Origin of the sequence: Sphingomonas sp. CFBP 13706, assembly GCF_014842355.1 — a bacterium.
GTDB classification, from domain to species: domain Bacteria; phylum Pseudomonadota; class Alphaproteobacteria; order Sphingomonadales; family Sphingomonadaceae; genus Sphingomonas; species Sphingomonas aerolata.
The window spans coordinates 458,950-574,292 of the sequence record NZ_JACYVM010000001.1 but is presented as its reverse complement, the minus strand read 5'-3'; the positions used below and the strand labels follow the sequence as shown (position 1 = coordinate 574,292).

Annotated in this window: 98 protein-coding genes, 1 tRNA gene and 2 riboswitches (2 of these 101 only partly in view); of the genes, 43 read left to right on the top strand and 56 right to left on the bottom strand. The window is 67.1% G+C overall.

The window, feature by feature from the left end; genetic code table 11:
- On the bottom strand, positions 1–226 hold the start of the coding sequence (locus tag IFS44_RS02520) for a copper homeostasis protein CutC (RefSeq protein ID WP_244649838.1). It extends 539 nt beyond the left edge of the window; only the first 226 of its 765 coding nucleotides appear in the window; its start codon is at positions 224–226; its stop codon lies beyond the left edge, outside the window.
- Between the two features lie 7 nt (positions 227–233).
- On the bottom strand, positions 234–1,247 hold the full coding sequence (locus IFS44_RS02515) for a N(4)-(beta-N-acetylglucosaminyl)-L-asparaginase (RefSeq protein ID WP_192097365.1): 1,014 nt from the start codon (positions 1,245–1,247) through the stop codon (positions 234–236).
- A 203-nt stretch (positions 1,248–1,450) separates the two neighbouring features.
- Here IFS44_RS02515 and IFS44_RS02510 point away from each other — a divergent pair, with 203 nt between their 5' ends.
- Both IFS44_RS02510 and IFS44_RS02505 read left to right on the top strand, forming a co-directional pair.
- Positions 1,451–4,519, top strand: coding sequence for a TonB-dependent receptor domain-containing protein (locus IFS44_RS02510; RefSeq protein WP_031439245.1), 3,069 nt, complete (start codon positions 1,451–1,453; stop codon positions 4,517–4,519).
- A gap of 154 nt (positions 4,520–4,673) precedes the next feature.
- Positions 4,674–4,758 (top strand) — tRNA-Leu (locus IFS44_RS02505).
- A 53-nt stretch (positions 4,759–4,811) separates the two neighbouring features.
- On the opposite strand, the gene IFS44_RS02500 is transcribed toward IFS44_RS02505, so the two are convergent.
- The 12 genes from IFS44_RS02500 to IFS44_RS02445 all read right to left on the bottom strand — a co-directional run bounded on the left by IFS44_RS02500 (position 4,812) and on the right by IFS44_RS02445 (position 19,487).
- Entirely contained in the window at positions 4,812–5,843 is a 1,032-nt protein-coding gene (locus IFS44_RS02500; protein WP_197977716.1) for a sulfate/molybdate ABC transporter ATP-binding protein, read from the bottom strand.
- Complete coding sequence (gene cysW / locus IFS44_RS02495) at positions 5,840–6,679, bottom strand: sulfate ABC transporter permease subunit CysW (RefSeq protein ID WP_192097363.1); 840 nt, start codon at positions 6,677–6,679, stop codon at positions 5,840–5,842. The genes IFS44_RS02500 and cysW overlap by 4 nt, the downstream gene beginning before the upstream one ends.
- Entirely contained in the window at positions 6,676–7,542 is an 867-nt protein-coding gene (cysT, locus tag IFS44_RS02490) for a sulfate ABC transporter permease subunit CysT (protein ID WP_056408686.1), read from the bottom strand. Before cysT ends, cysW begins: the two co-directional genes overlap by 4 nt.
- Positions 7,543–7,572: 30 nt before the next feature.
- Positions 7,573–8,598 (bottom strand): sulfate ABC transporter substrate-binding protein, encoded by a 1,026-nt coding sequence (locus IFS44_RS02485; protein ID WP_192097362.1) that lies wholly within the window; start codon positions 8,596–8,598, stop codon positions 7,573–7,575.
- 96 nt (positions 8,599–8,694) lie between these two features.
- Positions 8,695–9,756, bottom strand: a complete 1,062-nt coding sequence (locus IFS44_RS02480) for a lipocalin-like domain-containing protein (RefSeq protein ID WP_192097361.1) — start codon at positions 9,754–9,756, stop codon at positions 8,695–8,697.
- Positions 9,756–12,266, bottom strand: a complete 2,511-nt coding sequence (locus IFS44_RS02475; RefSeq protein WP_192097360.1) for an FtsX-like permease family protein — start codon at positions 12,264–12,266, stop codon at positions 9,756–9,758. Before IFS44_RS02475 ends, IFS44_RS02480 begins: the two co-directional genes overlap by 1 nt.
- The gene (locus tag IFS44_RS02470; RefSeq protein WP_192097359.1) at positions 12,263–12,940 is read right to left on the bottom strand and encodes an ABC transporter ATP-binding protein; all 678 of its coding nucleotides are present in this window, start codon (positions 12,938–12,940) and stop codon (positions 12,263–12,265) included. Before IFS44_RS02470 ends, IFS44_RS02475 begins: the two co-directional genes overlap by 4 nt.
- A gap of 397 nt (positions 12,941–13,337) precedes the next feature.
- The gene (locus IFS44_RS02465; RefSeq protein ID WP_192097358.1) at positions 13,338–14,933 is read right to left on the bottom strand and encodes an isocitrate lyase; all 1,596 of its coding nucleotides are present in this window, start codon (positions 14,931–14,933) and stop codon (positions 13,338–13,340) included.
- 144 nt (positions 14,934–15,077) lie between these two features.
- Complete coding sequence (locus IFS44_RS02460) at positions 15,078–16,370, bottom strand: dicarboxylate/amino acid:cation symporter (RefSeq protein ID WP_192097357.1); 1,293 nt, start codon at positions 16,368–16,370, stop codon at positions 15,078–15,080.
- A gap of 110 nt (positions 16,371–16,480) precedes the next feature.
- Entirely contained in the window at positions 16,481–16,708 is a 228-nt protein-coding gene (locus tag IFS44_RS02455) for a hypothetical protein (RefSeq protein ID WP_052380834.1), read from the bottom strand.
- Between the two features lie 94 nt (positions 16,709–16,802).
- Positions 16,803–17,792 carry a cell wall hydrolase gene (locus IFS44_RS02450; protein ID WP_192097356.1) on the bottom strand — a complete coding sequence of 330 codons (990 nt, stop codon included), beginning with the start codon at positions 17,790–17,792 and terminating at the stop codon, positions 16,803–16,805.
- Positions 17,793–17,852: 60 nt separating this feature from the next.
- Complete coding sequence (locus IFS44_RS02445; RefSeq protein WP_192097355.1) at positions 17,853–19,487, bottom strand: NAD(P)/FAD-dependent oxidoreductase; 1,635 nt, start codon at positions 19,485–19,487, stop codon at positions 17,853–17,855.
- Between the two features lie 155 nt (positions 19,488–19,642).
- On the opposite strand from IFS44_RS02445, the gene IFS44_RS02440 reads away from it, so the two are divergent.
- Positions 19,643–22,966, top strand: a complete 3,324-nt coding sequence (locus IFS44_RS02440) for a hybrid sensor histidine kinase/response regulator (protein WP_192097354.1) — start codon at positions 19,643–19,645, stop codon at positions 22,964–22,966.
- Positions 22,967–22,984: 18 nt separating this feature from the next.
- On the opposite strand, the gene IFS44_RS02435 is transcribed toward IFS44_RS02440, so the two are convergent.
- The 3 genes from IFS44_RS02435 to acs all read right to left on the bottom strand — a co-directional run bounded on the left by IFS44_RS02435 (position 22,985) and on the right by acs (position 26,434).
- Complete coding sequence (locus tag IFS44_RS02435; protein WP_056407757.1) at positions 22,985–23,773, bottom strand: hypothetical protein; 789 nt, start codon at positions 23,771–23,773, stop codon at positions 22,985–22,987.
- Between the two features lie 82 nt (positions 23,774–23,855).
- The gene (locus tag IFS44_RS02430; protein ID WP_192070413.1) at positions 23,856–24,482 is read right to left on the bottom strand and encodes a response regulator transcription factor; all 627 of its coding nucleotides are present in this window, start codon (positions 24,480–24,482) and stop codon (positions 23,856–23,858) included.
- Positions 24,479–26,434 (bottom strand): acetate--CoA ligase, encoded by a 1,956-nt coding sequence (gene acs, locus IFS44_RS02425; protein ID WP_192097353.1) that lies wholly within the window; start codon positions 26,432–26,434, stop codon positions 24,479–24,481. Before acs ends, IFS44_RS02430 begins: the two co-directional genes overlap by 4 nt.
- Before the next feature lie 147 nt (positions 26,435–26,581).
- Between acs and IFS44_RS02420 the strand changes: the two genes are divergently transcribed.
- Positions 26,582–28,009: a DcaP family trimeric outer membrane transporter gene (locus IFS44_RS02420; RefSeq protein WP_152555342.1), complete on the top strand. Its 1,428-nt coding sequence runs from the start codon at positions 26,582–26,584 to the stop codon at positions 28,007–28,009.
- A 49-nt stretch (positions 28,010–28,058) separates the two neighbouring features.
- Positions 28,059–29,726, top strand: a complete 1,668-nt coding sequence (locus tag IFS44_RS02415; RefSeq protein ID WP_192097352.1) for an MFS transporter — start codon at positions 28,059–28,061, stop codon at positions 29,724–29,726.
- A gap of 54 nt (positions 29,727–29,780) precedes the next feature.
- Here the strand turns inward: IFS44_RS02415 and poxB are convergent, their stop codons facing one another.
- A complete protein-coding gene (gene poxB, locus IFS44_RS02410; RefSeq protein WP_192097351.1) occupies positions 29,781–31,529 on the bottom strand; it encodes a ubiquinone-dependent pyruvate dehydrogenase in 1,749 nt (582 codons plus the stop codon).
- Between the two features lie 356 nt (positions 31,530–31,885).
- On the opposite strand from poxB, the gene IFS44_RS02405 reads away from it, so the two are divergent.
- Positions 31,886–34,447 (top strand): TonB-dependent receptor plug domain-containing protein, encoded by a 2,562-nt coding sequence (locus tag IFS44_RS02405; protein ID WP_192097350.1) that lies wholly within the window; start codon positions 31,886–31,888, stop codon positions 34,445–34,447.
- A gap of 48 nt (positions 34,448–34,495) precedes the next feature.
- Here IFS44_RS02405 and IFS44_RS02400 read toward each other — a convergent pair whose 3' ends face one another.
- Entirely contained in the window at positions 34,496–35,782 is a 1,287-nt protein-coding gene (locus tag IFS44_RS02400) for a glycoside hydrolase family 130 protein (protein WP_192097349.1), read from the bottom strand.
- 188 nt (positions 35,783–35,970) lie between these two features.
- Between IFS44_RS02400 and IFS44_RS02395 the strand changes: the two genes are divergently transcribed.
- Genes IFS44_RS02395 through IFS44_RS02385 form a run of 3 tightly spaced genes read left to right on the top strand, consistent with a single transcriptional unit; the run spans position 35,971 to position 38,196 of the window.
- Positions 35,971–36,315 (top strand): hypothetical protein, encoded by a 345-nt coding sequence (locus IFS44_RS02395; protein WP_206757808.1) that lies wholly within the window; start codon positions 35,971–35,973, stop codon positions 36,313–36,315.
- 26 nt (positions 36,316–36,341) lie between these two features.
- Positions 36,342–37,865 carry a PepSY-associated TM helix domain-containing protein gene (locus IFS44_RS02390; RefSeq protein ID WP_244649836.1) on the top strand — a complete coding sequence of 508 codons (1,524 nt, stop codon included), beginning with the start codon at positions 36,342–36,344 and terminating at the stop codon, positions 37,863–37,865.
- Complete coding sequence (locus IFS44_RS02385) at positions 37,858–38,196, top strand: hypothetical protein (RefSeq protein ID WP_159510748.1); 339 nt, start codon at positions 37,858–37,860, stop codon at positions 38,194–38,196. The genes IFS44_RS02390 and IFS44_RS02385 overlap by 8 nt, the downstream gene beginning before the upstream one ends.
- Before the next feature lie 85 nt (positions 38,197–38,281).
- On the opposite strand, the gene IFS44_RS02380 is transcribed toward IFS44_RS02385, so the two are convergent.
- A complete protein-coding gene (locus IFS44_RS02380; RefSeq protein ID WP_192097346.1) occupies positions 38,282–38,914 on the bottom strand; it encodes a hypothetical protein in 633 nt (210 codons plus the stop codon).
- A gap of 110 nt (positions 38,915–39,024) precedes the next feature.
- Here IFS44_RS02380 and IFS44_RS02375 point away from each other — a divergent pair, with 110 nt between their 5' ends.
- Positions 39,025–39,693 (top strand): response regulator, encoded by a 669-nt coding sequence (locus IFS44_RS02375; protein ID WP_159510750.1) that lies wholly within the window; start codon positions 39,025–39,027, stop codon positions 39,691–39,693.
- Positions 39,690–41,006, top strand: a complete 1,317-nt coding sequence (locus IFS44_RS02370; protein WP_244649834.1) for a sensor histidine kinase — start codon at positions 39,690–39,692, stop codon at positions 41,004–41,006. The genes IFS44_RS02375 and IFS44_RS02370 overlap by 4 nt, the downstream gene beginning before the upstream one ends.
- On the opposite strand, the gene IFS44_RS02365 is transcribed toward IFS44_RS02370, so the two are convergent.
- The 9 genes from IFS44_RS02365 to IFS44_RS02325 all read right to left on the bottom strand — a co-directional run bounded on the left by IFS44_RS02365 (position 41,003) and on the right by IFS44_RS02325 (position 50,490).
- Complete coding sequence (locus IFS44_RS02365; protein ID WP_192097345.1) at positions 41,003–41,845, bottom strand: glycosyltransferase family 2 protein; 843 nt, start codon at positions 41,843–41,845, stop codon at positions 41,003–41,005. The genes IFS44_RS02370 and IFS44_RS02365 overlap by 4 nt on opposite strands.
- Positions 41,842–42,420 (bottom strand): SAM-dependent methyltransferase, encoded by a 579-nt coding sequence (locus IFS44_RS02360; protein ID WP_056407774.1) that lies wholly within the window; start codon positions 42,418–42,420, stop codon positions 41,842–41,844. The genes IFS44_RS02365 and IFS44_RS02360 overlap by 4 nt, the downstream gene beginning before the upstream one ends.
- The gene (locus IFS44_RS02355) at positions 42,404–43,096 is read right to left on the bottom strand and encodes a PIG-L deacetylase family protein (protein ID WP_342366308.1); all 693 of its coding nucleotides are present in this window, start codon (positions 43,094–43,096) and stop codon (positions 42,404–42,406) included. The genes IFS44_RS02360 and IFS44_RS02355 overlap by 17 nt, the downstream gene beginning before the upstream one ends.
- On the bottom strand, positions 43,093–44,196 hold the full coding sequence (locus tag IFS44_RS02350; RefSeq protein WP_192097343.1) for an acyl-CoA/acyl-ACP dehydrogenase: 1,104 nt from the start codon (positions 44,194–44,196) through the stop codon (positions 43,093–43,095). The genes IFS44_RS02355 and IFS44_RS02350 overlap by 4 nt, the downstream gene beginning before the upstream one ends.
- Positions 44,193–45,116, bottom strand: coding sequence for a glycosyltransferase (locus tag IFS44_RS02345; protein ID WP_192097342.1), 924 nt, complete (start codon positions 45,114–45,116; stop codon positions 44,193–44,195). Before IFS44_RS02345 ends, IFS44_RS02350 begins: the two co-directional genes overlap by 4 nt.
- Entirely contained in the window at positions 45,113–46,225 is a 1,113-nt protein-coding gene (locus IFS44_RS02340) for a glycosyltransferase family 4 protein (protein WP_192097341.1), read from the bottom strand. The genes IFS44_RS02345 and IFS44_RS02340 overlap by 4 nt, the downstream gene beginning before the upstream one ends.
- Before the next feature lie 114 nt (positions 46,226–46,339).
- The gene (gene maiA / locus IFS44_RS02335) at positions 46,340–46,981 is read right to left on the bottom strand and encodes a maleylacetoacetate isomerase (RefSeq protein ID WP_192097340.1); all 642 of its coding nucleotides are present in this window, start codon (positions 46,979–46,981) and stop codon (positions 46,340–46,342) included.
- Positions 46,978–48,276 carry a homogentisate 1,2-dioxygenase gene (gene hmgA / locus IFS44_RS02330; protein ID WP_192097339.1) on the bottom strand — a complete coding sequence of 433 codons (1,299 nt, stop codon included), beginning with the start codon at positions 48,274–48,276 and terminating at the stop codon, positions 46,978–46,980. Before hmgA ends, maiA begins: the two co-directional genes overlap by 4 nt.
- Positions 48,277–48,363: 87 nt before the next feature.
- Positions 48,364–50,490, bottom strand: a complete 2,127-nt coding sequence (locus tag IFS44_RS02325; RefSeq protein ID WP_244649832.1) for a malate synthase G — start codon at positions 50,488–50,490, stop codon at positions 48,364–48,366.
- A 92-nt stretch (positions 50,491–50,582) separates the two neighbouring features.
- Between IFS44_RS02325 and IFS44_RS02320 the strand changes: the two genes are divergently transcribed.
- Positions 50,583–51,470 carry a LysR family transcriptional regulator gene (locus IFS44_RS02320; protein WP_192097338.1) on the top strand — a complete coding sequence of 296 codons (888 nt, stop codon included), beginning with the start codon at positions 50,583–50,585 and terminating at the stop codon, positions 51,468–51,470.
- Here the strand turns inward: IFS44_RS02320 and IFS44_RS02315 are convergent.
- Positions 51,425–51,922: a MarR family winged helix-turn-helix transcriptional regulator gene (locus IFS44_RS02315; protein ID WP_031439069.1), complete on the bottom strand. Its 498-nt coding sequence runs from the start codon at positions 51,920–51,922 to the stop codon at positions 51,425–51,427. The two genes, IFS44_RS02320 and IFS44_RS02315, sit on opposite strands and share 46 nt — an antisense overlap.
- An 88-nt stretch (positions 51,923–52,010) precedes the next feature.
- On the opposite strand from IFS44_RS02315, the gene hppD reads away from it, so the two are divergent.
- The 10 genes from hppD (at position 52,011) to cobO (ending at position 63,023) form a co-directional block, all read left to right on the top strand.
- Positions 52,011–53,081 carry a 4-hydroxyphenylpyruvate dioxygenase gene (gene hppD, locus IFS44_RS02310; RefSeq protein ID WP_031439068.1) on the top strand — a complete coding sequence of 357 codons (1,071 nt, stop codon included), beginning with the start codon at positions 52,011–52,013 and terminating at the stop codon, positions 53,079–53,081.
- A gap of 16 nt (positions 53,082–53,097) precedes the next feature.
- Positions 53,098–53,529, top strand: coding sequence for a Rieske (2Fe-2S) protein (locus IFS44_RS02305; protein WP_192097531.1), 432 nt, complete (start codon positions 53,098–53,100; stop codon positions 53,527–53,529).
- A 68-nt stretch (positions 53,530–53,597) separates the two neighbouring features.
- On the top strand, positions 53,598–54,764 hold the full coding sequence (locus IFS44_RS02300) for an isovaleryl-CoA dehydrogenase (RefSeq protein WP_342366307.1): 1,167 nt from the start codon (positions 53,598–53,600) through the stop codon (positions 54,762–54,764).
- 31 nt (positions 54,765–54,795) lie between these two features.
- Positions 54,796–56,397 (top strand): carboxyl transferase domain-containing protein, encoded by a 1,602-nt coding sequence (locus tag IFS44_RS02295; protein ID WP_192097337.1) that lies wholly within the window; start codon positions 54,796–54,798, stop codon positions 56,395–56,397.
- Positions 56,398–56,401: 4 nt separating this feature from the next.
- Positions 56,402–56,887 (top strand): hypothetical protein, encoded by a 486-nt coding sequence (locus IFS44_RS02290; RefSeq protein ID WP_192097336.1) that lies wholly within the window; start codon positions 56,402–56,404, stop codon positions 56,885–56,887.
- Complete coding sequence (locus IFS44_RS02285; protein WP_192097335.1) at positions 56,884–58,719, top strand: acetyl/propionyl/methylcrotonyl-CoA carboxylase subunit alpha; 1,836 nt, start codon at positions 56,884–56,886, stop codon at positions 58,717–58,719. The genes IFS44_RS02290 and IFS44_RS02285 overlap by 4 nt, the downstream gene beginning before the upstream one ends.
- Entirely contained in the window at positions 58,719–59,171 is a 453-nt protein-coding gene (locus tag IFS44_RS02280; protein ID WP_192097334.1) for a MaoC family dehydratase, read from the top strand. The genes IFS44_RS02285 and IFS44_RS02280 overlap by 1 nt, the downstream gene beginning before the upstream one ends.
- Positions 59,168–59,992 carry an HpcH/HpaI aldolase/citrate lyase family protein gene (locus tag IFS44_RS02275; protein ID WP_192097333.1) on the top strand — a complete coding sequence of 275 codons (825 nt, stop codon included), beginning with the start codon at positions 59,168–59,170 and terminating at the stop codon, positions 59,990–59,992. The genes IFS44_RS02280 and IFS44_RS02275 overlap by 4 nt, the downstream gene beginning before the upstream one ends.
- A gap of 58 nt (positions 59,993–60,050) precedes the next feature.
- Positions 60,051–60,283: riboswitch (cobalamin riboswitch) on the top strand.
- A 182-nt stretch (positions 60,284–60,465) separates the two neighbouring features.
- A complete protein-coding gene (locus tag IFS44_RS02270; protein ID WP_192097332.1) occupies positions 60,466–62,424 on the top strand; it encodes a TonB-dependent receptor plug domain-containing protein in 1,959 nt (652 codons plus the stop codon).
- Positions 62,424–63,023 carry a cob(I)yrinic acid a,c-diamide adenosyltransferase gene (gene cobO / locus IFS44_RS02265; protein ID WP_197977715.1) on the top strand — a complete coding sequence of 200 codons (600 nt, stop codon included), beginning with the start codon at positions 62,424–62,426 and terminating at the stop codon, positions 63,021–63,023. The genes IFS44_RS02270 and cobO overlap by 1 nt, the downstream gene beginning before the upstream one ends.
- Here cobO and IFS44_RS02260 read toward each other — a convergent pair.
- A complete protein-coding gene (locus IFS44_RS02260) occupies positions 63,020–63,868 on the bottom strand; it encodes an ABC transporter substrate-binding protein (protein ID WP_192097331.1) in 849 nt (282 codons plus the stop codon). The two genes, cobO and IFS44_RS02260, sit on opposite strands and share 4 nt — an antisense overlap.
- 67 nt (positions 63,869–63,935) lie before the next feature.
- Here IFS44_RS02260 and IFS44_RS02255 point away from each other — a divergent pair, with 67 nt between their 5' ends.
- The 6 genes from IFS44_RS02255 (at position 63,936) to cobS (ending at position 68,730) form a co-directional block, all read left to right on the top strand.
- Entirely contained in the window at positions 63,936–64,931 is a 996-nt protein-coding gene (locus tag IFS44_RS02255; protein WP_037528769.1) for a FecCD family ABC transporter permease, read from the top strand.
- Positions 64,925–65,710 carry an ATP-binding cassette domain-containing protein gene (locus IFS44_RS02250; protein ID WP_192097330.1) on the top strand — a complete coding sequence of 262 codons (786 nt, stop codon included), beginning with the start codon at positions 64,925–64,927 and terminating at the stop codon, positions 65,708–65,710. Before IFS44_RS02255 ends, IFS44_RS02250 begins: the two co-directional genes overlap by 7 nt.
- Positions 65,711–65,731: 21 nt before the next feature.
- Positions 65,732–65,918: riboswitch (cobalamin riboswitch) on the top strand.
- Positions 65,919–66,015: 97 nt separating this feature from the next.
- Positions 66,016–66,432 carry a DUF1636 domain-containing protein gene (locus IFS44_RS02245; protein ID WP_056407800.1) on the top strand — a complete coding sequence of 139 codons (417 nt, stop codon included), beginning with the start codon at positions 66,016–66,018 and terminating at the stop codon, positions 66,430–66,432.
- Positions 66,429–67,442, top strand: a complete 1,014-nt coding sequence (cobT, locus tag IFS44_RS02240) for a nicotinate-nucleotide--dimethylbenzimidazole phosphoribosyltransferase (RefSeq protein WP_192097329.1) — start codon at positions 66,429–66,431, stop codon at positions 67,440–67,442. Before IFS44_RS02245 ends, cobT begins: the two co-directional genes overlap by 4 nt.
- Positions 67,439–68,017 carry a histidine phosphatase family protein gene (locus IFS44_RS02235; RefSeq protein WP_192097328.1) on the top strand — a complete coding sequence of 193 codons (579 nt, stop codon included), beginning with the start codon at positions 67,439–67,441 and terminating at the stop codon, positions 68,015–68,017. The genes cobT and IFS44_RS02235 overlap by 4 nt, the downstream gene beginning before the upstream one ends.
- Positions 68,014–68,730 (top strand): adenosylcobinamide-GDP ribazoletransferase, encoded by a 717-nt coding sequence (cobS, locus tag IFS44_RS02230; RefSeq protein ID WP_192097327.1) that lies wholly within the window; start codon positions 68,014–68,016, stop codon positions 68,728–68,730. Before IFS44_RS02235 ends, cobS begins: the two co-directional genes overlap by 4 nt.
- On the opposite strand, the gene IFS44_RS02225 is transcribed toward cobS, so the two are convergent.
- Genes IFS44_RS02225 through IFS44_RS02215 form a run of 3 tightly spaced genes read right to left on the bottom strand, consistent with a single transcriptional unit; the run spans position 68,698 to position 72,144 of the window.
- Positions 68,698–70,188 (bottom strand): cobyric acid synthase, encoded by a 1,491-nt coding sequence (locus tag IFS44_RS02225; RefSeq protein ID WP_192097326.1) that lies wholly within the window; start codon positions 70,186–70,188, stop codon positions 68,698–68,700. The two genes, cobS and IFS44_RS02225, sit on opposite strands and share 33 nt — an antisense overlap.
- On the bottom strand, positions 70,176–71,114 hold the full coding sequence (gene cbiB, locus IFS44_RS02220) for an adenosylcobinamide-phosphate synthase CbiB (RefSeq protein WP_192097325.1): 939 nt from the start codon (positions 71,112–71,114) through the stop codon (positions 70,176–70,178). The genes IFS44_RS02225 and cbiB overlap by 13 nt, the downstream gene beginning before the upstream one ends.
- Positions 71,107–72,144 (bottom strand): threonine-phosphate decarboxylase, encoded by a 1,038-nt coding sequence (locus IFS44_RS02215; protein ID WP_446740834.1) that lies wholly within the window; start codon positions 72,142–72,144, stop codon positions 71,107–71,109. The genes cbiB and IFS44_RS02215 overlap by 8 nt, the downstream gene beginning before the upstream one ends.
- 24 nt (positions 72,145–72,168) lie before the next feature.
- Here IFS44_RS02215 and cobU point away from each other — a divergent pair, with 24 nt between their 5' ends.
- Complete coding sequence (gene cobU, locus IFS44_RS02210) at positions 72,169–72,720, top strand: bifunctional adenosylcobinamide kinase/adenosylcobinamide-phosphate guanylyltransferase (protein ID WP_192097324.1); 552 nt, start codon at positions 72,169–72,171, stop codon at positions 72,718–72,720.
- Between the two features lie 36 nt (positions 72,721–72,756).
- Here the strand turns inward: cobU and IFS44_RS02205 are convergent, their stop codons facing one another.
- The 4 genes from IFS44_RS02205 to IFS44_RS02190 all read right to left on the bottom strand — a co-directional run bounded on the left by IFS44_RS02205 (position 72,757) and on the right by IFS44_RS02190 (position 78,178).
- Positions 72,757–74,049, bottom strand: coding sequence for an OmpP1/FadL family transporter (locus IFS44_RS02205; RefSeq protein ID WP_107933242.1), 1,293 nt, complete (start codon positions 74,047–74,049; stop codon positions 72,757–72,759).
- 50 nt (positions 74,050–74,099) lie between these two features.
- Positions 74,100–74,510: a DUF2147 domain-containing protein gene (locus IFS44_RS02200; RefSeq protein WP_031395134.1), complete on the bottom strand. Its 411-nt coding sequence runs from the start codon at positions 74,508–74,510 to the stop codon at positions 74,100–74,102.
- 213 nt (positions 74,511–74,723) lie between these two features.
- Positions 74,724–77,042: a 3-hydroxyacyl-CoA dehydrogenase/enoyl-CoA hydratase family protein gene (locus IFS44_RS02195; RefSeq protein ID WP_192097323.1), complete on the bottom strand. Its 2,319-nt coding sequence runs from the start codon at positions 77,040–77,042 to the stop codon at positions 74,724–74,726.
- Entirely contained in the window at positions 77,042–78,178 is a 1,137-nt protein-coding gene (locus IFS44_RS02190; RefSeq protein ID WP_031395136.1) for a thiolase family protein, read from the bottom strand. Before IFS44_RS02190 ends, IFS44_RS02195 begins: the two co-directional genes overlap by 1 nt.
- A 133-nt stretch (positions 78,179–78,311) precedes the next feature.
- Between IFS44_RS02190 and IFS44_RS02185 the strand changes: the two genes are divergently transcribed.
- Genes IFS44_RS02185 through IFS44_RS02175 form a run of 3 tightly spaced genes read left to right on the top strand, consistent with a single transcriptional unit; the run spans position 78,312 to position 80,653 of the window.
- The gene (locus IFS44_RS02185; RefSeq protein ID WP_244649830.1) at positions 78,312–80,015 is read left to right on the top strand and encodes a long-chain-fatty-acid--CoA ligase; all 1,704 of its coding nucleotides are present in this window, start codon (positions 78,312–78,314) and stop codon (positions 80,013–80,015) included.
- Entirely contained in the window at positions 80,012–80,395 is a 384-nt protein-coding gene (locus tag IFS44_RS02180) for a MerR family transcriptional regulator (protein ID WP_031440676.1), read from the top strand. The genes IFS44_RS02185 and IFS44_RS02180 overlap by 4 nt, the downstream gene beginning before the upstream one ends.
- Positions 80,396–80,452: 57 nt before the next feature.
- Positions 80,453–80,653, top strand: coding sequence for a hypothetical protein (locus tag IFS44_RS02175; protein ID WP_056407824.1), 201 nt, complete (start codon positions 80,453–80,455; stop codon positions 80,651–80,653).
- A gap of 3 nt (positions 80,654–80,656) precedes the next feature.
- Here the strand turns inward: IFS44_RS02175 and IFS44_RS02170 are convergent, their stop codons facing one another.
- Positions 80,657–82,084 carry a dihydrolipoyl dehydrogenase gene (locus IFS44_RS02170; protein WP_192097322.1) on the bottom strand — a complete coding sequence of 476 codons (1,428 nt, stop codon included), beginning with the start codon at positions 82,082–82,084 and terminating at the stop codon, positions 80,657–80,659.
- A 106-nt stretch (positions 82,085–82,190) separates the two neighbouring features.
- On the opposite strand from IFS44_RS02170, the gene IFS44_RS02165 reads away from it, so the two are divergent.
- Positions 82,191–82,817: a glutathione S-transferase family protein gene (locus tag IFS44_RS02165; RefSeq protein WP_192097321.1), complete on the top strand. Its 627-nt coding sequence runs from the start codon at positions 82,191–82,193 to the stop codon at positions 82,815–82,817.
- 48 nt (positions 82,818–82,865) lie between these two features.
- Here the strand turns inward: IFS44_RS02165 and IFS44_RS02160 are convergent, their stop codons facing one another.
- The 4 genes from IFS44_RS02160 to IFS44_RS02145 form a co-directional block, all read right to left on the bottom strand.
- A complete protein-coding gene (locus tag IFS44_RS02160) occupies positions 82,866–84,953 on the bottom strand; it encodes a glycoside hydrolase family 97 protein (protein WP_192097320.1) in 2,088 nt (695 codons plus the stop codon).
- Positions 84,950–86,566: an alpha-glucosidase gene (locus tag IFS44_RS02155; RefSeq protein WP_192097319.1), complete on the bottom strand. Its 1,617-nt coding sequence runs from the start codon at positions 86,564–86,566 to the stop codon at positions 84,950–84,952. The genes IFS44_RS02160 and IFS44_RS02155 overlap by 4 nt, the downstream gene beginning before the upstream one ends.
- Positions 86,566–88,404 carry an alpha-amylase family glycosyl hydrolase gene (locus tag IFS44_RS02150; RefSeq protein WP_192097318.1) on the bottom strand — a complete coding sequence of 613 codons (1,839 nt, stop codon included), beginning with the start codon at positions 88,402–88,404 and terminating at the stop codon, positions 86,566–86,568. The genes IFS44_RS02155 and IFS44_RS02150 overlap by 1 nt, the downstream gene beginning before the upstream one ends.
- A gap of 97 nt (positions 88,405–88,501) precedes the next feature.
- A complete protein-coding gene (locus IFS44_RS02145; protein WP_192097317.1) occupies positions 88,502–91,339 on the bottom strand; it encodes a TonB-dependent receptor in 2,838 nt (945 codons plus the stop codon).
- Between the two features lie 236 nt (positions 91,340–91,575).
- On the opposite strand from IFS44_RS02145, the gene IFS44_RS02140 reads away from it, so the two are divergent.
- Together IFS44_RS02140 and IFS44_RS02135 are read left to right on the top strand one after the other, a co-directional pair.
- Complete coding sequence (locus IFS44_RS02140; RefSeq protein WP_192097316.1) at positions 91,576–92,613, top strand: LacI family DNA-binding transcriptional regulator; 1,038 nt, start codon at positions 91,576–91,578, stop codon at positions 92,611–92,613.
- On the top strand, positions 92,610–94,103 hold the full coding sequence (locus tag IFS44_RS02135; RefSeq protein WP_192097315.1) for an MFS transporter: 1,494 nt from the start codon (positions 92,610–92,612) through the stop codon (positions 94,101–94,103). The genes IFS44_RS02140 and IFS44_RS02135 overlap by 4 nt, the downstream gene beginning before the upstream one ends.
- 36 nt (positions 94,104–94,139) lie before the next feature.
- Here the strand turns inward: IFS44_RS02135 and IFS44_RS02130 are convergent, their stop codons facing one another.
- Genes IFS44_RS02130 through IFS44_RS02120 form a run of 3 tightly spaced genes read right to left on the bottom strand, consistent with a single transcriptional unit; the run spans position 94,140 to position 95,810 of the window.
- The gene (locus IFS44_RS02130; protein ID WP_037529576.1) at positions 94,140–94,712 is read right to left on the bottom strand and encodes a DUF1190 domain-containing protein; all 573 of its coding nucleotides are present in this window, start codon (positions 94,710–94,712) and stop codon (positions 94,140–94,142) included.
- Between the two features lie 11 nt (positions 94,713–94,723).
- Complete coding sequence (locus IFS44_RS02125; RefSeq protein WP_192097314.1) at positions 94,724–95,137, bottom strand: DUF350 domain-containing protein; 414 nt, start codon at positions 95,135–95,137, stop codon at positions 94,724–94,726.
- 31 nt (positions 95,138–95,168) lie between these two features.
- Positions 95,169–95,810, bottom strand: a complete 642-nt coding sequence (locus IFS44_RS02120) for a DUF2491 family protein (RefSeq protein WP_192097313.1) — start codon at positions 95,808–95,810, stop codon at positions 95,169–95,171.
- Between the two features lie 312 nt (positions 95,811–96,122).
- Here IFS44_RS02120 and IFS44_RS02115 point away from each other — a divergent pair, with 312 nt between their 5' ends.
- From IFS44_RS02115 to IFS44_RS02100, 4 genes are read left to right on the top strand one after another with little or no spacing between them, the layout of a single operon-like run.
- Entirely contained in the window at positions 96,123–96,557 is a 435-nt protein-coding gene (locus IFS44_RS02115) for a YjfI family protein (protein ID WP_031393897.1), read from the top strand.
- Between the two features lie 27 nt (positions 96,558–96,584).
- Positions 96,585–97,334, top strand: coding sequence for a PspA/IM30 family protein (locus IFS44_RS02110; RefSeq protein ID WP_031440688.1), 750 nt, complete (start codon positions 96,585–96,587; stop codon positions 97,332–97,334).
- Positions 97,334–98,521 (top strand): glutathionylspermidine synthase family protein, encoded by a 1,188-nt coding sequence (locus tag IFS44_RS02105; protein ID WP_192097311.1) that lies wholly within the window; start codon positions 97,334–97,336, stop codon positions 98,519–98,521. The genes IFS44_RS02110 and IFS44_RS02105 overlap by 1 nt, the downstream gene beginning before the upstream one ends.
- The gene (locus IFS44_RS02100) at positions 98,514–99,068 is read left to right on the top strand and encodes an ankyrin repeat domain-containing protein (protein ID WP_192097310.1); all 555 of its coding nucleotides are present in this window, start codon (positions 98,514–98,516) and stop codon (positions 99,066–99,068) included. The genes IFS44_RS02105 and IFS44_RS02100 overlap by 8 nt, the downstream gene beginning before the upstream one ends.
- A 96-nt stretch (positions 99,069–99,164) precedes the next feature.
- On the opposite strand, the gene trhO is transcribed toward IFS44_RS02100, so the two are convergent.
- The 3 genes from trhO to IFS44_RS02085 all read right to left on the bottom strand — a co-directional run bounded on the left by trhO (position 99,165) and on the right by IFS44_RS02085 (position 102,133).
- Positions 99,165–100,187 carry an oxygen-dependent tRNA uridine(34) hydroxylase TrhO gene (gene trhO / locus IFS44_RS02095; protein ID WP_192097309.1) on the bottom strand — a complete coding sequence of 341 codons (1,023 nt, stop codon included), beginning with the start codon at positions 100,185–100,187 and terminating at the stop codon, positions 99,165–99,167.
- A gap of 38 nt (positions 100,188–100,225) precedes the next feature.
- Positions 100,226–100,897: a PAS domain-containing protein gene (locus tag IFS44_RS02090; protein WP_192097308.1), complete on the bottom strand. Its 672-nt coding sequence runs from the start codon at positions 100,895–100,897 to the stop codon at positions 100,226–100,228.
- Positions 100,898–100,975: 78 nt separating this feature from the next.
- Positions 100,976–102,133, bottom strand: a complete 1,158-nt coding sequence (locus IFS44_RS02085) for a saccharopine dehydrogenase family protein (protein ID WP_192097307.1) — start codon at positions 102,131–102,133, stop codon at positions 100,976–100,978.
- A gap of 101 nt (positions 102,134–102,234) precedes the next feature.
- Here IFS44_RS02085 and IFS44_RS02080 point away from each other — a divergent pair, with 101 nt between their 5' ends.
- A complete protein-coding gene (locus IFS44_RS02080; protein ID WP_192097306.1) occupies positions 102,235–102,585 on the top strand; it encodes a TfoX/Sxy family protein in 351 nt (116 codons plus the stop codon).
- Here IFS44_RS02080 and IFS44_RS02075 read toward each other — a convergent pair.
- A complete protein-coding gene (locus IFS44_RS02075; RefSeq protein WP_192097305.1) occupies positions 102,582–104,357 on the bottom strand; it encodes an ABC transporter transmembrane domain-containing protein in 1,776 nt (591 codons plus the stop codon). The genes IFS44_RS02080 and IFS44_RS02075 overlap by 4 nt on opposite strands.
- Positions 104,358–104,542: 185 nt before the next feature.
- Between IFS44_RS02075 and IFS44_RS02070 the strand changes: the two genes are divergently transcribed.
- Entirely contained in the window at positions 104,543–105,775 is a 1,233-nt protein-coding gene (locus IFS44_RS02070) for a polyhydroxyalkanoate depolymerase (RefSeq protein WP_192097304.1), read from the top strand.
- A 69-nt stretch (positions 105,776–105,844) separates the two neighbouring features.
- On the opposite strand, the gene IFS44_RS02065 is transcribed toward IFS44_RS02070, so the two are convergent.
- The 3 genes from IFS44_RS02065 to IFS44_RS02055 form a co-directional block, all read right to left on the bottom strand.
- Complete coding sequence (locus IFS44_RS02065) at positions 105,845–106,327, bottom strand: pyridoxamine 5'-phosphate oxidase family protein (protein ID WP_031394543.1); 483 nt, start codon at positions 106,325–106,327, stop codon at positions 105,845–105,847.
- A gap of 78 nt (positions 106,328–106,405) precedes the next feature.
- Positions 106,406–107,584, bottom strand: a complete 1,179-nt coding sequence (locus IFS44_RS02060; RefSeq protein ID WP_192097303.1) for an acetyl-CoA C-acyltransferase — start codon at positions 107,582–107,584, stop codon at positions 106,406–106,408.
- Positions 107,585–107,636: 52 nt separating this feature from the next.
- A complete protein-coding gene (locus IFS44_RS02055) occupies positions 107,637–108,095 on the bottom strand; it encodes a MaoC family dehydratase (protein ID WP_082451336.1) in 459 nt (152 codons plus the stop codon).
- Positions 108,096–108,228: 133 nt separating this feature from the next.
- On the opposite strand from IFS44_RS02055, the gene putA reads away from it, so the two are divergent.
- Positions 108,229–111,279 (top strand): bifunctional proline dehydrogenase/L-glutamate gamma-semialdehyde dehydrogenase PutA, encoded by a 3,051-nt coding sequence (gene putA, locus IFS44_RS02050; RefSeq protein WP_244649888.1) that lies wholly within the window; start codon positions 108,229–108,231, stop codon positions 111,277–111,279.
- Positions 111,280–111,598: 319 nt separating this feature from the next.
- On the opposite strand, the gene IFS44_RS02045 is transcribed toward putA, so the two are convergent.
- Both IFS44_RS02045 and IFS44_RS02040 read right to left on the bottom strand, forming a co-directional pair.
- Entirely contained in the window at positions 111,599–112,774 is a 1,176-nt protein-coding gene (locus IFS44_RS02045; protein ID WP_192097301.1) for a mechanosensitive ion channel family protein, read from the bottom strand.
- An 11-nt stretch (positions 112,775–112,785) separates the two neighbouring features.
- Complete coding sequence (locus IFS44_RS02040; protein ID WP_244649828.1) at positions 112,786–113,817, bottom strand: DNA topoisomerase IB; 1,032 nt, start codon at positions 113,815–113,817, stop codon at positions 112,786–112,788.
- Positions 113,818–113,903: 86 nt separating this feature from the next.
- Here IFS44_RS02040 and IFS44_RS02035 point away from each other — a divergent pair, with 86 nt between their 5' ends.
- Positions 113,904–114,467: a type 1 glutamine amidotransferase domain-containing protein gene (locus tag IFS44_RS02035; protein WP_107933286.1), complete on the top strand. Its 564-nt coding sequence runs from the start codon at positions 113,904–113,906 to the stop codon at positions 114,465–114,467.
- Between the two features lie 35 nt (positions 114,468–114,502).
- Here the strand turns inward: IFS44_RS02035 and IFS44_RS02030 are convergent, their stop codons facing one another.
- Positions 114,503–115,343, bottom strand: the 3' portion of a protein-coding gene (locus IFS44_RS02030; protein WP_192097300.1) for an acyltransferase family protein. The gene runs 251 nt beyond the window's last position; 841 of the gene's 1,092 nt are visible here — the last part of the coding sequence; its start codon lies off the right edge, out of view — the gene reads right to left on this strand; the stop codon is at positions 114,503–114,505.

The following is a 115,343-nucleotide window of genomic DNA, read 5'->3' as shown; positions in this document are numbered from 1 at the left end:
GCGCGATTTCGCGCGGGGTGTAGGCGAAACCGCCCTCACGCGGGCGTACGAGCAAGTGCGCGGGGAGGGGCGCCTGCGCCGCCGCGCGGATCAGCGACGCAGGCGGCGTCAAGCCACCGACTGCGAGCGCGGCGCACAGCTCGATCCGGTCGGCGCCGCCCTCCACCGCGGCATTAATGCCGTCGAGATCCTCGACACAGACTTCGAGCGTCATGGCGTCGCGCATCATGCGGTCAGCTCGCGAACAAGGCGCGCGCTTTCAGCACCGTGGTGCTGCCGCGCGCGTCGGTGACGGCGTAGGTAAAGCCCGGCAACAGGCAGAAGGCCCCGACCGCGCCCTTTGTATCGAGCGCGAGGAAGCCGACCTGCACGCCGCGTATCGCGTCGCCGCGCAGCCGCGCGATGTGGCGGACCACCTCTTCGCAGGCCTGTTGCGGTGACGCGCCCGCGCGCATCGATGCGACGACGCGCGCCGACCCTGCGACACGCGTGACCTCCTCGCCCAGCCCGGTCGAGGTCGCGCCGCCGACCCCGGCCTCGACATAGAGTCCCGATCCGACCTGTGGCGAATCGCCGACCCGGCCGCGCATCTTGAACGCCATGCCCGATGTGGTGCAGGCGCCCGCCATCCGCCCCGTCGGGTCGCGCATCAGCAGGCCGATCGTGTCATGGTCGAGCGCGCCACCGGGCGTCCGCGTGATGCGGTTCTCGCTATTGGCCTCGGGACGATAATCCGCGGTCTTAAGCCAATCGCGCCACGCCTTTTCCGCCTCGGGCGTCAGCAACGACTGTTGCTTAAAGCCCTGGTCACGCGCGAACCGCGTCGCGCCTTCGCCGACGAGCATGGTGTGCGGTGTCCGCTCCATCACCCGCCGCGCGACGGAGATCGCGTGCATCGTGTTCTCGAGCGCTGCGACTGCGCCGACGCCACCTGCATCATCCATGATGACCGCATCGAGCGTGACATGGCCGTCGCGGTCGGGATAGCCCGAATAGCCGACGCTGTGATTGTCCGGATCGGCTTCGGGGACCATCGCGCCTGCCTCGACCGAATCGATCAGCGATCCGCCGGCGCGTCTGCGGGCAAAGGCCGCGGCATTGGCTGCAGCACCGAAATCCCAGGTCGACACGATCAGCGCGGGCGCTGCGCCGCCGGTTGCAGCGCGCGCGCGGGCGATCGGCGCAACAAAGGGCAGGGCCGCTCCAATCCCACCAAACGCGGTCAGCAACGATCGTCTCGTCTTCATCAGCAGCCCCCTGTTGTCACCCTGGCGCCCAGTCGTATCGCAAGTCACGGCGGTCGACCAGTCGTATGGCCATTTTACAACATCCGGTCCGAAACGTTACACAGTGGTCTTACTAAGGTATTGACTGAGACCCGATTATGACCAAAACCTTACGAAGGAGACGGGGGCAGGCGACAACGCTGGCCCAAACAAGGGTTTTTAGTATGAACGTGCGTAATTCGGCGTCTTATATGGCGCTTGCGGGGGCACTGATGGTGTCCGCGACCCCGGCGATTGGACAGGTCACGCCGGCACAGGCCGAGGCTACCACGCCCGCGGAGGCCAAAGTCGAGGCGGATGCGGCGACCGCGACCAGCGCCGTCGACGCGCCGCCTGCCGAAGACCGCGCTGGCGGGGGCGACATCGTCGTGACCGGATCGCGCATCCAGCGTCCGAACATGACCTCCGCCGCACCGATCACCTCGGTTACCTCGCAGGACATCCGCGCCCAGGCTGCAGTCAATGTCGAGGACGTGCTCAACCGCCTCCCGCAGGTCGCGCCCGACAGCCAGCAGACCTATAATGATTCGGACGGCCGGCAGCGGATCAAGCTGCGCAGCCTCGGGTTCGAGCGGACGCTCGTTCTGATCGACGGCAAGCGCCTCGGCACGCAGAACGGACAGGACGTGGGCATCATCCCGCCGTCGCTGCTGGAGCGCGTCGACGTCCTCACCGGTGGTGCGTCGTCGGTCTACGGGTCCGATGCCGTCGCCGGCGTCGTCAACTTCGTCCTGAAGAAGGATTTCGAAGGCATCCAGCTCGACGGCAACTATAACTTCTACAACCACAACAACAAGGACACGGTCGTCTCGTCGCTGGCACGCGCAGCCGGCTTCAACAGCCCGCGCGGCCTGACCAACGATGGCGGCCGCGCCGACGTCACGCTGACCGCGGGCAAGAAGTTCTTCGACGGTGCGCTGCGGATCAACGGCTTCGTCAACTACAAGCATACCGACGAGGTCCTGCTGTCCGAGCGGTCGAACTCGGGCTGCTACCTTACGCAGACGAGCCTCAACGCGCCGATCTCGTGCGGCCTGACGCCGAGCAGCTCGACGAGCGGCCTGATTTCGCCGCTGGACAGCAAGGGCGTCGCGACGGGGCAGTATGTCAACAACCCCAATGGCACGCGCACCTTCGTGCCGTTCGGCACCGGCGCGGGCAACGCGTCGAACTATTTCAGCAACTATGCCTATCAGCGCCCGTCCGAGCGCGTGAACGCGGGTGGCTTCGTCAGCCTCGACGTCGCGCCGGACGCCGAAGTCTATGCATCGGGCATCTGGTTCCGCGACAAGTCGTACAACAACTACCCGGCGATCGCGGGCGGCAACGTCCAGGTGAACTGCAACAATCCGTTCCTGTCGGCTTCGCAGGCCAGCACGATCTGCGGTGCGGCAGCGGGTACCGCGGCGTTTGCGCCGATCGACATCCGCTATCGCCTCGGCGAGGGCAACGACCAGCCGGACAGCTATCTCAACACCGGTCTGCGCCTGACCGGCGGTCTGCGCGGCAAGGCCGGCGATGCATGGACCTATGACATCGGCGGCGTCTATGCGCGCAACAAGCAGGACTACACGCCGAGCTTCGTCAACGCGGCCAATCTGCGGAATTCGCTGAACGTGGGTGGGACGCTCGCGGCACCGACCTGCGCAGGGACCACGGACGCCGCCTGCGTGCCGTTCGACGCGTTCAGCGCGGGCAACACCAATCCTGCGCTGATCGACTATCTCTACGACCGCGGCACGTCGACCACGATCGGTACGCTGTATGACGTGCAGGCGAACATCACCGGCGATCTCGGCAAGTACGGCGTCACCTCGCCGTTCGCCGAGCAGGGCGTCGCAATCGCGCTCGGCACGGAATATCGCAAGGATACGCTGAAATCGACCGCCGACAGCGTCTACCGCGCCGGGCTTGGTGGCAATGACACCTATCTGAAGCAGGACGTCTGGGAGGCCAATATCGAGGTCCAGGCGCCGCTGATCGAGCACAAGCCGTTCGCGGAACTGCTGCAGGCCAATGGTGGCTATCGCGTTTCGAAGTACAGCAGCAATTCGAGCAGCTTCAACACGTGGAAGATCGAGGGCATCTATGCCCCGGTCAGCGACCTGACGTTCCGCGCCTCGTTCAACAAGGCGCAGCGCGCGCCGACCGTGACAGAGATCCGGCAGGCGACCAATGTCGATTTCGCCCGTGGCGGATCGGGCACGTTCAACGATTTCTGCGCCCCGACCGTGACGACCAACGCCGCTGGCGGCGTGACCTATGGCACGCCGGTCGCCTCGCGCGAGGTCTGCCGCGCGACCGGCCTGTCGGACGCTCTGTACGGCAGCCCTACGCTGATCTGTCCTGGGGATGCGTCGACGGGGGCGACCGGATGTACGGTTCGCTCGGGCGGTTTCGAAGCCGATCCCGAAACGGCCTATACCCAGACCTATGGCCTGATCGTGAAGCCGCGCTTCGTGCCCGGGCTGGTCTTCTCGGTCGATCGCTACAAGATCAAGATCGACGATTCGCTCGGCTATAACGACTTCAGCTATTATACCGATGGCTGCCAGCGTTCGAACGGCGACGCGTTCTTCTGTCAGGGCATCGTCCGCAATCCCGGCACTGGCACGCTTTACTCGAACGCGGCCAGCAACCCGACGACCGGCTTCATCCGCCAGGGCACGACCAACTTCTACAAGTCGATCGCCCGCGGCTATGACTTCCAGGCGCAGTACACGCTCGATCTCGCCAGCGTCGGCAAGATCGACTGGAACTTCAACGGCTCGCTGACGACCTTTGCCGGCGGGCAGGACTCGCCGGTCCAGCCGACCCGCAACTGCGCAGGCTACTACGGCAATGGCTGCGGTCAGCTGATCCCGAAATGGTCGCACGGCCTGCGCGCGACCTATACGACGGTCGACAAGGGGTTCAGCGCGTCGTTCAACTGGCGCTATGTCGGTTCGCTGACGAATGCTGACAATTCGGGTGATCCGGCGATCGGCGGCACGCCCGAGCGCGAGCGGACCAGCTATTTCCGCGTCTCGCCGAAGAGCTATTTCGATCTCGCGCTCAACTTTGCGATCGACAAGGCGTTCTCGCTGCGCCTGATCGCGAACAACCTGCTCGACAAGAGCGCGCCGATCGTCCCCGATTCCTACAATGTCGCGCTGGCACGGACCAACACGATCCCGCAGCGCTACGACTCGCTTGGTCGCAACCTGGCGGTTGGTGCTACCGTCCGGTTCTGATCCCGTACCCCCACCTCAAGGCCCGCCGGAAACGGCGGGCCTTTTTTTATGCGCGCGTTCGGGGATGGAGAGGCGGGTTCGTGCTTGCGGGCGTGGATCGCATGGTCTAGCGAAACCGCCGCTGCCCGGGGCTTGAAGCCTGCAGGGCGGTCGTGCGGGTGTGGTGGAATTGGTAGACGCGCTGGACTCAAAATCCTGTTCCGAAAGGAGTGCCGGTTCGACCCCGGCCACCCGCACCACCTTTACTGTTTAAGAGCCCGGGCACCCGAAACCAGTCGGCCCGGCTCTACGGCTACAAAGCCGGAAAAATCTGAACATCGTCGAAGCGAAGCCCCGCACGAGCGCCACGTTCGGGCAAGGGACCGCTCGTGTCGATCTCGACGGCGATGTCGTCGACACGCGCCTCGACGCGCCACGTACCACCCCGCTTGTGCACGGCGCCGACGACGATCGGGAGCGCACCGGGAGCGTCATCCCCCAATAGCGCCTCGTGCGGGCGGAAATGCAGTTCGGCCGGTCCGTTGGCCAGCGCCTTCGGAGAAACGTCGAGCGCCTGTCCGTGATGCAGGACGCGGCCATCGGCGACCGTCACCGGGATGCGATTGGTCTCGCCGACGAATTCGGAGACGAACGGCGTGGCGGGCATGTCATAGACTTCGCGCGGGGTACCGATCTGTTCGATGACACCGCGGTTCATGATGACGACGCGGTCGGCAAGCTCGAGCGCCTCCTCCTGATCATGCGTGACGAACACCGAGGTCAGGCCAAGCCGGTCGTGCAGCTCGCGCAGCCAGCGGCGCAGGTCCTTGCGGACCTTGGCATCGAGCGCGCCAAAGGGTTCGTCGAGCAGCAGCAGGCGAGGCTCGACCGCGAGCGCCCGCGCCAGCGCGACACGCTGGCGCTGTCCCCCGGAGAGTTGTGCTGGATAGCGATGGCCCAGATCGGGCAGCTGGATCAGGTCGAGCAGCTCGGCGACGCGCGCGCGGATGTCTGCCTTGGCCGGGCGATCGCGGCGGGTACGGACGGTCAGGCCGAACGCGATGTTGTCGGCGACCGTCATGTGACGGAACAGCGCGTAGTTCTGGAACACGAAGCCGATCTGGCGTTCGGCCGCAGGCGTCCCGGTCATGTCGGCACCGTCGAACAGGACATGGCCGCTATCGGGGAAATCGAGCCCCGCGATCATGCGGAGCAGCGTCGTCTTGCCCGAGCCTGACGGTCCAAGCAGCGCGAGAAACTCGCCCGGACGCGCTTCCAGGCTGACGTCGTTCAGCGCGGCGAACTGGCCGAACCGTTTCGATACGGCGTCGATGACGATACTCAATGCGCACTCCTTGCCTGATGATAGCCGAACCGCCATTCGAGCAGGCTCTTCAACACGAGCGTGACGAGCGCGAGCGATGCGAGCAGCGATGCCACGGCAAACGCACCGACGAAGTCATATTCGTTGTACAGGATCTCGACGTGGAGCGGCATGGTGTTGGTCAGGCCGCGGATATGGCCCGACACCACCGACACCGCGCCGAATTCCCCCATCGCCCGCGCGTTGCAGAGCAGCACGCCGTAGAGCAGGCCCCAGCGGATATTGGGCAGGGTGACATGCCAGAAGGTCTGCCACCCCGACGCGCCGAGCGATACCGCGGCCTCTTCGTCGTCGCGACCCTGCTCGGCCATCAGCGGGATGATCTCGCGCGCGACGAACGGAAAGGTGACGAACACGGTGGCGAGGACGATGCCCGGCACCGCGAAGATGACCTTCCAGTTGTGCGCGATCAGCCACGGCCCGAACCAGCCCTGTGCGCCGAACATCAGCACGAAGATCAGGCCGGCGACGACGGGCGACACCGAGAAGGGCAGGTCGATGAGCGAGATGAGCAGGCTCTTGCCGCGGAAGTCGAACTTGGTGATCGCCCAGGACGCGACGACGCCGAACACGCAATTGAGCGGCACCGAGATCGCCGCGACCAGCAGGGTGAGCCGGATCGCCGCACGCGCATCGGGCTGGCCGATCGCGTCGACGAACATCGGCCAGCCCTTGGCAAAGGCCTGAACGAATACGACGACGAGCGGCAGCGCGAGGAAGAGCGCGAGGAAGAGGAGACCGATGCCGATCAGGATACGCCGGGCAACGGGGCTTTCGCTGGATGCGGCGCAGGTCATTTCGCGCTCCGCTTCGCACGCCACGCCTGGAGCAGATTGACCAGCAGCAGCATCGAGAAGGAGGCGACCAGCATGACGCACGCGATCGCGGTCGCGCCGGGATAGTCGAACTGTTCGAGCTGGGTGACGATCAGCAACGGGGCAATCTCCGACTTGTACGGCATGTTGCCCGCGATGAAGATGACCGAGCCATATTCGCCGACGCCGCGCGCAAAGGCGAGCGCGAAGCCGGTCAGCAGCGCGGGTGCGATTGCGGGCAGGATCACCCGGCTGAACGTCTGCCACCGGGTTGCCCCGAGTGTCGCTGCGGCTTCCTCGACATCGGCGCCGAGATCGGCGAGCACGGGCTGGACCGAGCGCACGATGAACGGCAGGCCGATGAAGATGAGCGCGACGACGACGCCGAGCGGGGTGTAGGCGACGCGGATGCCGAGCGGTGCCAGCAGCGACCCGATCCAGCCGTTTTCGGCATAGAGCGACACCAGCGCGATGCCCGCGACCGCGGTCGGCAGCGCGAAGGGCAGGTCGACCGCGGCGTCGACGAACTTCTTGCCCGGAAACTCGTAGCGCGCGAGGATCCAGGCGATCAGCAGGCCGAACACCGCGTTGACCGACGCGGCCAGCAGCGCGGTACCGAAGCTGAGCTTGTAGGCCGACAGCGCGCGCGCCGAGAGCCCGACTGCGACGAACCCGTCCCAGCCAAGCCCCGCCGCGCGCAGGAAGATCGTCGACAGCGGGATGAGCACGATCAGGCATAGCCAGACGATTGTCAGCCCCATCGTCAGCCCGAACCCGGGAATGACCGACCGTCGCGCGCGGCGCGCTCGGCCGGGCCTGGCGCCGAGGCGCGCGACGTCAGCCACTGGTGGGGATCCGGACGATCGCATCCCTGATCAGCGCTTCGGACCCGAATAGATCCGGTCGAACACGCCCCCGTCTGCAAAGAAGCGGGCCTGCGCGACCTTCCACCCGCCGAAATCGCGGATGGTGCGCATCTCGATCTTCGGGAACATCGTCGCATAGCGCGCCAGCACCGCAGGATCGCGGGGGCGATAATAATTCTTGGCGACGATGTCTTGGCCCTCGGGCGTGTAGAGGAACCGGAGATAGGCCTCAGCGACCTTCTCGGTACCGTGCGCCTTGGCATTGGCGTCGACGACCGCGACCGATGGCTCGGCGAGCACCGAGATCGACGGCACGACGATGTCGAACTTGCCGGTGCCGAGTTCCTTCTCCGACAGGAACGCCTCGTTCTCCCAGGCGATCAGCACGTCGCCGAGTCCGCGCTCGACGAAGGTGGTGGTGGCGCCGCGTGCGCCCGAATCGAGGACCGGGACATGGCCGTAGAGCTGCGTGACATAGGCCTGCGCGGCGGCGTCGGATCCGCCCCCGGCCTTCTTCCCATAGGCCCAGGCCGCGAGGAAATTCCAGCGTGCACCGCCGCTGGTCTTCGGGTTGGGCGTGATCACCTGGACGCCGGGTTTGACCAGATCGCGCCAGTCGCGAATCTGCTTGGGATTGCCCTTGCGGACCAGGAACACGATCGTCGACGTATAGGGCGCGCTGTTGTCGGGCAGCCGCGTTTCCCAAGTGGCGGGCAGCAGCTTCGCACGCTCGGCGATCGCATCGACGTCATAGGCGAGCGCCAGCGTGACGACGTCGGCGCCCAGGCCGTCGATCACCGCCCGCGACTGCTTGCCCGATCCGCCATGGCTCATGTTGAACCGTACCGTCTGGCCGGTGTCCTGCTTCCACTTGGCGGCGAACGCGGTGTTTACCGCCTTGTAGAGTTCGCGGGTCGGATCGTAGCTGACGTTGAGCAACTCGACCGATCCGTCCTTGCCCGTGCTCGAGGGCGACGAGCAGCCCGCGACGATCGCAGCAAGCGCCAGGCCGATATGCGTGCGGTTCAGTCTCATCCAGTCCCTCCGGTTCGCGTAATCCCTATCGCGTCGGTAGTGGTGGGGAATAGCCGCAAAGCTTGGCCATGCCAAAGCCTGGGTATCCGGCAGGCGTCACATCTGCAGCGGATCGGCATAGCCGGTGAGCTCGAGATAGCCGCTGCCGCCCGCCGTGCGGACCGCACCTTCCCAGTATACGGGCATGCCGCTGCGGCGGGCATCGAGCTCCTGATCGGCGAACAGCGGATCGAGGCGGAAGCGGCGGACCCCTTCGGGGAGGCGGACGGTGAGGCGTTGCGTCACGGGGTAGAGCGCCCCGGTGCGCGGCGAGCGCCACTGGCGGAGCGGATCGAACCGGACGTCGGCGGGCGCGAACCGGACGACGCGGCCATCCGCGCGGCGCAGCGATCCACCCGCCCAGAGCGGCTTGCCGTCGCGGCCACGAATGCGGAACGCCATCAGCGCCCCCCCGTCGTCGAGATTGAGCCCGGTCCAGTCCCAGCCGACCGCGCCGCCGCCGAGATAGTCGGACGACCATTCCCGGTCGAGCCACGCCTGTCCGGTGACGCGTTGCGGCGTGCCGTGCCGCACCAGCTGCCCCGCCACCGCGAGATGCGGGATCGAGTAGTAATAGCTCGCCTGTTCGGGCCGCGGACCCTTCTGGCTGTAACCGGCCTTGCCCTGCAGCAGGGGCGGCTGGCGCGGTGTCAGTGTCAGCGTCAGCGCGAAATCGCCGGTGGTGACGGTGGTCGTGAACCGGCCGTCGGGTCGCCTGCGGATTTGCCAGTCCTTGAGCGTGACGTCGGTATCGCCGATGCGCGCCTGGGCCAGACCGAACCCCGCCCGTGCCGCTCGTTCCCCGTGCAGAAGATGGCCGAGTTTGGGGTCGGAGAGCGCTGCGTGCGCGAACAGGATCTGTTTGGGGGCGAAGCGGCTGGGGTTCGCCGCGTCGGTGCCCGGGGTGGTCCGGAAGAAGGTGATCTGGAAGCCGAGATTGCGGCCGTCCTGCGTCTTCAGCAGACCGGTGACATACCACCATTCGGTGCGGAATGCCGGATGCGCACCGTGTTCGCGCGGGAAGGTGAAGGAGGGGCCGGGACGGACGACGGGATAGCCGGTGGCGACCGGCACTGCGGCGGTCAGCGCCAGCGCTGTGAACGTAAACACTGGGCGCATCACCAGTCCTCCCTGACCATGCGGACCGCATCGGCGGCGATCGCGCGCCGGCCGGCAAGTACCGCGGTACCCGCCGCCGCAACGATCAGCGCAAGTGCTACTCCGCCGATGCTGCCCCAGGGGATGCGCGTCGCCATGGTCCAGTTGAACGACTGCGGATTGATCACGTGGACGAGCACCTGTGCCATCACCCCGCCGAGCGTAATCCCGGCGATGCCACCGACGAGACCGAGCAACGCCCCCTCGGTCGCCAGCATCGCGACGATCTGCCGCTTTGCGACGCCGATATGGCGGAGCATCCCGAATTCGCGTGTGCGGGCGATCGTCTGCGCGGACATGGTCGCGGCGACGCCTGCCAGCCCCACGAGGATCGCCACCCCCTCGAGCAGATAGGTGACGGCGAAACTGCGATCGAAGAGTTCGAGGGCATAGCGGCGCAGCGTGGCCGGGCGCGCGATCGAGACGAGGCTGGTCAGCGCCGGGGGCGCCGCCGCGGTCAGCGCGCGCTCGACGGTGCGGGGATCCGCGCCGCGGGCAAGCGTGATCGCCGCCTCCGTCCGCGAGCGGTCGCCGGTGGCGCGCGTATAGTCGGTGTCGCGGACGATGATCGCGCCCTGCTGGCGGGCATAGTCGCGCCAGATCCCTGCGACGACGTACCGGCCCGCGATCGGCAACGTGACGCTGTCGCCGACCGACCAGCCATAGAGCCGCGCGGCGGGCTCCGAGATCCAGATCGGCGCGGTGCCGGCGGGGCGGGCGCGTCCGCTTTCAAGCAGCACGAGGCTGGGGTCGGGGCCATCGGTCTTAACCGGACGTGCGATCAGCGAGACGGGCGGCCGGTCCGGCGCGAGCGTCAGTGGGATCTGCCGGCTATACGCGATCGCTGTGATGCCGGGCACTGTGCGCAACCGAGCCTGCGCCGCGGGATCGAGCCCGGTGCCACCCTCGACCCGAAGATAGAGATCGTCCGAGAGGACCTGACCCAGCCATTCGTCGACCGCGCCGCGAAAGCTGGTGACCATCACCGCCATCGCGATCATCAGCGCGGTGCTCGCGACGATCCCGCACAGCGCGGTGGCGGCCTGGGCGGGGGCACCGTGGAGGTGGCGGATGGCGAGGTCTACGGGGACGGACCGCCCGCCACCGCGGCTGAGCGGCGCGAGCAGCGTGCGCGCGAGCCAGGGCATGCCGGCGATGCCGCCTGCGAGTATCAGCGCCATGCTCGCAAACCCGAACAGGGGCAGGCCGCCGATCGCGGGGAGCAGCGCCGCGCCACCGCCGAGCAGCATCAGGATGGCGGCGGGGCGGACGGGCATGGGGGTCCGGGGGTCGATCACGTCGCCGGCGTTGCGCAGTGCCGCGGCGGGGGCCGCCCGCGCCGCGATCCGCGCCGGCAGGACGCTGCCAGCGACCGCGGCCAGCAGGCCGAGCGCGAAGAAGCCGATCGCGGCGGCGGGCGCGAAGGTCAGCCGGACGCGGCCATCGGCGAAATAGCCTGCGCCAAGGTCCGCGCCGAACCGGGCGAGCGCGGCATAGGCCAGCGCATAGCCGAGCAGCAGACCGAGCGTGGCGCCGATCACGCCGATCGCCAGCCCCTCCAGCGCGACGGTCGCGACGATCCCGTTGCGCGGCAGGCCGAGCGTGCGGACAAGCGCAAAGGCCCGCAACCGGCGTGCCACTGACAGCGACTGCGCGGAAAAGACGAGGAACCCGCCGGTCAGCAATGCGACCAGCGCGAGCATGTCGAGATTGACGCGGTACGCGCGTGACAGCGCGTCGCTGCGGGTCGCATCACTTGCGTCGCTGCCGATCGTCGCATCGCGCGGCAGAATGGTAGCGAGGCGTGGAGGGGCGGCGCCGTCCTGCTGTTTCACGTCGATCCGGTCGAGGCGGCCGAGCCGGTCGAAGCGCCACTGCGCCGCGGCGATGTCGATCACGCCGATCGCCTCGCCCTCGGCTACGCCCGGCAACCGGCCGGCGACGCGCATCGTTGCGGTTCGACCGTTGGCGGTGACGACGAGCATCGCGCCGGGACGGGCATTCACGTTGCGCATCGCCGCGGCGGACAGATAGAGCGCGGCGTCGTCGAACGCCGCGTCGCCCCGCCGGTCGATCCCGGCGGGGGCGATGCCGACCAGCGACGGCGTGACCTGTGCCGCACGGATCACGTCGAGGCCGAGCAGGGTGACGGGCCGCCTCCCGATCGTCGCGCGCAGGATGACGACCGGGCTCGCGTCCGCGACGCCGGCCGCGGTCGCAACCCTGGGATAGAGCGCTTCGTCGAAGCCGAGCGGGCTGGTCGCGTTGACCTGAAGATCCGCGCTGCCCTTGACGGTGCGCAATGCGCCTTCGAATGACGACAGCGCCGATCCGTTGACGAGGTGGACCGCGAAGCCGAGCGCGACACCGATGGCGATCGCGATCGCGGTGAGGGCGAGCCGCGCGGGATGCGCGCGCCACTCGCCACCGATCATCCAGCCCAGCGCGAGCCGCGCCGACAGGATGCTCATCGCGCGCGTTCCAGCCCGTTTGCGGTCAGCGTCAGAACATCGTCGGCGATCGCGGCGGCCGCCGCCGAATGGGTGACGATGATCGCGGCGACGCCCTGTTCGCGAACCGCGTCGGAAAACAGCGTCAGGATCTTCGCAGCGGTGTCGGGGTCGAGATTGCCCGTCGGCTCGTCGGCGAGGATCAGCGCGGGACGATGGATGAGCGCGCGCGCGATCGCGACGCGCTGCAGCTCGCCGCCCGACAGGTCGCGCGCATAGCCGTCGCCGCGCGTGCCGAGCCCGACCCGGGCGAGCATCGCCTGCGCCTGGTCGGCGATCGCGCGACGGTCGGTCGACACGAGCGCGAGCGGAAGCGCGACGTTCTGGCGAAGGGTCAGATAGGGCAGGACGTGAAAGGCCTGGAACACGAACCCGATCCGCGTCGCGCGCAGCCGGGTCAGCGCGGCTTCGTCGAGTGTGTCGAGGATCGTGTCCTCGATCGCGACATGCCCTGCGTCGGGCGCGTCGAGCCCGGCGAGGATGTTGAGCAGCGTCGATTTGCCGACGCCACTTTCGCCGACGATCGCGATCAGCTGGCCGGCGCGCGCGGTGAGGTCGAGCCCGCGGAAGAGCTGGCGGCCGCCGGGGACCGACTTTTCGAGCGCGGTGACGCGAAGCAGGGCGCGGTCTTGCATCTGGGGCTCATGCCACGGCGCGCGGCCGGGGGACAGCGCGGCGGTGTTGCCATGGGTTGTCTTGGGGGCTGGTTTTCGTGAGGGCATGGGTGAGCCCGGGCGATGCAACGGCATCGTGACCCTCCGAACTTCGCCACATTAGTCTTGCCCCCTCGTGAAAGGCACCTCCCCGGCGAAGGCCGGGGTCCAGCTGGAGAGGTGGGCGTAATAGAGCGAAGCGCCCATCGCTGCTGTCCCCCGACTGGACCCCGGCCTTCGCCGGGGAGGTGCTTGGAGGTGCGTTGGCGCTCTCGCCTGTGGTGAGCCAGGCCAAAGCCGCGGCGTCGGACGGGGCTTTTGGCCCCGCCGGCCGGGCCTGACGCGGGTCCGCGCCGGAGCTTGCGCTCCGGCGTGGGCGTCAGGCCGCGAACTGGTTCATCGTGTTGTGGACGCCGCCGGCCTTCAGCGCCGCCTCGCCCGCGAAATACTCCTTGTGATCGTCGCCCAGGTCGGAGCCCGACATGTTCTGGTGCTTCACGCAGGCGATACCCTCGCGGATTTCCTTGCGCTGGACGCCCTTCACATAGCCGAGCATCCCTGCATCGCCGAAATACTCCTTGGCGAGATTGTCGGTCGAGAGCGCCGCGGTGTGATAGGTCGGCAGCGTGATCAGGTGGTGGAAGATGCCGGCGCGCTTTGCCGAATCCGCCTGGAAGGTGCGGATGCGCTCGTCCGCCTCGTCGCCGAGCGGCGTGCCGTCATAGTCGACACTCATCAGGCGCGTCCGGTCATAGGCCGACACGTCGCGGCCGGCTTCGCTCCACGCATCGAACACCTGCTGGCGGAAGTTCAGCGTCCAGTTGAAGCTGGGCGAGTTGTTGTAGACGAGCTTCGCGTTGGGAACGACCTCGCGGATGCGGTCGACCATCCCGGCAATCTGTTCGATGTGCGGCTTCTCGGTCTCGATCCAGAGCAGGTCGGCGCCGTTCTGCAGGCTTGCGATACAGTCCATGACGCAGCGATCCTCGCCGCTGCCGGCACGGAACTGGAACAGGTTGGAGGGCAGGCGCTTCGGGCGGAGCAGCTTGCCGTCGCGGTTGAGGATGACGTCGCCATTCTGCGCGGTCGCGGGGTCGATCTCTTCGCAATCGAGATAAGAGTTATACTGGTCGCCGAGATCGCCGGGCGTCTTGCTGACCGCGATCTGCTTGGTGAGGCCGGCGCCGAGCGAGTCGGTGCGCGTGACGATGATGCCGTCCTCAACGCCGAGCTCGAGGAAGGCGTAGCGGCAGGCGCGAACCTTGGCGAGAAAGTCCTCGTGCGGGACGGTGACCTTGCCGTCCTGATGCCCGCACTGCTTCTCGTCGCTGACCTGGTTTTCGATCTGGAGTGCGCAGGCCCCCGCCTCGATCATCTTGCGCGCGAGCAGGTATGTCGCCTCAGCATTGCCAAAGCCTGCGTCGATATCGGCGATGACGGGGACGACGTGCGTCTGGTGGTTCTCGATCGCGTTGAGCAGGCGCTTCTCCTCGATCGCGTTGCCTGCCGCGCGCGCCGTATCGACGTCGCGGAACAGCATGCCGAGCTCGCGGGCATCCGCCTGGCGCAGGAAGGTGTAGAGTTCCTCGATCAGCGCGGGGACGCTCGTCTTCTCGTGCATCGACTGGTCGGGAAGGGGCCCGAATTCGCTGCGGAGCGCGGCGACCATCCAGCCCGAGAGGTAAAGATAGCGGCGGTCGGTCGTGCCGAAATGCTTCTTGATGCTGATCATCTTCTGCTGGGCAATGAAGCCGTGCCAGCAGCCGAGCGACTGGGTGTAGTTCGCCGGGTCGGCGTCATAGGCAGCCATGTCGCGGCGCATGATCCCCGCGGTGTAGCGGGCGATGTCGAGACCCGAGCGGAAGCGGTTCTGTGCGCGCATCCGGGCGACCGATTCGGCGGAAATCCCGTCCCAGGTGCCGTTCCGCGCGGCGATCAGCTGGTCGATCTGGGTAAGGTCGGTCTGGAAGGTCATGCTGCATCCTCGTTCCGCGTTTGATGACGGATCGGTACACAACATGACAACGAATCGCTCGGGGCTAGGAGGCAGCTACAGCGTCGCGCTGTCAAACTCCTGCGCGTGCCTGAGTCTTCTTGTCACGTTTGTGACAGCGCGCAGTTATGCCGTGGCGGCCTGCGCCGTCCCGGCGTCTTGCAGTGCCGGATCGAGCAAGCCCTGCCGCTTGGCGACGATCGTCGGGACGAGCGCCTGCCCGGCGACATTGACCGCGGTGCGGCCCATGTCGAGGATCGGGTCGATCGCGAGCAGCAGGCCTGCGCCTTCGAGCGGGAGGCCGAGCGTCGACAGCGTGAGCGTCAGCATGACGACCGCGCCGGTCAGCCCTGCGGTGGCGGAGGACCCTAGCACCGACACGAGCACGATCAGCACATAGTCGGCGGCATGCAGCGGGATGCCGTAATATTGCGCGACGAAGATCGCCGAGACCGCGGGGTAGATAGCGGCGCACCCGTCCATCTTGGTCGTGGCGGCGAGCGGCACGGCGAAGGCGGCATAGGTACGTGGGACGCCGAGGCCGCGTTCGACGACATCCTCGGTCACCGGCAGCGCGGCGATCGACGAGCGCGACACGAAGCCGAGCTGGATCGCGGGCCAGGCGGCGGCGAAGAACCGCCGCGGGCTGAGCCCGTTGGCGAGCAGTAGCAGCGGGTAGACCACGAACAGTACGATCGCGAGCCCGGCATAGACCGCGATGCTGAACGCGCCGAGCGCCGACAGCGATTGCCAGCCATAGCGAACGATCGCGTTGCCGAGCAGTGCTCCCGTACCGATTGGCGTCAACCGTATTACCCAGCGCAGGATGCGGCGGAAAAGCGCGAGCGCGGATGCATTGAAGGCGAGGAACGGCGCGCCCGCATCACCAATCCGGACCGCGGCGATTCCGATCGTGATCGCGATGACGATGATCTGCAGGACGTTGAACGACAGCGCAGTCCGCGCGGTCTCGTCGGTCAGCTTGGTCGACGCCTCGAGCCCGAGGATATTGGCGGGAACGAGTCCGCGCAGGAAGTCGAGCCACGACCCGGCGGTCGTCGGCGCGACCGCGCTGGCGGCACTGACCCCCGCGGTCACGCCGGGCTGGATCACCAGCGCAAGGACGATTCCGATCGACACCGCGATCAGCGCGGTGATTGCGAACCAGGCGAGCGTGCTGATGACCAGCCGCCGCGCATTGTCGAGATCGCGCAGCGCGGCGATCGACGCGATGATCGCCGTGAAGACGAGCGGGACGACAAGAGTCTTCAGCAACTGAACGAAGATCTCGCCAACGATGCGCAGCGTTTCCGCGAGGCCAGATCCCGCGCCGGTTCCGCGCGCGACGAAGCCGAGCGCGAGCCCGGCGATCATCCCGATCAGAACCTGTAATCCGAACGATCGCCGTAATGTCTGCATGGCCGCTGTCCCGTATGAACCGGACGAAATACAGCTTTTGCATGGTGCGGTGCAACGAAGACGCTGTCCGTGCCGGGATAGCCGAGCTTGTCGGTCGCGCGGCTCGTCAATCAGCGGATGATCGGAAATTCCTCGCGAAACCGGTCGACGAGTGTCTCGATCCGGTCGATGTCCTCAGCGCTGCCCGAGGGCGTGACCGACCAGTTGCAATGCGCGTGCGTGGCGGTGGAATAGACCCGGACCTCGCCGACCGCCATGCGCCAGCGACGCCGGTCGCCGAGATGGTCGCGGGTCAGAACGGTCACGAGCCGATCGCGCAATTCGCTGGCGGTCAGCATCGGGATCCGAAGCGGGTCATGGGGCAGGGCAGGTGGAGCAACATGGCACGGGCGATACCGTGCCCGTCGCGCTGTGGCACCCCCCAAAGGGCGATCAGGTCGGATCGCTTTCCTCTGAAATCGAAACGACCGGTAGCGGGGCGCCGCTGCCAAAAACCGTGCCTGCATGCGCCGCACCGATATGGATGCGGACGCCCGACGCCATATGCACGCGTGGTGTGGCGGCGGACGACTCCGGCGGTGTCGGCATCGCAGTCTCCATCCCCGGCATGGTCCGGCCGCGATGAACGGTGACGCCGGATCCCGCCGTACCGAATTCGGTTGAGGCGGACGGGGACGCAGCGAGGATCGTATCGGGCGCCGCAACGCGGGTCGGTTCGACGCCCGCATAGGTCTGGCGGAAGCTGAGCGCGCGCTCCATCGCGCCGCGCCAGCGATAGAAGATGTGCGCACCGACTGTGCCGACCCGGCTGAGGCTTGGCGCCCACCAGGGCAGGATCGAAGCGGCGTGGTAGGAGGTCGAGGCGCCGACCGGCGCGAAGACGCTGCCGTCGAACGCGGCGCGCGCGACCGATGCGGCCCTTGCCCAGGCGGCACCATCGCGGGGGTGGTTCATCGAGCCGTCGCAGGTGAAGCTGAACTGGCAGCCGGTGCGCCGTGTCGACCCCTGATAGACGACGCCGCAGACGCTGTGCGGAAAGGCGCGATCGCGAACCCGGTTGAGCACGACCTGTGCGACGGCGCGCTGGCCATCGGTCGGTTCGGAGCGTGCCTCGTAATAGACCGCGGCGGTCAGGCAGGCGATGGCGCGCTGGCGGTCGTCGTCACTCTGCGCGGCGCCGGGAAAGGCGGGCGCGGCGGCGAGGGTGCGCGGGGTGTCGTCGGTGGAGGCTGCAGAGGCGGCAAAGGCGCGGTCGAGCGGTTCGGCAGGCACCTCGAGCGCGAGCCCAGCGAGCAGGCTACGCGCTTCTGCTGCGTCGCGGACCGGGACGCCAGCCGTCGGTGCAGCCACGCGCGTCGACGGGGGAACGCACGAGGTGCTGGCGGCGATCGCCGCGAAACCGAGCACTGTTCTCTTGAGCATGGGGTAGGTCGCGCGTCGTGACAGGAAGCCTGCGCGTACCACCCGGATGTTAGATAGTGGTTAAGCTCCCGGCGTGGCGCCGACGAGGCTAAGTCCGACCGCCTCGGCGACCTTGATGCCGTCGACGCCGGCCGACAGGATCCCGCCCGCATAGCCCGCGCCTTCGCCGGCGGGAAACAGGCCGATCGTATTGAGGCTCTGAAAATCGTCGCCGCGCGTGATCCGGACGGGGGACGAGGTACGCGTCTCGACCCCGGTGAGGACCGCGTCGGGGTGATCATAGCCGAGAATGTCGCGACCAAATACCGGCAGCGCCTCGCGCATCGCGGTGACCGCGAACTCGGGAAGGCATTCGGCGAGATCGGTGAGGTGGACGCCGGGGCGGTAGGACGGGATGACCGTGCCAAGCGCGCTCGACGGGCGGCCGGCGAGGAAATCGCCGAGACGCTGCGCGGGGGCCTTATAATCGGATCCGCCGGCGACATAGGCGCGCGATTCCCAGTGGCGCTGCAATTCGATGCCCGCCAGTGGATTGCCGGGATAGTCACGCGCAGGATCAATGCCGACGACGAGTCCCGAATTGGCGTTGCGCTCGTTGCGCGAATATTGGCTCATCCCGTTGGTGGCGACGCGGCCTTCCTCGGACGTCGCCGCGACGACGGTACCGCCCGGGCACATGCAGAAGCTGTAGACGGTGCGCTCGTTCGTGCAATGATGCGACAGGCTGTACGCGGCGGCGCCGAGATCGGGGTGGCCGGCACAGGGGCCGAACCGCGCCTCGTCGATCCAGGATTGCGGATGTTCGATGCGCACGCCGATCGAAAAGGGCTTCGCCTCCAGGAATACGCCGCGATCGTGCAGCATGTGGAAGGTGTCGCGCGCGCTGTGCCCCACCGCGAGCACGACATGATCCGCCTCGAGATAGTCGCCGGTATGCAGGTGAAGCCCGCGGATGCGCCGCGTGCCGTCCGCATCGACCGCGATGTCGAGATCGTCGACGCGGTGCTGGAAGCGATATTCGCCGCCGAGCGACTCGATCGTCGCGCGCATCGCCTCGACCATCGTCACCAGCCGGAACGTGCCGATATGCGGATGCGCCTCGGTCAGGATCTCGGGCGGAGCGCCGGCCTTGACGAACTCGGTGATGACCTTGCGGCCGAGATGGCGGGGATCCTTGATCTGGCTCCACAGCTTGCCGTCGGAGAAGGTGCCCGCGCCGCCCTCGCCGAACTGGACGTTGGATTCGGGGTTGAGGACGCTGCGGCGCCACAGGCCCCAGGTGTCCTTGGTGCGTTCGCGGACCAGCTTGCCGCGGTCGAGGATGATCGGGCGGAACCCCATCTGCGCGAGGATGAGGCCCGCGAACAGGCCGCACGGCCCTGTCCCCACGACGACCGGGCGACGCGCGCCCGGCGTCTCGGGTGCCTTGGCGACGTGGCGGTAGCCGGTATCTGGCGTCGTGTTGACGTGACGGTCCTTGCGGAACCGCGCGAGGATCGTCGCCTCGTTCTTCGCGGTGACGTCGATCGAATAGACGAGCTGGATGTCCATCTTGTCGCGCGCGTCATGTGCGCGCCGCGCGACGGTGTAGCGGATCAATTCGCGGGGGGTGATGCGCAGCCGCTTGCAGACTGCGGCGGGGATCGCTTCGTCGGCATGGTTGAGCGGCAGCTTGAGTTCGGTGATGCGGAGCATGGGGCCCTGTAACGCGGGCCGCGGGGTTTCGCCATGAGCTGTGGTACCGAAGCGCAGACCGTGCAGGCCTTGCCCTGGGACGGCCCGGACTGCACGGTACCGGCATCCGGGACCAAAGGAGCTAGCCGATCAACAGCGCCGTCGTCATCGCCGCGATGCTTGCCTATGGCACCGCATTGTTCGGGATTGCCTGGGTCGTCGATCGGCGTGGGCTATCGCCGCGCATGGCGCGGATCGCCTATCCCTTGTCACTGGCCGTCTATTGCAGCAGCTGGACGTTCTTCGGCGGCGTCGGCACCGCGGCGACGCGCGGCTGGGATTATCTGTCGATCTACCTCGGCCCGGCGCTGGTGTTCCTGCTCGCGCCGGGATTCCTGACCAAGCTCGTCCGGCTGGCGCGCGACGAAGGGTCGAGCTCGATCGCCGACTTCATCTCGGCGCGTTATGGTCGCAGCCGGAGTACCGCGGCGATCGTCGCGGGGACCGCGCTGGTCGCGTCGATACCCTATATCGCGCTGCAGCTGCGCTCGGTGACGCTCAGCTTCGGCGCGCTGGTCGGGATCGGCGGATCGGTGCTGGTCGGGCCGCTCGTCGCGCTGCTGCTGGCGACGTTCGCGATCAGCTTTGGCGCGCGACGCTATGAAGTGGCGGGGGGCAATACCGGCGTGGTCGCGGCGATCGCGGCGGAGTCGCTGATCAAGCTGCTCTGCTTCGTGGCGCTCGGCGGATTCGCGCTGACGCTGCTTGCGACGATGCCGGCCGCGCGGATCACGCCGCCGCTGACCGGGTTCGTCGAGGGTTTCGCGCCCGACGCGCTGACCTCCGACTTCTTTGTCCGCACGCTGCTATCCGCCTGCGCGATCCTCTGCCTGCCACGTCAATTCTATGTCGGGATCCTCGAAGCGAGCGGCCCGGCGGCAGTGCGGCGCGCGCGCTGGCCGTTCATCGCCTATCTCGCGGTGATCTCGGTGATGGTCCTGCCGCTCGTGCTCGCGGGGCTGGCGGTGCTGCCCGCCGATACGCGACCCGACCTCTACGTGCTGGCGGTCCCGCTGGCGCGCGACAATGATCCGATGGCGCTGCTCGCGTTCATCGGCGGGTTTTCCGCCGCGACCGCGATGGTTGTCGCCGAGACGATCGCGCTGTCGACGATGGCGACCAACGACCTGCTGGCCCCATTGCTGCTGCGGCGGCAGACCGATGGCGGGGAGGGCGATCTGGGGCGGCGGCTGCTGCGTGTCCGGCGCGTGATCATCGCCGCGATCGTCGCCGCGGCTTTGTGGTACGGCACGAGTATCGGCGACGAGCTGTCGCTCGCATCGATCGGGCTGATCGCGTTCGCCGGCGTCGCGCAGTTCGCGCCCGCGCTGATCGCCACCGTCGGCTGGGGCTTTGCCGATACCCGGGCGGCGCGCGGCGGCTTGATCGGCGGCGTCGTCGTCTGGGCCTATTGCCTGTTGATGCAATCGGTATTGGGTGGCTTCGGCGCCAGTCTTGCGAAAGCCAGCGGGGGGTTGCTCGACCCCGATGCGCTGATGCGGGTCGCGCTTGGATCGCCGCTGGTCAACGGCACGGTCTGGAGCCTGGGCGTGAATATCGCGCTGATGGCGGGGCTGCACCTGTACGCGGCGCGGCGGCGGGTGTTCGGGGGACGGCACAGCGTGCTGGATCACGTCACGACCTTTGGCGAGCTGAAGATCCTGGTTGCGCGCTTCGTCGGCGATGCCGAAGCCGCAGAGGGGCTGGACCCGCTGTCACGCGATCCGGGCGCGCCGATCGACGGACGCGCCGCCCGTCAGGCGGAACGGCTGATCGCGGGCGTGATCGGCGCACCCTCGGCGCGGCTGATCGTGACGTCGAGCCTTGCGGGTTCGGCGATGGAAGTAGGCGACGTCGTCCGGCTGCTCGACCAGCGGGGACGCAGCCTGCGCTTCTCGCGGTCGCTGCTGTCGGCAACGCTGGAGACGATCGACCCGGGCGTCAGCGTGATCGACGCCAATCTGAGGCTCGTCGCGTGGAATCCGCGCTATGTCGAGATGTTCGACTATCCCGAGGACTATGTGATCGCCGGACGGCCGATCGCTGATCTGATCCGCTACAATGCCGAGCGCGGCGAATGCGGGCCGGGTGGCGTCGAAGCGCATGTGTCGCGCAGGCTCGCGCATCTCGAACGCGGCCTTCCGCACAGTTTCGAGCGGCTTCGACCGTCGGGGCGGTGGATCAAGACGGTCGGTCAGGCCATGCCCGGCGGCGGCTATGTCCAGAGCTTCACCGACATCACCGCGGAGAAGACCGCGCAGGCGGAATTGGAGGCCCGGGTCGAGGCGCGGACACATGATCTGGCCCAAACGAATACGATGCTCGACGAGGCGCGGCGGCATGCCGAGACCGCGACGCGCGACAAGACCCGGTTCCTTGCCGCGGCAAGCCATGACCTGCTCCAGCCGCTTCATGCCGCCCGGCTCTTCTGCGCGGCACTCGACGAGGGCAAGGCGCCGCACCAGGCCGACCTGGTGCGCGCGATCGATGGCGCGATCGGGTCGGCGGATACGCTGCTGCGGGCCTTGCTCGACGTGTCGCGGCTCGACGCGGGCGGGGTCGTGCCGAAGATCGAGCAGTTCGTGCTCGGCGACCTGATCGAGGAACTGGCCGCCGAGTTCCGGCCGCTCGCCGGCGAACGTGCGTTGATCCTCGCCTCGCACCCGGGGACGCACATCGTCGCCACCGACCGGTCGTTGCTGCGCTCGATCCTGCAGAACTTCCTGTCGAATGCGGTGCGTTATACTCCGTCGGGGCGGATCTGGATCGGCGCGCGGCGGCGCGGCGGTGACGTCCTGGTCGAGGTGCGGGACAGCGGGCCGGGAATTGCGGCGGGTGACCGTGAACGGATCTTTGCCGAGTTCGAGCGGGTGGAGAGCAAGGGCAGCGCGGGCGGCGGTGTCGGACTGGGGCTGGCGATCGTCCAGCGGATCGCGCAACTGCTCGACCTGCGGATCGAATTGCGGTCGCAGCCGGGTGCGGGGTCGACCTTCGCCGTTCGCGTTCCGCTGGCGGCGCATGCGACGCTGCCCGATCGTGCCAGGACGGCCCCGGTCCTGCGCGACCTGCCGCCGGGGCTGCGCGTCCTGTGCCTCGACAATGATGCCGCCATTCTCGCGGCGCTCGACGCGGCGCTCCGGTCGCGGCGCTGCGTCCCGCTGCTGGCGGCGACGATCGAGGAGGCGATGACGCTGGCGGCGGACGAAGAGCCCGACGTCGCGCTGATCGATTTCCATCTCGAGGTGGCGCAGGACGGACTGGACGTTGCCGAACGATTGTCGGCGATGGCGCCGGCGCCCGCGATCGCGCTGGTGACCGCGGACCGCAGCGCGGCGGACGATCCGCGCTGTGCGGGGATCACCGTGCTGAACAAGCCGGTGGTGCCAGGCGAGCTATGGGCATTCCTTGAGCGCGCATCGGCAGCCGCGGCTGCGGTTTAAGGTGCTGACCCAGCGCGCCTATTTGTTCGGTGCGCTGGTGAAGTCGATCTTGATGCGGACCCAGGCGCCGATCATCTTCTTGCCGCCGACCCGGGGCGGCAGCACGCGGAACTGCCATGCGGCCTGGCGCATTGCGCGGGCCAGCCCCGAGCCGACCGGGGATTCGCCGAGCGACCGGCAATTCTCGACCCTGTAATTCTCCGCGGTCCGGCAGGCGATGAGTGCCCAACTGCCCGGGGGGGCGCCATTGGGAACATAGCCCGCAAGTTCGGCATGGCTCGGTTCGGTATACCATTCGGCATTGTAGAGCCGCTCGCCACTTGGACCTTCGCCTGGGCCGTAGGCAGAGCCGCTGTCCTTGCCGGCGCCCGCGCCATCGGTGTCAGAGCCGCCCGCCTGTCGATCGCCTGGGTGCGACGGGATCTTGGATATGTCCGCCGAATCGAACAACTCCATGCCGCCCGCCAGCATCTTGGGGAAGGCCGGGGCAGGGGTGACGGGGCGCGGGTCCGACGCCGGCGCGGTCGATGGCGGGCGGGGCGATCTGGGCGAGGCGCCGCCGGCGACCTTCTTCGCCTTTTCGATCACCGGGCGTTGCGGGGTCTCGGGTTTCGTCTCGCGGTCGGGTAACAGGCGGAAGCTGCTGGGCGGTGGCGTCGGCTCGGGCTTGGTCGGCGTTGGCGCGAGCCGCAGCAGCAGGAGAATGACGACGACATGCGCGGCGATCGCCAGCAGGAATGAACGCGCGCGCCGCCAGAGCGGCTGGCGCGATCGGTTCGACGCGGACAGGTAGGACGTCGAAGCCATTGATGGTCGCCTAGACCGCGCAAGGTGGTGTCGCAAGACGTCGATTGCCGTGCGGCTCGTCTCGCAAGTGGGAGGCGGTCGGCTAGTCGGCGAAGCGAATGTCGAGCGCGCGCGCGGCAAGCACCGCCTGGGTGCGGTTCTGGACGCCGAGCTTGCGCAGGATCGCGGTCATGTGGCCCTTTACGGTCGCCTCCGAAACGCCGAGGTCGAACGCGATCTGCTTGTTGAGTCGCCCCGCGAGAACGCCGAGCAATACTTTCAATTCGGTCGGGGTCAGGCTGGCGACGCGATTGGAGATGTCATCGGCCGGCAGGGCGGCGACGGGGGCATCGCGGTCGCCCGCCAGCGCGCGCGCGACCGCATTTTCGAGCGTGGCGAGATCGGCGGTCTTCGATACGAAGCCGACCGCGCCATAGGCGCGCGCGCGCGGCGCGGCCTCCGCCTCGTCGGCGGACGAGATGACGACGATCGGCGTGTCGGGACGCTCGGCATGCAGCAGGGCGACACCCGCAAAGCCCTCCGACCCCGGCATCCGCAGGTCGAGCAGGATGAGATCGAGGCGGGCGGCGCCGCGCGCCGCCTCGATCGCCTCGCCGAGCTGCCCCGCCTCGAGGATCGTCGCATCGGGGGCCGCGCGACCGACCGCCAGCTTCAGCGCCTGGCGAAACAGCGGGTGGTCGTCGGCGATCAGGATCGTGCGCGCGGTCATGCGAAGGCGGCGGTGGCCTTTTCGCGACCCGTGATCAGCGCGTCGACGACCGTCGGATCGGCAAGCGTCGAGGTATCGCCCAGACCGTCGAGCTGGTTCTCGGCGATCTTGCGCAGGATCCGGCGCATGATCTTGCCCGAGCGCGTCTTGGGCAGGCCGCGGGCGAACTGCAGGACATCGGGCGTCGCGATCGGACCGATCTCGCGGCGGACCCATTGCACGAGTTCCTTGCGCAGCTCCTCGCTCGGTTCGGCATTCGCATTGAGCATGACATAGGCATAGATGCCCTGGCCTTTCACGTCGTGCGGCATGCCGACGACCGCGGCTTCGGCGACCTTCGAATGCGCGACCAGCGCGCTCTCGACCTCGGCGGTGCCCATGCGGTGGCCGCTGACGTTGATCACGTCGTCGACGCGGCCGGTGATCCAGTAATAGCCATCCGCGTCGCGGCGGCAGCCGTCACCGGTGAAATACTTGCCCGGATAGGTCGAGAAATAGGTCTGGAAGAAGCGCGCATGATCGTTCCACACGGTCCGCATCTGCCCGGGCCAGCTGTCGGCGATCACGAGATTGCCCTCGACCGCGCCATCGAGCACCTTGCCGTCGGCATCGACCAGCTCGGGCACCACGCCGAACAACGGCTTGGTCGCGCTGCCGGGCTTGAGCGCGGTCGCGCCGGGAAGTGGGCTGATCATGTGCCCGCCGGTCTCGGTCTGCCACCAGGTGTCGACGATCGGGCAGCGGCCTTCACCGACGACATTGTGATACCAGTTCCAGGCCTCGGGGTTGATCGGCTCGCCGACCGACCCGAGCAGCCGGAGCGACTTGCGGCTGGTACGCGTGACCCAGTCGTCACCCTCGCGCATCAGCGCGCGAAGCGCGGTCGGTGCGGTGTAGAGCGTGCTGACCTGATATTTGTCGACGATCTGCCAGAAGCGGCTGTGATCGGGATAGTTGGGAACGCCCTCGAACATCACCGTCGTCGCGCCGTTCGCGAGTGCGCCGTACAGCGTATAGGTGTGGCCGGTGACCCAGCCGACATCGGCCGCACACCAGAACACGTCGCCTTCGCGGTAGTCGAACACATATTCATGCGTCATCGACGCCCAGACGAGATAGCCGCCGGTGGTGTGGAGCACGCCCTTGGGCTGCCCGGTCGATCCGCTGGTGTAGAGGATGAACAGCGGGTCTTCCGCGTTCATCGGTTCGGGTGCGCAGTCGGTCGACTGGTTTGCGACGCACTCGTGATACCAGCAATCGCGGCCCTCGGTCATCGCGATGTCGCCGCCGGTGCGGCGGACAACGATGACCGTCTCGACGCCGAGATTGCCCTGATCGAGCGCGGCATCGACATTGGCCTTCAGCGGAATCGTCTTGCCGCCGCGCAGCCCTTCGTCCGCGGTGATGACGACGCGGCTGTCGCAATCGTGGATCCGGTTGCACAGGCTGTCGGGGGAGAAGCCGCCGAACACGACCGAATGGATCGCGCCGATCCGCGCGCAGGCGAGCATCGCGCACGCGGCTTCGGGGATCATCGGCAGATAGATCGTGACGCGGTCGCCCTTCGCGACGCCGCGTGCCTTCAGCGCATTGGCGAGCCGGGACACTTCGTCGCGCAGCTCGGCGTAGCTGATCGTGCGCGAGTCGGCGGGGTCGTCGCCTTCCCACAGGATCGCGGTCGCGTCTGGGCGTGTATCGGCGTGGCGATCGACGCAATTGGCGGCGACGTTGAGCTGACCGTCCTCGAACCAGCGGATGCGGAAATCGGCCTCGTCGAACGACGTGTCCTTGATCTTGGTCGGGGGAACGATCCAGTCGAGCCGCTGCGCCTCTTTCGCCCAGAAGGCATCGGGATCAGTCGCGGCCTCGGCATACATCCGGTCATAGGCGGCGGCATCGATCCGTGCGTCCTTGGCCCATGCTGCGGGAACGGGATAGCTGGCCTCGGTCATCACACTCTCCTTTTGCCGCCGTTCTAGACGGTCGCGCGGTACGCGGCACCCCCAACCAAAGTCAGGGATGATCCCACCCGGGCGATCCGCCATCGTCGTGTTGCTTGCATCTACGCGTCAGACCGGTGGAGCAACCAGGAGGTTGGGATGAGACGATCGGTATTCACGACGTTGCTGCTGGGCACGGCCCTTGCCGGGCTGACGCCGGGCGCCGCCTTCGGCCAGACCGCGCGAGAGGCGGAACTCGAAGCACGGCTCAAGGCGCTCGAAGCAGCGGTCCAGGACCTTCGCGGTGAGTTGACCGCAGCGCGTGCAACCGCCGCCGCGGCCCCGACTGTGCCCCCACAGACCGCCGTCGCTGCGTCGCAGGTGACGGCGCCGGCCGCATCGCCCGGCGGATCGCCCGGCGCGACCAATGTGGCCCAGGCCAAGCCTGTCGCGACAAATTCGGCACCGACCGACGGTTTTCGCATGGGGAACACGACGGTCAAGCTGGGCGGTTTCGTTCGCCTCAACGCCATCGCCAGCCGCTACAGCGGTGGCGAGGTCGCGGTCGGGGGGCTGGGCAAGGAGTTCTTCCTGCCGCAGCAGATCCCGGTCGGCGGCGGGTTCTCCAGCCAGGACCTGTTGCTCTCGGCGCGCCAGACCCGCCTGCAGTTCAGCACTGCGACCCCGATGAACGGTACCGACATAAAGACGCTGGTGGAGTTCGATTTCGCGCTCGCGACGGCGCCGGTCGGTGCCCAGCGCGCGACCAACCCTTACACGCCCACTTTCCGCCGTGGCTTCATCGAATATGGCAATCTGCTGGTCGGGCAGGAATGGTCGACCTTCCAGAACATCGCGGTGCTGCCCGAGACGACCGATTTCGTCGGCCCGCTGGACGGCACGGTGTTCAACCGCCAGGCGCTGATCCGCTACTCCATCCCCTTGCGAACCGGGCTGACGTTGCAGGTCGCGGTCGAGAATCCCGAAACGGAAACGGCGCTGCCCGCCAATGCGGCGCTGGTCGACACGGATGACGACCGCCTGCCCGACGTGGTGGCACGGCTGAACTGGAAGTCGACACTGGGCGATTTCGCACTGGCCGGCATCGCGCGCGAATTGCGCACCGATACGCTGGGCCGCGGCGATACCGCCTTTGGCTGGGGCGTTTCCGGGTCCGGCAAGATCCCGATCGGCAAGCGTCACGACCTGCGCTTCATGGCGACCTACGGGCAGGGCATCGGCCGGTATCTGGGATTGGGATATGTCCCCGACGCGATCTACGGCGGCACCGCGACGCAGCTCGAGCGGATCGACAATTTCGCGGGCTTCGCGGCACTGCGTATCGGCTGGACCGATGCGATCCACTCGACGCTGATGGGCAGCTACCAATCGGCCGATTATCCGGCCGGCGTGATCGTCACGGGGCTGGCCAATGCCAAGTCCTATGGCGGTGCTGCCAACCTGTTCTGGTCGCCCGGCAAGGGCTTCGACATCGGCGTGGAATATCGCCACGCCGTCCGCGAACTGGTCTCGGGTGACACCGGTGCGCTCGACCGCATGGAATTCGCCTTCAAATACGGGTTCTGATCGCCCGACGCTCTAAAAATCCCACCGCTCCACTTGAGAGGATACCGCCATGGCAACGACAACAGGGGACGCATCGCCCCTTGGTCACGTGAAGCAGAGCCAGCCACTGATCATCATCGCGTCGTCGCTCGGCGCGGTGTTCGAATGGTATGACTTCTATCTGTACGGGCTGCTCGCGACGATCATCACTGCGCAGTTCTTCTCGGGCGTCAACGAGACGACCGGGTTCATCTTCGCGCTCGCGGCGTTCGCGGCCGGGTTCGCAGTGCGGCCGTTCGGCGCGCTGGTGTTCGGGCGGATCGGCGATGTCGTCGGGCGCAAGAACACCTTCCTCGTCACGATGGCAATCATGGGCCTGTCGACGTTCCTCGTCGGCCTGCTCCCGAGCTATGCCTCGGTCGGCGTCGCCGCGCCGATCGCGCTGGTCGTGCTGCGACTGTTGCAGGGCCTCGCGCTCGGCGGCGAATATGGTGGCGCTGCGACCTATGTCGCCGAGCATGCGCCCGACAAGAAGCGCGGGCTGTTCACCAGCTTCATCCAGACCACGGCGTCGCTCGGTCTGTTCGCCGCCCTGCTGATCGTCATCGGTGTGCGCACGCTCGTCGGCGAGGAGGCGTTCGCGGCCTGGGGCTGGCGTATCCCGTTCATCGTCTCGATCGCGCTGCTCGCGGTGTCGCTCTGGATCCGGATGCAGCTCGAGGAGAGCCCGGTGTTCCAGAAGATGAAGGAGGAGGGCAAGACCTCCAAGGCACCGCTGACCGAGGCGTTCGCCAAATGGGGCAACCTCAAGATCGTGCTGATCGCGCTGTTCGGTGCGGTCGTGGGGCAGGGCGTCGTGTTCTACACCAGCCAGTTCTACGCGCTGTTCTTCCTGGAGAAAAATTTGCGCGTCGACGGGCCGACGACGAACATCCTGATTGCGATCGCGCTGCTGATTGCGACACCCGCGTTCATCTTCTTCGGCTGGCTGTCGGACAAGGTCGGGCGGAAATGGATCATCCTGACCGGCTGTGCACTCGCTGCACTGACCTATATGCCGCTGTTCCACGCGCTGTCGAAGGCAGCCAACCCCGCACTCTATGCGGCACAGCTGTCGTCGCCAGTCAGCGTCGTCGCCAACCCCGACGAATGCTCGGTGCAGTTCGATCCCGTCGGCAAGAACAAGTTCGACAGCAGCTCGTGCGACATCGCCAAGTCGTATCTGGCCAAGGCGGGCATCTCCTACACCAACGTCGTCGCACCGGCGGGCACGGTCGCGCAGATCCATATCGGCGGCGCGACCATTCCGGTCGTCAATCCGGCGATCGTGACAGGGGCCGATCGTACTGCAGCGATCAAGGCGTTCGGGGCCGAGGTGAAGACCGCACTGACCTCGGTCGGCTATCCCGAAAAGGCCGACCCGGCGCAGATCAACAAGCCGATGGTCGTCGCGATCCTCGTCCTGCTCGTGCTCTACGTGACGATGGTCTATGGCCCGATCGCCGCGCTGCTGGTCGAACTGTTCCCGACGCGGATCCGCTACACGTCGATGTCGCTGCCCTATCATATCGGCAATGGCTGGTTCGGCGGGTTCCTGCCGACCGCGGCCTTCGCGATGGTCGCGGCGACGGGGGATATCTATTACGGCCTGTGGTACCCGATCCTCGCCTGTGCGGTTACCGCGCTGGTCGGGCTGGTCTTCCTGCCCGAGACGTTCCGCCGCTCGCTGCACGGCTGAACGGACGTATCGAGCAGATCCGGGGTGCGGCAGCCGCGGCACCCCAGATCTGTTTCAGAACAGCGTCTTGAACAATCCGGCATTGGTCTTGCCGAGCTCGACGATTGAATCCCCACGACCACTCATCACCGCTTTCGCCATATAGAGCGTGAAGCCCTTCATCTGTTCGAGCGTGATCTTGGGCGGCATCGACAGTTCGGTGCGCGCCGTGACGGCATCGAGCAGCGCAGGGCCCGGATGCGCGAGCACCTCGCGGACGCCCGCCTCGACCTCGCCAGGGTCGGTGACGCGGACACCATGCAGACCGATCGCACGTGCCATCGCGGCGAAATCGGGATTGTCGAGTGCGACCCCGGTCTCGATCATCCCCGCCGCCTTCATCTCCATTTCGACGAAGCCGAGCGTGCCGTTGTTGAAGACGATGATCTTCACCGGCAGGCCAAGCTGCCGAACGGTCAGCAATTCGCCCATCAGCATCGCAAGGCCGCCATCGCCCGACAGGCTGACGATCTGACGGCCGGGATAGGCGGCCTGCGCGCCGATCGCCTGAGGCAGGGCGTTTGCCATCGAGCCATGGTTGAACGACCCGATCAGCCGCCGGCGGCCGTTCATCTCGAGGTAGCGCGCTGCCCAGACGGTAGGCGTGCCGACGTCGCATGCAAAGACGGCGTCGTCGCTTGCGAGCTCGCTGACGACTCGCGCGACATGCTGCGGGTGGATCACGCCGCTCCCCGGGGTGCCGGTCGCGAGTTCGTCCAGGCCCTTGCGCGACTTGGCGTAGTCCTCGCGTGCGTCGCGCAGGAAGGCGCCGTCGCGCTCGCGTGTCAGCAGCGGCAGGACATGGTCGATCGTCGCGCCGACGTCGCCGACCAAGCCGAGGTCTATCGCGGTACGGCGGCCGAGACTTTCGGGCCGCAGGTCGATCTGCGCCACCTTCGCCTTTTCCGGATAGAATTGGCGATAGGGAAAATCGGTGCCGAGCATCAGCAGCGTGTCGCACGCCATCATCGCGTCATAGCCGGACGAGAAGCCGATCAGCCCGGTCATGCCGATATCATAAGGATTGTCATATTCGACGAATTCCTTGCCGCCGAGTGCATGGACGACCGGTGCCTGGAGCACGCCGGCAAGCGCGACGAGTTGCGCATGCGCCCCCCGACAGCCGCGACCCGCGAGGATCGTCACCTTGCCGGCGTCGTTCAGCAACGCGGCAAGGCGGGCGAGCGAGTCCTGATCGGGGATGATCGTGGCCGCTTCGGGCAGCAACGCCATGCTGGACCGGGCGATAAGGCCCGTGGTCGTGCGCAACGCGACATCGCCCGGCATCGCGACGACCGCGACGCCACGATGGCCGACCGCGGCACGGATCGCGGTGTCGAGCGTGCGCGGCATCTGATCCGCATCGGAGATCGTCTCGCAATAGACGCTGCATTCGCGGAACAGCGCCTCGGGACGGGTTTCCTGGAAATAGTTGGAGCCGATTTCGGCGCTCGGTATCTGCGCGGCAATCGCCAGGACGGGCACGCGGGTCCGGTTGCAGTCGTACAACCCGTTGATCAGATGCAGGTTGCCCGGCCCGCAGGAGCCGGCGCAGACCGCGAGCTTGCCGGTGAGTTGCGCTTCGGCGCCGGCCGCGAAGGCCGCCGCTTCCTCGTTGCGAACGTGCACCCATTCGATCGTTCCGCGCCGCCTGAGCGCTTCGGTGAGGCCGTTCAGACTGTCGCCGACCACGCCATAGATGCGCTCGACACCGGCAAGTTCGAGCGTCTCGACGAACAGGTCGGCGATCAGGGTCTTCGGCATCGGGCGTCTCCGGGTCTCGAAAGGGGGGAAGGTCGATGCCTCAACGCGTCCGGGCGGCAAGTGACGCGGATGCAACGCGGGATTTACGCCACGACCGGCAGGATCACATCGTTGCAGAAATGTAACAAGTTTGATTTTTCGTCACGAGATTGCGCGCAGCGGCGATCTTGTCCCCCTGAATCGGTTGCATTCAGGATTTTCAGACCCGAGCATAGGTATCGGATCCCGGCAACACTCCGGATCACACACGAAGGACTGATTTCAGCACGACCAGTATTGCGTGAGCAAACGACGTAAATCGTCGATAGACTTGGGGGAAGGATCCGAAAAGGCGCTCACCATTCGGGGGTAGCCTAATGAAGATCGCTCATCATATCTCGCGTCACGCCTTGATCGTCGCCCTTGCCGCTGGGGGGCATGTTTCGGCCAGTGCCCAAGAGCTTGCCCAGACGACAAACCCCGCCACGGTAGGATCGGCCAGCCCGCCGACAAGTGATGCGTCCGACGACATCCCCGACGACATCATCGTAACGGGGACACGTGCGACCGGCATTACTGCCGCCGAAAGCGCGGCGCCGATCAAGGTGCTTGATGCCGACATGATGAGTCATGTCGGCCAGCCCAATCTGAACCAGATCCTGACGCAGCTGGTCCCGTCCTTCACTGCGCAGGCATTTGGCGGCGACACCGCGAACCTGACGCTGTCCGCGCGGTTGCGCGGACTGAGCCCCAACCACACACTCGTGCTCGTCAATGGCAAGCGCCGGCATGGCACCGCCAACCTCGCGGTGCTCGGCGGGCCCTATCAGGGGGCCGCGACCGCGGATCTCGACCTGATATCGCCCTCTTCAATCAACCGTATCGAGGTTCTGGAAGACGGCGCGGCGGCGCAATATGGCTCGGATGCGATCGCCGGGGTGATCAACATCATCCTCAAGGACGGCGATACGGGCGGCGATGGCTATGCGACCGCGGGCGAGAATTACCAGACGGGCGGGCGGACCTATGCCGGGACGCTGCATCTCGCGACGAAGATCGGCGAGGACGGGTTCCTCAACGTGACGGCCTTTCACCGCTATCACGACTTCACGCAGGTCGGCGGGCTCGACCGGCGGGTGACGGACGGTGATGGCAAGCTGCTCACCGGCACGACGTCGCCGGCGTTAAGTCCCCTGCAGCAGCAGCTCTACCCGAATATTTCGGGCTTCCCGTACGTCAACCGGATCAACGGCGATGCGCAATCCCGCCTCACCAACCTGCAATATAACAGCGCCTACGACTTCGGCGCGGCGGAGGTGTATAGTTTCGGCACCTATTCGAAGCGGATCGCCAGTGCGTACGAAAATCTGCGCGTACCGACGCGGGTCTCGCGGACGGTCGGCGGGGTCACGACCTATTTCGATCCTGACGGCGACAGCCCGGTCAACGGCTTTTCACCGCGCGAAAAGATCCGCGAGGACGACATGGCGTTTACCGGCGGCGTTCGAGGGCTGCTGAGCGGCTTCAACTACGACCTGTCGACCAGTTTCGGGCAGGACAAGAACCTCATCTACACCGTCGATTCCGCCAACGCCTCGCTCTACGCAGATACCGGATTTACGCCGACGAGCTTCTATAACGGCTTCTTCAAGGCGACCGAGTTCACCGCGAACGCCGATGTCACCCGCGAGATCGCGGTGGGCATGGCGGCCCCGCTGAACCTCGCATTCGGCGCGGAGTATCGGAAGAACGTGTACGAGATCGGCTCGGGCGATGCCGCATCGATCTACAAGGAAGGCGGGCAATCCTATCCCGGGTTCCGGCCATCCGATGCGGGCGTGAACGGCCGCAACAGCCAGGCGGCCTATGTCGATGTCGCGATGATGCCGATCGACGGGCTGAAGGTCGATGTTGCCGGACGCTATGAACATTATTCCGATTTCGGCAGCAAGTTCATCTACAAGGGGACGGGCCGGTACGACTTTTCGGATGCGTTCGCGCTGCGCGGCACGGTCTCGACCGGGTTCCGGGCGCCGACGCTTGCAGAATCTTATTACTCCGCGACCAATGTGTCGCCGACGTCTGCGTTCGTGCAGCTGCCGGCCAATTCCGCCGCGGCCAAGCTTCTGGGGTTTGCCAATCTGAAACCGGAGAAATCGACCAATTTCAGCCTGGGTACCGTGCTGCGTCCGGCGCCACGCCTGACGATCACGATCGACGCTTATCAGGTCAAGATCCGCGACCGCATCCTCGGGACCGGTTCGCTGTACGGCAGCGGTGGTGCGACCAACTTCCCGATCGTGACCGCGGCCATTCGGGCGAACGGCAACATCCTCGACCCGACCGTCAATCAGACCGGGATCAACATCTTCACCAACGGCGCGGACACGCGGACGCGCGGCATCGATCTGGTGGCGAGCTACGTCACTGATCTTGCCGACTATGGCAAAGTGAACTGGATGCTGTCGGGCAACTATAACGAGACCAAGGCGCTCAGACTGAATGCGGCGCCTGCGACGCTCGGCGGCATCCCGCTCTTTGACCAGGAGGCGATCAGCTATCTCGAGACGGCGTCGCCCAAGACCAAGGTGATCGGTTCGATCGTCTATGCGCTCGACAAGTTCGGTGCGACGCTGCGCGGGACCGTCTACGGCAAGACGACGGCGTATCTGACCCCGGATGGCGGCGCATATTACAAGCAGACGGTCGGGTCGGCGTTCATCGGCGACGTCGAACTCAACTATGACCTGACCGCCGCGCTCAAGCTGTCGGTCGGCGCCAACAACCTGTTCAACAAGCGGCCGCTGACCGTCGGGCTGGTGCCGGGGTCGACCAACTCGCTGGTCAACGACGCCAATGTCCTCGACGGGCCACTGACGTTCAGTCCCTACGGCATCAACGGCGGCTATTATTACGCGCGCTTCAACATCACCTTCTGACGAGATCGGGCGCGGCGCTCGGCGGCCGCGCCCGAACCTGCCTGCACGTCAGGCGGGTACCATGACCGACAGGATATCATCGACCTGCGCGGTGGCGAACGCGGTATATTCGTCGCCGATTGCATAGGGCAGCAGGATCCGGCGACCCTGCAACAGCCCGCCGCAGCTATAGGTGACGTTCGGCACATAGCCGCCACGTTGCTCCGCGCTCGGGAACAGGAGCGGGGAGGGCGTGCGCGCCAGCACGCGGCTGGGGTCCGCCTTGTCAAGCAGGCACGCGCCGATGCAATAGCCGCGGACCATGCCGACGCCGTGGGTGAAGACCAGCCAGCCCTCGTCGATCTCGATCGGGGATCCGCAATTGCCAAGCTGCACGAATTCCCACGGATATTTCGGTGCCATGATCGGCGTCCCGCGCTCCCAGGTGTAAAGATCGTCCGAGCGGAGCAGCCAGATCGTCTCGCTGTCCTGCCGCCCGAGCATCACGAACTGGCCATCGATCCGGCGCGGGAACAGCGCCATGCCCTTGTAGCCGGTCATGGCGCCGGCGAGGGGGCGCATTTCGAAGGTCCGCATGTCGACGCCGCGGAGCATTTCCTGCTGAACCTTGCGTCCGTCGAACGCGGTATAGGTCCCGATGATGCTGCGAACGCCGTCATGATCGGTAAAATTGACGAGGCGCAGATCCTCGACCCCCTGGCGCTGGCTGGGCAGCACGGGAAAGATGACCGTTTCCGAGGCATCCTGGCTGTCGTCGCATAAGAGCCGGACCCAGCCATCCTGGTTGCGGTCGATTCGTGGCGGCACACCATGCGGGCTTGCCGGATCGATCACGAGGCGATCGTCGGGTCCCCACTCGCCGGTACGGAACGTAACCGAGGAGATATGTCCTTCGCCGATGCCGCGCAACGACAGTACGAACTTGACGCCGCCCATGGCCGATGGGGGTTCATCGTCGATCCGCGCGATGCTCGGATTGAACAGGGCCGCCGACTCGAACGCATATTCCTGGCTGAAATAGGCGCCCAGCAGCAGCGCCTCGTCGGCGTCGATGTCGCCGATATCAAGCTCGTCTTGAACCTCGGCAAAGCGGCGGCGGAAGACTTCATCGGCATTGCGATGCCGCTCCTCCATCGGTTTCGCCAGCAGTTCGACCATGCGTTTGCGCAGCGCGGGGTCGAGTGCCATCACCCGCTGCGCCACCTTTTGCGCGCGCGATGGACGATCGGCCGCAAATGCCTCGGGGTAGCTGAAGCTGAACGGGCGGATTACCGTTCGCGAAGGATCGGGCTTGAGTTCGATCTCAAGCTTCTTGAAGACGTTGGCAGCTTCCATGCGCGGACCTTTCACCGGGCGGCGTCCTGCATGCGCACACCCTTGCCCCGTTCAGCGATAGACCTCGCGTTTATATCCATGGATCGCATCGCCGCGGCGGATTTCCCCGTGACCTGCTGCTTTCGGACCTGACCGGATATCGTGCAACAACTTTGCTATTGATAACCACTCGCAAACTTCTGTAGGGCATGGGCATGCAGGCCACCCCGCAGCGCACGCCGGACCTAAGGCGAACGGCAACGTCGCCGCGGCGTCGGTTGCGTCCTGCGGTCGTGCCGATGATTGCCCGGATCGGGACCGCGCTGGTCGGCGGCTATGTCCTGGCCTCCGCGGGTGCGACGCTGATCGCGCGGCTGCTGCCAGTGGACCGTGCCGAGGCCACCAGTTGGGGAATGATCCTCTCGTTCCTAGTCTACGCAATCGCCGTGCTCTGGAGCTTTCACGAGCCACGCGTTATGCGCGTCGTGCTCGGCATCTGGGGCGGCAGCGTGGCGATCGGTCTGGTACTGGCCTTGCTCGGCGTCCGCTCATGACGGCTGCGTTGCCGCTGCGGCAGAGCATGGCGTGGATCCATGGGTGGCTGGGGTTGCTAGCGGGATGGCTGTTGTTCGCGATGTTCCTGACGGGGACGGCAAGCTATTTCCGGCCCGAAATCACCCAGTGGATGCAACCCGAAATCCGCGCGAGCACGGTGTCGCCTGCGCAGGCCGCGCAAGGCGCGATGACCTATCTGCAGCGGATCGGCGCGGGGGACGACGTCCAGTGGTTCCTCTACCTTCCCGATGCCCGCTCGGCGGTGACGCGCGTGTTCGAGCAGCGGAGTCCGACGTCGACGGCACCGCCACGTCCCGCCGAACTCACGCTCGATCCCCGCAGCGGGGAACCGGTCCGTGCCCGCGAAACGCGGGGCGGCGAGCATTTCTATCGGTTCCACTTCCAGCTTCAGCTGCCCTATCCCTGGGGGCGCTGGCTGGCCGGACTGTGTGCGATGGTGATGCTGGCGGCGATCGTGTCGGGGGTGATCACGCACAAGCGGATCTTTGCCGATTTCTTCACGCTGCGCTGGAACAAGGGACAACGCAGCTGGCTCGATGCGCATAACGTCTCGGCGGTGCTCGCGCTGCCCTATCATGCGATGATCACCTATACCGGGCTGATCACGCTGGTGGCGATGTACATGCCGTGGCCGGCGATGGTGAACTACAAGACGCCGCTCGATTACGGGGCGGTCGCATTCGGCATTCCGACCGAGCGCGCGGCGACCGGGATTGCCGCGCCGCTGCTGCCGATCGGGCCGATGATCGAGAAGGCCGAAGCGGTGCTCGGCGCACCTGCGACCCGGGTCGTGGTGCGCCATCCTAATGATCGTGCGGCAACGGTGACCGTCTATCGTCATGCCGGCGTGTCGATCAATGCGCGGCTGCCATCGGTGACCTATTCGGGAAGCACCGGGCAAATGCTCGAGCGATCGGGCGGCACCGGCCCCGCGCTGATGACCTCGGCGGTGATGCTTGGTCTGCACGTCGCGAGCTATGCGGGTACCGGGCTGCGCTGGGCCTATTGCCTGCTTGGCCTGACCGGCGCTGCGATGGTCGGTACGGGCCTGTTGCTCTGGACGACCAAGCGGCGGCGGCCGGGCGCGGCGCCGTTTCCGGGGCTGACGCTCGTCGAGCGCTTGAACATCGCGGTGATTGCCGGGCTGCCGGTCGGGATGGCGGCGTATCTCCTGGCGAACCGGTTGATTCCTGTCGATGCGGCCGGGCGTGCGGATGGCGAAGTCGCCGCGATGTTCTGGGTCTGGGGCGCGGTCGAAGTCGCGCAGCTGGCCCGATCGCCGCGGCGCGCCTGGATCGAGGGCTTCGCGATCGGCGCCATCGCCTTTGCCGCAATTCCGGTCATCAATGCCGTCACGACCGCGCGCGGTCTGCCGGCCTCATTGCGTGGCGACGACCCGGTATTTGCCGGGTTCGACCTGACCATGCTCGCGATCGCCACCGTGCTGGCGATGGCGGCATGGCGTGTCGCGCATCTTCGTCCGGCGGCGCCGGTACGACGTCCTGCCCGTGGAGTGGTTCATGCTTGAAACGATCATCGTCACGCTGGCGGGCTGGATGCTGCTCGCGGCCTCCGCGTTTCGCTATCGCCGGGATCTCGGGATCACCGCACCCGGGACGATCCGGCTGTTGCGGATCGCCGCCGCCGCCGCACTGACGCTGGCGTTCCTGCGGTGCGGGGCGCCGGTCAGCGGCGAACGCGTCGTGCGGTTTCTGGGTGGCGGCTCAATCGCGGCGGTCATCATGGTCGGCACGCTGTCGGTCGCGCCGATGTTCATGCTCCGACCCGTTGTACTGATCCTCGGCATGGCGCGTGCCCTACGACCCTCGAAAGACGAACACCGTACCGCTTCGGCCTGACGGCGAAAGCGGTACGGAGGGTGCCGGTCATTAGTGATCGGTCTCGGGGCTCGATCCGCCACCGTTGTGGCGGATCGCAACCATCCTAGCGATTTACCGCGGCAGCCGGTGCGCGGGTTGGCGTTTGCGCGACGGGTGTGCCGACGGGTGCCGGTGCCGGCGTGACACCGGTTACGGATGGGGTACAGCCTGGGACGGTGGACGGCGCCATTGCCCCGGGAGGGGCCAAGTTCGCGCCGCCCGGTGGCGGGGGCGGCGGACCATCGCGGCCGGGCGCACCGGGACCACCGGGGCCGCGAGGGCCACCGGGGCCATGCGGCGGCGGCCCGCCCGCGGGGCCGGCGGCGACGATCCGCCCATTCGGATCGACCAGATAGGACGCGCGCAGCTGCCCATTGTCGTAGCGCCCCTGTACCGTCATCGTCGCACCGGCAGTGACGCCATCGCCGTTGCGGCCGGCATCGATCATCGTCCGCCCGGTCGCGTCCTGAAGGACGAAGCGGTCACCGAAGATCTCGACCACACGGCCCTTCACCGTCACCACGCCGCTCGTACCAGACAGTCGGGCGATAGCGGTCGGCGTGGTGGGTGCCATCTCGATGCCGGGCCGCGTCAGCGATACGGCGCCGGCGCCGCCTGCCACGCCGACTGCGAGCAGGGCGGCAGCGGCGAGCTTCATCCGCGATCCGCGGTTCAGTGTGTCCATCAAACGGGGCATTCATCGTCTCCTCTTCGTGTCGATGACCGGCTTCTAGGCGCCGCATCCCCACGGCCCGCTGAACTTCCCCGTTCAGTTTGGGTTTAGCGTTCACAGCTAGCGAGGTCGTCATGCGTATATTGCTCGTCGAGGACGATCCCGATCTCGGCCCCGCGCTCGCCAAGGCCTTGCGAGGCGAGAATTGCGCGGTCGATCTTGCCGCAAACGGCGTCGATGCGGGGCATCTGGGCGACACCGAGGCCTATGACGCCGCCGTGCTGGATCTCGGCCTGCCCGGGCGGGACGGCGTCACGATCCTGCGGGACTGGCGGGCGGCGGGGCGCGACCTTCCCGTGCTGATCCTGACCGCGCGTGACGGATGGTCGGACAAGGTGGCGGGGTTCAAGGCTGGGGCCGATGACTTCATGACCAAGCCATTCCGCGTCGAGGAACTCGTCATGCGGCTGCGTGCGCTGGTGCGCCGGGCGGCGGGGCATGGCGCCACGCGGCTCGAATGCGGTCCGCTCGCATTCGAGACGCAGACCGGCCAGTTCGAGCTCGACGGTTTGCCGGTCAAACTGACTGCGCTCGAATGGCGGGTGCTGTCGGCGCTGATGCTGTCGAAGGACGCGGTGATCGAGCGCCTGGCGTTGATGGAGCGTGTCTATGAGGGCGATGCGGACGTCGATTCGAACAGCCTCGAGGTGATCGTGGGTCGGCTGCGCAAGAAGATCGGCGCGTCGCTGATCGATACCGTGCGCGGCCGAGGTTACCGGCTCGCGACGCCGATACCCCGATGAGGCTGATCCCGCGGTCGATCCATGGGCGGATGCTCGGCCTTTCACTACTCGCCACCCTCGTCGCGCTTGCGGTCGCGGGCGCGGCGATAGCCGGCGTGCTGCAGCGGTTCGTCACCCAGGGGCTCGACCAGCGGCTCGATGCCGAATTGTCGCTGCTTGCCGGTGCGGTCGATGGCGATGGGCGGATCGACCGGGCGCGACTGACGCGGCTTCGTGGCCTGCTCGATGCCGGCCCCGGCTGGCAATGGCAGATCAGTGGTCCGGCACAGACCGTGCGTTCCGCCGAGTTGCCGACGCTGCGGACGCCTGGCCCGGCACCGCGAGACGCGCTGCGCAGAGAAGGGAAGGAGCGTCCGCAACCACTGGAAGGGCGGGACGGGGTCCATGCTCGACAGATTTCGATCGCGACTGCCGCGGGGCCGGTAGTGCTTACCGCGGCGGCCCCGCGCGACGTCGTCGCGCGACCGATCCGGTCGGCGGTGGTGCCGTTGCTCGCAACGCTCGGCATTCTTGGCATCCTGCTCGGTGTTGCGACGCTGGTGCAGGTGCGGATCGGGTTGCGACCGCTGCGCGCGTTGCGCGACGGCGTCGCTGCGATGCGCAGGGGGGCCGCGGGTGTGTCCGAAGCGCAGCCCGACGAGCTTCGTCCGCTCGCGATCGAACTGAACGCACTCGCGCGGGACAACGCGGAGGCGCTCGCGACCGCGCGCGCGTCGGCGGCCAACCTGGCGCACGCGCTGAAGACCCCCGTCGCGACGCTTGCGCTAACGGTGCGTGACGATCCGGCCCAGGCGGCGCAGCTTGCCCGGATCGACGCAACGATCCGGCATCATCTTGCCCGGGCGCGCAACATCGCCGGCGGTCATGCGAGCAGCACCGCACTCGCCCCCGCGATCGCCGATCTGGTATCGACGATCCGGCGGCTGAGGATGGAACGCGGCATCACGATCGATCAGGCGATCGACCCGGCGCTGCACGTCGCGGTCGATGCCGCCGATCTCGACGAGCTGGCGGGCAATCTGATCGACAATGCCGCGCGGCATGCGGGCACAAGGGTGCGCGTCTGCGCAACGGTCGATCAGGGCATGATCCGGCTCAGCGTCGTCGACGATGGCCCAGGCATCGCGCTGGCGGACCGTCAGCGGGCGACCGATGCTGGCGTGCGGCTCGACGAACGCGAGGACGGCCATGGGTTCGGACTGGCGATCGCGCGCGAGCTCGCGGCGCTGTATGGCGGCGTGCTGGTCCTCGACGATGCCGCGGGCGGCGGGCTCTCGGCTTCGGTCACCATGCCGATCGGTGCCAAGGTCTAGGATTGGCCCGAATGCGCGGCGATCATGTCCGCGGCGTTTGGACGGCGCAGGATGCAGATGCCGTCATCGCGATAGTCGATCAGCCCCATCGCGACAAAGGCGTCGACCCAGCCCTGCATCGGCCACCAGCCCCAGCGCGCATGGAATACCGTTGCGTTGCGGACGATGTCGTCGAGATGCTGGACGGGCGGATCATAGCTGTCGTGATACTGATGACAGGCGATCGCCCCGCCGACGAAGATCAGCGGGGTTTGTGCATGCTCGGCGCGAAAGCCGAAGTCGGTGTCCTCCGCGCCATAGCCGACGAACGCCTCGTCAAAGCCACCCAGCATGTCGAACCGTGATCGGCGGATCGCGAACGCCAGCGACCAGAACAGGCCGGGATTGGTTTCGCGCCGCGTGCCCGTTGCGGGAAAGCTGCGCACCGGATGTGGCCGCCCGGTTGCCAGCAGGACCTCTTCGTTCCATGTCGAACGCGCGTCGTCGGGTCCGAGATAGCGGATATCCGCGCAGAGCAACGCATCGTCCGCATCGAGTACCGCACCCATCCTGCCAAGGCACTGCGCCATCGGGATACAGTCTACGTCGAGGAACAGCAGATGTGCAGACGTCGCGTGCCGTGCTGCAAGGTTGCGCGCGGCGGCAAGCGCGAGAGTGCCGGTCTGGAGCCGATGGACGTGGACGGGGAAGGGCGCCTCCGGCTGCGCGACCGGGTCGCTGCTCATGTCGACGACGATCAGTTCGGCGGGGGCGACAGCGCTCCGTTTCAAGCCCTCGACCAGCTGGATCAGATGGGGTTCGCGGTCCTTGACGAGGGTCAGGACGGAGAGCGGCGTCATCGCAGGGACCACAGGTCGAGGCGGTACGCGGCGGTCCGTTCCGCACGCTCGACCGCAAAATCGCCGAGCCGGTCGCGCAGCTTGGTGACGGCTGCGTCGCCGGTCTGTGGATAGTCGGTATCGCCCGTCCAGTGTACGAGCATGATGCGGCAATCGGGCGTGGCGCTGGCGCGGATCGCCGCGGCTGCGCGCTCGATGTCAGCGTCGTCCCAATAATAGACGACCTCCGACAGCACGACGAGATCGAACGCGTCGTCCGGCGTCTCGGCCGGGAAGCCACAGCGGGCGATCGTGACATTGGGCAGTGCGGCGCAGCGCGACCGGGCAAGCTCGACGGCGCGCAGGCTGATGTCGATCGAGGTCAGGGTATCGCACAAAGGCGCAAGCCGCGCGGTCAGCACGCCGTGGGCGCAGCCGATCTCAAGGGCGGAACGATAGCGTCGATCGTCGATCGCGGCGATCGTCGCATCGAACTTTGCGGCTTCATACGGGCTCGAGGCGAGCGACCAGGGATCATCGTCGCCGGTGAAGACGTCGTCGAAATAGCGCGCGTCGAGGCTATGGTCGGGTCGCATGTCGGCTCGCCAGATAGAGGAGATCGGTGCCCGGCATGCGCTGCTGCGCGCGCGGCAGGCGAAAGCCGTCGCCCATCAATCCGGTCAACTGGCTGCGGTGCGCGCGGAGCGCGGCGCTGCGCCGGGCGGTCGGCATCGCCGCGGTACGGACGACGCGCCTGCCCGCGGGGCGTTCGCCCCAGACGGCATATTCGAAAACCGCGACCGGCCTGCGCGCCGCGTGCGCAGCATGCACCGCAAGCGTAAAGCACGCGGCATGATCGCAATGCGGCTCGCCTGCCGCGGTGGTCGCAATCGCGTCGACCGCGTGCCGGCGCAGCAGGATCGCCAATTGCCGGACGGATCGACGGAACGCGGCGCTTCCGGGGCGGTGCGGGTTCGCGTCGTGCCAGTCAAGAAACTGCGGGACGATCCGCCGTCCGCCGGTCAGCAGCGCGACGGCGTGCCGTGCCTCAACGCGTCGTCGCCGGATGAGCGCGCTACGATCCGCCGGCGTCGGGCACGGATGCGAACCCGATCCGTCGGTCAGGATCATCACACCGGCAAGGCGATTGCGAGCCGCCGTATCGGCGATCAATGCCCCCGTGCCGAGCGTTTCATCATCGGCGTGCGGCGCGAGCAACAGCCACCGCGCGCTGTGCCAAGGACTTCGGCTCAGTGCAGTCGCGGGGGTCACCACAAGCGGTCGCCGGCGCCCCAGACGTCGCGGTCGAGCCAGGCGAGCGCCGCCTGATCGCGCGCATAATCGGGGCCTGCCTGACGCAGATAGAGGCTGAGGTCGCGGCTGATCTTGTCCGCACGCTCACCATCAAACGCGCTGCGCGTACCGAGAAGACGCGCGGTGGCTTCCATGACGTCGAGCGCGGCACGCTCGACGACACCTCGCGTCATCTGGACGAAGACGATCGCGTCCGCCTCCTCGCGCGCGGCACGTCCCGCAGCCTCGCGGATCCACAGATAGCCGGTACGCGCGGCAACGACCGCCTCGGCGAAGCGCGCACGCTGGACGGGATCGCCGCGCGCGGTGTCGGACAAGGCGCGTCGGGTCTCGGTCAGCAGCCCCTCCATGCCGCCAAGCTGGACCGCCAGGAACCGCCATGCCCCCGCGGTGAACCGGGGTTCGCGGTCATAGTCGCCCGGTGCGCCCAGCGTCTGCATGGCGCCGGCTGGATAGCCCGAACATTCGTAGCGACCGCTCATGCTCGCGCGCATGCCGCGCACGCGCCAACGGGACGCGTCGGTGCGTATGGGATCATTGGCCGGGATGACGACGATCGGACGCTGCCCCGCCGCCGGACGCGCAGTGACGATCGCGTAATCGATACCCCCGGCGCCGCTTGCGAAGTGCTTCGCCCCATCGAGCACGGGGCCGTCGGGACTGTCGACGACCGCGACGCCGGGCGGAGGTTCGGTCGCCCAGACGCCGAACCATGCACCGCGGTCTAGCTCGGTATCGAGCCAGGCGAGCTGATCGGCCGATGCATACCAGTCGAACAGTGCGAGCGCATTGACATGGCCCTCGAACAGCCGCCCGACGCTGAGGTCGCCGCGTCCGACAGTCCGCAACGCATCGAGCAGCTCGTCCGGTGCACCATTGGCCTGGCCGCCAAGTGCACGCGGGGCGAACCGCCGGTGCAGGCCGTGGCGGACCAGTGTGGCCATGCTGTCCGCGGGAAACATGGGGGCGGCATCATAACGCTCGCCGCAGGACGCGAGCGTCTCGACGAGGTCGAGGGACGGAGACGCGGGGGCTGGCCGTGCAGTCGGGCCACTCATCGGTCGAGCCCCAACGGCATGTCGCAGCGCATCGGCGGGAGCAGGGGTTCATCGCGCGCGACCCCGGAATCACCACCCGGCTGGTCGCGCCGCATCCGTCGCCACGCCGCGCGTGCGCGCCACTGATCGAACGACGGTAGAAAAGTGGACTCGCCGCGCGCCACGCGATCGGACAGCGCCTGCATATGGTCCGCCATGCCCCCGGTCGCGCGACCGATGGTGCGCGCGGACACACGGGTCCACACGCTCATCGGATGGCCGAGGCGACCACCCGCTGCGACCGCCGCCTCGACCAGTGCGCGGTCTTCCCCTGCAGGGATTGCCGGAACGCCGCCTGCCGTACGGTAGAGCGGAGCAAGAATCGCCAGGCTCGCGCCGGTATGGTCGCCGTGACGGGGTGCCGGATCCCAGCGGCACGGATCAATGTCGTCCTCGATCGCGCGAACACAGGCCCAGTAGCGGTCGAGCTTGACCTGCATCGCGTTCATGTCCGCCGCGAGCGGTTCGGCATCGTCGACGACGATCCGGCCCCCGACGATATCGAGCCCCGCGTCGATCGCGCGCAGCATCGCCGAGATCCAGTCGGACGGCGGCCGGGTATCGGCATCGGTGGAAATTAGAACGCCGCGATCCGGATCGATGCGTGCCAAGCCGGCGTCCATCGCCAGGCGTCGCGCGGTGCCGGCATGCGCGCGCTCGGGCGGAATATCGTGGCAGGCCACGGCGAGATGCAGTCGCTCGCCCCAGACTGCCTGTGCCCGGGCCACCGCGGCGACGCTGTCATCGACGGTGTTGTTGATCAAGATCGAGACGCGGATCGGTCCATCCACGTCCTGTCGCGCGAGGGCGTCGAGCAGAATTGGCAGACGGTCTGCCTCGTCACGCGCGGGCACGCATACGCAGAAGCGGGCGTCCGTCATGCCGCCCCCGCCAATGTGATCGGATAGTCAGACGCGCGGCCCCGTGCGGCGTGGCGCGTCGGCTGGATCATCTCTTCGTACAAATCCTCATAGCGGTCGATCATGACGTCGGCGTCGCAGATCGCCTCCGCCCGCAGGCGGCAGGCACGGCGGTCGAGCAGCACCGCCCGCAGCGCGGCGTCCGCGAGCGATGCGACATCGTCCGCGCGTGCGAGCGTGCCACAGGACTCGTCGAGGAGCGCCGGAATCGCGCCGCGCGCAAAGGCGGCGACGGGCGTCCCGGACGCGAGGGCTTCGGCGACCACCAGCCCGAACGGTTCTTCCCAGCGGGGCGTACAGAGGAACGCACTCGCGCCGCCGACGAGCGCGCCGAGTGCCGCATGCTCGAGATGCCCGACATGCGTGACGTCGGCGCCGAGCCGCGGCAGGATCTCGGCCGCATAATAGTCCGGATCGGAGATCGGTCCGGCGATGCGGAGCGGATAGCCTGCCAGCCTCGCCGCGTCGATCGCCAGATGAAGGCCCTTTTCGGCGACGATCCGCCCATACCAAACGAGATAGCGGTCGGGACTTGCGGCAGGTTGGAAGGGGAAGCTCGCAAGGTCGATACCGTTCGGGATCGTCCGGTCGATCGGCGTCACGTGGCTCCACAGACCACGGATCGTATCAGATACGGCAACGAAGCGCATCGATGGTGACTTGCAGAGGCGGATGCCGCTTTCCAGCCAGCAGAACGGGGGCGTGTGCAGCGTCGTGACCATCGGCGTGTCGAGCGTTTCTGCCATCGAGACGGGAAGATAGTGGAGAGAGTTGTTGTGGATGACGTCGAACCGCCGGTTCCGCAGCATGCTCATCAGCCGCAAATAGGCATGGTGTTCGCGGAAGAACGTCACGTCCTGCGCTTCGGCGGTGCCGGTTTCGAGAAGCGAGGTTTCGTCGCAGATCGCCTCGAGCCCCATTGCCGGATCGGATTTCATCGATGCGAATACTGTGACCGCATGTCCACGTCGGCGTAACGCGGTCGCCAACAGGTGCGTATGCATCTCGAGGCCACCGGCAAAAGGCTCGCGGATGGCATATTTGAGATGCGCAATAATCGCGATTCGCATTCCGACCCCTTCACCAGCGATCACGATCTAGGTCGCGTCGATTCGGTGAGAAACGCATCAATTCGGCTTTTATGTCCGCTACTCGCACCGCGTTTGTGCTAATCTATATCAATACTATAGCGGGTCGCGGTCAGACTGCATGTCGGGATGTGCAGCGGCAAAGGCCGGCAGGGTCGCGGCGTTCGCGGCGGCGGTGGCCAGACAGGGGTAGCGTGAGAGATCGACGGCGAAGCGTTCGGCCGCATAGACCTGCGGCACGAGATAACAGTCGGCCAGCGTCGGCGTGGCGCCAAAGGCATAGCGGTCGCCGTGGCGAGCGATCTGTGGCTCGATCGCATCGAATCCCGCGGTCATCCACCGCGCGATCCAGGCTGATACCTGATCGGGCGTCGCGGCGAAATCTGTCCTGAGTGCATCAAGGATCCGCAGATTGTTGACCGGATGAATGTCGCACCCGATCGTCGCCGCAATGCCGCGCACGATCGCGGCCTCGGTCGGATCGGCGGGCAATAGCGGCGCCGCCGGATAGGTCGCGTCGAGCCATTCGAGGATGGCAGGCGACTGCGTGAGGATCGTGCCGTCGCCAATGTCCAGCGCGGGCACCAGCCCTTGCGGGTTAAGCGCGAGATAGCGCGCGTCACGCTGCGCGCCGGTCCTGAGATCGTGCGTGCGCTGCTCATAGGAGCACTGCTTCAGGTTCAGCGCGATCCGCACGCGGTAGGAGGTTGTCGACCGCCAATAGCCGTGCAGGATCATGCCGGCAGCACCGCCTTGGGGAAATCGGCCCAGACAGCGTCATAGTCGAGCTGGGCATGCGCCAGCGCATGCGGCGTCGGTCGGTAGGGCCAGCAGCTCTCGACCATGAAGGCCATGGTCCCGTCGATCTTGTGCGGCTTGAGATCGGCGTTGGTCGCGGCGGTCCAGCTATCGAGGTCGGGACCGTGGCCTGCCATCAGATTGTGCAGGCTGAGACCGCCGGGTGTGAAGCCGGCCGCCTTGGCGTCATAGGCGCCTTGGATCAGACCCATCGCCTCGGACATGACGTTGCGGTGGAACCAGGGCGGGCGGAACGTATCCTCGGCGACCATCCAGCGCGGCGGGAAGACGACGAAATCGGCGTTCGCGCGGCCGGGTACGTCGGAGGGCGAGGTCAGGACGGTGAAGATCGACGGATCGGGATGGTCGAAGCTCACCGTGTTGATCGTGTTGAAGCGCGCAAGATCATAGCGCCACGGCGCCAGATTGCCGTGCCACGCCACGACATCGAGCGGACTGTGCTCGAGCGTCGTGCACCACAGCGAGCCCATGAATTTCTGGATCACCTCGAACCGCGTGTCGCGATCCTCGAACCAGGCGACCGGCGTTTCGAAATCGCGCGGATTGGCTAGCCCGTTCGCGCCGATCGGACCTAGATCGGGCAGACGGAACAGCGCGCCATGGTTTTCCGCGACATAGCCCGTTGCTTGCCCATCGGGTAGCAAAGCCCGGAAACGAACACCGCGCGGGATGAGCGCGATCTGGCCGGGCGCGACCATGATCCGCCCGAGCTCGGTCAGGAGTTCGAGCCGCCCCGCCTGGGGGATGAAGAGCAATTCGCCATCGGCATCGACAAAGACCCGCGCGGTCATGTCGCGGTTGGCGGCATAGAGGTGGACCGCGACGCCCTCCAGATCCGCAGGATCGCGGGTGGCGAGCATCGTCGTCATGCCGTCGATCAGGTCGGTGCCCGGGGAGGGTGGCGCGCTCGGGTCCCAGCGCAACCGGTTGGGCGCCAGCGGACAGTCCTGCGCGTCCGCCGCGAAACGTGCGGCGCCGTCATACCGGACATAGGGCGGATGTTCGGCGGTCGGGCGCATGCGGTACAGCCAGCTCCGCCGGTTCTCGTGACGCGGTGCGGTGAAGGCCGTGCCCGACAGCTGCTCGGTGTACAGCCCGAAGGGGGGCCGTTGTGGCGCATTGCGGCCGATGGGCAGCGCGCCTGCGACGGCCTCGGTCGCGACATGGTTGCCGAAACCCGAAATATAGCCGGTGGCGGCCGGGTCATTGGCCATCGTAACACTCTCCTCGCGCACCCCTGTTCGACGTGCCGCGGGGGCCGGGGGTTTCGCCAAGGACGATGGCCCCCGGCCAATATGGTGTCAACTGTTACCAGTTTGCGCTGCTTTTGCTTCCTGCCGGAAGCGGTGGAGCAGGGGTTCTGTATAGCCGTTCGGCTGATCAAGCCCTTCGAAGACGAGCGCGCGCGCGGCGCGATAGGCAAGGCTGGTTGCTTCGTGCCCTGCCATCGGCCGATAGTGCTGATCGGAAGCATTCTGCGCATCGACCTTGGCCGCCATCTTCACAAAGGCGGCATCGACCTCGGCGGGCGTTGCGATGCCGTGGAGCATCCAGTTCGCCATATGTTGCGAGCTGATCCGCAGGGTCGCGCGATCTTCCATCAGGCCGATGTCATGAATGTCCGGCACTTTCGAGCAGCCGACGCCCTGGTCGATCCAGCGCACGACATAGCCGAGAATGCCCTGTGCATTGTTCTCGAGCTCGTCGCGGATCTCGTCGGGGGACCAGTTATGGCCGTGTGCCAGCGGGATCGTCAGCAGCTTCTCGAGCGGCGTGACCGGCTCGCTCTGTCGTGCTGCCTGCCGCGCGAAGACGTCGACGCGGTGGTAATGCGTCGCGTGGAGCGTCGCCGCGGTGGGTGAGGGGACCCAGGCAGTGTTGGCGCCGGTCATCGGGTGTGCGATCTTCTGGTTGAGCATGTCCGCCATGCGATCGGGAGCTGCCCACATGCCCTTGCCGATCTGCGCGCGACCGCTGAGGCCACAGGCGAGGCCGATCTGGACATTGCGATCCTCATAGGCGGCGATCCAGGCGCTCGCCTTCATCTCGCTCTTTCGGATCATGGGTCCGGCGCGCATCGCGGTGTGCATCTCGTCGCCCGTACGATCGAGGAAGCCCGTGTTGATGAACACGATGCGGTCCTTCACCGCGGCGATGCAGGCGGCCAGATTGGCCGAAGTGCGGCGCTCCTCGTCCATCACGCCGACCTTGATCGTGTGGCGGTCGAGGCCGAGCAGATCCTCGATCGCGTCGAACAGCCGATTGGTGAAGCCCGCTTCGTCGGGGCCGTGCATCTTCGGCTTGACGATGTAGATCGAACCCTGGCGGCTGTTCCTGAAGCGGCCGGTGCCGTTCAGATCGTGCAGCGCGATCAGCACGGTCACGATCCCGTCAAGTATGCCCTCGGGCGCCTCCGTCCCATCGGGCAGATGGATCGCGGGTGTGGTCATCAGATGGCCGACATTGCGGACGAACAACAGGCTTCGTCCCGGCAGGACGATCTCGGACCCGTCCTGCGCGGTGTAGCGCCGGTCGTCCTCCAGCGACCGGGTCAGCGTCCGGCCCCCCTTGTCGAACTGCGCCTCCAGATCGCCCTTCATCAGCCCCAGCCAATTGGCATAGGCTGCGACCTTGTCGTCGGCATCGACTGCTGCGACCGAATCCTCAAGGTCGACGATCGTCGTGAGCGCGGATTCGAGCCGGACATCGGCCAGTCCGGCGGCGTCGGACGCGCCGATCGGATGGTCGCGATCGATGACAAGTTCGATATGCAGGCCATTGTGGCGCAACAGAATCGTGCTGCCGGCATGGCCGCGGAGCTGATCCGGTTGTGCCAGCACGGGCGGGCTGCCGTCCCAGTCGGTCCACGAACCCGTCGCAAGCGGCACGCTGGAATCAAGGAACGCCTTGGCCCAGGCGATCACCTGTGCACCGCGGTCCGGATCATAGCCCCGACCGGACGGCGTTCCGGGGATCACGTCGGTGCCGTAGAGTGCGTCGTACAGGCTGCCCCAGCGCGCGTTTGCGGCGTTGAGGACGAACCGGGCGTTGAGGACCGGCACGACCAGCTGCGGGCCTGCCAGCCGTGCCACCTCGTCATCGACGCGGGTCGAGGTCGCCACAAACGGCGCAGGCTCCTCAACGAGATAACCGATCTCACGGAGGAAGCGCGCCTGGGCATCCGGATCGACGGGGCGGCCGCCAAGCGCGCTGTACCAGGCGTCGATCTTCGCTTGCAGCGCGTCGCGGTGGGCAAGCAGAGCGCGATTTTCAGGTGCGAAGCGGGCGTAGATGTCGGCCATTCCGGACCAGAAGGCGGACGGGTCGACTCCCGTGCCGGGCAGCGCCTGGTCATCGAGGAACCGTGCCAGCGGTGCGGCGACACGGAGCCCCGCCTTGTCTATCATGCCGTCAGACGTCGCGCTCATCGCTCTCTCCCTATCTGACGATCATTCTATACGACCGCCAGGCTGTTCGGTAGACGATCAAGTGTTGAAGCTGTCGATCACCGGGGGAATGAATGGATCCGGATGCCGCCTTGTTCGTCGACGTCGTCGCGGCCGGAAGCCTGAGCGGGGCTGCCCGCTTGCGCGGCATCTCCCCGGCGATGGTATCGAAACGGATCGTCCGGCTCGAGACGCGGCTCGGAGTGCGGCTGCTCAATCGTACGACGCGGCGGCTCGAGCCGACGGCGCGAGGGGAGCGGTATCACGCGGACATGGTCGCGATCCTTACCGCGATTCGGGAGGCCGAGGGGCGGGTCGGCGACCGGGCCGCCGGGCCGAGCGGTCCGCTCCGCGTCAGCGCGCCGACGTCTTTCGGGCGCTTGCATATCGCACCTAGGCTCAAGCCTTTTCTCGATGCGCATCCCGACATCGCGCTGGAACTGAACCTGTCCGACGGCTTTTCGGACCTGCTCGGCGAGGGTATCGACCTCGCGATCCGGATCGCGCCGACGGTCGAGCCGGGTTTTGACGCGCACCGGCTGGGCGACAGCCGCCGGGTCCTGTGCGCCGCACCCGCCTATCTCGAAATGGCGGGAATTCCCGGCAGCGCGGCGGCGCTGGGTGACCATCGGCTGCTCGCGGCGCGCGGGCAGATGCCGTGGCGGCTGACGGGGTCTGACGGCGATTTCACGATCGATGCCGCGAGCCACGTGCGCACGAATTCGAGCGAGGTCGTGAGAGAACTCGCGCTGTCGGGCGTGGGGATCGCGCTGCGGTCGCTGTGGGACGTCAGCAGTGATCTGGCGGCGGGGCGGCTCGTTCGCGTCCTGCCGGCGATCGAGGGGAGCGCGGATGTGGGGATCTTCGCGCTGCACCCGCGCGGTGCAGTGCCGTCGTCGGTCGTTGCACTGCTCGACTATTTGCGGACGCTGTGGACACCGTCACCGCCCTGGGCCGGCTGATCGAGCGCGCTGGTCACCGCGTCGATCCGGCGGAGCATCGCCGTGAATGCAGCGACTTCGGCCGGGTCGAACTGCGCAAAGATCCGCGCCTCCAGATCGCGCGCCTTGGGTGCGACCGCAGCGTAAAGCGTGCGACCGGCATCGCTGAGCATCAACAGGTGCGAGCGACGGTCGCTGGCATTGGCGCGCCGTTCGAGAAGGCCTCGCTCGACCAGCGCGATCGCCGCGCGGCTTACCGTAACCTTATCCATGCGCGTACGATGACCGATTTCCGCCTGCGTAATGCCGCCGGTTTCGGCGATGACGGCGACCAGCCGCCATTCGGGGATCGAGAGGCCGAACAGCGATTCATAGCTGCGCGCGATCGTGTCGCTGACGAGGTTCGACGTGAACGACAGCCGGAACGGGATGAAGTCGTCGAGCAGCAGTGGGCGGTCGGATGAAGCGGTCATGGCCCGGGATAGTATCAGTTGACACGATCTGCGTAAACGCGCAGTTGGTATCCAACGATACTATAAAGCTGTGAGAGGCTGTCGCATCATGGAGCATATGGACGTCAACCCGATGGGGTTGGATGGTTTCGAGTTCTGCGAGTTCACATCGCCCGATCCGGCGGCGATGGGCAAACAGTTCGAGCAATTGGGTTTCGTGCCCGCGTCCCGGCATCCGACCAAGGCAGTGACCCGCTACAAACAGGGTCGCATTAACCTTTTGCTCAACGCTGAACCGACGGGGCAGGCCGCGACGTTCCGCGCCGACCATGGTCCTTCGGCGAACGGCATGGCGTTCCGTGTTGCGGACGCCAAGGCGGCTTTCGACGCTGCGCTGGCACGGGGCGCGAAGGCGGCCGATGCGTCGCTCGGTGCGCTGGGCGACGAGAGCTACGCGCTGGAGGGGATCGGCGGATCGCTGCTCTATCTTGTTGACCGTCATGGCGGCGCTGGCAGCCTGTACGATGCCTGGGATCAAATCCCGGGCGCGGCGGAGGCCGAGGCGGAGAATTCGGTCGGTCTCGATCTGCTCGACCATCTCACGCACAACGTAAAACGCGGCCAGATGCGGACCTGGTCGACCTTTTACGGCCAGATTTTCGGGTTCGAAGAGCAAAAATATTTCGACATCAAGGGCAAGGCGACGGGCCTGTTCAGCCAGGCGATGATCGCGCCCGATCGCGCGATCCGGATCCCGCTGAACGAGAGCCAGGACGACCACAGCCAGATCGAGGAGTTCATCCGCGATTATAATGGCGAAGGCATCCAGCATCTCGCGCTGACCACCGACGATATCTACACGACCGTCGAGAAACTGCGCGCGCGCGGCGTGCGGCTGCAGGACACGATCGAGACCTATTACGAACTGGTCGACAAGCGCGTGCCGAACCATGGCGAGGATCTCGAGCGGCTGCGGCGCAACCGGATCCTGCTCGACGGCAATGTCGGTGAGGAGGGGCTGCTCCTCCAGATCTTCACCGAACCGCTGTTCGGGCCGATCTTTTTCGAGGTCATCCAGCGCAAGGGTAATGAGGGGTTCGGCAACGGCAACTTCCAGGCGCTGTACGAATCGATCGAACTCGACCAGATCCGGCGTGGGGTGATCACGGTCGACGCGTGACGACGTCATGACGGACATGCAGGGCGAGCCTAGCGACGGCAATGTCGTGAGCGATACTCCGTCGTCGGTGCGGCTGTTCGCCACGCCGGCCGGGATTGCGCTCGGGTCGATCGAGGCGATCGCACCCGGCCAGTCGAGAGGCTATGTCGTGCAGATGCGCGCGGGGCGGTTCCACGGTTTTGCGGTTCGGCGCGGTGACGGGGTCGTCGGCTATGTCGACCGCTGCCCGCACGCCGGACTGCCACTGGCGCGCACCCTCGACGACTATCTGAGCCCGAATGGCGACCTGATCGTCTGTGGGTGGCATTCCGCACTGTTCAGGATCGACGATGGCCGCTGCGTCGGCGGTCCCTGCATGGGGCAAGCGCTTGCGGTCTGGCCGATCACGGTCGTAGACGGCGTGATCACGACGCTTGGTGCGACAGCTGCGGTCTCTGACCCCCGCTGAGCATCGGGCGAGAACGGTGAAGAGAGCAGCCCGGCAAGCCACGGGAATAATACGGTAAGGAGAGTTTCGTGACGCCAGATTTCGACTTCGCGCTGGGCGAAGCCGCGGACATGATCCGCGACACGACGCAGCGTTTTGCGAAGGAGAAGATCACTCCGCTGGCTGCGAAGATCGATGCGGAGGATTGGTTTCCCCGCGAGCTCTGGCCGGCAATGGGCGAGCTGGGGCTTCACGGCATCACCGTCGAGGAAGAGTATGGCGGGCTCGGGCTCGGCTATCTCGAGCATGTCGTTGCGGTCGAGGAAGTATCGCGCGCATCGGCGTCGATCGGCTTGAGCTATGGCGCGCATTCCAACTTGTGCGTCAATCAGATCCGCCGCTGGGGCAATGCCGAGCAAAAGGCGAAATATCTGCCCAAGCTGGTGTCGGGCGAGCATGTCGGAAGCCTCGCGATGTCCGAAGCCGGGGCGGGATCCGACGTCGTGTCGATGAAGTTGAAGGCGGTGAAGACCGAGAGTGGCTATGTGCTGAACGGCACCAAGTTCTGGATCACCAACGCGGCCTATGCCGATACGCTCGTCGTCTATGCGAAGACGGGGGAGGGATCGAAGGGGATCACCGCCTTCCTGATCGAGAAGGACATGCCGGGATTCGCGATCGGGCAGAAGATCGACAAGATGGGCATGCGGGGATCCCCGACCGCCGAGCTTGTCTTCACCGATTGCCACGTGCCGTTCGACGCAGTGATGGGCCCGGAGAATGGCGGCGTCGGCGTGCTGATGTCGGGCCTCGACTATGAGCGCGCGGTGCTCGCGGGCATTCAGCTCGGCATCATGCAGGCCTGTCTCGACGTGGTCATCCCCTATGTCCGCGAACGCAGGCAGTTCGGGACCGCGATCGGGCAGTTCCAGCTGATCCAGGCGAAGGTCGCGGACATGTATGTCGCGTTGAGTTCTGCACGTGCCTATGTCTATGCCGTCGCGCGGTCCTGCGATGCGGGCAAGACGACGCGGTTCGACGCGGCGGGCGCGATCCTGCTGGCGAGCGAGAGCGCGGTGAAGGTCTCGCTGGAATCGATCCAGGCTCTGGGTGGCGCGGGCTATACCAAGGACTGGCCGGTCGAGCGCTACATGCGCGACGCCAAGCTGCTCGATATCGGCGCGGGGACGAACGAGATTCGCCGGATGCTGATCGGACGCGAACTGATCGGTGCCGCGCCCAAGGTGATGCAATGAGCGTGCTGATCAGGTCGCGGCGGGGTGAACGGTGAGCGGTCCCGTCCTCGATACGAAGGTGTCGGTCGACGCGGAGACGTTCCAGGCGAATGCGGCGCACAACCGCGCGCTCGCCCAGCGCCTGCGCGACGACGTTGCGCGCGTCGCGCTCGGCGGAGACGCCCGGTCGCGCGACCGGCACGTTGCGCGTGGCAAGCTGCTGCCGCGCGACCGGGTCGAGCGCTTGCTCGATCCGGGTTCGCCGTTCCTCGAGATCGGCCAGCTCGTCGCCAATGGGCTGTATGACGATGCGGTGCCCGGCGCGGGGGTGATTGCGGGGATCGGCCGCGTTGCCGGTCGGCAGTGCATGATCCTGTGCAACGATGCTACGGTGAAGGGGGGGACCTATTTTCCGCTGACCGTCAAGAAACACCTGCGAGCGCAGGAAATCGCACAGGAAAATCGGCTGCCCTGCATCTATCTCGTCGATAGTGGTGGGGCGAACCTTCCCCATCAGGCAGAGGTATTTCCCGATCGCGAGCATTTCGGCCGGATCTTCTACAACCAGGCGCAGATGTCGGCGTTGGGGATACCGCAGATCGCGTGTGTGATGGGGAGCTGCACTGCGGGCGGCGCCTATGTCCCGGCCATGTCCGACGAGACGATCATCGTCCGCGGGCAGGGCACGATCTTCCTCGCTGGGCCGCCGCTGGTCAAGGCGGCGACGGGCGAGGTGATTTCCGCGGAGGACCTCGGCGGCGCGGACACGCATGGACGGCGGTCGGGCGTCGTCGATCATGTCGCGGAATCGGACGACCACGCGCTGACGATCGTTCGCGACATCGTCTCGACCTTGCCGCCACAGGTCCCTGTCACGGTGAACCGGCAACCGGCGCGCCCGCCGAAATACGACGCTGAGGGGCTTTACGGTGTCGTGCCGTCCGATGTGCGCGCGCCCTATGACGTGCACGAAGTAATCGCACGGCTGGTCGATGGCAGCGAATTCCATGCGTTTAAGGCGCTCTATGGTACCTCGCTGGTGTGCGGGTTCGCGCATATCCACGGGCTCCCCGTTGCGATCCTCGCCAACAACGGCGTCCTGTTCAGCGAAAGCGCACAGAAGGGCGCGCATTTCATCGAGCTCGCCTGCCAGCGCAAGGTACCGCTCCTGTTCCTCCAGAACATCTCGGGCTTCATGGTTGGCGGGAAGTACGAGGCGGAAGGCATTGCCAAACATGGTGCAAAGCTCGTGACGGCAGTCGCCACCGCGACCGTGCCGAAGATCACAGTGCTGATCGGCGGCAGTTTCGGCGCCGGCAATTACGGCATGTGCGGACGCGCCTATTCGCCACGCTTCCTGTTCAGCTGGCCGAACAGCCGGATCAGCGTGATGGGCGGCGAACAGGCGGCCTCGGTCCTCGCCACCGTTCACCGCGACGCAGACGACTGGACGGCGGAGGAAGCCGAAGCGTTCAAGGTGCCGGTTCGTCAGAAATATGAGGACGAGGGGAATCCCTGGTACGCGACCGCGCGCCTGTGGGACGACGGGATCATTGATCCCGCGCAGACCCGTGACGTGCTCGGCCTCGCGCTCGCCGCGACGCTCAACGCTCCCATCGCCGAACGCCCCGCGTTCGGTGTGTTCAGGATGTAAGCCGATGATCCTGCTATCGTTGCTGCTGGCCGCGGGTCAGGTCACTCCGGTCCAGCCGATCGTCAAGGGCACCGGCTTGCCGCCAGCCGTGGTGACGGAGGAGGCCGGCGTCATGGTGCCGATCGACGCGATTTTGGCCGCGCTGGCCACCCGCGATGGCCAGGCACTGCTCGCACAGGTGCGCCCCGAGGGGGGGGCTACGGCCGTGGAAGAAAAGGCCGACGGCACGCGCATCATCCGCCGGACCGCCTGGTCCGACTTCGCCGCCGGTCTGAAGCCCGGGCCGGAGCGATATGCGGAACGCCTGACGGATCCCGCCGTGGATATCGATGGCGATATCGCGATGGTATGGTCGCCCTATGTCTTCATTATCGACGGCCGGGTCGCGCATTGCGGGACCGACCATTTCGACATGGTGCGCGAAGCGGGCCGGTGGAAGATCCTCAACATCACTTGGTCTAAGCGGACCACCGGATGCCCCGCGCAATGATCGAATCACTGCTCATCGCCAATCGTGGCGAGATCGCCTGCCGCATCATTCGCACGGCTCGGGCGTTGGGAATCCGCACGATCGCGGTCTATTCCGATGCCGATGCGGGCGCGCTGCATGTCCGGCACGCGGACGAGGCGGTGCATATCGGTGCGAGCCCGGCGCGCGAGAGCTATTTGGTCGGAGAGCAGATCATCGCCGCCGCGCTCGCCACCGGCGCTGAGGCTATTCATCCGGGGTACGGGTTCCTGTCCGAGAATGCGGACTTCGCGCAGGCCGTGCTCGACGCAGGGATCCTGTGGGTAGGCCCCGATCCCGACAGCATCCGCGCGATGGGGCTGAAGGATGCCGCAAAGCAGCGGATGATGGCGGCCGGCGTTCCGGTGACACCGGGCTATCTGGGGAAGGACCAGTCGCCCGATCGGCTCCAGCGCGAGGCGGATGCCATCGGCTACCCCGTCCTGATCAAGGCCGTTGCGGGCGGCGGCGGCAAGGGTATGCGCCGCGTCGATGCGTCCGCCGACTTTGCCGACGCGCTCGCTTCGTGCCAGCGCGAAGCTTCCGCTTCGTTCGGCAATACCGACGTGCTGATCGAGAAATATATCCTGTCACCGCGGCATATCGAGGTGCAGGTGTTCGGCGATCGGCAAGGCAACGTCGTCCATCTGTTCGAACGTGACTGTTCGTTGCAGCGCCGGCATCAGAAGGTGATCGAGGAGGCCCCGGCGCCCGGCATGGATGATACGACGCGCGCGGCGATCTGCGCGGCGGCGGTGCGCGCGGCACAGGCCGTGAACTATGTCGGCGCGGGTACGATCGAGTTCATCGCCGATGCGAGCGAAGGCCTGCGCGCCGATCGGATCTGGTTCATGGAAATGAACACCCGGTTGCAGGTCGAGCATCCCGTCACCGAGGAAATCACCGGACAGGACCTTGTCGAGTGGCAGCTGCGGATTGCCAGCGGCGAGGCGTTGCCGCTGCAGCAGCATGATCTTGCGATCCGCGGCTGGGCGATCGAGGCCCGGCTCTATGCGGAGGATCCCGCCAAGGGTTTCCTGCCGTCGATCGGGCGGCTCGAGGCGTTCGATCTGGGTGATGCGACGCGGGTCGATACGGGTGTCGAACAGGGGGCGGACATCTCGCCTTATTATGACCCGATGATCGCCAAGGTGATTGCCTGGGGCGACACGCGTGAAGCCGCGCGCGAGACGTTGGCGGAGGCGCTGGACAAGGCGGTCGTCTGGCCAGTCCGGTCAAATGCGGGGTTTCTCGTCCAGGCGCTCGACCATCCGGAATTTGTCGCGGGAACGCTCGATACCGGGCTGATAGCCCGCGAAGGTGCGGCGCTGATGCCCCCGGCGCAGCCCAGCGAGGAAGCGCTGATCGAGGCCGCGCACACGCTCGTACGCGTCGAACCGATGGCGGGCTTTCGCCTCAACGCGGCACCTTTGAAGACGGCGCGGTTCCTGCTCGACGACGACATCGTGACGATCGATCTCGACGGTCGCGGCGTCCATGAACCAGTCGATGCCGCCCTCGTTTCCGATGCCGGGCAGACCTGGCAGTTGCGGCCCTGGCGTGCGTCTGGCGCGGCGATGGGGGCGGCAGCGGATGGCGCGATCTTATCACCGATGCCGGGACGGATCATCGCGGTCGACGTAGCTATCGGGGACCATGTCGCAAAGGGGCAGAAGCTCGTGACGCTGGAGGCGATGAAGATGGAGCATTCGCTCATCGCGCCGTTCGACGGGACGGTTGCCGAACTGACCGCGATCGAAGGCGGGCAGGTGAGCGATGGCATGGTGCTCGCGCGTATCGAGAAGGATGACTGATGGCCGGCCGCTATTTCGACCGATGGGCAGTCGGCGACCGGATCGTCCATGAGATCCGCCGCACCGTCACGGAGACGGACAACCTCCTGTTTTCGACGATGACGCACAATCCGCAGCCGCTGCACCTCGATGCGGAGGCGGCGAAGGCGAGCGAATTCGGCCAGATCCTCGTCAACGGCACCTTCACCTTCGCGCTGATGGTCGGCCTGTCGGTTGGCGACACGACGCTCGGGACGCTCGTCGCCAATCTCGGTTACGACAAGCTCGTGCATCCGAAACCCGTCTTCATCGGCGACACGATGCGCGCCGAGACCGAGGTCGCCGAGCTCAAGCCCAGCCGGTCGCGCCCGAACGCCGGGATCGTCACATTCATGCACCAGCTGATCAACCAGCGTGACGAGATCGTCTGTCAGTGCCTTCGCTCGGCACTGCTGCTGCGGACGCCGGCATGAGGTTGCGCTCGCTGCTGTTCGTGCCCGCAGACCGGCCCGAGCGTTTTGCGAAGGCCGCAGCGAGCGGGGCCGATGCCATCATCCTCGATCTGGAGGATTCGGTCTCGCTCTCCCGCAAGGCTGTTGCCCGCGAGGCGGTCCGGGCCGCGTTGCAGGACCACACCGACGTCGTGCGGATGGTCCGGATCAATCCCGTCGACTCGGGGTGGCTGGACGACGATATCGCTGCGGCGAGGGGCGCCGATGCGATCATGCTGCCCAAGGCGACCGGACCCGCGACCGTCCTCGCGCTGGTCGAGGCTTATGGCGATGACTGTCCGCCGATCCTGCCGATCGCGACCGAAGTGCCCGCCGCGATCTTCACATTGGGCGAATATGCGCGGGTCAACGACCGGTTATGCGGCCTGACCTGGGGCGCCGAGGACCTGCCCGCGGCGATCGGCGCGGCGACCAGTCGGGAGGACGACGGGTCCTATACCGATCCCTATAAGCTCGTACGATCACTGCTGCTGTTCGGCGCGCATGCGACGGACGTCGCGGCGATCGAAACGGTCTATCCAGCAATCGCGGACATTGACGGGCTGGCAGCCTATGCCGCGCGCGGCAGCCGCGACGGCTTTACCGGCATGATGGCGATTCATCCGTCGCAGGTCGCCACGATCAACGCCGCGTTCACGCCGGATGCGGCGAGCGTTGCACGTGCGCACGCCGTCGTCGCAGCGTTTGCGGCGGCTCCCGAGGCCGGCGCGCTGCAGCTCGATGGGCGGATGATCGATGCGCCGCACTTGCGTCAGGCGCGGGCGATCCTCGCGCGACTCTAGGCCCATTGGCGACGGGTATTTTCTGCGCTACCGTCGCCTTGCGAAACCGGTGAAGGCCGGCGTCGCAGATCGCGTCGGTGCCCCTCGGGGCTTCAAAGGGAATGCGGTGCGGGAGGCGAGCCTCCTCATGCCGCGGCTCTCCCTGCAACTGTAAGCGGTGAGCGCGGTGCGCATGTTCCTTCGTCACGAGGGGACGACCACTAGGCCTGAGCGAAAGCGCAGGGCTCGGGAAGGTCGCGTACCGGGCGTCGACCCGCGAGCCAGGAGACCTGCCGGCGCTCGGTCGCTCTTGCCATGGTCCAGGGGATGGCCGCGGCACGGTACTCCGTCTGAGCGACGAACCATGCGGCGGGGGCCGCATCGGTGCGCGTGGCGGGTGCGGTTCGGCGTACACCCCAAGCGTTGCGCCGGCCGTCCGGATCATCGGACGGCAGGCCCCGGCTGGTCGCTCGTGACGCCGGGGGTATCGTTTCATGACCAGAATTTTCGTTTCGCTTGCGGCGCTCGCGACCGCCACGGCCTTTGCATCGCCGGCTGCGGCCGAGCCCGATCCGGTTACTGCGCCGACGGGCGAGGCGGCAGCGGGTGGCGCCGAGCTGGTGATTACCGCATCAAGGTCGGGGGACGCTGTTCCCGCCGATCAGCTCGGGGCGTCGGTGACGGTGCTCGACGCAGCGACGCTCGACCAGCGGCAGACGCGGATCGTGTCCGACGTGCTGCGCGACGTCCCCGGACTGGCGGTCAGCCGGACCGGCGCGGTCGGGGGGACGACGCAGGTCCGGATCCGCGGGTCGGAGGGCAATCACGTGCTGGTGCTGATCGACGGGATCGAAGTGTCCGATCCCTATCAGGGCGAATATGATTTCGGCACACTGATTGCCGACGAGGCGGCACGGGTCGAGGTGCTGCGCGGCCAACAATCGGCGCTGTACGGGTCCGACGCGATCGGCGGCGTCATCCAGTATCTCACGCCGAGCGGCGCGGAGGCCCCGGGCGTATCACTGCGGGCCGAAGGGGGATCGTTCGGCACGTTTTCTGGAGGCGCCCGGGTCGCGGGCGTGGCGGGCAATCTCGATTACGCGCTGTCGAGCTCGACCTACCTCACCGACGGCACGCCGACCGCACGGGGCGGATCGCGCGACATCGGCGCGAAGAGCGTCGGCGCGACGGGCAAGCTCAGCTGGTCGCCGACCGACATGCTGAAGGTCACGGGCGTCGGGCGCTATAGCTATACCGATGCCGACAGCAACGACACGGCATTGAGCGGCCCGCAGTTCGGCACGATCGTCGATACGCCCGGCGCGCGCAGCACGGTGGAAGCCTATTACGGGCTTCTCCGCGCCGAGTTGGCGCTGGCGGATGGCCGCTGGACGAATGCGCTCAGCGGCCAGTTTGCCGATACGACACGCCGGGCGCTGGTCGACGATGCCTTGAGCTTTGGCAACAAGGCACGACGGTACAAGGGATCGTTCGAAAGCGCCTTCCGGTTCGGCACCGATCGCATCCGGCATCGGCTGACCGCCGCAGTCGATGTCGAGCGTGAGGAATTCCAGACGCTTAGTCCGGTCCCTTCAGAGTTCGTCTTCACCGGACGGCGGCACACTGACAATGTTGGGATCGTGGGACAGTATGACGTCGTGATCGACGATGCGCTCGCGATCGGCGGATCGGTGCGGCGCGACGAGAATAACCGGTTCGATGACACCACCACCTATCGCGCGCAGGCGAGCTACCGGTTCGCGACCGGAACGCGGGTGCGCGGCGCCTACGGTACCGGCGTGAAGAACCCCGGCTATTTCGATCTCTTCGGCTATTCCGACGGTCGCTACATCGGCAATCCGAACCTCACGCCCGAAAAGTCAAAGGGGTGGGAAGCCGGGGTCGAACAGGCTTTCGGGGGGGATCGTGCGACGATCGGCGCGACCTATTTCGACAGTCGGCTGAAGAACGAGATCTTCACTACCTATCCTGCCCCCGACTTCGTCGCGACGCCCGGCAACCGCGATACGCGGTCGACGCAGCATGGCGTCGAAGTGTTCGCCACAGCCCGACCGATCGCACAACTGCGCTTCGACCTCGCCTATACCTATCTGAAGGCGCGCGAGGACGGGGGCGTGGAGATCCGGCGCCCCAACCATATCGGCAGCGTCAACATGACCGCATTCAGCCGCGACGAGCGCGCCTCGGCGACCCTCACCGTCCGGTATAATGGCCGGCAGCAGGACGATGCCTATACCGATCCGAGCTATGTCCCTGTCCGCGTTTCGCTCCAGGAATATGTCCTCGTCAACCTGAACGCGGCGTACAAGCTGACGCCCCGGCTATCGGTCTTCGGTCGGGTCGAAAACCTGTTCGACGAGCGGTACGAGGAGGTGTTCAGCTATGTTGGCCAGGGGCGCGGCGCCTATGCCGGCGTGAAGGCAGCATTCTGATGCGGAGCGAGGCGGAGCACACGGCGCGGATGGCCAAGAAGAAGGTCGTCCAGGACAAGATCGTCGCGGCCAAGACGATCGAGAAGGGCCTGCTGATGGTCCACACCGGACCGGGCAAGGGCAAGACCACCGCGGCGCTTGGCATGGCGGTGCGGATGATGGGGCATGGGCGAAAGGTCGGGATCGTACAGTTCGTCAAGGGTGCGATGACGACCGGCGAGAAGGTCATCTTTGACGCCTTTCCCGATCTGGTCGAATTCAAGCCGATGGGCGAGGGCTTTACCTGGGATACGCAAGATCGGGCCCGCGATATCGCGGTGGCGCGCGAAGGGTGGGACGAGGTCCGCCGAATGATCCTCGACCCGAGCTATGCGATGGTCATCGCCGACGAGATCAACATCGTCCTGCGCTATGACTATCTGCCACTCGACGAGGTGCTTGCGGGGTTCGCGGCGCGACCGGCGATGACGCATGTCGTGGCGACGGGACGCAACGCGCCCGAGGCGTTGATTGCCGCGGCGGATCTCGTCACCGAGATGGGGCAGGTCAAGCATCCGTTCCGGGGCGGGGTCAAGGCCCAGGCCGGCGTTGAGTTCTAACGGTCGCGGCGAGGAACGGTCGGACGCGGCGTGCGCAACTGCGCTGCGAGGCTTCGCGCGGCCAGCACATAGGCGGGACCTCCGCAGACGGTCCACGCCTCGGGGATGCGCAGACGGGGAATCCCGTCGAGAATCGGATGATGCAGCATTTCGGTGCCCTGATCGGTCACGTGGTCGGTGGCGCTTTCGACTATGAGATAGTCCGGGCGTGCGAGCGCCATCTGTTCAAGCGACAGTTGCGATAGTGCCGGTTTGCCGAGCCGGGTCGCGAGATTGGCAAGCCCGAGACGCTGCATCAGTTCGTCGACGAGCGTGCCGGTACCGGTCAGGAAACCCCGACGCTGATAATAGGCTGCCGTACGACCAACTCCCGGCGCGCGCGGCAATTGTGCAAGCGCGGTGTCCATCCGGCGGATCAGCGTTTCGCCGCGATCGCGGTGGCCGATGGCCGCGGCAACCTGACGGACTTGCAACACGATCGCGGCATAGCTGTCCGCGGGGGGCAGATCGAGCGTATCGACGTGCCGTCCGGCCAGCACGGCCGTGACCGTCTGGCGTCGGAACGGCGAGGCGATGACCAGATCGGGACGCAGCATCAGCACGTCTTCTGCGCTGCCGCGGCTGACGGGCATGGTACGCGCGGCGTTGGCGGCAGCGGACATGTTCGGATCGCGCGCGAACCGGGTCAGTGCGACGATCTGTGCGGGGTCGGCGAGCGCCAGAAGATATTGGTCCGCGCACAGGTTGAGCGAGACGATACGCCGCGGCGGTCTAGGCGCCGCCGCCGCGGCAGGTGCGCCGGCGGCGGCGATCATCAGGATGGTCAGGAGACGGCGGCCGCGCATGCGCAAAGCCCTGCCGCAGCGGCCGCTTATGCGCTAGGCGGAAATCGATGCGGTGGGATCTGGCACTATGGAACGCGTGACGCGTGCGCGATTGGTCGGTGGCCTCGCGCTGCTTGCGCTGTTGGCCGGCGCCGCGTCGGTCGCGGTGGGTAGCGCGGCGATCCCGCTGGCGCATGTCGTGCGGGCGCTCAGCGGGCAGGGCGATCCGATCGAACGCGCCATCCTGTTCGAACTTCGTCTGCCGCGCGCGATCCTCGGGCTGGCGGTCGGCGCGATGCTGGGGCTTTCGGGTGCCGCGCTGCAGGGGTTCCTGCGCAATCCGTTGGCCGAGCCATCGGTGCTGGGTGCGTCGAACGGCGCATCGCTGGGCGCGGTGATCGCGCTGTATTTCGGGCTGGCGGAGCTTTACCCGGCGATGCTGCCGATTGTGGCGATCGCCGGGGCGTTCGCGGCGCTGGGGTTGCTGTTCGTGCTGTCGGCGGGGTCGCAAAGCGCCTTGTCACTGATCCTCGCGGGGATCGCGGTCGGAACGCTGGCCGTCGCGGGGGTCAGTCTTGCGCTCAACCTGTCCCCGAACCCGTTTGCGGCGATGGAGATCATGACCTGGTTGCTCGGGTCGCTCGAAGACCGGTCGTTCAGCCATGTCGCGCTGGCGCTGCCCTGTATCACACTCGGCATGGTGCTGGTCGCCTGGGACAGCCATGCGCTCGACGCGCTGACGCTTGGCGAGGATGGCGCGCGCGCGCTCGGCGTCGATCTGCGTCGGACGCGCGTTCGGATGCTGGTCGGGGTGGCGATCGGGGTCGGCGGCGCAGTCGCGGTATCGGGCGCGATCGGGTTCATCGGCCTGATCGTCCCGCATCTCGTCCGGCCGATGACAGATCGTTCGCCGTCGGCGATCCTGCTGCCCTCCGCACTGGGCGGGGCCGCATTGCTCACCTTTGCCGACGTGCTGGTCCGGGTGATCCCGACGTCGAACGAACTCAAGCTCGGGGTCGTCACCGCGTTTCTCGGCGTGCCGGTGTTCCTCGTCCACCTCATGCGCGAGCGGCGGCTGTGGTAGCCCTCTCCGCGGACCGCCTCAACGTCCGCCGTGCACGGCGGGTCGTGGTCGACGATGTCAGCTTCGCAGCAGAGGGCGGCGCGCTCATCGGGATCGTCGGCCCCAATGGGGCGGGCAAATCGACGCTGGTTCAGGCGCTGCTCGGGCTGGTTCCCGCTACTGGGGAGATCCTGCTCGACGGGGTTCCGCTGGCGGAGCGCTCGCGACGCGAGATTGCGCAGACGGTCGCGTATCTGCCGCAGGGTCAAAGTCTTCATTGGCCGCTGACTGTCGAGCGTCTCGTCGCGCTGGGCCGGTTGCCCCATCTCGCACCGTTGTCGCGCATTTCTCAGCAGGATCGTGATGCGATTGCCCGTGCGATGGCGGTGGCGGACGTGACCCCGCTTGCCGCGCGTGTCGCGACCGAAATCTCGGGGGGCGAGCGGGCTCGGGTCCTGCTGGCAAGGGCACTCGCGGTCGAGGCGCGGGCGCTGATTGTCGACGAGCCGCTCGCATCGCTCGATCCCGCGCATCAGATCGCGGTCATGGACATCCTGCGGGCGGAGGCCGCGCGCGGCGTTCTGGTGATCGCCGTGCTGCATGATCTGGGGCTCGCCGCGCGCTATTGCGATCGTATCCTCGTGCTCGACGCAGGACGGCTCGTGGCCGACGGCGCGCCGTCGGCAGTTCTGACGCCGGCGCGGCTGCGTGAGACCTATGGCGTTCGGGCGTGGTTCGGATCGATCGAGGGCGTACCGGTCGTGGTACCGCTGACGCGTGACAGCGCGCAGGGCGATTGACCCGGGCCGCTTGCCCGGCCTATCCCTCTGACCGCGACAGGTTCCTCGGCGACGGGGATGAAAAGGGAACGGGAGAACCCCGGCTGCCCCTGCAACTGTAAGCGGCGAGCCATCGTGCCAACATGCCATTGGGATCCCGGTCCCGAGAAGGCGGCGCGAAGGGCTGTGACCCGTGAGCCAGGAGACCTGCCCGTCGCAGTCGTCTTTCGTCCGGCCAGGGTGCGCCGAGCGGACGGGGGTAAACCCGCGCGACGACATAACCAGCCTGCGGCCTGTGCCGCGGGCGCGTATGTCATGGGGTTTCAATGCCGAATCTACTGGTTCCCGCCGAAGACGGTGCGGCCGTCGTCGCCTGCAGCACCTGCCGCGCGTCCACCGATGCGAAGGACGATGCCGAGGGCATGCGGGGCGGTGCGAGACTCGTCGCGGCGTTGCAGGCGGTCCAGGCGAGTGATCCGCGCTATGCCGGGATTGCGGTGCAGGCGATGCCGTGCCTGTTCGCCTGCCAGGACTTCTGCACCATCCATGTTCGTGGGCCCGCGAAGATCGGCTATGTGCTGGGGCGCTTCACGCCGGATGAGGAGGCTGCGCGAGCGATCCTCGATTATGCCGTGCTGCATGCGGAGAGTGCGGAGGGGCAGGTGCCGTTTCGGCAGTGGCCCGCCGGGATCAAGGGGCATTTCATCACCCGGACGCCCCCCGCCGGCTATGTCGCGCAGTGACGCTTTTCCCGACGGTCGCGGCGTTCGAGGCGGCGCTGGAGGCCCTTCCTGCGGCAGACGAAGCCGCGCGAGGGGCCGCATCGCTGCGGCAAGCACAGTTGACCAAGCCGCCCGGATCACTCGGCCGACTTGAAGACCTCGCAGTCTTCATGGCGGGCTGGCAGAGGCGCGAGCGGCCGCGGTTCGAGCGTGCGCGAGCGGCGATTTTCGCCGGAAATCACGGCGTTGCGGTGCACGGGGTGAGCGCTTTCCCGGTTTCCGTAACCACACAGATGGTCGAGAATTTCCGCCATGGGGGCGCGGCCATCAATGCGCTGGCGGATGCCGTCGGGCTCGAGCTCGTCATCGCCGACATCGATCTGGAAACCCCTACGGCAGATTTCACGACGGGGCCGGCGATGGACGAAGCCGCGTGTCTCGTCGCACTCAACATTGGCGCCGACGTCGTCGTGCCGGGGCTCGACTTGCTCGTCGTTGGCGAAATGGGGATCGGCAATTCGACGTCGGCCGCAGCACTGTGTCTGCGCAGTTACGGCGGAACCGCCGCCGGCTGGGTTGGGCCGGGGACGGGAGTTGATGTTGCGGGAATCTCGCGGAAAATCGCGGTGGTCGAGGCGGGGATTGGGCGGCATGCTGATTTCCCGCGTAAGCCGTTCGAGACGTTGCGGCGGGTGGGGGGGCGAGAAATCGTCGCGATCGCTGGCGCGGTGGTGGCGGCGCGGCTGGCGGGGGTGCCGGTGATGCTGGACGGATTCATTTCGTCGGCGGCGATCGCACCGATCGCGGCGGCGTATCCTGGCATCACAGAGCATTGCATTGCCGGACATTGTTCGGCTGAGCCGGGGCATGAGCGACTGCTCGCCGCGCTGAAACTCGAGCCTTTACTAAGACTTGGGATGCGGTTGGGGGAGGGAAGCGGGGCGGCGGTTGCGGTGGGAGTGATCCGGTCGGCGCTGGCGGCGCATGACGGGATGGCGACGTTTGCCGAGGCGGGGGTGTCGGTGGCGTGAGTGGGGCGTTCCTGCTCCACCTGTTGCGGCATGGTGCGCCTGAACTGGGCGGGCGGATGCTGGGGCGGACTGATAGTCCGGTCACGGCGGAGGGTCTGGCGGCCTGTGTGGCGCGGGTGAAATCATTGGATTTCAAGGGGCTGGTCTGTTCTAATCTCATGCGATCGCAGGCTATTGCGGATGCCGTCGGGCGGGAGCGGGGGGTTGCTCCAACGACTGATGCGCGGTGGCGGGAGCTGGATTTCGGAGACTGGGACGGGCTGGCTGCGGCGGAGATCGACGCTGCGGCGTTGCAGCGGTTCTGGGATGATCCGGACAGTGCACCGCCACCGGGTGGCGAACGGTGGAGCGATCTGGTCGTGAGAATTACCGATGCGATAGAAGACCTTACACCTGAACCCTCATTGATCGTGACACATGGCGGAGCGATGCGTGCGGCGTTAAAATCGCTTTGCGGGTTCGGGTTTCGCGAGCTCTGGGCGTTCGATTTGCCTTATGCGGCGCTGATTAGTTTGCGGATCTGGCCGGACCGGACGGCGCAGATCGTGGGGCTGCAGACGGATCCGGTTTCGTGAAGCGGCTGATCGTCGCCTTCGGCTTCCTGACGCGCGTGCCGATGCCGCAAGTCGTTGCCGATGCAGAGGATTTTGCAGCGGCGATCCGGTGTTATCCGGTCGTCGGGGCGTGCATCGGGGTGGTCGTCGCGGGAGCGGGGTGGGTCGGCGCGCAGGTCGATCCGTGGACCGGTGCGCTCGCCGCGCTGACTATTTGGGTAGCGATTACAGGGGCTTTGCACCTGGATGGGCTGGCAGATCTGGCGGACGGGCTGGGTGCCGCGCATGGCAATCGCGACAGGCTGATCGCCGTGATGGCCGATCCGCATATCGGCAGCTTCGGCGTTGTGATGATCGTCCTGCAACTTCTTGCAAAACTTGTCTTATTGCACGCCGTCTCCGCGCAGGGATGGGCGGTCGTGATCCTCGTCCCGATGCTCGCGCGAATGGGGCCGTTATGCTGGGCGCGGTGGGTGCCGCTGCTCCGCGAGGGCGGGCTGGGAGGGATGGTGGCAGGGAAGATCAGGGTGCACGATCTGGTCTTTTGGGGGTGCGTAACAGGGTGTTTAGGGGTGCCTGTGCATGCCGTTGCAGGGGCCCCTGCACTGATCGCGCTGTTCGGCTGGTGGCTGATCCGGCGGGTCGGCGGCGTATCGGGGGATTGCCACGGTGCGGGGATCGAATTCGTCGAAACCGGGATGCTAGTCGCGCTCGCCATTGCCGGCCGCGTCTGAGCCGGCGAGCTTCGACAATGCGATCAGCGCATCGATATCGAGATGGCGTTCGAGCGTTTCGGCGATCGCATCGAGCGCGGCGTCGATCGACGCCGAATGATCGGGCCCGACCGCATCGACCCCGAGCCGGCTGAGCCAGGCGCGGCGCTGATCCGCGAGGCCGAGCAGGCCGTGGACATAGCTGCCGGAGACGAGCCCGTCGGGACTGACCGCGCCGTCGCGGCGGCCATCGTCGCGGGTCGTGAGCGCGCGCGCGGTGTCGGGGCCGGTGGTCTCGCCGATATGGATTTCATAGCCGTCGAACCGTGCGCCGATCGCGGTGCCGGCGACGCGTTCGAGCGTCTTGGCGGGGGACAGGATCGTCGCGACGTCGAGCAGGCCGAGCCCGGGGGCGATACCGGCGGGACCCTCCAGCCCGTCCGGATCGGCGATGCTGCGACCGAGCATCTGATAGCCGCCGCACAGCCCGAGCACGGGGCGGCCGCGGCGGCGGTGCGCGTGGATGTCGATGTCCCAGCCCTGTGCGCGGAGAAAGGCGAGGTCGGGGATCGTCGCCTTGGAGCCGGCGAGGATGATCATGTCGGCGTCGGGGATCGGTTCGCCGGGCGGGACCATGACCAACGTGACGCCGGGGTCGAGCCGTAGCGGATCGAGATCATCGAAATTGGCGATGCGCGGGGTGATCGGACAGGCGATGACGACCTGGCCGTCCTGCTGGCCGTGACCGGTCCGGTGTTCGAGAATGACCGCATCCTCGCTCGGCAGGCGAGCGGCCTCGGGGAGCCAGGGGATGACGCCATAGCCGCGCCAGCCCGACCGCGCCTCGATCGCGCGATAGCCGTCGTCGAACAGCGCGGGGTCGCCGCGAAACTTGTTGACGAGGAAGCCGTGGATCATCGCGGCGTCGGCGGGATCGATCACCGCGCGCGTGCCGACGAGCGAGGCGATGACGCCGCCGCGGTCGATATCGCCGATCAGGATGACGGGGACGCCGGCGGCGCGCGCAAAGCCCATGTTTGCGATGTCGGCGGCGCGCAGGTTGATCTCGGCGGGGCTGCCCGCGCCCTCGACGACGACGATGTCCGCCTGCGCACGCAGCCGGTGATAGCTGGCGAGCACGTCGTCCATCAGCCCCGCGCGTCCCTCGCGCCAGCGGCTCGCGCGCAGGATGCCGCGGACCTTGCCGTGGACGACCAGCTGCGAGCTGCGGTCGCCCTGCGGCTTGAGCAGGACGGGGTTCATGTCGGTGGTCGCAGCGGTGCGCGCGGCGATCGCCTGGGTCGCCTGCGCGCGGCCGATCTCGCCGCCATCAGCGGTGACGGCGGCGTTGTTCGACATGTTCTGCGGCTTGAAGGGCCGGACGGCGAGCCCGCGATTGGCCAGCGCGCGACAGAGGCCGGCGACGAGCACCGACTTGCCGACGTCCGAGCCGGTGCCCTGAAGCATCACCGCACCCACAGCAGCGCCCCCGTGACGATCCAGAGCAGCAGGCAGGCGCGGCGATAGACCTGAAGCGCGCGGGCGATGTCGGCGGCGGTGGCGGCGGGGCGACCGCTGCCGATCCAGGGCTTCAGCTGGGTGACGCCGTCATAGCTGACCGGACCGGCGAGGCGGAGGTCGAGCACGCCCGCCATCGCCGCCTCGGGCCAGCCGGCATTGGGCGAGGCGTGCTTGCGCGCGTCGCGCCGCATCACGCGCCAGCCGCCGGGGCCGGCGAGACACAGCAGGGCGCCGCTGATCCGCGCGGGGATCCAGTTGGCGAGATCGTCGATCCGTGCCGAGGCCCATCCGAACGCGCGCCAGCGTGACTCTCGGTGGCCGATCAGGCTGTCGGCGGTGTTGATCGCCTTGTAGATCCACAGCCCGGGAAGCCCGCCGATAAGCAGCCAGAAGAGCGGCGCGACGATGCCGTCGCAGAAGCTCTCGGCAAGGCTTTCGATTCCGGCGCGGGCGATGCCGGCGGAGTCGAGCCGGTCGGTGTCGCGACCGACGATCCGGCCGACCGCGATCCGCGCGCCCTGCACGTCACCCTTGCCGAGCGCAGTGGCGATCGGGGCGACGTGATCGTTGAGGCTGCGCTGCGCGAGACCGGGGGCGGCGAGGAGGCCGATGCCGATCCAGGCATAGCCGCCGAGATAGGTCGTCAGCAGCCAGATCGCGCCCCAGGCGATCCCGCCCGTCACCGCGAGCGTGATCACGAGCGTCGCGACCCCGGCGATGCGGCGCGTCACGTCCGGCCATGACGGACGGTTGAGCGCCTTTTCAAGGCTGCCGATGATCGCGGCGATCGCGCCGACGGGATGACCGATCCGGCGGTAGAGCCGTTCCGGCCAGCCGAACGCGGCGTCGAGCGCGAGGGCGATGAGCGCGACGGGATCAGCCATGCGTAAGTGCCGCGTCGAGACGCGCCAGTGCGGCCGCGTCGGCCGGGACGCCGAGACGCAGCCAGCGGGGGTCATAGGTGAAGGGTCGGGTCAGGATGCCCGCCATATTCAGGCGTTCGAACAGGGACTTGGCGTCGTCTGTTGCGATGAGGCGGAAGAGCGGGCAGGCGCCCGTCGTGGTCAGCCCATGGCGGAGAAGCACCGCGTCGAGCGCGGCCGCGCGAGTGACGAGCTGCGTTCGCGTCGTGTCGATCCAGTCGCGGTCGGCATAGGCGGCGGTGCCGATCGCGAGTGCGGTGGCGGAGATCGGCCAGCTGCCCAGATGGTCGCGGACCTGCGCGACGATGCCGGGCGGTGCGATCATGAAGCCGAGCCTGACACCCGCGAGTCCGAAGAACTTTCCGAATGATCGGAACAGGATAACGGGATCTTCTGCGGAAAGCTGCGAGGCCAGGCCGGCGTCGGGGAGCGTGTCGGCGAAGGCCTCGTCGACGACCAGCCAGCCTGCATGCTCGCGGAGCCGGTCGATTACTGGCCGAAGCGCGTCCGGACTGACCAGACGGCCGTCGGGGTTGTTCGGGTTGGCGAGCAGGATGGTGCCGCCGCTGGCCGCTTCGTCGGCGAGGCTGTCGATCGAGATACGCGCGGGGAAGACCGCTTCGTGCGTCGCGTAGCTGGGGCCGACATGGCGGGCGGGGGCGGGCAGGCCGAGCTCGCCGAGCAGGCGGAGGCCGATCTCGGTGCCGGGCAGCGCCACGACGCGCGCGGGGTCGGTGCCGAAATGGCGCGCGGCGACGGCCTCGAGCGCCGCGAGCGCGGCGGGCGAGGGGAGGTTGCGCAGGTCGACCGCGAGATCGACGGGCGGCTCCCACGCGCAGGGGTTGATCCCGGTCGACAGGTCGAGCCAGGGACGCGGCGCGTGCGGGTACAGCGCCTGCGCGCTGTCGATCCGACCGCCATGTTCCATCAGCGCGTTCACATGCGTCCCCTGCGCCGGCGATGCCGCGGCGTTGCTGCTGGCCTTCGCCATTCGCCGGGGATAGCGCAAGAGGCGATGGAGGAGACGGTCGTGCAGGGGTTTGGAAAGACGGTGCTGGTGACCGGCGGTGCGCGCTCGGGCAAGAGCCGCCATGCGCAGGCTTTGGCAGAGGCGGGGGCAGAGGCGGCAGGTGGCCACGCGCTGGTCTATATCGCGACCGCGCAGGCGTTCGACGGGGAGATGACCGAGCGGATCGCGCGGCATCGCTCGGAGCGGGACGAACGGTGGCGGACGGTCGAGGCGCCGCTCGCGCTGGCAGAGGCGATCGTCGAGGCGGATGCGCCGGACGGGGTGATACTGGTCGACTGCCTGACCTTGTGGGCGTCGAACCTGATGCTGGCGGAGGCCGATGCGGAGACGGCGATCGTCGCGCTGCTGGACGCGATCGGTCGCGTCGCGGGGCGGCTGGTGCTGGTCACCAACGAGGTCGGGATGGGGATCGTGCCCGACAATGCGATGGCGCGGCGGTTCCGCGATCTGGCCGGGATGCTCAACCAGCGGGTCGCGGCTGCGGTCGAGACGGTCGATCTCGCGGTGTCCGGGCTGACGATCCGGATGAAGGGATAGGGTGCCCCTCCCCGATATGGGGAGGGGCTGGCGGCGTCAGAACGAGACGCGGGCGCCGAGCGAGGTGACGATCGCGCTGGCGTCGCGGAGCGCGCCGTTGGTGCGGATGATGCTGCCCGCGACCAAAGTGGCGCGGTCGATCGTCGTGTTCTCGAAGTCGACATATTGCGCGGCGGCGTCGACCGCGATGCGCGGCGTCAGCTGGTAGGAGGCGCCGGCGGCATAGGTCCAGCGATCGGCGTCGGGGACGCGCGCGTCGCGCTGGCCGTCCTGGGTCGGCGTCTTGGTGCGCTGGACACCGCCGCGCACGGTCAGTTTTGGCGTGACGTCATAGTCGAGGCCGCCCGCGAGGCTCCAGCTGTCGCGGTAGTTTTCGGGGATCGACGTGTTGAGCGGCGCGCCGAGATCGATCGTGTCGAACTTGCTCCAGTTGAACGCGATGACCTGGGCGTTGAGCGTCAGCTGGTCGGTGGCGCGGACGCGGCCCGCGACGATGACCTGACCGGGGGTGTTGAACTCCGCGGTCGCGCCCGAGACTTCGGTATTGCCGCCGGCGAGCGGGCCGAGCAGGCCGGTGACGACGAGGTCGCCCTTCAGCTTGTGGCGGATGCTCGACTTGTAGGTGACGCCGACGGTGGCGAAGTCGTTGTGGAGCTGGACGCCCGCGGTCCAGCCGAGATCCCAGCCGTCGCCGCTGAGTTCCTGGCGGCCGTCGGGCTGTGCCGCGGAGACGTTGGGCAGCGCGTTGCTGAGGATCGCGTCGGTATATTCGACGTTGAGCGCACCGCCGACGCGGAGCCAGTCGGTCAGCTCGACGCCGATCGAGGGCTGGATGTCGATCGTGCGCAGGCGGGTCTTGTCCGCGCTGTAGCGGGCCCAGCTGTCGGCGTCATAGTTGGTCGTGAAGCTGAACGGCGAGGTGACGACGAGGCCGACCGCGATCCGATCGGTCAGCGGATAGGCGACCGCGCCGGAGGGGACGACGCCCTTGTTGACCGGGTCGCTCGAATTCGACTGGCCGCTGATCGCGGTGCAGGGCTGGCCGCCCGGGCGGCAGATCTGCGAGCCGGTGTCGATCACGTCGCCGCGCGGGATGATCGCGCTGGCGCTGAGCGTCGCGCTGCCGTCGCGGATGCCGGCGATCGCGGCGGGGTTCCACCAGAGCGACGCGGCGCCGGTATCGGCGGCTTCACCCGAAAACGCACGGCCCGCGCCGCGCGCCGACTGCGCCTGGAGATAGAAGGCGTCGGCATAGGCGGTGCTGGCGCATCCGAAAGCGGAGACGAGCGCGGTCACGGCCAGCAACGGGGCCTTGGTACGAAACGACATTTACAAAATTCCTGAACGCTAACTTTTGGGAAGATAAAAGGGACCTGGGATCAGCGGACGCGCGTCCAGGTCTGGGTCTTGCAGAGCGGGAAGAAGACGCAGCCGCGCAGCTTCAATTGGTTCGCGCCGACCGGGGTGATCTTGCCACTATAGGTCTTGCCGTCCTCGGCATTGTAGACCTGGCCGCTGCTCCAGACGCCGTCCTTGTCGGACTTGAAGCCGCTGAGCATCTGCATGCCCTGGATCGGACGGCTGCGCAGCGCGGTGTTGCTGTTGTTGGCGTCCTTCATCGACGGGTTGGCGCGCAGCGCGTCGGAGGTCAGGATCTTGCCGCAGATCGAGGGGCCGCAGCGCGCGATCTCGACGATGGCGTTGTGCGTCTCGGTCCGCCAGCGGCCGACCACGGTGTCGGCGGTCGCGGGCGCGCCGGCGAGCAGCGCGGCGATCATCATCAGGGACATCGTCTATCCTCTCCTAGTGTCGGGGCGCCGCATCTGTACGGTCACCCAGTGTATTTGCGAGCCCCGCGACCTATTCGCGAGTCCGCTGCCGTATACGGCATGTCGTCGACCCGCCTAGATTTGTACAAACAATAGTCAAGTGTTCTTACTGATCCGGGCAGGTGAAAAATTGGTCATGCGCGGGTGTTCCCCCGCTCGCGCGGGGGAACTGTCTCAGTTGCGCAGTGGCTTACCCGTCTGGAGCATGTGGACGACGCGCGCCTGGGTGCGCTGGTCCTTGACGCTGGCCATGAAGGCGGCGCGTTCAAGGTCGAGGAGCTGCGCCTCGGTGACGGTGTCGACGAGGTCGGCCTCGCCGCCGGTCAGCACCTCGGCGAGACGGTCGGCGACCACCACGTCATAGTCGGTCGCCATGCCCTTCTTGTGGAAGTCCGACACCGCCATCGACAGCCCGGTGCGACCGCTCGCGCCCGCCAGACGGAAGGTCGGCGGCTCGGGGGCGACATAGCCCTCGACCAGCGCGAGCGCCTTCGCCTTGGCGTCGGCGAGCAGGCGATCACGGTTCATGGTGATGCCGTCGTCCTTGCGCAGGATCATCATCTCCTTCGCCTCCGCCGCCGACTTGGCGACCTGCGCGGTGGAGACCGCCTGGAATACCTTGGTCAACGCGGGCATGGGGCCGTTGGGGAGCGTGCGCGACTTCGTCCAGCGATCGAGCATCTCGCCATTGCCGCCCCAGCCGGGCACCAGCCCGACGCCGCATTCGACGAGGCCGGCATAGGTCTCGGCATGCGCCTGCACCGCGTCCGAGTGGAGCAGCATCTCGCAGCCGCCGCCGAGCGCGAGCCCGGCGGGCGCGCTGACGACGGGGAAGGGGGCGTATTTGAGCGCCTTGTACGCCTGCTGGCCGCGCGAAACGCTGGCCTCGACCATGTCCCACAGGCCCGCACCGACCGCGAACATCGCCGCGCCGAGATTGGCGCCCGCCGAGAAGTTGCTGCCCTCGTTATAGACGACCAGCGCCTTGAAGCGCTCGCGCACGACCGGGACCGCTTCCTCGATGAGCGCGATGACCTGATCGTCGAGCGCGTTCATCTTGGTGTGGAATTCGAGCGCGGCGACACCGTCGCCGACGTCCCAGAGCGACGCCGAGGCGTTGGTCAGGACGGGCTGTGACCGGAGCTTGATGTCCTCGAGCAGTTCGACGCCGTCGGCGCGCGGCACGTCGACATAGTCGCCCGCGGTGGTCAGATACTGGCGGTTGCCCTTCTCGACGCGGTAGAAGGGACGGTCGCCCGCGGTCGTCAGGATCGCGGGCACGTCGCGGCCCTCGGCGGCGAGACGCTGGGCGAGCAAGCCTGGGCCCATCCGGTCGATCAGCTCGAACGGCCCGTATTTCCAGTTGTACCCGAGCTTCATCGCGTCATCGATCGCGACGATATCGTCCGCCGCCTCGCCGACGAGCATCGCCGCGTAGGACAGCGTGTTGCCGAGGATCGTCCAGGCATAGGTGCCGATCCTGCCGGGTTCGGCGATCAGCGCGGCGAGATCCTTGCCGGTCTTGCCGGGCAGCTCGGCGGGCTTCGCCTCGGGGCGATAGTCGCCGGTCGCGAGGTCGAGCGACAGCTTGGTGCGCGTCGCCTTGTCGAAGCGGTAGAAGCCGCCCTTGCCCTTGCGGCCTGTGAACCCTTCCGCGATCATCTTGTCGACGAGAGGCATGTCGCGGACGGTGTCGAAATAGGGATCGCCCGCGGGGAGCGTCGACGAGAGGCTCTTCGACAGCAGCGGCATCAGGTCGACGCCGACGAGATCGACCAGACCGAAGATCCCGGTCTTCGGCACGCCCATCGGCCGGCCACCGATCTGGTCGGCCTCCTCGACGGTCAGCCCCTGGTCCATCGCCGCGTTGATCGCGATCGCCAGCCAGTAGGTGCCGATGCGGTTGGCGATGAAGCCCGGCGTGTCCTTCGCGCGGACGATGCGCTTGCCCATGAAGCGATCGACGAAATCCTCGACCTTCTCCGCGACCGCGACGTCGGTATGCTCACCGCGGACGATCTCGACCAGCCGCATGTAGCGCGGCGGGTTGAAGAAATGGGTGATGAGGAAGTCGGCCTTGAACTGGTCCGAGCGCCCGTCGACGAGATGGCCGAGCGGGATCGTCGAGGTGTTCGACGAGACCGCGGTGCCGGGACGCTTCAGCGCCTCGAGCTTGGCATAGAGCGCCTGCTTGATGTCGAGCCGTTCGACGATCGCCTCGACGATCCAGTCGCATTCGGCGACGCGGTCGAGATGGTCGTCGATATTGCCCGTCTCGACCAGCTTGGCCGCACGCTTCGACATGAAGGGCGCGGGGTCGGTTTTGAGCATCTTCGCGACCGCGCCCTTGGCGACCGCGTCGCGATCGTCGCCTTCACGCGGCACGATATCGAGCAGCAGCACGGGAATGCCGGCATTGGCGACCTGTGCCGCAATACCCGCGCCCATCACGCCTGCGCCGATGACGCAGACTTTCTTTACGGCGTTGTCCATCATGCGCGCTCCAGCACCGTTGCGATGCCCTGACCGCCGCCGATGCACTGGGTGGCGAGCGCGTAGCGGCCGCCTTCGCGAGCGAGCAGGGCTGCGGCCTTGCCGACGATGCGCGCGCCGGTCGCACCGAGCGGATGGCCGATCGCGATCGCGCCACCATCGAGGTTGATCGTCTCGTCCTTGAGCCCGAGGTCGCGGATGCAGGCGATCGCCTGGCTGGCGAAGGCCTCGTTGATCTCGACCACGTCGAGGTCGGCGACGGTGATCCCCGCGCGCTCCATTGCCTTTTGCGAGGCGTAGATCGGGCCGAGGCCCATCGTCGACGGCTCGTTACCCGAGACCGCGACCGACTTGATCCGCGCGAGGATGGTCAGGCCGTGCTTCGTCGCGAACTCTTCCGAGGTGACGAGGACGGCGGAGGCGCCGTCGGTCAGCGGCGAGGAGGTGCCGGCGGTGACCGAGCCGTCTGCGCTGAACGCAGGCTTGAGGCCCGCGAGCGCCTCGGTCGTCGTGCCGGCGCGGATCGTACCGTCCTGGCTGACCGGGCCCGCCTTGGTCTGGATCGTCACGATCTCGTCGGAGAGGCGACCATCGGCGCGCGCGGCGGCGGCCTTGTCCTGGCTCTTCACCGCGAACGCATCCTGCTCGGCGCGCGTGATCTGGTAATCGCGTGCGACGTTCTCGGCGGTCTCGCCCATGCCCATGTACGCGCCGGCGTTCTTCTTGAAGAGATCGGGGTTGGGGAGCGGGTTGTAGCCACCCATCGGCACGCGGCTCATCGATTCGAGCCCGGCGCAGATGAACGCGTCGCCAGCGCCGATGTTGATCTGGCCGACCGCGATGTGGATCGCGCTCATCGACGAGCCGCAGAAGCGGTTGACCGTCATGCCGCCGACCGACAGCGGCAGGTCGGCGAGCAGGCCGATCATCCGCGCGACGTTCAGGCCCTGCTCGCCCTCGGGGAAGGCGCAGCCGAGGATGATGTCCTCGATCGCGGCAGGATCGACGCCGGTCTTGTCGAGCAGACCGCGGATCGTCTGCGCGGCGAGATCGTCGGGGCGGACGCGGGCGAGGTCGCCCTTGCCGGCAAGGTGGAACGGCGAGCGGGCGTACCCGGCGATGACGACGTTGGTCACGATGATCCTCTCCAATTGCAATCGGTCCGCTTAAGACTTGCGGGCTACCCTTAAGGTGCGATACCTCTCCTATACGTCAAGGTGATGCGGCCTACAATATCAGTCGAGAGCGCACGCCGAAAAGGAGAGAGAGATGCTGGACACCGACGGCCGTGCGATCGGCGTACCGCTAGAAGGCGAAGCGCGTTTGCTGGGCGACATGCTCGACACGGCGGTCCGCCGATTCGGGTCGCGGACGGTGCTCGATTTCCTCGGGTCGACGATGACCTATGCCGAGCTTGGCGACGCGGTCACGCATGCGGCGCGGGGGCTGCAGGATCTGGGCGTGGTGAAGGGGACGCGCGTCGCGCTGTGCCTGCCCAACACGCCCTATTATCCGGTGCTGTTCTTCGCGGTGCTGAAGGCGGGCGGAATCGTCGTCAACGTCAACCCGCTCTATGTCGAGCGTGAGCTGTGCCACCTGCTGAAGGATTCGGGCGCGGAGATCATCGCGACCTGCGACATTACCGAGATCCATGCGCGCGTGCTGAAGGTGGCGGGCGAGACGGGGCTGCGGCATGTCATCACCTGCCCGATTGCGGGCGCGCTGCCGACGCTGAAGTCGATCGCCTACCGCATCTTCAAGCGCGCCGAGATCGCGCGCGCGCCGAACGACGCGCGGCATCGCAGCTTCGACTCGCTGGTGCATGCAAAGGGCGCGCCCGCGCCGGTCGCGGTGACGCCGGACGAGGTCGCGGTGCTGCAATATACCGGGGGGACGACCGGCGAGCCCAAGGCGGCGATGTTGAGCCACGCCAATCTGGTGTCGAACGCGGATGCGATGATGACGTTCGTCGGTGGCGAGACGCCCGAGCAGGACCGGGTGATGGGGGCGCTGCCGCTGTTCCACGTCTTCGCGCTGACGACGGTGCTGACCTATTCGATCCGCGCGGGGGCGCAGATGATCCTGTTGCCGCGTTTCGAGCTGCAGCAGCTGCTCAAGACGATCGTGCGGACCAAGCCGACCTATTTCCCCGCGGTGCCGACCATCTATGCCGCGATCACCAAGGCGGCGGAGACGCAGCCGATCGACCTGTCGTCGATCCATGCGTGCATCTCGGGCGGCGCACCGCTGCCCGCCGAGGTGCGCACCGCGTTCGAGGCGGCGACGGGGTCGAAGCTGGTCGAGGGCTATGGCCTGTCGGAGGCGTCGCCGATCATCACCTGCAATCCGATCGAGGGGCTGAACAAGCCGGGATCGGCGGGGCTGCCCTTTCCCGGCACGATCATCGAGATCCGCGACCGCGAGGACCCGACCCGGCTGCTGCCGGTCGGTGAGAATGGCGAGATTTGCGCGCGTGGTCCGCAGGTTACGCAAGGATATTGGCACAAGCCGGAAGCAAGCGCGGCGCTGTTCGCGGACGGCGCGCTGCGCACCGGGGATGTCGGGCATCTCGACGCGGACGGCTATCTGTTCATTGTCGACCGGATCAAGGACCTGATCCTGTGCGGCGGCTACAACGTCTATCCGCGCGTGATCGAGGAGGCGCTGTACGAGCATCCCGCGGTCGCCGAGGTGGTGGTGATCGGGGTCGCCGACGCCTATCGCGGCCAGGCGCCCAAGGCGTTCGTCACGCTGGTCGAAGGTGCGGTCGCAACCCCTGTGGAATTGCGTGATTTTCTGCGCGACAAGATCAGCAAGATCGAGCTTCCCCGCGAGGTCGAAATCCGCGACACTCTGCCCAAGACGTTGATCGGCAAGCTATCCAAAAAGGAACTTGTCGCGGAGGAAGAGGCCAGGCTGGCACGCGCGATGCCGGCCGGGGCGGCGTCGGGGGAGAGGGGAGCGACACCGTGAACGAACGGCAGGACGATCTTACCGGGATTCAGGACGTGTCGCAGGCGCTGGGGGTCAGCGCGCGGACGCTGCGTTTCTATGAGGACAAGGGGCTGATCGAGCCGTGCCGGATCGGCACGACGCGCGTCTATACGCGGCGCGACGTCGCGCGGATGCAGCTGATCCTGCGCGGCAAGCGGCTGGGATTCTCGTTGCGCGACATCGAGGAGTTTCTCGTCCTGTACGATGCGGATCCGCAGCATGTCGAACAGATGCGCGCGCTCGCCGAACGCTGCCGCCAGCGGATCGACGACCTTCAGCAGCAGCAGGCGGCGATCGCGCAGACGCTGGAGGAGCTGGAGAAGATCGAGGCGCAGGCGCTCGAGCGGATCGCATCCTGACCGGCCTGTAACGCGCACGTGGTTGCGCCGGCTCGCGCGGCGCGGCAGGGACGGGCGATGCGTACCATCTCCTCCGCCGTCGGCGTTCGTCTCTACCATCTCGACGATGCGCTCGAGGGCGGGGCGGCGACGACCTTGTTCTATGGCCCGCTCGGCGAAGCGCTGGCGATCGCCGCGCAGCAGAGCGAGGAGGTCCAGGCGGGGCTGTACATCGCGACCGAGAACGACGTGGTCGCCTATCTCGACCTCGACGAGTGAGGCTCAGGCGCCCGCGGTGAAGCCGTCGTCGCGGTCGGCGGGCACGGGCGCGCTGACCGCCTTGCAGATCGCGCGGAGTGCGGGTTTGAGCCCCTCCTCAAGCGTCGGGTGATAGAAGGGCATGTCGAGCAGGTCGGTCGCAGTGCGGCCCTGCTGGATCGCCCAGGCGATCAGATGCGCGCTGTGCTCGACCCCGGGGGCCGCCATCGTCGCGCCGGTGAGCCGGCCGGTGCCCGCCTCCGCATAGAAGCGGATCAGCCCGGCGTTGCGCGCCATGACCTTGGCGCGACCCTGATCCTCGTAGGAGGCTTCGCCGATGACGATGCCGTCCTGGTCGTCGGGGGTGATGTCGCCGATCACCGCGACGGTCGGGTCGGTGAACATGATCGCGAGCGGGACCATCCGCGGGCCGGGGGTGACGTCGGGGAACTGCGCCGCGTTGCGGCCGGCGATCATCCCCTCGGCAGACGCTTCGCCGAGCACGGTGCGGTCGTGATCCGCGTCGCCGGCGATGAAGATCGGCGCGTCGCCGCATTGCATCGTCGTCCTGTCGAAGACCGGCGTGCCGTGATCGTCGAGCGTAACCCCGGTGGTCTCGAGCCCGAGGCCCTTGAGCCGGGGCGGGCGGCCGGTCGCGACGAGCAGATAGTCGAAGCGGCGGGATCCGGACTGCTCGCCCGACCAGGACAGGCGGACGCCGTCGCTGTCGGGTTCGGCCTTCAGATCCATCTCGAGATGGATCGGCAGTTCCTTGTCGAGGATACCGTGCAGCACCGCCGAGACCTTCTCGTCCTTCAGCGCGGCGAGGCCGGGGGACTGGTCGAACACCATCGTCTCGACGCCGAGCCGGACGAGCGCCTGGGCGAGTTCGAGGCCGATCGGGCCGGCGCCGATGACGCCGACCGATCCGGGCAAGGTCGGCAGTTCGAAGATCGTCTCGTTGGTCAGCACGCGGTCGCGCACCGCGTCGAACGTGTCGGGGATATGCGGGTAGGAGCCGGTCGCGATCACGACGGCCTTGGCGGTCACGGTGCGGCCGTCGTCGAGCCGGAGCGTGGTCGCGTCGACGAAGCGCGCGCGGGCCTGGACCTTAACGCCGTCGGGAAGCTTGTCGAGCGAGTCGCAGACGCCCGCGACGAACGCGTCGCGCTCGCGCTGGACGCGCGCCATGACTGCGGCCCCGTCGATCCGTGGCTCGGCGGTGATGCCGAAGACCGATGCCTGGCGGACCGCGTGCGCGGCGTGGGCGGCGGCGATCAGCAGCTTGGAGGGCATGCAGCCGACGCTGGCGCAGGTGGTGCCCGAGAAGGTCTCGTCGATCAGCAGCGTGCGCGCGCCGTTGCGCCGTGCGTTGCGCTCGGCCGCGAGACCGGCGGTGCCCGCGCCGATGATCGCGACGTCGCAGGTTAACTCGGGGCTGGTGTTCGGCATGATCGACTCCGTCTCCGGAGTATTCCGGTCATGGCAGCGAAACCTTCCAACCGCCTGACCCGTTCCGCATGCCGATCCGATAATCACCACGATCCGAGGACCCGCCATGCTGACCGTCCATCACCTGAATTTCTCCCGGTCTTTCCGCATCTTGTGGCTGCTGGAGGAACTGCAGCTGCCCTATGAGCTGGTCCGGTACGAGCGCGATGCGAGCTTCCGTGCGCCCGCGTCGCTGAAGGCGGTGCATCCGCTGGGCAAGGCGCCGATCGTGCAGGACGATGAGCTGACGCTTGCCGAGAGCGCGTCGATCCTGTCCTATCTCGATCGCAAGTACGGCGGCGCGCGGCTCAGCCCGCCCGAGGGCACGCCCGAGGCGGCGATCCATGACGAATGGCTGCACTATGTCGAGAGCTCGGCGGCGTTCCCGATCATGATGACGGTGATCGGCAAGATGATGGGCGGGCTGCCCGAGGGCCTCGGCAAATTCTCCGAGCCCGAGGTCGCCAAGACCTTTGCGTACATCGCCGACGCGGTTGGCGAGGGGCCGTATCTGATGGGGGCCAAGCTGACGCTGGCGGATATCCAGATGTCGTACCTGCTCGCGACCGCGGAGAGCGCGGGGCTGCTGAAAGACCAGCCGGTGGTGAGCGCGTATTTCGAGCGGCTGAAGGCGGTGCCGGGCTATCAGAAGGCGATCGAGATCGGCGGGCCGCTGGCGCCACCGCGGCGCTGACGTGTGAGCGGACCGGCGCTGCGATACGGCAGCGCCGGTCCTGTCGGCTCAGCGTGCCTTGAAGCGGATCGCCTGACCGCCGCCGGGCGCGAGCGCGAGCGTCAGCGTGTCGCCCTTGCGGACGCGCTTCGTCTCGATCGTGATCGCGTGGCGTGCGGTCGTCTTGTAGTCCGCGCCGGGGCCGTCGCGATAGATCTGCGCGGTGTAGGTCCGGCCAGCGTCGAGGAAATCGAGCGCGACGGTGAGCGTCCGGGCATTCTCGTCGGTGACGCTGCCGACATACCAGTCGTTCGACTTGCGATCCTTGCGTGCGAAGGTGACGAAGTCGCCGACCTCGCCGTTGAGCACGCGGGTGTCGGACCAGTCGGTCGGCACGTCCTTGATGAACTGGAACGCGGCGGGGTATTTCGCGTAATTCTCGGGCGTGTCCGCCGCCATCACGACGGGCGAATAGAGCACGACGTAGAGCGCGAGCTGCTTGGCGATCGTCGACAGGAGATCGCTGTCGTCGGTGCCCTTGAGGCTGAGCACGCCGGGGGTGAAGTCCATCGGCCCCTCGAGCATGCGCGTGAAGGCGAGGTTCGCCTCGTGCTCGGGCGGGTTCTTGCCGGCCCAGCTGTTATATTCCATCCCGCGCGAGCCCTCGCGCGCGATCCAGTTGGGATAGGTGCGGCGCAGGCCGGTGTCCTTGACGGGCTCGTGGCTGTCGATCGACACCTTGTACTTGGCGGCGGTGGTGACGACGCGGGTATAGTGGTTCACCATCCACTGGCCCTCATGCCATTCGCGGTGTTGCGACCCGTCGGGATCGACGCGCTCGATCTGGCCCGCGTCGGTGACATAGCCGGTCTTGATCGCGGGGATGCCGTGATCGCGCGCAAAGGCGAAGGCGCGGTCGAGCTGGCCGTCATAATGGCTGGCCGAGCCGCCGGTCTCGTTATGGCCGATCAGGTAGACGCCCTTCGACTTGGCGTATTTGGCGAGATAGCCGGCATCGAAATCGGGGGTCGGCGTGTCGAACTGCATCGCGGTGCCGTCACCGAACCAGTCGCCGTCCCAGCCGACATTCCAGCCCTCGACGAGGACGCCGGGGATTTTGTTCGCGCTGGCGAAGTCGATATAGGTCTTCACATGCGCGGTGGTGGCGCCGTGATTGGGGCCGGTCGCCCAGCTCCACTTGCCGGTGATCATGTTCCACCAGACGCCGACGAACTTGCCGGGCTTGACCCAGCTCACGTCGCCCAGCTTGTTCGGCTCGTTCAGATTGAGCTCGATATGGCTCATGTAGAGGCCGGGCGCGTCGTCCGAGAGGATCAGCGTGCGCCACGGCGTCGCGAACGGGCCGGTCCGCGTGACCTTGGGGGCGCCGGCGCCGGGGGTCAGCACCGCCTTCAGCGTGTTGCCCTCGACCTTGGCGACGTTCATGCCGGCATAGTCGACCAGCGCGGCCTCGTGCAGCGCGACATGGGTGCCGCCCGCGAGCTTCAGCGTGATCGGCGTCGCGGCGGTGCCGACATCGGCGAGCGGCGTGCGGTTGTAGAGATATTCCTCGCGGTTCCATTCGAAGCCGGGCTTCCACCAGGCGGTCGCGTCCTCGGCAAAGGCGAACTGCGTCAGCTCCTCGGCGATGTTGATCGTCTTGAAGTTGGGCTGGTCGGGGAAGACGTAGCGGAAGCCGATGCCGTCGTCCTGAAGCCGGAACACGACGTCAACCGCGCGCTGCAACCGGTCGGTCTCGCGCAGGCGGACGCGCATCTCGGTGTGGTTGTCGCGGATCGTCTTCCACTCGCCCCAGGGCTGCGTCCAGGTCGAGTCCGCCTTGTCGCGCGTAACGGTCTCGATCTTGAGGTGGCGGTCGAACTTGGGGGCGTCGGTGAAGAGGAAGCCGAGCCGCGACGGCTTGACGATCAGCGTGCCCTTGCGCGTGACGCTGTAGGTCGCATGACCCTCACCGTCGGTCGCAACGGTGACCGCGATGCTGCCGTCGGGCGAGGTCGCGATCGCCGAGGGGATCGTCGGGACGGGCTGCGGCTTGATCGTCTCGTTCGTCGTGACCGCGGGTGCGGGCTGATCCTGCGCAATCACGGGCGCAGTGGTCGCGAGCAACGTCGCGAGGGTCAGCGAGAGGGTCTTCATGATCCGGTCCTTTCGACGATCAGCGCGGCATAGCCGCCCAGTCGTCCTATCGTTGCGTCGTTGATGCTGTCGCGGACGCGCCAGTGTTCGGGGGTAGCGGGGCTCCACGCGACGGGCGTCGCGGCCATGTTGAAGACGCAGAGCAGGATCTGGTCGCCGTCACGGCGTTCGAAGGCGAGCAGCGTGTCGGTGACCTCGGTGAGCACCAGATCGCCGATCGCAAGCGCGGGGATTTCGCGGCGCAGCGCTAGCAGGCGGCGGGTGAGCGCGAGCAGCGAGTCGGGATCGCCCTCCTGCCGGTCGACCGCGAGCTCGGGATGGTCGTCGCCGACGGGGAGCCACGGCGACGCATCGGTGAATCCCGCATGCGGCGCATCGGCCCGCCACGGCATCGGCGTGCGGGCGCCGTCGCGCGACAGCGTCAGCGGCCAGTTGGCGATCGCCTCGGGATCCTGGAGCTGGTCGAACGGCACCTCGACCTGGGTCAGGCCCAGTTCCTCGCCATAATAGAGGAAGATGTTGCCGCGCAGGCAGACGAGCAGCGCGATCTTCATCCGCGCGAAGGCGTCGCGGTCATCGGGGCCGATCCAGCGCGAGACGGCGCGGGGGGCGTCGTGATTCTCGAACGCCCAGCTCGGCCAGCCCATCTCCGCATCCGACGGCCAGAGCGTGATCGCGTCGGCGACGGTGCTGGGGCGGAGGTCCGACGCGTAGAGGAAGTCGAAGCCATAGGCGCTGTTGAGCCGGGTCTGGCCGCGGGTGAACAGCTTCATCTCGCGGTCACTGTCCGCGCCGCCGACCTCGGCCACGGTGAAGCGGTCGCCATAGCCGTCGATCAGCCGCCGCAGCCGTTCGAGAAAGGCGGGGATGTCGGGATGGCTCTGGTTGTGGACATGCGCCTGAAAGTCGAAGGGGCGCGTCTTCAGGCTGTTGTCGGTGACCGGCGGATTGTCGGTCAGCGCGGGGTCGTGCATCGCGAAGTTGATCGCGTCGAGACGGAAGCCGTCGACGCCGCGGTCGAGCCAGAATTTGGCGGTGTCGACGATCTCGTCCTGCACGTCCGCGTCGTGGAGGTGGAGCTGTGGCTGTTCCTTCAGGAAATTGTGCAGATAATATTGGCGACGGCGCGCGTCCCAGGTCCAGGCGGGGCCGCCAAAGACCGACTGCCAGTTGGACGGCGGGCTGCCGTCGGGCTTGGCGTCGGCCCAGACATACCAGTTGGCCTTGGGGTTGGTGCGCGACGAACGGCTCTCGACGAACCAGGGATGCTCGTCGGAGGTGTGGCTGTAGACCTGGTCGATGATGATTTTCAGCCCGAGCGCGTGGGCGCGCGCGATCAGCGTGTCGAAATCGGCGAGCGTGCCGAAGATCGGGTCGACATCGCGGTAGTTCGCAACGTCATAGCCGAAGTCCTTCATCGGCGACGTGAAGAAGGGCGAGAGCCAGACCGCATCGACGCCGAGGCTCGCGACATAGTCGAGATGGCGGGTGATGCCGGGCAGGTCGCCGATGCCGTCGCCGTTCGAATCCGCAAAGCTGCGCGGATAGATCTGGTAGATGACCGCGCCCTTCCACCAGGGCTGGTGCACGGGCAGGCTCGTCGTGTCGGGCATCAGCGGGTCTCCGCGGCGCAGACCGCATAGCCAAAGGCGGGGATGGTCAGCGTGACGCTGCCGGGGGCGGTCGCGCGCGCGGCGCAAGCGCCCGCGAGCGTATCGAAGCGGGTCGAGCGAGTCTCGACCTGGATCGCGCTGGTCAGCGGCTTTGCGCTGGTGTTGTACGCAAGAAGCATCTCGGCGCCGGTCACGGGATCGAAGCGCGAGACCGCGAACAGGCCGGGCGAGTCGCCGCGCGCGCGGACGAGCGTGCGGCCGCGGGTCAGCGCCGGATGCGCGACGCGGAGGCGCGCGAGCTCGGCGATCTGGCGGAACAGCGGGTGGGTCGTACCGAAACTGGCGGTCGCGGTGGTGGCGTCAGTGCCGACGAGGCGGTTGTCGTTATAGACCGCGACCTTCGAGGCGAACATGTCCTCGCGCGCGTCCTGGTCGTCGCCGTCGCCGGCAAAGCCCTGCTCGTCGCCCGAATAGATGGTCGGCACGCCGCGTAGCGTCAGCAGCATCGCATGGCCGAGCTTGACGCGGGCGAGCACCTCGGCCTCGCTCGCAGTCGGATTGAGGCGGCGGACGTCGCGCGCGAAACGGCCCTGGTCGTGATTGCCGAGGAAGGTCGGCAGGATCATCGCGGTGTCGGCGCCATGTTCGTAGAGCGCGTCGCCGTCGAACAAGGCGGCGAGTTCGTTCGTGCCCTTGTTGCCCGCGACGACGTCGGTCACGCCCCAGCGGAAGCCGAAGTCGAGCACCGCGGGCAGCTTGTCGACGCGGGTGAAGCGCGCGAGATAGCCCGGATCCATCGTCCCATAGGCGACCTCGCCGAAGATGTGGAAATTGGGGATGCCGTTCGCTTTGGCGCGGTCGAGCATCGCGGGTGTGAAGGCCTGCCAGAATTCGGGGTTCACGTGGCGCGCGGTGTCGATGCGGAAGCCGTCGACCTTGAACCGGTCGATCCAGCTGCCGAAGATGTCGATCATGCCCGACACGACGCGGGGGTTCTCGGTCGCGAGATCGTCGAGGCCGGAGAAGTCGCCCATCGTCGAGCTCTCGTCGGTGAAGGTCGAGTCGCCGCGATTATGATAATAGATCGGGTCGTTGAGCCAGGCGGGGACCTTCACGGTCCGTTCCTTCGCAGGGACATACGGCGTGTAGGCGAAGCCGGGGTCGGTCAGCCGCGCGAAGTTCTCAGGCGTGCGGACGGCGTCGCCCGCGAAGCCGGGATTGATCGGCTTGCCGCGCAGGCCGAGCTTGCGCTGATAGGGATAGTTCGCGCGGTCGCGATAGGCGCAGGGGGTGCCCTCGGTGCATTCGCGGTACTGGATCACGTCGGCGGTGTGGTTGATGATGATGTCCATATAGACCTTCATCCCGCGCGCATGCGCCGCGGTGACGAGCGCGGTCATGTCGGCATTGGTGCCGAGATGCGGATCGACCTGCGTGAAGTCGGTGATCCAGTAGCCGTGATAGCCCGCGGATTCCTTGCCGGGCGCGCCCTGGACGGGCTTGTTCTTGAAGATCGGGCCGAGCCAGATCGCGGTCGCGCCGAGCGACTGGAGATAGCCGAGGCGCTTGGTCAGGCCCTTGAGGTCGCCGCCGTGATAGAAGCCTTTGGCGGTCGGGTCGAAGCCGGTGACGCGGCGATCGCCGGTGAGGCCGCCGCGGTCGTTGGCGGGATCGGCATTCTCGAACCGGTCGGGGAGGACGAAATAGATGACCTCGTCCTGTGGCAGCCGCGCGCGATAGTCGGTCGCCGGTGCGGGCTTCGGTGCCGGGCCGGGGTCTGCGATGGCGGGCGAGAGCGCGAGCAACCCTGCCAGGATGGTGGCGACGCTCTTGATCATCGGATGTCCTTTTCGCACCGGAATCGGTGACGGCGCCACCGGCGCCGGGTCGCCGTCCGCCGGGAGGACCCCGGGCGGACGGCGGTATTGCAGGCACTTAGAAGCGGAAGCTCGCACCCAGATAGAACTGGCGCCCGAAATATTGCAGCGTGCCCGTCTGTGCGGTCTGGCCGAAATAGGAGCGGGTCGGCTGGTCGGTGAGGTTATTCGCCTGTGCGAGCAGCGTCATCCCGGCGAGCGGGCTGCCCTGCGGGAATTCATAGCTCATCTGCGCGTCGAACACGGTCTCGGCGGCGTTGGTCACGATCTGCTCGCTGAGGCCGAACTGCGGCGCGACGAACTTCGACCGGTAGCGCATCGACACGCGCGTCTGGAAGCCGTTCTTCTCGTAGAAGAGCGTCGGGTTGGAGACGATCTTCGACAGGCCGGGCAGCGACAGCGAGAGCGTGTTGCCGCTGATCGCGTTGGTGATGCTGACGTCGGACTGGTTGTACGAGATGTTGAGCACCGCGCCGAGGCCGTCGAACGGCGCCGGCAGGAAGTCGAACGTCTTGGTGATGGCGCCTTCGAAACCATAGACATAGCCGCCATTGCCGTTGATCGGTGCGAACAGATTGCCGGTCGTGACGACGCTGGTGAAGCCGGTCCCGGCAAGCGGCGGGGTGCTGATGCCGTTGGCGGCGAAGTCGTAGTTCGGGATGACGCCGCCGATCACGAAGCTGCGGACGTCCTTGTAGAAGGCGCCGAGCACGAGCGAGCCGCTGTTGCCGAAATAATGCTCATAGGTGGCGTCGAACTGGTTGGCGCGGAACGGCTGGAGCGCGGGGTTGCCGCCCGACCCGTCGAGCCGCGCCGCGGTGCCGCCGATGCTGACCAGGTTGGTGCTGATCGAGTTGCGGAAGTCGAAGAAGCGCGGACGCGAGATCTGGCGCGAGAGCGACAGGCGGGCCTGGTCGTTCTCGGTCAGGCCGAGGATGAAGTTCGCCTGGGGCAGCCAGTCGGTGAACTTGCGACCGCGGGTGTTGAGGTAGCGACCGGTGCCGCCGTCCGAGATCGTCGAGGACGAACTCTGGTCGGTATGGACGACGCGCAGGCCGATATTGCCCTTGAACGGCAGCGAGCCGGCGATCGTGTCGAAGTTGAGCTGGCCGTAGCCGGCATAGGTCTTCTCGTCGATCGTGAAGCTCTGGTCCTGCGTGAACGCCTGGGTCTGGTCGACGACGCGGTCGGGCCCGAGCTGCGAGTCGAAGATGCTGCCGATGTCGGCGACGATGAAGTCGGGGAAGGACGAGAACTTGCCCTTGAAGCCCGCGGTCGTCGAATTCGAGCCGGTCAGCGTCACGGGTGCAGCGAAGCTGAACGCGTTGAAGCTGGTGATCGTCCGCTCCGCCTTGCGGTTGCCATAGCGGCCGCCGACCTCGAACGACTTGAGGAACGGACCGTCGATCTTGAGCAGCGCGCTGCCCGCGAACGCATAGAGGCGGTCGGTGTCCTTCTGCGGGACGATGTAGAAGCCCTCGAACGTGTTCGCGGCCGGGTCGGTGTAATTGGCGTTGGTCGAGAACGATCCGACGTTCAGACCGTCGAGCTTGTAGCTGAGCGTCGTCGGCGTCGCGGTCGTGTTGCCGTTGTCGTCGAGACCCGAATTGTTGAAGAAGCTCGACGCGCGCGAATAGGAGCCGTCGGCGGTCAGCGTGAGCTGGCCGATGTCCTTCTGGACGTTGCCGCCGAAGGTGTAGAGCTTGTCGAGGCGGTTCTCGTTCTGCTGGATCGTGCGGGTGCGGATGCCCGAGGCGTTGCCGCCGACGATCGTGTTGCCGATGACGGTCGGGTCGGTCAGGTTGCTGCTGGTCTGCTGCAGGTTCTCGACGCGGATGCCGCGGCGGAACACGTCCGACTTGAAGCGCGAATAATAGCCGTCGAGCAGGACGCGGAACGTGTCGGTCGGCTCATACTGGATGCTGCCGAGCACGCCGTCGCGGGTCTCGTTGCCGCCCGACTGGACCGCCTCGAAGCCATAGCCGATCGCGTCGGCGCGGCCGTTGCCGTCGAGGTCGCGGATCGCCGGGCTGCCGTTCTGGCCGGTCGCGGTGTAATCATAGCCGACGAAGCGGGTCGCGACGTTCGCCTGCTTCAGACGCGCATAGCCGACCGCGAGGCCGAGCGTGTCGTCGAGCAGCTTGGTCTGGATCGAGGCGCTGCCGCGATAGCCGAATTCGCTGGCGTCGGGGTTCTGGCCGGCGCGGTCGTTATAGACGCCGCGGACGTTGACGCTGACGAGCGTCTTGCCGGGGATGCTGAGCGGGCGCGCGGTGCTGAGCTCGACCTTGCCGGCGACGCCGCCCTCGATCTGCGACGCCTTGGGGCTCTTGTAGACCGCGGCCTGGTTGATGAGTTCGGACGGATACTGGTCGAATTCGATGACGCGGTTGCCCGAGGTCGCAACCTGTTCGCGGCCATTGAGCGTGGCGGAGACGAGATCCTGGCTGAGCCCGCGAATGTTGATCGCGGAGGCCTGGCCGCCGGTACGCTGCGAGGTGACGCCGGGCAGGCGGGCGAGCGACTCGGCGATCGAGACGTCGGGCAAGCGGCCGATATCCTCGGCCGAGACGATCTCGGCGACGACGTCGAGGTTGCGCTTGACCGCGATCGACGAGCGCAGGCTGGCGCGGAAACCGGTGACGACGATGTCGTCGCTGGACTCGGCTGCGGGGCCGCTGCTCGGGGCGGTGGCGTCCTGCGTCGCGACGGTCGGGGCGGGCGTCGAGGGTGCGCTCGACACGGTGTTGTCGGCGGAGGCCGGGGCGGGATCGGTCGCGACCTGCGCGTCGGCGACCGACGCGGCGAAGAGCGCCACGGCGAGCGCGGTGCCGCTGGCCGATAGGGTGAAAAGGTGATGCGCGGCAGATGCCGGGAAACGCTTGGACGTCGTCATGTTCAACTCCCCTGAAAGCCCCGCTGCATCTTTCGCGCCGTGGGCCGTGTGTGGCGTTCCAATGGAATTCCGCCTCATGAAAGCCAATCAATCGACATACGTATTCAGTGCGGCCGTTCCGGCCGTGTTGCCGATTTGCCACGGATCGCGGGGGCCAATGCGTTGACGTTGCGGGCAAACTGGAGTGATGATTGCGACGGCGACGCCGTCCGAGCGCCCCCGAGAGGATCCCTGTCTTGAGTGCCCAGCGCAAATCCACGTCGTTCGACATCGCGCAGGCCGCGGGCGTATCGCAGCCGACCGTGTCGCGTGCGCTGCGCGGCAGCCCGACGGTCAGCCCGGCGACGCGGCAGCGGATCGAGGCGATCGCCAAGCAGCTTAACTATACCGTCGACCGCAGCGCATCGAACCTGCGCAGCGGCAAGACGCGCACGATCGCGCTGCTGCTGTTCCGCGATCCGACGCCCGACGAGACCGAGGTCAATCCGTTCTTCCTGGGCATGCTGGGCGCGATGATGGGGGCGTGTGCCGATCACGGCTATGACCTGCTCGTCTCGTTCCAGAATTTCTCGTCCGACTGGCATACCGATTACGAGGACAGCCACCGTGCCGACGGGCTGATCCTGCTCGGCTATGGCGATTATGCGGATTATCGCGCGCGGCTCGATCACCTCGTGGCGCAGGGGACGCACTTCATCCGCTGGGGATCGGTGCGGCACGACCAGCCCGGGCTCACCGTGGGGTGCGACAATGTCGCGGGCGGTGCGGAGGCGACGCGGCACCTGATCGCGCAGGGGCGGAGGCGGATCGCGTTCCTGGGGGATGCGACCGATCATTATCCGGAATTTTACGACCGGCACCGCGGCTATCTCGCGGCGCTCGCGGAACATGGCCTGGATGCCGATCCGCACTTGCAGGTCGATGCGATCACGACCGAGGAGGACGGCACGCGCGCCGCTCAGGCGCTGCTCGCGCGCGGGGTCGCGTTCGATGCGATCGTCGCGGCGAGCGACCTGATCGCGCTGTCGGCGATGCGGGTGCTGGCGGGGGCGGGGCGGATCGTGCCCGACGACGTCGCGATCGTCGGCTTCGACGACATTCCCGCCGCCAGCCTCGCCAACCCGCCGCTGACGACGGTGGCGCAGGACACGGTGCTGGGCGGCCGGCGGCTGGTCGAGATGCTGCTCGCGCGGATCGACGATCGCCCGGTGACGAGCATCGTGCTGCCGACGCAACTGGTCGTACGACGTTCCTCGGGCGAGGCCGCGGCGTGACGCGCGAGAAGCCGCGTCAGGGTTTCTGGGGTTTGTGGAACATCTCGTTCGGGTTCTTCGGGATCCAGATCGGTTTCGCGCTGCAGAACGCGAATGTCAGCCGGATCTTCCAGTCGCTCGGCACCAGTGTCGACGACCTTGCCTTTCTGTGGATCGCGGCGCCGCTGACCGGGCTGCTCGTCCAGCCGGTGATCGGGCATTACAGCGACCGGACCTGGGGGCGGCTCGGGCGCCGGCGACCCTATTTCCTGGGCGGTGCGGTGCTGGCGACGATCGCGTTGCTGGGGATGCCGAACGCGCCCGTGCTGTGGGTTGCGGCGGCGCTGCTGTGGATGCTCGACGGATCGCTCAACGTCGCGATGGAGCCGTTCCGCGCATTCGTCGGCGACATGCTGGGCAGCCGGCAGCGGACCGCGGGCTATGCCTTCCAGACCGGCTTCATCGGCGCGGGCGCGGTGATCGGCAGCCTGGCGCCGCTGATCCTGACCGACGTCTTCCACGTCGCCAATACTGCGGCGGGCGGCGGGATCCCGCCATCGGTGCGCTATGGCTTCTATCTGGGCGCGGCGGCGCTGTTCTGCGCGGTGCTGTGGACGGTGCTGACGACCAAGGAATATTCGCCCGACGAGATGGCCGCGTTCGAGCAGGATGGCGGCGCGGTCGAGGCGGAACCGGCGATAGCGGCACCGGTCGGAGCGGGCGCGCGGCTGGCGCCGGTGTGGATCGCGCTGGGGGCGATCGTGATCGCGGCGGTGGCGCGGTTCGGGCTCGACAAGCCGGTCTATCTGCTGGGTGGCGGGCTGATCGCGTTCGGTATCGCGCTGCTGGTCAGCGCCGCGCTGGTACGGTCGGGTAGAGAGTCCAATGTTCTCAGCCAGATCGTCGGCGATCTTGCGACCATGCCGCAGACGATGAAGCGGCTTGCGCTCGTCCAGTTCTTCACCTGGTCGGCGCTGTTCATCATGTGGATCTACACCACGCCGATCGTCACGCAGCGCGCGTTCGGGACGACCGACACGGCGAGTGCGGCGTATAATGACGGCGCGAACTGGGTCGGGGTGCTGTTCGCGGTGTATAACGGCGTGGCGACGGTGTGGGCGTTCGTGATGCCGTGGCTCGCGGGCCGGATCGGGCGGCGCAATGCGCATATCCTGGGGTTGCTGAGCGGGGCGGCGGGGTTCGGGTCGTTCTTGGTGCTGCGCGATCCCTATGCGCTGATCGGGTCGATGGTGCTGATCGGGATCGCCTGGTCGTCGATCCTGACGATGCCCTATGCGATGCTGTCCAACGCGCTGCCGCAGGCCAAGCTGGGCGTTTACATGGGGCTGTTCAACATCTTCATCGTGCTGCCGCAGCTGATCGTGTCGTCGGTGATGGGGCAGGTGATGCGGACGGTGTTTCCGGGCGACCCGGTCTGGGCGATGCTGATCGCGGCGGGGGTGATGGGCGTTGCGGCGCTGGCGATGCTGCGCGTGCCGCGGGACGCCTGAGATCCTGTCCTCCCCCTGTCGGGGGAGGATCAGGGGTCAGCCGCCGAACCCGCCGCGGCCGCCAAAGCCGCCGCCGAACCCGCCGCGCGAGATCACCGAGCTGCGGGTCTGGACCCGTGCGGGAGCGCGCGCGGTTGTCGGCGTGAAGGCGTCCGAGCCGACGCGGGTGCGGCCGGTGACGTAATCGCGGCTGATGCGGCCGCCGGCGCCGCCATAATAATTGCCCTGACGGTCGCGGTACATCGGTGCGCCGCGATAGCCATAGCCGCCGTTGAGCGCCTGACCGATGATGAACCCGGTCAGCAACGGCGTGAAGAAGCTGCCGCCGCTGCCATTGTTGCGCGGTTCGCACTGCGCGGCGCCGAACTGCTCCTCGCAGGTCTGCTTGTCCTCGAACCGTGGTGCGGTCTTGGCGGCGTCGGTCTTGGCCTGTTCGTACGCGGTGTCGCACTGCGCGGCGGGGATCGCCCCCGCCGAGCGGCATTCGGCGACCGAGGCATAGCTCTGCGCGTCGACGGGCTTGCCGCCGACATCGCCATCGCAGGCGGTCAGCGAGATGCCCGAGCCCGCGATCAGGCCGGTGAGGACGATCGAGCTGGAACGCTTCATGTCTTTGCCTCTCAGTTCGTCATGCACGCGGCATCGAGGATGCCGACGCAGAGCGAGATGCTGCCCATATAGGTGGCGGCGGCGATATCGCCCCGCACGATCCGGTCGTGAATGTCGCGCATCACGAGGCGGCGGACGACTAGCGCGGCGACGATCTGGATGACGCCTGCGAGCACCGCCCACACCGCGAACTCGACCAGCGTGACGGTGTGCGTCAGCGCGGAGGCGAGCGGGAGGACATAGCCGAGCAGCGCCGCGCCCAGCGTGATCGCCGCGGCGGTGTTGCCGTCGCGGATCAGCACCTTCTCGTTATAGGGCGTGGTCGCCTGGAAGATGATCTTGAACGCGATGGTGAAGAGCCCGGCCGCGACGAACGCGATCAGGAAGGCCGCCGCGCTGGCGCCGAAGCTGTAATAGTCGATCATCTGAATCCCCCGGAACGCTGATGCGACGATGCTAGGCGCGGAACTCGCCGAGTTCCAGTGCGACGCCGAGCATGATCTCGAACGAGACCTCGCCCGCCTCATTCTCCTGGTCGATCGCGAGCAGCAGTTCGCGGCCGTCGTCGCCCGGCAGGTCGCGGCCGAACAGCATGCAGGTCTGGAAGATGCGACGGTCGACGATCCCGTCGCGGTCGTCGTGGAGATCCTCCCAGAAGGTCACCGGCTCCTGCTCGCTCGCCTCGGGGCCGAACCAGACGCGGTCATAGTCGGGGAGCCCCTCGGCGGTGAAGCTGCGCGCCTTGAGCCGGGACTTCCACGCCGGGCGTTCGGTGGCGGAGGAGGGGTAGGCGCTGTCCCAGGGCGCGAAGATCGTGACGTCGGTGACGTCCTGCCCGGCGCGGTCGTTCGAGACCGCCTGGAACATGATGTCGTCATCGGTGTAGAAACGGTGGACGAATCCGCCCTCGTTGAGGTCGACGAGACCCTGCGCGACTATCACCAGCGTGTCGCGGTCGAACGGGAACAGCAGCTCCGACCCGAACCGGCGCCAGGCGAGCGGATCCACCGTCACCGTGCGGCCGAGCGTGACGTTGCGGATGACGGGAAGTCCGGAGCCTTCAAGCGGTTGCTTGCGGCCGAACAGGCGATCGAACATGCAATCCTCGCATCTGTGTTGACGGCCTGCATAGGGCAAAGCGGTGGCGGTCGCAAAGGGCGGCGGGGTTGGTGTTTCCTGTCCGTACGCCTTTTCTCGTCATCCTGACGAAAGTCAGGATCCAGGGTTACGATGCGGTGCGCCTGGTTACTCTGGATCCTGACTTTCGTCAGGATGACGAAGTGGGGGGTGGCGGAGTGGAAAGATGGCGGAGGGGGATGAGGCGGGTGCCGCTTTCGCGCGCGAACGGCATAGCAAGGCTTTCCGAGACGTCCTATGTTGGCGCACGAGCCACGCATGGGAGTTCTTGCATTGACCGACATCTGGACCGTCCGCAGCCTGAAGGCCGCGCTCGATACGTCCGAGCCTGCGAAAACGGGGGAGTTGAGTGTCCGTATCGTCGAGGGGGCCGATCCGATCCTGCTCGTTACGATGCACGAGCATGGCGACCTCGAACTGTTCGTCAATGTGAGCGAGGCGCAGATCTCGGCATCCACGCTGCTCTGGCCGTGCGACGAGCAGGAGGACCAGGCGGCGTTCAACGCGTTCCTGCTGAAGACGCAGAAGCTGGTGCCGCTGTCGAACTTCGGGATCGGCAGCGTCGAGGGGCGCGATTATTATGAACTGTTCGGCGAACTCGCGACGTCGAGCCGGCTCGACACGATAGTGATCGAGCTGCGCACGCTGGCCGAGAACGCGATCGATGCGGCCACCGACCTGCGCAACGCGCAGATCCCCGCCGCCTGACCCAAAGCATCATACGGAGAGACTGGAATGGCCATCTGGAGCAAGATTTTCACCCTCGGCCGGGCGGGCGCGCATGAAGCCGGCGCGGCGGTCGTCGACGCGAACGCCCTGCGGATCCTCGATCAGGAGATCCGCGACGCGGACAAGGCGCAAGGGAAAGCGCGCGACGACTTGGCCGGGCTGGTCGCCCGCCGCCGGATCCTCGAGACCGAGGTCGAGAGCTTCCGCGCGCAGGCCGCGAAATACGAGGCCTCGGCGCGGATCGCGGTCGAGAAGGGCAATATGGACCTTGCGCGGCAGGTCGCGCAGCGGATCGCCGATCTCGAACAGGACATCGCGCTGAAAAGCCCGCAGGTCGAGGACATGCGCGCCGCCGAGGAGCAGATCCACACCGCGGTCGCGCAGACCGACCGCAAGATCGAGCAGCTCCGCCGCGAGGTCGAGGTCGTCAAGGTCAACGAGTCGGTGCAGAAGGCGCAGGCGACGGTCGCATCGGGCAGCATCGGCGCGGGCAACAAGCTGGGCTCCGCGGCGGACAGCCTCGCGCGGATCCGCGAGCGGCAGGCGATCCGCGGCGAGCGGATCAAGGCGGCCGGCGAGCTCGAGGACCGGCGCACCGGCGCGGATCTCGACGAGAAGCTGCGCCAGGCGGGGATCCTGCCGGGTCAGTCGTCCGCGGACGACGTGCTCGCCCGGCTGACCGCGCCCAAGACCGACCAGCTCGGCCAGACGCTGCGGATCGAGCAGCGCGACGACAGCAAGACGCAGGACAACTGATGCGCCGGATCGCGGTCGACCCGCGCGGCGACTGGCGCGAACGGGCCGACGCGATCGGGTTCGTCTATCACGGCACGGCGGTGGGCGACGCAATCGAACCCTATTGGGACGAGAGCGCCGCCTATGCCTTCACGCTGGCGGAGATCGAGGAGGATCTCGAACCCGCGGCCGAACAGATGCACGCGATGTGCCTCGAGCTGGTCGACGAGGTGGTGCGCGACCAGCAGCTGATGGAGCGGCTCGCCATCCCGCGCGAGCAGTGGAATTACGTCGCCGAGACGTGGCGGACGCGCCAGCCGTCGCTCTATGGCCGGTTCGACTTCGCCTATGACGGGACGGGACCGGCCAAGCTCTACGAATATAATGCCGATACGCCGACATCGGTGTTCGAGTGCGCGACATTCCAGTGGATGTGGCTTGAGGATCTGCTCGCGAGCGGGGCGATGCCGGCGGGGACCGACCAGTTCAACAGTCTATTCGACAAGCTCCGCGAACGCTTCCGCGCGCTGTTCCCGAGCGGCGGTTTCGTCCATTTCGCAGCTGACGCGACCGCGATCGAGGACAGGCAGACGGTGCGGTTCTTCGAGGATCTGGCGAGCCAGGTCGGAATCGAGCCGAAGTTCGTCGAGATGAAGGATATCGGCCTCGCCGCCGATGGCCGGTTCGTCGACCCCGAAGGCTTCGAAGTGCAGGCGGCGTTCAAGCTCTATCCGTGGGAGTTCATGCTGCGCGAACCCTATGCGCCGAACCTGTCGCGCGCGGACGTGCGGTGGATCGAGCCGGCGTGGAAATCGATCCTGTCGAACAAGGGCATCCTGCCGCTGCTGTGGGAGCGGCATCCCGGGCATCCGAACCTGCTGCCGGCGTATTTCGACGGCGATCCGGCGGCGACGATCCTGGGGCCGCGCCATGTCCGCAAGCCGCTATTCTCGCGCGAGGGCGCCAATGTCGAGATCGTTGGCGGGGAGGGCGGCACGCCCGCCATTCTCGACCAGGGCTATGGTGCGGAGGGGGCGATCCTCCAGGCCTATGCGCCGCCGCCGGTGTTCGACGGGCGGCATCCGGTGATCGGGGCGTGGATCGTCGGCAACGAAGCCGCGGGGATCGGCGTTCGGGAAGATGAGACGGTGGTGACGCGCAACATGGCGCGCTTCGTCCCGCATATCATCGAGGCGAATAATGACTGACGTACGCGAGCTGCCGCCGTTGCCGCCGATCGAGCGGCTGGTCGAACTGATGTTCGACGCCGCGCGGATGGGGCGGGACGAGATGATCCCGGCGCTGTTGCAGGCCGGGGTTGATATCGAGGTGACCGATGCGCGGGGGTACACGCCGCTCGTGCTGGCGAGCTACAATGCGCAGGAATCGACGACGCGGCTGCTGCTCGACGCGGGCGCGCGGGTCGATGGCGATCCGGCGAGCACCGCCAATACCGCGCTGATGGGCGTGTGCTTCAAGGGCTATACGCCGATCGCGCGGATGCTGATCGCGGCGGGGGCGGACGTGAACCGGCGCAACGGCGTCGGGCAGACCGCGCTGATGATGGCGGCGTTGTTCAATCAGGGGGCGATCGTTGATCTGCTGATCGAGCAGGGGGCGGATCCGGCGGTGGTCGATGCGGCAGGGAACAGTGTGGCGTCGCTGGCGATGTCGCAGGGGAATGCGACGCTGGCGGCGCGGTTTGGCGAGGGTTCGCACGGGTCGGGATCCGAAATCCAAACTTCGTCATCCTGACGAACGTCAGGACCCAGAGTAACGGGCGGCACCTTCGTGGCTCTGGATCCTGACTTTCGTCAGGATGACGGGAAGGGGTGTGCGTCCGGACTTTCGTCAGGATGACGGAGTGAGGCCGTTGTCATCCGCGTGCGTCTGCGGGAGGACCGCGCCGACATGCGTCTGGCCGCGGGCTTCGGCGAGGCGCATCTGGCGTTCGCGTTCGGCATAGCCGGCGCGCTGGGTCGCGTCGCGGGCGTCGTGGCAGGCGGGGCAGCTGATCCCCTCGACATAGAGCGGCGAGGCGCGGTCGGCGGCGCAGACGGGCATGCGGCAGGCGTGGCACAGGCCGTGCGTACCGGGCGCGAGGCCGTGGCCGACCGCGACGCGCTGATCGAAGACGAAGCATTCGCCTTCCCACAGGCTCTCGGCCTCGGGCACGGTTTCGAGATATTTGAGGATGCCGCCCTTCAGGTGATAGACCTCGTCTAACCCTTCCGCTTTCAGGAACGCAGTCGACTTCTCGCAGCGGATCCCGCCGGTGCAGAACATCGCGATCTTCGGCGGCGGGCCGTCGCCGACGAGTTGGTCGCGGTGGTCGCGGAACCAGGCGGGGAAGTCGCGGAAGCTGCGCGTCTTCGGGTCGATCGCGCCTGCAAAGCTGCCGACCGCGACCTCATAATCGTTGCGCGTGTCGATCACGATCGTGCCCGGATCGGCGATCAGCGCGTTCCAGTCGCCGGGCTCGACATAGCGGCCGACATCACCGAGCGGATCGATATCGGGTTCGCCCATCGTCACGATCTCGCGCTTGAGGCGGACCTTCATGCGGTGGAAGGGCATCGTTTCGGCGCGCGAATCCTTGACGTCGAGCGCGGCACAGCCGGGCAGCGCGCGGATGTGCGCGAGCACGGTGTCGATCGCCGCGTCGGTCCCCGCGATCGTGCCGTTGATCCCCTCGGCTGCGAGCAGCAGCGTGCCCTTCACCCCTTGCGCACAGCACAGTGCGGCGAGCGGCCGCTTGATCGCGGCGATGTCGGCAAAGGGCGTGAAGCGATAGAGCGCGGCGACGCGGACCGGTCCAAGGGACTCAGGATGGCTCGCCAGAGGATCGGCGGCGGGTATGGGGTCGGCAGGCATGGGCAGGACGGTCCGGATCGAAGATGGCGCCGCCGCTGTTACGCCAAGGCGGAGTAGGTGGCGAGCAGGGTTTCGGTCCTGGCGAGGCCCGTGGCGGTGAGCTGGATCACGCCCGCGCTGCAGTCGGGCCGTTCGACCAGGCCCTTTTCGGCGAGCGCGCCGATCCAGCGGTGCGTGCGCGGCAGATCAAGCAGCGACAGCGCGCCGAGCGTCGCCGCATCGATCACCCGACCCTCGGCCTCGGCGAGATAGATCTGCACCAGCACGAGCCAGGCATGGTCGCCGAACAGGTCGTCGCCGAGTTGCTCGCGTCGTCGGTGCAGGCTCCGGTCGACCTTCAGCGCGACCTGCCAGAGCCGTTCGGGCATGACGACGTCGGGCACCGCGGTGAGCGCCTTGGCTTGCGGGAGGTAGAGCGTGCCGACGAGCCGGCCGGCCTCGAGCCCGCGGTCGAGCCGCGAGACATGGACGTCGACCCACACCGCGGCACCGCCGGGCTGGAGATAGCGCTTGCGGATGCAGACCGGACCCGCGCCGGGGGCGAGCATGGTGACCCGATCGATGTTGCGTTCGCGGTCGTCCGGGTGGGTGACGTCGGCATAGGACCGCCCGACGAGTTCGCTAAGCGGCCGTTGCAGCAGGTCCTCGACGGTCTGGTCCATCGTCAGTAGCAGACCGTTCGGGTCCGACAGGGAATGGCCGACGAGCATCGAGGCGGGAGTCCTTTGTAATCCCCCGTTCAGATAGGGCGCGATCACCCTTATATCAAATGTTTACGCCGCGATCGCTCAGCTGGAGACGAAGGTCAGCCCGGCATGCGCGATCAGCCGGTCGCGCAGTTTGGCGCCCATCAGCGCGCCCGGCGTCCAGATGCCGCCATCGCCCGCGACATCGCGCACGAGGCAGATCGCCGCCTCCGCGATCATCTTGCTGGTCGATCCATAGCCCGGGTCGCGATCACCGGTGACGACGGTGTCGATGCGGCTGCCATCGGGCATGATCCCTGCGAACAGCAGGTCGTAATGGCCTTCGTCGCGTTCGGCCTTGGAGGGGCCTTCGCCGGGCTTCGGGCCCTTGTCGCCGGCGAAGGGATTGAACTTCGCGATCGCCTCGGCCGCGGCCTTGCCCATGTCGCCGAGCCCCGCGACCATCATCTCGTCATAGACAAAGTCCGCGCCATAGGCCTTGCCGAGCAGGAAATTGGTGCGGTGGACGTTCTTGGTGTTGATCGGCGCCATCACGAACGGCGCGACCCAGGTCTGGAGCGTCGAGTCATATTCGGGGAGCAGCCCGGTCGGCTGATGCGGCCCGGTGAAGCCCGGGGTAAGCGCGAACGGGCTGGTCAGCAGCTTGACGATACCGGGATCGCGCGCGGCGGCGGCGAGCGTCGCCTTGAGACTGGCCGCGGTGCCGCCGGAGAAGGTGCCCTTCATCGTCCGGACGCGGCCCTTCACGCGCGGCGCAAGGCCGCCGTAGCGCGCCCTGGCCGCCTCCTGGAGCGTGAGCACGCCGAGATCGAACGGGATGCTGTCGAAGCCGCAGGAGAAGACGATCCGGGCGCCGGTGCGCGTGGCCTCCCCCTCGTGCGCGTCGATCATGTGGCGCATCCAGGCGGGCTCGCCGCACAGATCAACATAGGCGGTGCCCGATGCGGCGCAGGCGGCGACGAGGTCGGAGCCGTAGAGCTGGTAGGGCCCGACGGTCGAGATCACGACGGTCGCGCGCTCGACCATCGCGCGCAGGCTTGCCGGATCGGCCGAGTCGGCGGTGATGAGCGGCGTGTCGGCGGGTGCGCCGATCAGGTCACGAACCTCCTCCAGCTTGGCGCGCGACCGCCCGGCCATCGCCCAGCTCAGGCCGGTCGGATAGGTCTGGACCAGATATTCGGCGACCAGCCGGCCGGTGAAGCCGGTCGCGCCATAGATGACGATGTCGAAGTCGCGCATGTCCATCTCCCGTTTTGCCGCAAGTCTGCCCCGACCGGCGCCGCCCCGCAAGCGAAACGCCGCGTCTCGTCAAGGCGGGGCGGATCTGGCAGGATCGGGCAATGGCCTCCGACCCGAGCATCGTCGCGTTCATCGTCGAGCAGATCGCCGCCGCGGGCGAGGTCGCCGCGCGGCCGATGTTCGGCGAATATGGCGTCTATTGCGACGGGCGGATGGTGGCGCTGGTCTGCGACGACCGGCTGTTCCTCAAGCCGACCCCGGGCGGGCGCGCGTTCGCGGGCAGTGACGGCGCGCCGATCGAGGAAGCATCGCCCTATCCGGGGGCGAAACCGTGCCTGGTGATCGACGCGGATCGCTGGGACGATGCCGACTGGATGGCCGAGATCGTCCGGATCTCGGCCGCCGAACTGCCGCTGCCCAAGCCCAAGCGGGCGAAACCGCCGAAGGGCTAGGCCGCGTCGTTGAACTGCAGGCTGGCCAGCCGGGCATAAAGGCCGCTGTTGGTCATCAGCGCGCCGTGCGAGCCCTCCTCGACGATCTGGCCGTCGTTCATTACGATGATCCGTTCGGCGGCGCGGACGGTTGCGAGGCGGTGCGCGATGACGAGCGTGGTGCGGTTCGCCATGAGCCGTTCCAAAGCCTCCTGGACGAGCCGTTCGCTCTCCGCGTCGAGCGCGCTGGTCGCCTCGTCGAGCAGCAGGATCGGGGCGTCGCGGAGCAGCGCGCGCGCGATCGTCACGCGCTGACGCTGACCGCCCGACAGCCGCGCGCCGCCTTCGCCGAGGAAGGTGTCGAGGCCCTCGGGGAGTTTGCGGAGGAATTCGGCCGCGTTGGCGGCCTCGGCGGCGGCCCAGAGCTGGTCGTCGCTCGCGGTCCAGTCGCCATAGCGGAGATTGTCGCGCGCCGATGCGCCGAAGATCACCGTCTCCTGCGGCACCATCGCGATCCGGGCGCGGACCGCGGCGGGATCGGCGTCGCGCAGGTCGACGCCGTCGAGCGTCACGCGGCCCGCATCGGGATCGTAGAAGCGCTGGACGAGCTGGAACAAGGTGGTCTTGCCCGCGCCCGAGGGGCCGACGACCGCGACCGTCTCGCCCGGTTTGATGTCGAGCGAGAAGCCGTTGAGCGCGGCGACGTCGCGACGGGTGGGGTAATGGAACTGGACGCCCTCGAAGGCGAGCGCACCGCGCGACGGCTGCGGCAGCGCGACGGGCGCGGCGGGCGGCGCGATCTCGGGCGTTTCGCGGAGCAGTTCGGACAGCCGCCCGGCGGCACCCGCGCCGCGCAGCAGGTCGCCATAGACCTCGGTCAGCGCGCCGAACGCGCCGGCGACGATCCCGCCGGTCAGGACGAAGGCGGCGATCGCGCCGCCGCTGATCCGCCCGGCGGCGACGTCGACCGCGCCTTCCCACAGCACCAGCGTGATCGAGCCGAACAGCAGGCCGATGACGATCGCGGTCATGATCGCGCGCAACAGGATCCGCGCACGCGCCGCAGCGAAGGTCGCGCGCACCGCGTCACCGAAGCGGGTCGCCTCGCGGTCTTCCTGCCCGAACGCCTGCACGACCTTCATCGCGCCGAGCGTCTCGGTGGCGATCGAGCCGACATCGGCGACGCGGTCCTGCGAGGTGCGCGAATAGTTGCGGACGCGTTTGCCGAGCAGCGCGATCGGCAGGACGATCAGGGGGATGCCGATCATCAGCAGCCCGGCGAGCTTGGGCGAGATCGCGAACAGATAGATCAGCCCGCCGACCCCGGTGAAGGTGTTGCGCAGCGCGATCGAGACGGTGCTGCCGACGACCTGGTCGATCAGCGCGGTGTCCGAGGTCAGCCGCGAGGCGATCTCCGACGGGCGATTTTCCTCGAAGAAGCGCGGCGTCAGGGTGAGCAGGTGACGCTGGACCGTGGTGCGGATGTCCGCGACGACTCGTTCGCCGAGCCATGACACATAATAGAAGCGCACCGCGGTCGCGACCGCGAGCACGACGACGATCATAAGCAGATAGTGGAACGAGGTCCCGACCGATCCGCTCGCGCCCGGGCCGAAGCCGCGGTCGATCACCCGCTTGAAGCCATAGGGTATGCCGATCGTCGCGGCCGAGGTGGTTACCAGCGCGAGCCCCGCAAAGGTGATCTGGCGCGGGTAGTTCGCGGCGTGTCGCCACACCATTGCGAGGTCGCCGATCCGGCGGGGCGTCTTTTCGTCGAGTATCGGCTTGGCCATGGCGGATCGCCTAGCAGTGGCGAGGGTCACGCTCAACGGCAACCGCATGACGGCCGGGACGTTGGACGAGCAGGACGCGCACGGGATTGGGACACGCGCGCGCCTGCGTCCCGGCAATGCTCTGTTGCGCGGCAGCATAATTGCGTTACGGAAATGTTAACCCCTTTTGGGGTAGAGGATACCGAATGCTCTACGATGCCTATGAATTTCAGCGGTCGATGATGGCAGGTGCCAGCAGAATGGCCAGTTTCGGGGCGGGAATGCTGAACAATCCAGCAAACCCATTCGCCTATTTGGGCGGCGGCGCGGTCGTCGGATCGGCGCTGGAGGTGTTCGCGCACGTCAATGCGACTCGCGGAAAGCCGGCGTTCGGCCTCGACCACACGATCATCGACGGACGCGAATTCGCGGTCCGTGAGGAGATCGTGCTGCGCAAGGATTTCGGCCAGCTCAAGCGGTTCGTGCGGGAGGGCGTCGAGGGCGGACCCAAGCTGCTGATCGTCGCGCCCATGTCGGGGCATTATGCGACTCTGCTGCGCGGCACGGTCGAGCGGATGCTGCCGTTCGCCGATGTGTACATCACCGACTGGCGTGACGCGCGCAGCGTGCCGCTGTCCGCCGGGCGGTTCGATCTCGACGATTATATCGACTATGTGATCGCGTTCCTCGAGGCGATCGGTGCGAACGAGGGGCAGGGCGGCACGCATATGCTGGCGGTCTGCCAGCCGTCGGTGCCCTGTTATGCCGCGGCGGCGCTGATGAGCGCGGACGGCAATCCGTGTCGGCCGAAGACGCTGACGCTGATGGGCGGGCCGGTCGATACGCGCGAGGCACCGACCGCGGTCAACACGCTGGCGACCGAGCGTCCGCATACGTGGTTCGAACAGAATGTCATCGCGACGGTGCCGGCGAATTATCCGGGTGCGGGGCGCAAGGTCTATCCAGGCTTCCTGCAGCTTGCCGGCTTCATGTCGATGAACCTCGGCAACCACATGGTCTCGCATTGGGAGATGTATAAGCATCTCGTCCAGGGCGACGGCGAGAGCGCGATGGCGAGCAAGGGATTTTACGAGGAATATCGCTCGGTCTGCGACATGACCGCCGAATTCTATCTGCAGACGATCGACGTGGTGTTCCAGACCCACGCGCTGCCGCGCGGGTTGCTGACGCACCGCGGGCGTCCGGTCGATCCGGCGGCGATCACCGATATCGGCCTGTTGGCGATCGAGGGCGAGCGCGACGATATTTCGGGGCTGGGGCAGACCAAGGCGGCGCTGTCGCTGGCGACCGCTCTTCCCGAGGCAAAGAAGCGGTATCTGATCGCCGAGGGGGCCGGTCATTACGGGATCTTCAACGGCTCGCGCTGGCGCAACACGATTGCGCCGGTGGTCGAGGAGTTCATCACCGCGAACGGATAAGAATCCGCCAGTATAAAGGTCAATCGCGACCGCCGGTCCTGAAACCGGCGGTCACGATCGGTATCTGGGTCAGCCGACCGAGTCGACGACTGCGTGGCTGCTCGACTCGCTCGACGTGATCGTGCCGCCGAACAGCATCTTGACGCGTCCGGTCAGCGAAATGTCGGTTTCCCAGAGTTCCGCGCTGTTGATGTCGAAGCGCAGCAGCGTGAGGTTGGGGTCTTCCTTGCCGCCCGGAAACCAGGCCTCGACCTGGTTGTTCCACAGCTTGTCGATCTGCGTACGATCGTTCATCTGCGAGACGGTGCCGGCCATGCACGCGAAGAAATCATGCCCCTTGCCGACGAACTGCGCCATCGCCGCGCCGCCCTTGGCGATGCGGTTGTCGCGACCGGCGAAGAAGAACAGCACGTTGGGCTGATCGTCGTCGAGCTGCGCGGTCATCGGCTCGGAATGCTGGCCGTCGTCGAGGCCGATCATCACGAACGGGCTGGACTTCAGCTTGTCGAGGAAGGTGTTCGCGACTTCCTGCGGGGTATCCTTGTCGGCCATCGTCGTTCTCCTATTGGCTTGGATTGCCACAGAGAACGGGCGGGGCGGAGGATGGTTGCCACCGCCGCCCCGCGACCATCACAGCACCTCGAACAGGCCCGCCGCGCCCATGCCGCCGCCGACGCACATCGTCACGACGACATGCTTTGCGCCGCGCCGCTTGCCCTCGATCAGCGCATGGCCGGTCGCGCGCGCGCCGGTCATGCCGTAGGGATGGCCGATCGAGATCGCGCCGCCGCTGACGTTCAGCAGCTCGTCGGGAATGCCGAGCGTGTCGCGGCAATAGAGGACCTGGACCGCGAACGCCTCGTTCAGCTCCCACAGGCCGATATCGTCCATCTTGAGGCCGAAGCGCTTGAGCAGCTTGGGAATCGCGACGACCGGGCCGATCCCCATCTCGTCGGGTTCGGTGCCGCCGACCGCCATGCCGATATAGCGGCCGAGCGGCTGAAGCCCGCGCTGCGACGCGATCTTTTCCTCCATCAGCACTGAGGCGGACGACCCGTCGGACAACTGGCTGGCGTTGCCTGCGGTGATCGTCATGTCGGGGCCCATCACGGGTTTGAGCGACTGGAGACCCTCGAGCGTCGTGTCGGCGCGGTTGCCCTCGTCGCGGGCGATCGTCACCTCCTTGTAGGAGACGTCCTTCGTTTCCTTGTTGACGATCGCCATGTTCGCGGTGACGGGGACGATCTCGGCATCGTAATAGCCCGCGGCCTGCGCGGCGGCGGTGCGCTGCTGCGACTGGAGTGCATAGGCGTCCATCGCGTCGCGCGTGATGCCGTAGCGCTTGGCGACGACTTCGGCGGTCTGGAGCATCGGCATATAGACGTCGCGGTGCATCGCGAGCAGTTCGGGATCGGGGGCGACGCGCATCTGCGGCGTCTGGACGAGGCTGATGCTCTCGACCCCGCCGCCGATGGTGATGTCCATCTGGTCGGTGATGATCTGCTTGGCGGCGGTGGCGATCGCCATCAGCCCGCTGGCGCACTGGCGGTCGAGCGACATGCCGCTGACCGTCGTCGGCAGCCCGGCGCGGAGCAGCGAGGTGCGCGCGATATTGCCCGCCTGATGCCCCTGTTGCAGCGCGCAGCCGAAGACGACGTCGTCGACCTCGCCTCCGTCGATCCCGGCGCGTTCGACCGCAGCCTTGATCGAATGCGAGGCGAGCGTCGGCGCGGGGGTGTTGTTGAATGCACCGCGATAGGCGCGGCCGATCGGGGTGCGGGCGGTGGAGACGATGACGGCTGAACGCATGATGCTATCCTTTTTTCTGAAGTCCCCTCCCGCAAGCGGGAGGGGAGCGGTATCAAACGAAAACCTGGCTGATCCATTCGGCGATCAGGGCGGGCTTGTCCTGGCCCTCGATCTCGACCGCGAAGCTGTTGGTCTGCTGCCACTGGCCGGGGCGCTTCTCGTCGAACGACAGCAGCTTGAAGCGGCCGCGGACCTTCGATCCCGAGCGGACGGGCGTGAGGAAGCGGACCGAATTGCCGCCGTAATTGACGCCCATCTTCGCGCCCTCGATGGTCGGTGCGTCGGGGATCTTCGACGACAGGAGCGGCATCAGCGAGAGCGTGAGGAAGCCGTGCGCGATCGTCCCGCCGAACGGCGTCTGCGCCGCGCGGGCGGGATCGACATGGATGAACTGATGGTCGCCGGTGGCGTCGGCGAATTTGTCGATCATGCCTTGCGTGACCTCGACCCAGTCGGACAGCGTCTCGGTGCCGACGCGGTTCTGCATCTCGGCAGTGGTGATCGTCGCCACGGCATTCCCCTCCTAGCCTGTTTGGCGCTAAGCGCAGCGACGTCTCTAGGCGTACAGGCTGGCCGACCGCAAGCCTCACCCAACCGGAAGCTGGAAAATGTCGACTGCCGTAACGTCCAATGCCCGTAACACCATGGCAAAGCTGTACCGCGCAAGCGAACCCGATGTTCTAAAACCGCTGCTGGAGCGTGCCGCGCTCGATTCGGATTCGCGTGAGCGGGTGATGGGTCATGCGCTCGGCCTGCTCGCCGACCTTCGCGCGGCGCAGAGCAAGGGCTGGGTGAACCAGTTCCTCCAGGAATATCGACTGAATTCGTCGGAAGGGGTCGCGCTGCTCTCGCTGGCCGAGGCGTTCCTGCGCGTGCCCGATCCCGAGACCGCGGACCTGCTGATCGCCGACAAGCTGGGCGATGCCGACTGGCGTGCGCATGCGGGCAAGTCGAATTCGAAGCTCGTCAATTCGGCGACCTGGGGGCTGGTGGTCGGCCGCGTGCTGGTCGGCGAGGGTGCGACCGGGCCGCTGCGCCGGCTGATCAGCCGGGCGGGCGAGCCGTTCGTGCGGCAGGCGGTCGGTGCCGCGATGAAGATGATGGGCGAGATCTTCGTGATGGGCCGGACCATCGACGAGGCGATGAAGCGGATGCGGCGGCCCGAGAACAAGGGGTTCACCGCGAGCTTCGACATGCTGGGCGAAGCGGCGCGGACGCATGCCGATGCGCAGCGCTATTTCCAGGCCTATGTCGGTGCGGTCGACGCGGTCGGGCGCGATCCGGCGGCGGGGCATTCGATCTCGGTCAAGCTGTCCGCGTTGCACCCGCGCTACGAGGTCGCGCGGTGGAGCGAGTGCGTGCCCGCGCTGACCGAGATGCTCGAGGCGCTGGCGGTGCAGGCGGCGTCGAAGGGCATCGCGCTGACCGTCGATGCGGAGGAGTCCGAGCGGCTGGAGATGAGCCTCGACATCATCGGCACGGTCGCCGGGCTGCCGTCGCTGAAGGGCTGGGACGGGTTCGGCATGGCGGTGCAGGCGTATGGCAAGCGCGCGCGGCCGGTGATCGCGTGGGCGAACGGCCTCGACCGGATCATGAACGTGCGGCTGGTCAAGGGCGCGTACTGGGACAGCGAGATCAAGCGGACGCAGGTCGAGGGGCTGGCGGACTATCCGCTGTTCACGCGCAAGGCGGCGACTGACGTGTCCTACCTGGCGGTCGCCAAGGACATGCTGGCGGCGGAGAATATCCGGCCGGCCTTTGCGAGCCATAATGCGCTGACGGTCGCGACGATCATGGAATGGGCGGGCAACAGCCGCGATTTCGAGTTCCAGCGGCTGCACGGCATGGGCGACGGGCTGTACGAGCGGCTGGTACAGGAGAACGGCTATCACTGCCGCGTCTATGCGCCGGTTGGCGGGCACCGCGACCTGCTCGCCTATCTCGTCCGGCGTCTGCTGGAGAATGGCGCGAATTCGAGTTTCGTGCATCAGCTGGCGGATGAGCGACTGACCGAGGGGGAGATCCTCGCGGATCCGGTGGCGAAGATCGCTGCGGTCGGGGGCAAGCGGCATCCGAGCATACCGTTGCCGGTCGACCTGTTCGGGGCGGGCGGGCACCGGAATTCGGCGGGGCTCGATCTGAGTGACGTGGATACGCTGGCGGCGACTGTTAAGGTGGTGAATGCGCCGGTCGCTGCGTCAGGCCGCCACCCCGGCGAAGGCCGGGGCCCAATCGGGAGCGGTGACGTGGCCGAGGACGGCGCTTCGTCACGGCAGCCTTCCCAACTGGACCCCGGCCTGCGCCGGGGGGGAGCACCAGGGTTGGGCGGGGATCAGGTTACGGCCGCCATCACCCGCGCGCATGCGGCGTTCCCGGGCTGGTCGCGGTCGCCGGTCGAGGAGCGCGCGGCGTGTCTCGACCGGCTGGCCGACCTGCTCGAGAAGCATCGCGACGAGCTGATGGCGATCTGTGTGCAGGAGGCGTTCAAGACGATCCCCGACGCGATCGGCGAGGTGCGCGAGGCGGTGGATTTCTGCCGCTATTATGCGCAGCAGGCGCGCGCGAAGCTGCAGCCGATCGAACTGCCGGGGCCGACCGGCGAGCGCAACATGCTGCATATCGAGGGGCGCGGCGTCTGGGCGACGATCGCGCCGTGGAACTTCCCGCTGGCGATCTTCCTGGGGCAGACGGTGGCGGCGCTCGTCACGGGCAATGCAGTGGTGGCCAAGCCCGCGCCGCAGACGCCGCGGATCGCCGCGCGGGCGGTCGAACTCGCGCATGAGGCGGGCGTGCCGGCCGACGGGCTGGTCCTGGTCACGGGCGGGCCGGAGGTCGGTGCGGCGCTGACCGCGGACGCGCGGATCCAGGGCGTGGCGTTCACGGGGTCGACCGCGACCGCGCGCAAGATCGCACGCGCACTGCTCGAGGACGACAGCCGGCCGATCGTGCCGCTGATCGCGGAGACGGGCGGGATCAACGCGATGATCGTCGATTCGACCGCGCTGCCCGAGCAGGTCGTGGCGGACGTGATCGCCTCGTCCTTCCGCTCGGCGGGGCAGCGTTGCTCGGCGCTGCGGCTGCTGCTGGTGCAGGAGGATATCGCGGACGGCGTGATCGAGATGCTGTCGGGCGCGATGGACACGCTGAGGATCGGCCGTGCGGGCGATCCGGCGACCGATGTCGGGCCGGTGATCGACCAGGCCGCCTATGACCGGCTGATGGCGTATCGCGCGCGGGTGGCGGCGAAGACCGTCAAGACGCTCGACGTGCCCTCAGACGGCCTGTTCGTGCCGCCGACTTTGGTGCGGATCGGCGCGATCGAGGATCTGAACGAGGAGTGGTTCGGGCCGATCCTCCATGTCGCGACCTGGGAGGCGGGCAAGCTGAGCGAGACGATCGCGCGGGTCAACGCCAAGGGCTACGGCCTGACGATGGGGCTGCACAGCCGGATCGCGCGCGCGGCCGAGGTGATCGAGGCCGAGGCGGCGGTCGGCAACCTGTACATCAACCGGTCGATGATCGGTGCGGTGGTGGGCTCGCAGCCGTTCGGCGGCGAGGGGCTGTCGGGGACCGGGCCGAAGGCGGGCGGGCCGCGCTATCTCTACCGCTTCTGTGCGGAGCGGGCGGTGTCGGTCGATACCACGTCGGCGGGCGGGAATGCGACGTTGCTGTCGCTGGATGAGGGGGGGATCTGAGGGGGGGGGCGCCTATCCACTTTCTCCTCGTCATCCCCGCGTAGGCGGGGATCCATACTGGCTGGCGGTGAGGGCTATCTCGACCCGTCGAGTATATGGATCCCCGCCTTCGCGGGGATGACGAAGGGGTGTGGGCTTTATCTTGTATGAGACGTGCCGCGCTTCCTTCGTCCTCCCCGGCGGAGGCCGGGGCCCAGTTGGAGGACGTTATTGACGACGGGTGCGTTCCGTTACTGCGGCCTCGCCAACTGGGCCCCGGCCTTCGCCGGGGAGGTGTAATGGGTTGGCGTGGCGATTACCTTCAGACCCGGGGGCGGCGTCAGGTGGAGGGTGTATCCGCGCGCGAATGTTTCACCTCCGGGAATGGCATCACCATCGACCCGTCCGGGGCGGCGGTGAGGTTGACCTGGGTGGGGAAGGCGATCTCGATCTTCTCGTCGTTGAAGCGCTGGAGGATGGCGATGCCGACGGCGGTGCGGCCGTTGTAGAAGCTGGCATAGTCGGGGCCGTCGCTGTCGAACTGGACCTCGAAATCGAGGCTCGATGCGCCGAAGCCGGTGAAGCCTGCGCGGACGAAGATCTTGCCCTGCGCCTCGACCACGTCCTTCAGCATGTCGGGGATGCGCGCGCAGATTTCGGCGGGGGTGAAATAGGTGACGCCGATGATGAACTTCGCACGGCGATGGTTGCGCTGCGTGTTGTTGAGGATCTCCTTGTTGAGGAGGTTCTTGTTCGAGATCACGCGCTCCTCGCCGTCGATACCGCGGATGCGGGTCGATTTCAGGCCGATCGCCTCGACGCTGCCCGAGGCGGTGTCGTAGCTGATCGAATCGCCGCGGCGGAACGGGCGGTCGAAGATGATCGCGAGCGCGGCGAACAGGTCGGCGAAGATGCCCTGCGCGGCCAGACCGATCGCGATGCCGCCGACGCCGAGGCCTGCGACCAGGCCGGTCACGTTGACGCCGAGATTGTCGAGCACGACGACCATCGCGACCGCGAACACGACGAAGGTGACGAGCAGGCGGATCAGCCCCATCGCCGACAGCAGAGCCTCACCCGAATAATGCTCGGACTGGGTGCGGTGCTCGATCGCGCCGAGAATGATCTCGCGCACCCAGACCGCGACCTGGAACACCGCGGCAACGGTGAAGAGGAAGTTGACCGTAGTCGCGACCTCGCCCGGTGCGGCGGAATAGCCGTCGACGAGCTTGGCAGCGAGCATGACGATGAAGAAGTTGCTGGTCCGCGAGACCGCCTTGCCGACGACGATCCCCCAGCCGTTGAGCGCGCGCGGCCGTTCGCACAGCCGGCTGCCGAAACGCCGGGCGGTGTGGAGCGCAAGGACGATCAGCGCGCCGGCGCCGAACGCGATCAGGATCTGCAGCCAATAGGCCTGGACCCAGGCGAGGCTGGCGGTGACGAAGCCCTGTGCCTGGCTGCCGACATCGCTCGCGTTGAAGATCGGGGCCTTGGCGACGCTGTTCGTATTGGACATCTGGATACTCGTCAGGCCGCGACGGCGATGGTCGCGGGCGTGCCGGCTTCGAGGAAGGCGATCAGGCCGCATTCCTCCCGGCTGAGATAGCGCTTGGCGCGCGGGAGGCGGAGCGCCTTGCGGAAGGTCGACTGGCCCTGTTTGACGAGGTCGATCAGGGCGGGGTGGACATAGCTTTTCCGCGCGATGGCATGCGTGTTGCCGAGCCGCGCGACGACCGGCTCGAGCATCGCCTTGAGGCTGAGATCGCGCTCTGCCGAGGCAAGCGCCTCGAACGCGGCGACGCTGGCTGCCCAGGTGCGGATGTGCTTGGCGGTGAAATCGGTCCCGGTGACCGCCTGGATATAGGCGTTGACGTCGCTCGAAGTGACGGGATGCGCGACGCCGTCATCGTCGAGCCACGCGAAGAGATGCTGTTCGTCGAGGTCCTGGCATTTCTTCACGAAGCTGCTGAGCGAGCGATCGGTGATTTTGAGCGTGCGCATCTTGCCCGACTTGCCCTTATATTCGAGCCGGAGCGTGGCGCCCTTCACCGCGCCGTGCCGCTTGCGGAGCGTGGTCGCGCCGAAGCTCTCGTTCGCGGCGGCATAGGCCTCGTTCCCGATGCGGATATGCCCGCCGTCGAGCAGGCGGAGGACCGCGGCGACCGCACGGTCGCGGCTGAGCGAGCGTTTGCGCAGATCGGCCTCTACCGCCTTGCGCAGCTTGGGGAGGGCGAGACCGAAATCGGCGCAGCGCTCGTATTTCGCGGCGTCCTGCGCCTCGCGGAAGCCGGCGTGATAGCGATATTGCTTGCGACCCTTCTCGTCCCAGCCGACCGCCTGGATATGACCATTGGGCTTCGGGCAGAACCAGGCGTTGCTGTAGGCGGGGGGCAGGCCGACCGCGTTCAGCCGGTCGATCTCGTCGCGGTCGGTGATGCGGGTGCCCGATGCGTCCCAATAGCCCCAGCCGGCGCGCATCTTGCGGCGGGAAATGCCGGGCTTGCTGTCATCTGAATATACGAGTCTGCTGGGCAATGCGTCGTTCCTTCCGGCCGACATTCGAAATGTTCGGGCGGGCGCATCGTTCCGGAACGACCCGCGCGGCGCGGGGTTGAGGGGGCACGGGATTTCACTGGAGACATGACATGGCCGATCTTTCCCAGGCACGCATTCTGATCCTCGCCACCGACGGTTTCGAGACCGTCGAGCTGTTCGAACCCAAGAAGGCGCTCGAGGCGGTGGGCGCGAAGGTGACGCTCGCGTCGATAAAGACCGACCCGATCCAGGGCATGAAGGGCGACATCAACAAGGCCGAGACGATCACCCCCGAGCTGACGCTCGACGAGGTCGATACCGACGATTACGACGCGCTGGTGCTGCCGGGCGGCGTCGCCAACCCGGACGCGATGCGCGTCCAGGAGCGCGCGATCGAGATCATCACCGAGTTCATGGAGGACGGCAAGATCGTCGCCGCGATCTGCCACGCGCCCTGGCTGCTGGCCGAGGCGGACGTGATCGACGGGCGCCGGCTGACGAGCTTTCCGTCGATCCGCACCGATCTGGAGAATGCCGGCGCGGAGGTGGTCGACGAGGAGGTCGTGGTCGACGACAATCTGATCACCAGCCGCAAGCCCGACGACATCCCTGCGTTCAACAAGGCGATCATCGCGGCGCTCGAGGAAGAATTGGCGGACGAGCCGGTCGACTGACGGCCGACGGCCAAAGGCGACGAGATACCCGGGGGTCAGCGTGTTTGCTGGCCCCTTTTCTTTGCTTGGCCAAAGCGGTTGATCCAGGCCTGCACGGGCCGCTCGACGCCGTGGTACAGCGCGAGGGAGGCGAGCAGGATCGCGATGAGAAGCGCGCCGATCAGGAGCGGCGGGACCGCGACCGCGCTGGCGACGAACGCCATCTTGAACGCGGTCCAGAGCAGCGAATGGCTGAGATAGGTCGAAAAGCTGATTTCGCCGAGCCGGTGGAGTGGCCAGGAGGCGAGCGGGTTGCGGGGGCGGTTCGAGGTCAGTGCGATGGCGAGCAGCAGTGCCGCGAGTGCGGCGGGTATCGCGACGATCTCGTTGACGAGGCCGGTTGCGAAGCTCGCAAAGCCCAGGCTGCTGACGCACACTGCTGCGACGAGTGCGCGCCGGGGCTGTTTGTGGTGGCGCAGCCACAGGGCCGCGACCGCGGTGCCTGCTGCGAATTCGGTGACGCAGCGCAGGATGCCGAACCAGGGGATCGCCTGGCCGAGCGTCGTCATGCCGTTCGATCGCATCACGTAAGCGAGCAGGCCCAGCGCGACCGCGATTGCCGCGATCAGGCCCGGTGTCGGGACGCGTCGCCAGTCGATGACGAGCGGGAGCAGCGGGAAGACGAGATAGGCGAACATCTCGCTCGAGATCGACCAGGCGGGATCATTCCAGTCGAGCGCGGTGACGCCGAACCAGTCGCGCGTCATCGGCCAGTTCTGAAGCAGGAGGATATGTACCGGCAACCGGTCGAGCGGGAAGCGCGGGTCAGGGGGGCGTCCGGTCAGCGCGAGCGCGGCGACGATCAGCAGCGCGAAACCGAGCATGACGAGATGGAGC

Coding starts and splice junctions, on each gene's coding strand:
- IFS44_RS02515 (WP_192097365.1), bottom strand. CDS start 1,247: ATGAAGACGAGACGATCGTTGCTGACCGCGTTTGGTGGGATTGGAGCG.
- IFS44_RS02510 (WP_031439245.1), top strand. CDS start 1,451: ATGAACGTGCGTAATTCGGCGTCTTATATGGCGCTTGCGGGGGCACTG.
- cysW (WP_192097363.1), bottom strand. CDS start 6,679: ATGACCTGCGCCGCATCCAGCGAAAGCCCCGTTGCCCGGCGTATCCTG.
- IFS44_RS02485 (WP_192097362.1), bottom strand. CDS start 8,598: ATGAGACTGAACCGCACGCATATCGGCCTGGCGCTTGCTGCGATCGTC.
- IFS44_RS02480 (WP_192097361.1), bottom strand. CDS start 9,756: ATGCGCCCAGTGTTTACGTTCACAGCGCTGGCGCTGACCGCCGCAGTG.
- IFS44_RS02475 (WP_192097360.1), bottom strand. CDS start 12,266: ATGAGCATCCTGTCGGCGCGGCTCGCGCTGGGCTGGATGATCGGTGGC.
- IFS44_RS02470 (WP_192097359.1), bottom strand. CDS start 12,940: ATGCAAGACCGCGCCCTGCTTCGCGTCACCGCGCTCGAAAAGTCGGTC.
- IFS44_RS02465 (WP_192097358.1), bottom strand. CDS start 14,933: ATGACCTTCCAGACCGACCTTACCCAGATCGACCAGCTGATCGCCGCG.
- IFS44_RS02460 (WP_192097357.1), bottom strand. CDS start 16,370: ATGCAGACATTACGGCGATCGTTCGGATTACAGGTTCTGATCGGGATG.
- IFS44_RS02455 (WP_052380834.1), bottom strand. CDS start 16,708: ATGCTGACCGCCAGCGAATTGCGCGATCGGCTCGTGACCGTTCTGACC.
- IFS44_RS02450 (WP_192097356.1), bottom strand. CDS start 17,792: ATGCTCAAGAGAACAGTGCTCGGTTTCGCGGCGATCGCCGCCAGCACC.
- IFS44_RS02445 (WP_192097355.1), bottom strand. CDS start 19,487: ATGCTCCGCATCACCGAACTCAAGCTGCCGCTCAACCATGCCGACGAA.
- IFS44_RS02440 (WP_192097354.1), top strand. CDS start 19,643: ATGCTTGCCTATGGCACCGCATTGTTCGGGATTGCCTGGGTCGTCGAT.
- IFS44_RS02435 (WP_056407757.1), bottom strand. CDS start 23,773: ATGGCTTCGACGTCCTACCTGTCCGCGTCGAACCGATCGCGCCAGCCG.
- IFS44_RS02430 (WP_192070413.1), bottom strand. CDS start 24,482: ATGACCGCGCGCACGATCCTGATCGCCGACGACCACCCGCTGTTTCGC.
- acs (WP_192097353.1), bottom strand. CDS start 26,434: ATGACCGAGGCCAGCTATCCCGTTCCCGCAGCATGGGCCAAGGACGCA.
- IFS44_RS02420 (WP_152555342.1), top strand. CDS start 26,582: ATGAGACGATCGGTATTCACGACGTTGCTGCTGGGCACGGCCCTTGCC.
- IFS44_RS02415 (WP_192097352.1), top strand. CDS start 28,059: ATGGCAACGACAACAGGGGACGCATCGCCCCTTGGTCACGTGAAGCAG.
- poxB (WP_192097351.1), bottom strand. CDS start 31,529: ATGCCGAAGACCCTGATCGCCGACCTGTTCGTCGAGACGCTCGAACTT.
- IFS44_RS02405 (WP_192097350.1), top strand. CDS start 31,886: ATGAAGATCGCTCATCATATCTCGCGTCACGCCTTGATCGTCGCCCTT.
- IFS44_RS02400 (WP_192097349.1), bottom strand. CDS start 35,782: ATGGAAGCTGCCAACGTCTTCAAGAAGCTTGAGATCGAACTCAAGCCC.
- IFS44_RS02395 (WP_206757808.1), top strand. CDS start 35,971: ATGGGCATGCAGGCCACCCCGCAGCGCACGCCGGACCTAAGGCGAACG.
- IFS44_RS02390 (WP_244649836.1), top strand. CDS start 36,342: ATGGCGTGGATCCATGGGTGGCTGGGGTTGCTAGCGGGATGGCTGTTG.
- IFS44_RS02385 (WP_159510748.1), top strand. CDS start 37,858: ATGCTTGAAACGATCATCGTCACGCTGGCGGGCTGGATGCTGCTCGCG.
- IFS44_RS02380 (WP_192097346.1), bottom strand. CDS start 38,914: ATGCCCCGTTTGATGGACACACTGAACCGCGGATCGCGGATGAAGCTC.
- IFS44_RS02375 (WP_159510750.1), top strand. CDS start 39,025: ATGCGTATATTGCTCGTCGAGGACGATCCCGATCTCGGCCCCGCGCTC.
- IFS44_RS02370 (WP_244649834.1), top strand. CDS start 39,690: ATGAGGCTGATCCCGCGGTCGATCCATGGGCGGATGCTCGGCCTTTCA.
- IFS44_RS02365 (WP_192097345.1), bottom strand. CDS start 41,845: ATGACGCCGCTCTCCGTCCTGACCCTCGTCAAGGACCGCGAACCCCAT.
- IFS44_RS02360 (WP_056407774.1), bottom strand. CDS start 42,420: ATGCGACCCGACCATAGCCTCGACGCGCGCTATTTCGACGACGTCTTC.
- IFS44_RS02350 (WP_192097343.1), bottom strand. CDS start 44,196: ATGAGTGGCCCGACTGCACGGCCAGCCCCCGCGTCTCCGTCCCTCGAC.
- IFS44_RS02345 (WP_192097342.1), bottom strand. CDS start 45,116: ATGACGGACGCCCGCTTCTGCGTATGCGTGCCCGCGCGTGACGAGGCA.
- IFS44_RS02340 (WP_192097341.1), bottom strand. CDS start 46,225: ATGCGAATCGCGATTATTGCGCATCTCAAATATGCCATCCGCGAGCCT.
- maiA (WP_192097340.1), bottom strand. CDS start 46,981: ATGATCCTGCACGGCTATTGGCGGTCGACAACCTCCTACCGCGTGCGG.
- hmgA (WP_192097339.1), bottom strand. CDS start 48,276: ATGGCCAATGACCCGGCCGCCACCGGCTATATTTCGGGTTTCGGCAAC.
- IFS44_RS02325 (WP_244649832.1), bottom strand. CDS start 50,490: ATGAGCGCGACGTCTGACGGCATGATAGACAAGGCGGGGCTCCGTGTC.
- IFS44_RS02320 (WP_192097338.1), top strand. CDS start 50,583: ATGGATCCGGATGCCGCCTTGTTCGTCGACGTCGTCGCGGCCGGAAGC.
- IFS44_RS02315 (WP_031439069.1), bottom strand. CDS start 51,922: ATGACCGCTTCATCCGACCGCCCACTGCTGCTCGACGACTTCATCCCG.
- hppD (WP_031439068.1), top strand. CDS start 52,011: ATGGAGCATATGGACGTCAACCCGATGGGGTTGGATGGTTTCGAGTTC.
- IFS44_RS02305 (WP_192097531.1), top strand. CDS start 53,098: ATGCAGGGCGAGCCTAGCGACGGCAATGTCGTGAGCGATACTCCGTCG.
- IFS44_RS02290 (WP_192097336.1), top strand. CDS start 56,402: ATGATCCTGCTATCGTTGCTGCTGGCCGCGGGTCAGGTCACTCCGGTC.
- IFS44_RS02285 (WP_192097335.1), top strand. CDS start 56,884: ATGATCGAATCACTGCTCATCGCCAATCGTGGCGAGATCGCCTGCCGC.
- IFS44_RS02280 (WP_192097334.1), top strand. CDS start 58,719: ATGGCCGGCCGCTATTTCGACCGATGGGCAGTCGGCGACCGGATCGTC.
- IFS44_RS02275 (WP_192097333.1), top strand. CDS start 59,168: ATGAGGTTGCGCTCGCTGCTGTTCGTGCCCGCAGACCGGCCCGAGCGT.
- IFS44_RS02270 (WP_192097332.1), top strand. CDS start 60,466: ATGACCAGAATTTTCGTTTCGCTTGCGGCGCTCGCGACCGCCACGGCC.
- cobO (WP_197977715.1), top strand. CDS start 62,424: ATGCGGAGCGAGGCGGAGCACACGGCGCGGATGGCCAAGAAGAAGGTC.
- IFS44_RS02260 (WP_192097331.1), bottom strand. CDS start 63,868: ATGCGCGGCCGCCGTCTCCTGACCATCCTGATGATCGCCGCCGCCGGC.
- IFS44_RS02255 (WP_037528769.1), top strand. CDS start 63,936: ATGGAACGCGTGACGCGTGCGCGATTGGTCGGTGGCCTCGCGCTGCTT.
- IFS44_RS02245 (WP_056407800.1), top strand. CDS start 66,016: ATGCCGAATCTACTGGTTCCCGCCGAAGACGGTGCGGCCGTCGTCGCC.
- cbiB (WP_192097325.1), bottom strand. CDS start 71,114: ATGGCTGATCCCGTCGCGCTCATCGCCCTCGCGCTCGACGCCGCGTTC.
- IFS44_RS02215 (WP_446740834.1), bottom strand. CDS start 72,144: ATGGCGAAGGCCAGCAGCAACGCCGCGGCATCGCCGGCGCAGGGGACG.
- cobU (WP_192097324.1), top strand. CDS start 72,169: ATGGAGGAGACGGTCGTGCAGGGGTTTGGAAAGACGGTGCTGGTGACC.
- IFS44_RS02205 (WP_107933242.1), bottom strand. CDS start 74,049: ATGTCGTTTCGTACCAAGGCCCCGTTGCTGGCCGTGACCGCGCTCGTC.
- IFS44_RS02200 (WP_031395134.1), bottom strand. CDS start 74,510: ATGTCCCTGATGATGATCGCCGCGCTGCTCGCCGGCGCGCCCGCGACC.
- IFS44_RS02195 (WP_192097323.1), bottom strand. CDS start 77,042: ATGGACAACGCCGTAAAGAAAGTCTGCGTCATCGGCGCAGGCGTGATG.
- IFS44_RS02185 (WP_244649830.1), top strand. CDS start 78,312: ATGCTGGACACCGACGGCCGTGCGATCGGCGTACCGCTAGAAGGCGAA.
- IFS44_RS02175 (WP_056407824.1), top strand. CDS start 80,453: ATGCGTACCATCTCCTCCGCCGTCGGCGTTCGTCTCTACCATCTCGAC.
- IFS44_RS02170 (WP_192097322.1), bottom strand. CDS start 82,084: ATGCCGAACACCAGCCCCGAGTTAACCTGCGACGTCGCGATCATCGGC.
- IFS44_RS02165 (WP_192097321.1), top strand. CDS start 82,191: ATGCTGACCGTCCATCACCTGAATTTCTCCCGGTCTTTCCGCATCTTG.
- IFS44_RS02160 (WP_192097320.1), bottom strand. CDS start 84,953: ATGAAGACCCTCTCGCTGACCCTCGCGACGTTGCTCGCGACCACTGCG.
- IFS44_RS02155 (WP_192097319.1), bottom strand. CDS start 86,566: ATGCCCGACACGACGAGCCTGCCCGTGCACCAGCCCTGGTGGAAGGGC.
- IFS44_RS02150 (WP_192097318.1), bottom strand. CDS start 88,404: ATGATCAAGAGCGTCGCCACCATCCTGGCAGGGTTGCTCGCGCTCTCG.
- IFS44_RS02145 (WP_192097317.1), bottom strand. CDS start 91,339: ATGACGACGTCCAAGCGTTTCCCGGCATCTGCCGCGCATCACCTTTTC.
- IFS44_RS02130 (WP_037529576.1), bottom strand. CDS start 94,712: ATGAAGCGTTCCAGCTCGATCGTCCTCACCGGCCTGATCGCGGGCTCG.
- IFS44_RS02125 (WP_192097314.1), bottom strand. CDS start 95,137: ATGATCGACTATTACAGCTTCGGCGCCAGCGCGGCGGCCTTCCTGATC.
- IFS44_RS02120 (WP_192097313.1), bottom strand. CDS start 95,810: ATGTTCGATCGCCTGTTCGGCCGCAAGCAACCGCTTGAAGGCTCCGGA.
- IFS44_RS02110 (WP_031440688.1), top strand. CDS start 96,585: ATGGCCATCTGGAGCAAGATTTTCACCCTCGGCCGGGCGGGCGCGCAT.
- IFS44_RS02105 (WP_192097311.1), top strand. CDS start 97,334: ATGCGCCGGATCGCGGTCGACCCGCGCGGCGACTGGCGCGAACGGGCC.
- IFS44_RS02100 (WP_192097310.1), top strand. CDS start 98,514: ATGACTGACGTACGCGAGCTGCCGCCGTTGCCGCCGATCGAGCGGCTG.
- trhO (WP_192097309.1), bottom strand. CDS start 100,187: ATGCCTGCCGACCCCATACCCGCCGCCGATCCTCTGGCGAGCCATCCT.
- IFS44_RS02090 (WP_192097308.1), bottom strand. CDS start 100,897: ATGCTCGTCGGCCATTCCCTGTCGGACCCGAACGGTCTGCTACTGACG.
- IFS44_RS02085 (WP_192097307.1), bottom strand. CDS start 102,133: ATGCGCGACTTCGACATCGTCATCTATGGCGCGACCGGCTTCACCGGC.
- IFS44_RS02080 (WP_192097306.1), top strand. CDS start 102,235: ATGGCCTCCGACCCGAGCATCGTCGCGTTCATCGTCGAGCAGATCGCC.
- IFS44_RS02075 (WP_192097305.1), bottom strand. CDS start 104,357: ATGGCCAAGCCGATACTCGACGAAAAGACGCCCCGCCGGATCGGCGAC.
- IFS44_RS02070 (WP_192097304.1), top strand. CDS start 104,543: ATGCTCTACGATGCCTATGAATTTCAGCGGTCGATGATGGCAGGTGCC.
- IFS44_RS02065 (WP_031394543.1), bottom strand. CDS start 106,327: ATGGCCGACAAGGATACCCCGCAGGAAGTCGCGAACACCTTCCTCGAC.
- IFS44_RS02060 (WP_192097303.1), bottom strand. CDS start 107,584: ATGCGTTCAGCCGTCATCGTCTCCACCGCCCGCACCCCGATCGGCCGC.
- putA (WP_244649888.1), top strand. CDS start 108,229: ATGGCAAAGCTGTACCGCGCAAGCGAACCCGATGTTCTAAAACCGCTG.
- IFS44_RS02045 (WP_192097301.1), bottom strand. CDS start 112,774: ATGTCCAATACGAACAGCGTCGCCAAGGCCCCGATCTTCAACGCGAGC.
- IFS44_RS02040 (WP_244649828.1), bottom strand. CDS start 113,817: ATGTCGGCCGGAAGGAACGACGCATTGCCCAGCAGACTCGTATATTCA.
- IFS44_RS02035 (WP_107933286.1), top strand. CDS start 113,904: ATGGCCGATCTTTCCCAGGCACGCATTCTGATCCTCGCCACCGACGGT.